Raw genomic sequence first — 106,046 nt, 5'->3', positions numbered from 1 at the left:
GGGTGGCACCGCGACGGGGTCGCGGGCAGCGTCAGAAGAACGGAGGGATGGCCGAGTGGTTTGAGGCAGCCGTCTTGACGCGAAGGCCGCAGGCCGGAGCGAACATCGACCGCAGGTCGATGGTAAAACTGCCGTACGGCGCGCAGCGCCGGGGCAGGGCAATGACAACGGAGAGATGGCCGAGTGGTTTAAGGCAGCAGTCTTGAAAACTGCCGTAGGTGTAAGCCTACCGTGGGTTCGAATCCCACTCTCTCCGCCACTTCATTTGATGCCGTACGCCGCCATTCGGGGACTGCAATGCACGTGAAGGATGGCAACGGCTTCTACAACAAGATCATGGGCATGCTGTTCTTGTGGGCGGGCGGATTTCTCGCATACGCCTCGTGGGGCAAGCTGATGGCGTACGTAGGAACCGGATACATCGCGGTGTCCGCAACGGCCAAGATGCCTGCCGCCGAGGGGCCTCGGGCGCTGTTCGAAGTCGCGGTGATCCTCTTCTTCGGTCTTTGGCTTGCCGCTTCCGGGCTGCACATGTTCTTCAAGAAGCCGTGACCTGACTTGTAGGATGGGTTGAGCGTAGCGATACCCATCGTTTGGGTGTGTCTGATCGTGCGCGATGATGGGTATCGCTGTGTTCAACCCGTCCTATGTGGTGCACGGAACGCCAATCAGGGAGAAAACCATGAAAGCGCTCATCGTCGTTGCAGCAGGACTGCTCGCCGCGTGCGACGGGAGTTATCCCGTTGCCGAAGGATGCGCCACGGGCCTGGTGTGCATCGAGGTCTGGCAGGAGGGAGAGGAGGTGTCCTTCCAGATCACCAACAACACGGACGACATGGTGACGCTGCCTGAGTTCACCGGGCTCGGGACGCCCATGGGCCCCCACGCCATCGAGCTGTCGTCCGACAAGCCGCGTGTGGATGCACCGGTTAGATCCGCTGGCTTCCCGATCGCGGGTCCGCGCAGTGACACCGTGTTGCGGTCCCGGGGCTGGGCCGGATTCGCGTTGACGGCGGATGGCGTGAGGAAGGTCTACCGATTGTCGGAAGGCTGCCAGAACATCAATGTCGCCTATCGCATCAACCAAGGCGGCGCGCAGTACTTCCTCGGAAGCGTCCAAGGCGGAAGTGCAGAGCTTTGTTTGTAAGATGGGTGGAGCGCAGCGATACCCATCGTTTCGTAGTGTTTGATCGTCCGCGATGATGGGTAGCGCTGCGCTCAACCCATCCTACTTGCTGTATTCATCCACGAGCTTGATGAGTTCGCTTTCAGGCTCTACACAGCCAGCTAGGACTGTAAACATCACGAAGTTCGTTCGTAGGTGCTTCCTCCCAAGTGCGAGCCCGTAGCAACGTAGCTCGGGTAAGGCCAACGGCCGCACCCCGGTCTCCGCACTGCACGACCTCGGGCCCATCTCCCCGGCTGCGCTTCGCGTACCCGGGCTACCGTGTACGACTTTTTACCAGTGCGTGTCTGCGCCACGCGCGCGATGCGGCGGCTAGACTGCAGCGAAGATCTGTCCGGATGCCGCCCCGCATGAAACTCACCCCAACCCCCATCACCGCCGCTATTGCCGGCCTCTTCGCCGGCATCGTGATGCCGTTGCTCTGGCCGCACCTGGGCGAGGAGACGTTGAACTGGGTGTTCGCGTTCCTGCTGGTGGTTGCGCTGCCGGTGCATGCGCTGGTGGTGGGGTTCAACGTGCCGCGCGAATCGCGGGCGTCCGGGACGCTGGATGCCGCGTTGCTCAAGCGCGTGATGATCTGGCTTGCGACCGCCGTGGCGACGCTGGCGCTGATGAAGATCCTGCTGGCCTGACGCCGGGCTTGGCTTCGGTCGCTGATCCCACCCCATATCGCCTGTCGCCAAGCAACGCTGATCTTGGTGGAGAGCGACTTCAAGCGTCTTCAAAGAGGTTCCGAGTGTGGTGAGAGCGACTTCAGACCTCTTCAGAGAGGCTTTGTGCGTGGCAAGAGCGGCTTGAAGCCTATTCAGAGAGATTTTGCACCTGCCGAGAGCGGCTTCAAGCGTCTCCAGAGAGGCTTGAAGCGTGGCGAGAGAGGGCTTCAAGCCTCTTCAAAGAGGCACCGAGCGTCTTGAGAGCGGCTACCTGTTTCTCTGGAGACGCTTTCCGCCTCTCAAAAGCGGTGTGAAGGGTGGCGGGAGAGAGTTTCTGCCGCTTTGAAGAGGCGCGATGTTGCAACAGAGAGGCTTTCTGCCGCTCTCGTGGAAGCGGCCGGCTTTATGCGCCGGCGCGTCCGTGCTGACGCTGCGTGCAGAAGTGTGCGAGGCGCGACGTACACGAGAGCGCGCAAAAACAGCGATTTTCAGCCGCAGATTTAACATTCTTAACATTCCGTTGACCTCTCACTGTGAGATGCGGCCTACAATGCTGCATCGCATCAGTCGATGTCCGCGTCCATGCTTCGGGGACGGACGCACATCTGCAGCGCTTCTGCGCGCAGCGTGCCTTGGCACGCGGCACCCTGTTTCCTGCGCCCGTTCGCGGCGCCTTTCTTTCGATGCGATGACTTCCCCGCCGGCGTCCCTGTACGCCTTCGCGTCGTGCCTTGTGCGCGGCATCTCCCCCTTATGGAGTGCACCTGCATGAGCCTGCTGAAACAACCCGACCAACCGCTGCTTCTGGCCACCGATCTCGATGGCACCTTCCTGGCCGGCGATCCGGAAGCGCGCAAGCGCCTGTACCACCTGGTCGACGCCCATCCCGACGTCAAGCTGGCCTGGGTGACCGGCCGCGGCCGCGAAGCGATCCTCTCGCTGCTGGCCGATCCCGGCCTGCCCACGCCGGACTACGTGATCTGCGATGTCGGCGCCACCGTGCTGCGCACCGCCGACATGCAGCCGATCCAGCCGCTGCAGTCGCAGATCGAAGCGCGCTGGCCGGGCGAACACGTGGTGGCCGAGGCCATGCGCCGCTTTCCCATGCTGGTGCGGCAGGAAGTGCCGCAGGAACGCCGCTGCTCGTACTACTGCCATCCCGAACAGCTCTCCACCATCCAGGCCGAGGTGGAAGCCGTCGCGGCATCGCTGGGCTGCGAGGTGCTGTATTCGGCCGACCGCTACCTGGACATCCTGCCGCGCGACACCCGCAAGGGCAGCACCTTGACCGCGCTGGTGGATGAGCTGGACCTGGACCCCGCGCGCGTGCTGGTCGCCGGCGACACCCTCAACGACCTGTCGATGTACGGCGAGGGCTTCCCCGGCGTGTGCGTGGGCGAATCCGAGCCGGCGCTGGTCGCCGCCACGGCGGACATGGACAACGTGCTGCACGCCGACGCGCCGGGCTGCGGCGGCATCCTGCAGGCAATGGCGCACTTCGCGCTGATCGACACCGACGAGTACCAGCCCACGCTGCATCCGCCCGGCAAGGCCGAGCTGGTGATGGTCTACCACCGCCTGCCGTACGAGGAGCACATCGTCGACGGCCAGCGCGTGCGTCGGCCGCACAGTTCGCCGAACGGCATCATCCCCAGCCTGCTCAGCTTCTTCGGCGGCGGCCAGCCCGGCTCGTGGGTGGCGTGGACGGTGGACGATCCGAAGGCGCCGCCGATCGAGACGCGTGCGCCCGTGGATGCCGAACGCTATCCCGGCCTGACCGCCACCCATGTGCCGCTGACCAAGCACGAGGTGGACGTGTTCTACAAACGCTTCTCCAAGGAAGCGTTCTGGCCGGTGATCAACAGCTTCTGGGAGCGCGCGCGCTTCAACGAGGACGACTGGGACCTGTTCAAGCGCGTCAACCGCCGCTTTGCCGAGGCCGCCGCCGCCGAGGCAGCGCCGGGCGCCACGGTGTGGCTGCACGACTACAACCTGTGGATGGTGCCGTCGGTGCTGCGCGAGCTGCGCCCTGACGTGAAGATCGCCTTCTTCCACCACACCCAGTTCCCGTCGGCGGACATCTTCGCGATCCTGCCGTGGCGCCGCGAGATCCTGGGCAGCCTGCTGGCGTGCGACTACGTGGGCTTCCACATTCCTCGCCATGCGGAGAACTTCACCGACGCGGTGCGCAGCACGTTCCCGGTGGAAGTGACCCAGCGCGCCTCGTGCGCGCCGCGCTTCCTGACCTTCGGCTGCGCGGTGGGCGTGGAGGACATGGCCACCGAGTTGCGCATCGACGGCCGCACGGTGCGGATCGGCGCGCATCCGATCGGCACCGACGTGGGCCGCATCCGCGCCTGCCTGGAGACCGAGCAGGTGGCCGAGGACATCACCCGCATCCGCGACGAGATCGGCCGCCGCAAGCTGGTGCTGTCGATCGAGCGGTTGGACTACACCAAGGGCATCCTGCAGAAGCTGCACGCGTTCGAGCGCCTGCTGGACGAATCGCCGGAGCTGCAGGGCGAGGTGACGCTGGTGCTGGTGTGCGTGCCCGCGGCCAAGGAGATGACCGTGTACCGGCCGCTGCAGCAGCAGATTGAACAGGCGGTGGGGCGCATCAACGGCCGGCTGTCGCAACTGGACTGGACGCCGGTGCGCTTCTTCGCCCGCGTGCTGCCGTTCGCCGACGTGGTGGCGCATTACGCCGCCGCCGATGTCATGTGGATCACGCCGCTGCGCGATGGCCTGAACCTGGTGGCGAAGGAGTTCGTGGCGGTGCAGGGCCTGGACGGCGGCGATGGCGTGCTGGTGCTGTCGGAATTCGCCGGCGCGGCGGCCGAACTGAAGGGCGCGGTGCTGACCAATCCGCACGATCCGGCCGACCTGGCGCGCACGCTGCGGCAGGCGCTGGCGATGACACCGGGCGAACGCGAGGATCGCCAGCGCCGGCTGTTCGACATCGTGCGCCACCACGATCTGTCGCGCTGGGGACGCGAGTTCCTGGCGGCCGCGCGCGGCGAGGAAGAGGGCGCACATGCGGACCCGCAGACGGCCATCGCGGCTTAATGCATTTACCTTTGACTCCTCCCGTGTGAGTCGCGATAGTCACGTCACACACGGGGCAGGAGACCCACGATGCGCACGTTGATGATGCGGAGCATGGCCTGGCTGCTGATCGCGGCGACCGCGCTGGTACTGTTCGGCTTGCTGCAGGCACCCGAGCTCTGGCTGGGCCGCTGATTCGCGGATCCGCGGCTCACGACAGGCAAAAGAAAACCCGACCATGAAGGTCGGGTCTGAAAGGGGGAGTCCCCGGCTCCGGCAGTGCTGCTTGCTCAAGGCAGCGCCCAGTTCCATTGCAGAGCGGCCATTCGTGGCCTGCGCAGGGCGTGCTGCCGGGGACGTGGCTATCCTCGCCGATGGCTTTCACATTCACAGTCGGGTCTTGTCCCGATGTGCTGTAGGAAAAATCCTACCCGCCCGCGCGTCGGCTCAGCCGAACAGGCGGTTGACCGCGCCATAGCCCATGGCCTGCGGGTCGGGCAGGGCGGTGGCATCGGCATGCAGGAAGGTGTCGACCTGCGCGGCCAGCCGGCCGTACATCGATTCGGCCAGCGCCGAGCCGGTGCTGACGCGACGCACGCCCAGGGCTTCCAGCGCGGCGAGATCCTGCAACTGCGGACGCAGCATGGCGTTGAGCGGCAGGCCGCAGCGCACCGCCAGCGTGCGCAGGGCGTCGGCCTCGACCAGGCCCGGCACGAACAGGCCGTCGGCACCGGCATCGCGGTACAGCGCGGCGCGCGCCAGCGTGGTTTCCAGCCGCGCGCTTTCTTCGACCAGGCCGCGCAGGTACACATCGGTGCGTGCATTGATGAAGACATCCAGGCCCTGCGCGGCGCATGCCTCGCGGATGGCGCGGATCTTGGCGGCGAGCAGGGCGGGATCGCCGGCGCCGTCTTCCAGGTTGATGCCGGCCGCGCCGACTCGGACGACGCGCAGCACGGTGTCGGCGACGGTGGCCGGATCGTCCGCATAGCCGCCTTCCATGTCGACGGTCAACGGCACGGTGATGACCCGCGCGATGCCGGTGACCGCGTGCAGCAGGGCTTCCACGTCGAGCGTGTCGCCATCGGGATAGCCCTGCGCCCACGCCAGGCCGGCGCTGGTGGTAGCCACGGCGGGCGCGCCCAGGTGTTCGATCAGCCGGGCCGTGCCGGCGTCCCAGGCGTTGGCCAGGCGGAGCAGGCCGTGCGTGTGCAGGTGGCGGAAACGGGCGGCGGGCGAGGGTGTCATGGGCGAACCGGTGGTGGACGTCGGACCGACAGGGTGCCACGGCCCGGCGCGGTCGACTCACCGGATGCGGACAGCGTTACGGCCGCCGCACCCTCTGCATCACGCGCAGAGCTTCCAGCCCTCGAACAGCCGCCAGCGGCCGTCGCCGCCCTCGATGTTGATGGCGTAGTCCAGCCCTTGCTGGTGGCGCTGGTTGGCCAGTTTCACGGCGTAGCCGAGCGCGGCGCCCGGGCTTGCGAAATGCAGCGGCGGCGACTCGTTGATCGACAGCTCGTAGGAGCCGTCTTCCGCCGGGGCATGGAACAGGTCGAAGGTCATCATGGCAAGCAGAGTGCGGTGTCTGTGCGGAAACCTACGGGGCGCGCCGTGACGTGGACGCATAGGAGCAGGCTGCCGTTTCCGGGGATTAAGTCATGTGGAAACGGCGTGAGAAAACTGTGCGGTCCGACTGAACCGTCTACACATCCTCTTCGCATTGCCGTACGTAAAACGGCCGCCAGTGGTCGGGAAGACGGATCCACCCCCTCTGTCCCCCGCACACCCCTGCTACCGAGCCGCAAGGCTGACACCCAGGGCACCACGAGAGAACCGAACGCAGCTTCCCCGGACACCCCCTGTTCCGTGCTGCGCCTGGCGGTGGACCGCGAGTCCGACACCGTCGCCGCCCGGAGAGCCAGGCGTGTTCTCGCCCCCCAACGCAAACGGGCCCGCAAGGGCCCGTTCGTGTATCCGCAGCACGGTGTCAGTGGGTGGCGGAGGCGTCCCAGGCGCGCAGGCCCTGCTCGACCACGCGCAGGGCGTCGTCCACGCGCGCGCCGTCGAGTTCGGCGGTGGTGTCGCGTTCGCTGTGGATCACCTGCATCACCTTCGGCACCTGCGCCGGCTTGCCGCCGCCGAAGACGGCGAGGATCGGATCGATCTCGTCACCACCGACCAGCGAGAACGACACCGCCGGCCAGCCGGCCTTGAGGAAGGCCAGATGGTCGGTGGGCGGATACTTGTCGCCCGGCGCGAAGCCGAGCTTCTCCTGCGTGCTGGCGGTGCGCAGCGCGGCGACCAGCCGGCTGTCGCCCTCGGCGGCGGGCGTCATCATCCACAGCGTGTCGCCCCAGCCGAACACGTCGAAGTTGACGTACAGCGCCGGCTTCTCGCGCCCCTCGGTGGCGACCCAGGCGTGCGCGCCCACCAGACCCTTTTCTTCCAGGTCCCAGAACACCACCTGCACGCGATGGTGGGCCAACGGCTTGGCCTTCAGCGCCTGCGCCAGTTCCAGCACGGCCGCCACGCCGGACGCGTTGTCGGTGGCGCCGTGGCCGACCGGCACCTTGTCGTAGTGCGCGCCGATCAGCAGCAGCGGGGCGTTGTCGGGGCCGCCGAGATCGGCAACGAGATTCTCGCCGGCCTGGTCACCGCGCACGAACGCCTCGCGCTTCCACGCGATGCCCAGCGTGTCCAGGCGCGCGCCGATGGCGTCGCCGCGGGCGATGGTGCCGGTGCCCGCGCTGATCGCTTCGACCTGTTGCTGCCAGCGCTCCGACACCGTGTTGTCGGCCCAGGCCGGGACGCTGGCGACGAGGGACAGCAGCAGGGCAACGCGGACGCGATGGCGCAGATCGGACATGGTGGAATCCCCGTGGAAAATCCGAGTATGCCGCACGCACCCGGCGACTACACCCATGTAGTCGCCGCGCATCGATACAATGTTAATTGCGCGGCGACGGACGGCCCCTCTACGCTCGACCCGTTCTCCCCAAGGCATCGGCTTACATGACCATCCGCGTTTTCCTGATCGACGACCACGCCCTGGTGCGCACCGGCATGCGCCTGATCCTCGGCACCGATACGGAGATCGAGGTGGTGGGCGAGGCGGAAACCGGCGAGGCGGCACTGCCGCTGGTGCGCCAGCTGAAACCCGACGTGGTGCTGTGCGACCTGCACCTGCCGGGCTACAGCGGACTGGAAGTGACCGAGCGCCTGATGCGGGCCGACATCGGCGTGCGCGTGATCATCGTGTCGGTGCTGGAAGACGGTCCGCTGCCTAAGCGCCTGCTGGAAGCCGGCGCGTCCGGCTACCTTGGCAAGGCCGGCGATGCGGCGGAACTGATCCGTGCCGTGCGCGACGTGGCGCGCGGCAAGCGCTACCTGGGCAGCAACGTGGCGCAGAACCTGGCGCTGCATACGGTCGGCGGCGACGCCTCGCCGTTCGATGCGCTGTCCCCGCGCGAACTGGAAGTGGCCATGCTGCTGACCCAGGGCCTGCGCCAGGAAGAGATCGCCCGCCGCCTGAGCCTGAGCGCGAAAACGGTGAACACGCACAAGACGCGCCTGTTCGAGAAGACCGGCGTACAGGACAACATCGCCCTGGCCCGACTGGCCGCGCAATGGGGCCTGATGGATCCGACGCGCGCGCTCTGAGTGGGCAGGCGATGCATCCGGCGGTAGGGTCTTCCGTGCCGTCATTCCAGCGCAAGCTGGAATTCATTGCTTCTGCGCCGCAGCGCGTACCGCAACCTCAAGATCAAGATCAAGATCAAGATGGATCCCGGCTTGATCAGACGTGCGTCTGTTAAAAGCCGCCGGGATGACGGAGCTGGGATCGTCATCCCGGCGCAGGCCGGGACCTAGTGCCTTTCGCTTCCCACGCAGGACGATGACGCCAGTCACTGGGTCCCGGCTTGATCAGACGTACGTCTGTTAAAAGCCCCCGGGATGACGGGGCTTCCTTAGCCTTTGAGGACGTCATTCCAGCGAAAGCTGGAATCCATTGCGCTTGCGCGGCCGCACTCACCGCAACGTTGCGATCAGGATGAAGATCAAGATGGGTCCCAGCGTGACCAGACGTGCGTCTGTTGAAAGCCGCTGGGACGACGGTCCGGGATCGTCATTCCAGCGCAGGCCGGGACCTCATGCCTTTCTCTTTCCACGCAGGACAATGACGCTAGTCGCTGGGTCCCCGGTTTGACCAGACGTGCGTCTGTTAAAGCCGGCGGGATGACGGAGCTCTCTTCGTCTTTGGGGACGTCATTCCAGCGCAAGCTGGAATCCATTGCGCTTGCGCCTCAGCGCCCACCACAACGTCGCTGTCAGGATAAAGATCAAGATGGGTCCCAGCTTTCGCTGGGACGACGGGCGGTGATGATCCGGACGTAGGGTCGGGATATTCCAACTCGCCCAAGCCGTCATTCCAGCGGCTTTCAACAGACGCACGTCTGGTCACGCTGGAATCCATTGCGAGGATGGAGATGGGCGCGCTAGCGACCAGGCTGTGCCTGTGTCTTCGCTTCCATCCTGGCAGTACATGTCTGCAGCGAGTCCACCATCGTGTCGGCCAGCTTCGTAGCGCGCGTTTCCAGCGCAGCGCGAGATTCGCCTTTCGCAGGCACGCCCAGCACGGCGATTTCGTAGCGGCTGCCGCCGTGCACGAACAGGCGATGGACCGAAAGCGAGTACAGCGGTTCATCGGGTACGTTCAGCAGGGGACGCGTGACCGGGAACGGGCCGTCCTCGTTGCCGCCCTCGATGTTGAGCAGGCGCATCTCCACGGTAGAGCCGAAGGTCGATGTGCCGGTGCCGACCACATAGCGTTCCCCGGAGGTTGCCGCGCGGATGGCCAATGCGTTGTCCTGCTCGCGTTGCAACAGCCGCGCGTACTCGTCGGAGGCCGCGCGGCCATTCGGCAGGGTGGAGGTCACCACGTGTCCATGCAGGCCGTTGGTGTAGGCCAGGCGGTAGTAAGAGATCGCGCCCCCCCTGAGGGTGCCGTGCACGACGTTCTCGATGGGGCCGGCGTCGGGCATGTCGACGCAGTACACCTCCATGAAGGTCTGCTTCAACAGCTGTTCCCGCGTGTTGTCGGAGCCGCGCACGACCACCGGGCCTTCGGTCCAGGTGTAGACCTCGCGGGACTGGGCGCCGGCCGTGCCGGACATGCATGCAAGCAGTGCGATCGCCGCACAGCTCAGGGTGAAGGACGAGGCGACTGACTTCATGACAGGCATCCATGCACTGGGAACATGGAGGGACTGTAGTCGTATCGTTCCACCCTTGCCAACCCGCGCGACAGGGGGCTGAAACGACACTGGCCGCTTGCGCGGCCAGTGTGCTTTTACTTCCCGGAAGCGCCGCAGCGCGTCAGGCGCTGCGTTCTTCGGTGTCGTCGTCGTCCTGCTTGTCGTCCTGGGCGATCTCGTCCACCGGCTTGACCGGTGCGACCACGGGTTCGAACAGGCTGCGCGTGACCGACGGCGGCGTGTCCGCGTCGGCGACGAAGAACAGCGAGCCGGTGGCCGGGGCGCTGGCGGGCTTCGGCGCGGCCGGCGTGGGGGCCGGTGCGACGGCTTCGACCGGCGCCTCGGTGTCGGCGGTGGCTTCGTTGACCGCGTCGACCAGGTCGATCTGCACGGGCTCGTTGCGCACGGCCGCGACCGGGGCCTCTTCGACGGCTTCGGCCACGGCCACGGCTACGGGCGCTTCAACCGCAGCGATCACCGGGGCGGGCTCGGCGGCGATGTCGGCCTTCACCGTTTCGACGATGGCGACGGCGGCCGGGGCTTCCTGCTGCACCGTGGCGATCACCTCGGGCTGTGCGCGGGCGGCTTCCGCCTTGACCTCTTCGATGACCGCGACGGCAGCGGTGGTGTCGACCACGGCCGGGGCGGGCACGACGTCCGGCGTGGTGTCGACGGCGGCCGGTTCCGGTGTGGCGAGCACAGCAGCGACGACCGGCGCAGCCGGACGCGACTTCGGCGGACGCGGGGCGGCGACGGCCGGCTCCTCGTCGTCGAAGTCGAATTCGGGCTGCGAACGGTCGGCGACCTGGGCTTCGTCGTCGCTGCCGAGATCATCGGCCAGCAGGCCTTCTTCGCCGGCACCGGCTTCGCCATTGCCACGACGGCGGCGACGGCCACCGCGACGGCCACGGCGGCGGCGACCGCCTTCACCGGTATCGCCCTCGGCGGACGGTACGGCATCGCCCTCGACGGCGACGAGCTGCGTCGTGTCGAGTTCGGTCGCCGGCGCCTCTGCCGTCGGTGCGACGACGGGAGCAGCGGCGGGCGGCGCGATGCGTGCGGTGTCCTGCGTGGAGACCACGGCGGCGGCTGCCGCTGTTGTCGTCAGCGTCTCGTCAACGGCGGGCTTGGCGGCGGCGTCCTGCTGCGCTGCGCGCGGGGCCTGCTGGCGCTGGCCTTCCTGCTGCGGCTTGCCAGCCTGCGGCTGCCTGGCTGCCTTCGGCGGCTGCTGCGGAGTGCCCTGGCCGTTCTGCGGCTGGCTGCCCTGCGGCTTCGGCTGCTTCGGGCCCTGCGGTTCGTTGCGCGGCTTCTGCTGCTGCGCATTGCCGCCCTGGGCGTTCTGGCCCTTGTTGCGCTCGTCGCGGCGGTTGCCGTCCTGCTTGCCGCCGCGCGCGCCGTTCTGCTGGCCACGGCTGTCACGACCATCGCGATTCTCGCGACGGCCGTTGCTACCGCCGGTGCGGTCATTGCGCTGGCGGCTGTCCTGCTGCGGGCGGGCCTGCGGCGCGGGCGCCGAGGCTTCGCCACCGCCGAACAGTCGCTTGAAGAAGCCGACCACACCGCCCGAGGCAGGCGCGGCGACGGCCACGGGTGCCACCACCACCGGGGCGGGCGCAGGCGCGGCCACCGGGGCTTCGCGTTCTTCGCGCACCGGCGCGGGCTGGGCGTGCTTGACGTGGGTCACCGCCGGCGCGGCCGGGATGTTGAGCTGGGCCTTGGTCAGCGCATGCACCGGCAGCTTGCGCTGGGTGCCGCGGTGGTAGCTGGGCTTGCTGCTTTCTTCGCCCAGCTCGTTCTCGCGGATGCGGGTGACTTCGTAGTGCGGCGTGTGCAGCGCCTCGTCGGCGACGATGATGACCGGCGCGTCGTGGCGCTGCTCGATCTCGCGCAGCGCGCCGCGCTTTTCGTTGAGCAGGAAGTTGGCGATCTCGAGCGGCGCCTGGATCAGCACCTGCCCGGTGTTGTCCTTCATGGCGTGCTCTTCGGCCACGCGGATGATCGACAGCGACAGCGACTCGACGCTGCGCATGCGGCCGTGGCCTTCGCAGCGCGGGCAGACGATCTGGCTGGATTCGCCCAGCGACGGACGCAGGCGCTGGCGGCTCATCTCGAGCAGGCCGAAGCGCGAGATGCGGCCGATCTGCACGCGGGCGCGGTCGTACTTCAGCGCGTTCTGCAGCTTGTTCTCGACTTCGCGCTGGTGCTTGTTGCTCGACATGTCGATGAAGTCGATCACCACCAGGCCGCCCAGGTCGCGCAGGCGCAGCTGGCGGGCCACTTCCTCGGCCGCTTCCATGTTGGTGTGGAACGCGGTTTCCTCGATGTCGCCGCCCTTGGTGGCGCGCGCCGAGTTGACGTCGATGGCGGTCAGCGCCTCGGTCTGGTCGACCACGATGGAGCCGCCGGAGGGCAGGCGCACGTTGCGCTCATAGGCGCCTTCGATCTGCGATTCGATCTGGAAGCGGTTGAACAGCGGGATGTCGTCCTTGTACGCCTTCAGCTTGCGCAGGTTGTGCGGCATGACCTGCTGCATGAACTCGCGGGCGGTTTCGTACAGTTCGTCGGTGTCGACCAGGATCTCGCCCACGTCGCTGCGCAGGTAGTCGCGCAGGGCGCGCACGATCAGGCGGCTTTCCTGGTAGATCAGGAACGGAGCCGGCTTGGTCAGCGCGGCTTCGGCGATCGCCTTCCACACGCTCAGCAGGTAGTCCAGGTCCCACTGCAGCTCTTCGGCGTCACGGCCGACGCCGGCGGTGCGGATGATCACGCCCATGTCGTCGGGAATCGCCAGGGCGTCCATCGCCTTCTTCAGCTCGGCCCGGTCGTCGCCCTCGATGCGGCGCGACACGCCACCGGCGGTGGGCGAGTTGGGCATCAGCACCATGTAGCGGCCGGCCAGCGAGATGAACGTGGTCAGGGCGGCGCCCTTGTTGCCGCGTTCGTCCTTGTCCACCTGGACGACGACTTCCTGGCCTTCCTTAAGCAGCTCGCGGATGCCGGCCTTGTTGTGGTCGACGCCGGCCTGGAAGTAATCGCGGGAGATCTCCTTCAGCGGCAGGAAGCCATGGCGGTCGGCGCCGTAGTCGACGAAGGCGGCTTCCAGGGAGGGCTCGAGCCGGGTGATGCGGCCCTTGTAGATGTTGGACTTCTTCTGTTCCTTCGACGGCTGTTCGATATCGATGTCGTACAGGGTCTGACCGTCGACGATGGCCACGCGCAGCTCTTCGGCCTGCGTGGCGTTGATCAACATGCGTTTCATTGTGCGTTCCTCGCGCGCTGCTACCGCGCGGAACGCCATGGGGTTTCGCCTCTGGAACGTTGCACCGCCCCTTGCGCAGGCGCAGCGGGGCGGATCGGGTTTCCAGCGCTACGACACCACGGCAGGCCGCGGGAGCGCTTCTTTCTAATAGGTGTTGCAGGGCCGGCGGCAGCTTCCCTCAAGAGGTGGCGCCGCGCGGGACATGTTCAGCATCAGGTGCCGTCACGCACCCGGCGGTATCCGGGCCTGCCGATCAGCCGCTAACATGGCCGCCCCTGGGGCGGTGGCCGCGCACTTGCCGGAATCGCGGGGAGACGGGCTTCTGGCCCAACTGCAACTCCCTGCGAAATCAAACCCTTATCTCGCCCTCCGAGTGTAACAGAATGAATGGTTCCAACCCCAGCCCCCCCGTCGACAAACCGGCGGCAGGCAGCAAGAGCGCCGTGAGGACGGTCAAGGTGCCGGAGGACCGTGGCGGGCAGCGGCTGGATAACTTCCTGTTGGGCCAGTTGAAAGGCGCCCCGCGGAGCCTGGTCTACAAGCTGGTGCGCAGCGGCCAGGTGCGGGTGAACGGCGGTCGGGCCAAGGCCGAGCGCAAGCTGGAGGGCGGGGACGAGGTCCGCATCCCGCCGGTCAGTCTCAGTGAGGTCGGAGAAAAGGCCGCGCCGCCGGCCGGCTTCCTCAAGCGGATGGAAGCGGCCATCGTCTTCGAGGACGAGCGGCTGCTGGTGATCAACAAGCCCACTGGCGTGGCCAGCCACGGCGGCAGCGGCATCAGCCATGGCGCCATCGAGACGATGCGCGCGCTGCGGCCGAACCGGACGCTGGAGCTGGTGCACCGGCTGGACCGCGACACCTCCGGTCTGCTGGTGATGGCCAAGAAGCGCGCGGCCCTGTCCGAACTGCAGGCGTTGCTGCGCGAGGACAGCGAGGACGGCACCCGCAGCATCGAGAAGCGCTACCTGACCCTGCTGGTCGGGCGCATGCCCGACGGGGTGATGAGCGTGGACGCGCCGCTGCACATCGGCCTGCGCCAGGGCGGCGAGCGCCACGTGCAGGTGCATCGCGACGGCAAGGAATCGCTGAGCCACTTCCGCGTGCTGGAACGGCGCGGCGGGCACTCGTACTGCGAAGTCCGCATCGAGACCGGCCGCACCCACCAGATCCGTGTGCACGCCCAGCACATCGGCCATGCGGTCGCCGGCGACGACAAGTATGGCGACCCGGCCGTCAACAAGCGCCTGCGCGAGCAGGTGGGGCTGAAGCGCCTGTTCCTGCACGCCGCCTCGCTGCAGTTCGCCCTCGACGGCGGCAGGACGCCTTATGTGCTCAGCGCGCCGCTGTCCGAGGATCTGGCGGAGGCGCTGGAGCGCCTGGGCTGACTCAACCCGCGCCCTGGGCGAAGCACCGCGTCGGCTTCTCCAGCACGGGCGGGAAGGTGACCGGCACGTTGATGGTGTGGCTGACGGGATTGCCGTTGCGGGTGGCGGCGCGGAACTTCCACGTCTGGACTGCTTCCAGCGCGGCCTTGTCGAGTGCCGCGTTGCCGCTGCTCTGCACCTGCGCCACACGTGCCGGCACACCATCCCGCTCGACGGTCACCCGCAGGACGGTGGTGCCACCGTTGCCATCGCATTCGGCTTCCGGCGGATAGGCGGGCGGCGGCGTGTCGATGGCGGCCAGTTCGGTGGGCGCGATGAGCGGCACTGCCGGCTCTTCCTGCTTCTTGGCGCAGGCCGAGAGTGCAAGCGCGCCAGCAAGCAGCAGGACGGTGACGGGGGCGATGCGAAGTTCCATCAGGATTCTCCCAGCAGGGCGCTGGCCTTGGCCGCGCAGATGAAGTCGTTCTCGCTCAGGCCGCCCACGTCGTGCGTGGAGTAGCGCACCACGGCACGGTTGTAATGCACGCCCAGGTCGGGGTGGTGGCCTTCGGCATGCGCGACGAAAGCGAGCGCGTTCACGAACGCCATGGTTTCGTAGTAGTTGTCGAACGGAAACGTACGCAGCAGCGCATGCCCGTCCTCGACCACCTCCCAGCCGGGGATCTGCGGCAGCAGTTCGGTGATGCGGGCGGGCGGCAGGCGGTGCTCGCTGCCACGCAACGGCACGCAATGCGCGCGGGCGAGGGGGATGAGGTCGGACATGGCGCAACTCCTGCTGGGCGACCAGTCTGAATGAACCACGACGACCGGCCTGTGGATGTGAATGCCCGTCGGGCAGGGGGCTAGAATAGCCCGCATGATTCAGATTTCCGACAGCGCGCAGGCGCACTTCCGCAAGCTGATCGAACGCGAAGCCCTGCCCGGACTGGGCGTGCGCCTCAGCGCGGTCCATCCCGGCACGGCCCAGGCCGACGCGCGGTTGGAATTCGCCGAGCCGCGCGACCTGGCGGGGGACGAATGGGCCGTCGATTGCGACGGCTTCACGCTGTATGTCGACGCGGCCAGCGTGCACTGGCTGGACGGCGCCGACATCGACTATGTATTGAAGGGCGCCAGCACGCAGCTGACCATCAAGGCGCCGCGCATCAAGGGCGAAGCGCCCGGCGATGCGGCCTCGCTGGTCGAGCGTGTGCGCTGGGTGGTCGACAACGAGATCAATCCGCAACTGGCGTCGCACAAGGGACGCGTGGCGGTCGAGGAAGTCAGCGCTGAGGGCGTGGTGTGGCTGCGCTTCGGCGGTGGTTGCCATGGCTGCGGCATGGCCGACGTCACCCTCAAGCAGGGCATCGAGAAGACGCTGATGGCCCGCGTGCCCGGCGTCACCGCCGTCCGCGACGCGACCGATCACGGGACCGGCGATGCACCCTACATCCCGCGCGGCAACGCCGCCTGACGGAGCCGAGCGCCGGTGACGAACGCCACCGACGTCATCGCGCACCTGCTGCCACGCAAGGCGGCACCCATCGTCGAACGCCAGACCGGCCTGCCCTTCGGTTGGGGTCTGTGGCTGCGTGCCTTGCCCGAACGGCTGGGGCGCATCACCGCCGAGAAGGCCGACGCCATCGTCGATGCGGTGATCGCGCGTGCACGGCCGGTCGGGCGCGCGGCTCCTTTCCTGCCTGGCAGGTTTGGCGCGCTGCGCGCGCTGTTCTACCAGGGCTGGGGCCCGCCACCGCGCGAAGAGCGCTGGATGCGCTGGGCCGCGGGCTTCAGCAGCAGCCTGCTGCACCTGCTGTTCGTCCTGTTCCTGCTGTGGGTGGCACTGGTGCAGATTCCGCCGCCGCCCGAGGAGGCCGGCGACAGCAGCCGCGTGCGGCTGGAAATGATCGGCGACGGCAGTCCCGAAGAGTCGGGCGGGGCCACACAGGCCGGTGAGGCGGCCGCGCCGTCGGCCAGCGCCGCACCGTCGTCTTCGGCTTCGGTCTCGCCGTCGTCCGCGCAATCGTCGCCTGTCGAACAGGTCCCGGTGCCGGCGGACGTGCCGGCACCCACGGTGGCGATGGACCTGCCGCCCATCCCGCCACCCGACGTGCCGCTGCCGGAAATCGCGGAGCAGCCGCTGCAGGTGACCGAGGTCGCCGAACCCACCCGTGCGTTCGTGCTGCCGCCGCCCACGCCCCGGCAACCGGAGATCACGCAGCCGGCGTTGCGGGAAATCGGCGTCCCCAATCGCGAGATACCCACCCCGGTCACCGCACCGGTCGTGCGCCGTGACGTGCCGGTGCGCGCCGTCGACGTGCCGGCGGTGGCCACGCGCGAGGCCGAGGTCAGGGAGCGCGAAGTGGCGGCGCCCGCCCCGCAGATCCGTGCGGTGCCGGTGCCGTCGCGCGAGGTGACGCCGCGTCCCCTCGCCACGCAGGAACGCAGCGTGCGGCAAGCCGAGGTCCGCGAGCCGTCCCCGCGGCCGGCGCCGCCGGCACCGGCCAGCGCACGCCCGCCGAGCCCGGCGTCGTCATCGACGGCCAACACGGCGGCGCCAAGCACATCGACGGCCGGTGCCTCCCCGCGCGGCAGCGCGTCGCCCACCTCCACCGCGCCGGGTCCGTTGCCGGCCGCCGAACCCGGTGGCTGGAACACGCCGGCGGGCACCGACGAATGGGGCAATGCGCGCCGCAACGTGGCCGGCGACAGCGCGGCCGACGGGCGCGACCAGCCCGGCCTGTACAACACCGACGGCAGCCTGCGCGTGCCCGGCAATGCCGGCGAGGCGACGGCACAGCGCGGCGCCCCGGGCGGCGGCAACGACCAATGGACGCGCGAGCGGCTGGAAGAGGCGGGCACCTGGCTGCAGCGGCCGCCCTACGATTACGAGCCGACCAGCTTCGACAAATATTGGGTGCCCAGCGAGTCGCTGCTCGCCGAATGGGTGCGACGCAATGTGCGCGAAGTCGAGATTCCCATTCCCGGCACCCGCATGAAGCTCAAGTGCGCGATCTCGGTGCTGCAACTGGGCGGCGGCTGCGGCCTGGGCAGCCTGTTCCCGGAGCCGCCGCGGGCACGACCGCCGCCGGAGATCCCGGTCAAGCGCACGCCGATCCCGACCGACAGCTGAGGGTGTGCGGTCTCAGAGGGTCTTGTGGGAGCGACGTCAGTCGCGATGACGCATCCGGATGGCTCATCGCGACTGACGTCGCTCCCACGCAAGGTTGCCGCAAACAAAAACGGAGCCCTTGGGCTCCGTTTTCGCATTCCCGATAGGGGGGGAAGACTTAGTTGTGCACGCCGTGCAGGTCGCGCAGCTGCGACGGGCGCGAACCGAAGTACGCCGCCAGGTCGGAGATGTCCTGGTCGCTGAGTCCGGCGGCCTGCGGGGTCATCAGCGCGTGCTGGCGATCGCCGCTGCGGTAGGCCTGCAGCGCGTGCGCCAGGTAGTCGCCGTACTGGCCGCCCAGCTTGGGGTAGGTGTCGTCGATCGGCGCGTTGCCTTCGGCGCCGTGGCAGTCCACGCAGCTCTGGCCGGTGGCCTGGCCCTTGGCCTTGGCCAGTGCCTCGCCCTTGGCGATATGGCCCTTGGGCAGGCCGGCCGACGAGCTGGACCCGTGCTGGCCACTGGCGTGGCCGGGATTCTCGGCCGAAGCCTCGGTGCTTTCCTTCGAGCAAGCCACCAGGGTGAGGGCCGCGAACAGGACGATGGCTAGACGCTGGGCGTGCTTGGCGTTGGGCATGGTGGGCTTACTTGACGGTGGAAAGGAAAGCGGCGATGTCGGCGATGTCCTGGTCGGAGAAGCTCTGCGCCTGGGCCTGCATCGTGGGGTGCTTGCGGTTGCCGGTGCGGTACTCGGTCAGCGCGTTGGCCAGGTAGTCGGCCGACTGGCCGCCGATCTTCGGCACCTTGAAGCTCGGATAGGCGTTCTTGTAACCCTCGATGCCGTGGCAGCCCTGGCAGGTGTAGCTGAGCGTGCGGCCGGTGTCGGGGTTGCCGACCAGCGGCTTCGGTGCGGCGGCAGCGGGCGCGGCGGCAGGCGCAGCGGCGGCTTCGGTGGCCGGCGCAACCGGGGTGTCCTGTTGGGCGGTCAGGGCGGCCAGCGGAAGGGCGGCCAAGGCAAGGCAAGCAGCGAGCGGCAGCAGTCGCATCATTCTCGTGAAACTCTCAGGTTGCGCGCGCCACGTACCACCGCGGCGCTTGGCTGAACGCAAGTATAGCCTGCGACCGAATGCCGCGCACAGAGAGCGTCTGCGCGCAAACGGACGCTGGCGGGTGCCGCCGGGCGGTTGCCGTCCCCCGTGATGCATCGACGTTTGCGGTGGCGATGAGGCGTTCTTCATGTTGGCGAGGGCGAAACGGCGCATCGTCTCCTTCGGCTGTCGCGTATGCAGCACGAACCTCGACGCAAGTCACCATGACCTTCGGCGCATGGAAGTCGTTCATGGGTGATATACCTTCATACAACACCACCACAACACCACCACGGTACCGTCCCCATGTCCCGACCCCGCCCCGAATCCGGCCGTTCCTACCTGCGCCTCGCACTGGTCCCCGTGCTGTGCGGCCTGCTGGTCTTGTCCGCCTGCAAGGGAGGCGGCCCGACGCCCGAGGCGCAGGCCAAGAACGGCGATGCCCCCAAGGAGCCCGACGCCGTCCCGGTCGAGGTCGCCAAGGTCTCCCACCGTCCGGTCGCGGCCAGCTACAGCGGCACGGCGGCGCTGGAAGCGCTGGGCGAGTCGCAGGTCGTGGCCAAGACCTCCGGCGTGGCGCTGGCCGTGCTGGTCGAGGAAGGGCAGGTGGTCCGTGCCGGCCAGGCGCTGGTGCGGCTGGACCCCGACCGCCTGCGCCTGCAGGTGGCCCAGGCCGAAGCGCAGATGCGCAAGCTGGAGAACAACTACCGTCGCGCGCAGCAACTGGTCGAACAGCAGATGATCAGCGCCAACGACGTCGACCAGATCAAGTACGACCTGGAGAATGCACGCGCCTTCTACCGCGCCGCCGCGCTCGAGCTGTCCTACACCACGGTCACCGCGCCGATTTCCGGCGTGGTCGCTTCGCGGTCCATCAAGACCGGCAACTTCGTGCAGATCAACACGCCGATCATCCGCATCGTCGACCAGTCGCGACTGGAAGCCACGTTGAATGTGCCCGAGCGCGAACTGTCCACGCTGAAGGCCGGTCTGCCGATCGCGCTGGCGGTGGATGCGCTGCCGGGCAAGGTGTTCCAGGGCAAGGTCGACCGCATCGCGCCGGTGGTGGATTCCGGCAGCGGCACCTTCCGCGTGGTCGGTTCGTTCGCCAGCGACGGCGTGCTGCAGCCGGGCATGTTCGGCCGTATCCGCATCGACTACGACCAGCGCGCCAATGCGCTGGTGGTGCCGCGCGTGGCGCTGCTCGACGACGGTGATCCGGCGGTGTTCGCCGTGCGCAACGGCAAGGCCGCGCGCGTGCCGGTGAAGGTGGGCTATGTCGATGGCGAATGGATCGAGGTGCGCGAAGGCCTGAAGGCCGGCGAGCAGGTCGTGACCGCCGGCAAGGTGGCGCTGCGCGAAGGCAGCGCGGTGCAGGTGATCGGCGCCGAACCGGCCAAGGTCGCCGCCAAGCCGGACGCTGCCAAGACCGCAGGAAGCAAGCAATGAGCACGCCCGGCCACGCACCGGGGGAACACGACCCCCACTCAGCGGCGGACGGCGGCACAGCGGGCGGCGGACTGGTCGAGTTCTCCACCCGTCGTCGCGTCACCATCGCGATGTTCTGGATCACGATGTTCCTGTTCGGCGTGATCGCGCTGGGTTCGCTGAAGGTCAACCTGCTGCCCGACCTCAGCTATCCCACGCTGACCGTGCGCACCGAGTACACCGGTGCGGCGCCGTCGGAAATCGAGACGCTGATCAGCGAGCCGGTGGAAGAAGCCGTCGGCGTGGTGAAGAACCTGCGCAAGCTGAAGTCGGTCTCGCGCACGGGCCAGAGCGATGTCGTGCTCGAGTTCGCCTGGGGCACCGACATGGACCAGGCCAGCCTGGAAGTCCGCGACAAGATGGAAGTGCTGTCGCTGCCGCTGGAAGCGAAGGCGCCGGTGCTGCTGCGCTTCAATCCCTCCACCGAGCCGATCCTGCGCCTGGTGCTGTCCAACAAGCAGGAACCGAAGAACGACACCGACGCGATCCGCCTGCTCACCGAGCTGCGCCGCTATGCCGACGACGACCTGAAGAAGAAGCTGGAACCGGTCAGCGGCGTGGCCGCGGTGAAGGTCGGCGGCGGTCTGGAAGACGAGATCCAGGTCGACATCGACCAGCAGAAGCTGGCCCAGCTCAGCCTGCCGATCGACACCGTCATCCAGCGCCTGCAGCAGGAGAACATCAACATCTCCGGCGGCCGTCTGGAGGAAGGGTCGCAGCGTTACCTGGTGCGTACCGTCAACCAGTTCGCCACCGTCAACGAAATCCGCGACATGCTGGTGACCACGCAGAGCGGCGGCGACAACGCCGCGGCGTCGGCAGCAGCGCAGATGGCGGCGATCGCCGCGTCCACTGGTTCGGCCGAGGCCATGGCCGCGGCGGCCTCGGTGCAGAGCGCCTCGGGCGGTGGCAGCAGCGTGATCGCCGGCGGCATGCCGGTGCGCCTGAAGGACGTGGCCGAGGTCCGCCAGGGCTTCAAGGAACGCGAGGCGATCATCCGCCTGGCCGGCAAGGAAGCGGTGGAACTGGCTATCTACAAGGAAGGCGACGCCAACACCGTGTCCACGGCCGATGCGCTGAAGGCCAAGCTGGAACAGCTCAAGCAGCAGGTGCCGCCGGATGTCGAACTGACGATCATCGACGACCAGTCGCTGTTCATCGAACATGCCATCGCCGACGTCAAGAAGGACGCCGTGATCGGCGGCCTGCTGGCGATCCTGATCATCTTCCTGTTCCTGCGCGATGGCTGGAGCACCTTCGTCATCAGCCTGTCGCTGCCGGTCTCCATCGTCACCACGTTCTTCTTCATGGGCGAACTGGGACTGAGCCTCAACGTCATGTCGCTGGGCGGCCTGGCACTGGCCACCGGCCTGGTGGTGGACGACTCCATCGTGGTGCTGGAAAGCATCGCCAAGGCGCGCGAACGCGGCCTGGGCATTCTGGAAGCGGCGATGGTCGGCACCCGCGAAGTCAGTATGGCGGTGGTGGCCTCCACGCTGACGACCATCGCGGTGTTCCTGCCGCTGGTGTTCGTGCAGGGCATCGCCGGCCAACTGTTCCGCGACCAGGCATTGACCGTGGCGATCGCCATCGGCATCTCGCTGATCGTGTCGATGACGCTGATCCCGATGCTGAGTTCGCTGAAGGGCCGGCCGCCGATGGCGTTCCCCGAAGAAACCCCGCATCCGCAGTGGAAGCCCGCCTCGCGCTGGCAGAAGCCGGTGGCGGCGAGCGGGCGCGGCATCGGTGCGATGTTCCGCTACGCGTTCTTCGGCCTGGCCTGGCTGGTGGTGCGCGCGTGGCGCGGCCTCGTCGCCGTGGTCGGCCCGGTCATGCGCAAGGCCAGCGACCTGACGATGGCGCCGTACCATCGCGCCGAAGCCGGCTACATGCGCCTGCTGCCGGCGTCGCTGCAACGGCCGTGGCTGGTGCTGGGTTTCGCCGCTGCCACTTTCGTGGTGGCGCTGGCCGCCGTGCCGATGCTGGGCGCGGACCTGATTCCGCAGCTGGCGCAGGACCGCTTCGAGATGACCGTGAAGCTGCCCCCGGGCACGCCGCTGGCCAAGACCGATGCGCTGGTGCGCGAACTGCAGAACAAGCACGCCAAGGCCGACGGCATCCACGCGCTGTACGGCGTGAGCGGCAGCGGCACGCGGCTGGACGCCAACCCGACCGAGAGCGGCGAGAACATCGGCAAGCTGACGGTGGTGATGGCCAACGGCGGCAACGAGGCCATCGAAGCCCGCGAGACCGAAGCGCTGCGCACGACGATGCAGGACCACCCGGGCGCACAAGTCGATTTCAGCCGGCCGGAGCTCTTCAGCTTCTCCACGCCGCTGGAAGTCGAACTGCGCGGGCAGGACCTGGCCAGCATCGAGCAGGCGGGCCAGAAGCTGGCGGCACTGCTGCGCGAGAACCCGCACTACGCCGACGTCAAGTCGACGGTGGAGCAGGGCTTCCCCGAGATCCAGATCCGCTTCGACCAGGAACGCGCCGGTGCGCTGGGCCTGACCACGCGGCAGATCGCCGATGTGGTGGTGAAGAAGGTTCGCGGCGAAGTCGCCACCCGCTACAGCTTCCGCGACCGCAAGATCGACGTGCTGGTGCGCGCGCAGGAAGGTGACCGCGCCTCGGTGGAGAGCATCCGCCGCCTGATCGTCAATCCCGGCAGTGCCCGTCCGGTGACGCTGTCGGCGGTGGCGGATGTCGTGGCCACGACCGGTCCCAGCGAGATCCACCGCGCCGACCAGGTGCGCGTGGCCATCGTGTCGGCCAACCTGCGCGACATCGACCTGGGCAGCGCCGTGCAGGAAGTGCAGACCATCGTCGCCGAGAATCCACTGGGCGCCGGCGTCGGCATGCATATCGGCGGCCAGGGCGAGGAACTGGCGGAATCGGTCAACTCGCTGCTGTTCGCGTTCGGCCTGGCGGTCTTCCTGGTGTACCTGGTGATGGCGTCGCAGTTCGAATCGCTGCTGCATCCGTTCGTCATCCTGTTCACCATCCCGCTGGCGATGGTCGGTGCCGTCGCGGCGCTGTTCCTGACCAATTCGCCGGTGTCGGTGGTGGTGTTCATCGGCCTGATCCTGCTGGTGGGCCTGGTGACCAAGAACGCGATCATCCTGATCGACAAGGTCAACCAGCTGCGCGAGGCCGGCGTGTCAAAGCGTGAAGCGCTGGTCGAAGGCGCACGCTCGCGCCTGCGTCCGATCATCATGACCACGCTGTGCACGCTATTCGGCTTCCTGCCGCTGGCCACCGCGCCGCTGTTCGGCAGCCCGGGTGCGGAAGTGCGCTCGCCGATGGCGATCACCGTGATCGGCGGCCTGCTGGTGTCGACCCTGCTGACCTTGCTGGTGATTCCGGTGGTCTATGACCTGCTGGACCGCCGCGCCGACGAGTACTACCGCGAACGCGGCCGTCGCGCCCGCAAGACGGCGGCGATGCCGGTCGACGGCGAGGGCGAGCCCGCATGAGCGTCGCGGAGTTCAGCATCAAGCGGCCGGTCACGGCGGTGATGTTCTTCATCTCGCTGTTCGTGATCGGCCTGATCGCGGCGGTCCGCCTGCCGCTGGAAGCCTTCCCCGAGGTGTCGCCGCCCTTCATCTTCGTGTCGCTGCCGTACACCGGTTCGACACCCGAGGAGATCGAGCGCACGGTGCTGCGCCCGGCCGAGGAAGCGCTGTCGACGATGGCCGGCATCAAGCGGATGGAGTCCAACGCCAAGGCCGAAGGCGCGCAGATCTTCATCCAGTTCTCCGACTGGGACCGCGATGTCGCCATCGCGGCCTCGGAAGCGCGCGAGCGGCTGGATGCGATCCGCGACGAGCTGCCCGAGGACCTGCAGCGCTACTTCGTCTTCAAGTTCTCCACCACCGACCAGCCGGTGCTGCGGGTACGCCTGGCCAGCAAGACCGACCTGACCGGCGCGTACGACATGATCGAGCGCGAGTTCAAGCGGCGGATCGAGCGCATCCCGGGCGTGGCACGCGTCGAGGTGTCGGGTGCGCCGCCGAACGAGGTGGAGATCGCGATCAACCAGGACCGGTTGACCGCGCACAACCTGAGCCTCAACGAGCTGACGCAACGGTTGCAGGCGGTGAACTTCTCGATCTCGGCCGGCGTGATCAGCGACGGGCCGCAGCGCCTGCGCGTGCAGCCGGTCGGCGAACTGACCGATCTGCAGCAGTTGCGCGATCTGGTGGTCGGCAACGGCAACGTGCGGCTCGGCGACATCGCCGACGTGCGCCTGAAGCCGGCGCGCATGGACTATGGCCGCCGCCTGGATGGCCAGCCGGCCGTGGGCCTGGACATCTTCAAGGAGCGCAATGCCAACCTGGTGGAGGTGTCCAGCAACGCGTTGAAGGAAGTGGAGGCGATCCGTTCGCAGCCCTCGCTCAGCGACGTGCAGGTCAAGGTTATCGAGAACCAGGGCGAGAACGTCACGTCCTCGTTGCTGGAACTGGCCGAAGCCGGCCTGATCGGCCTGGTGCTGTCGATCGTGGTGCTGTGGTTCTTCCTGCGCCACTGGCCGTCGGTGGCGATGGTCACGCTGGCCATTCCGATCTGTTTCGTGATGACGCTGGGCTTCATGTATTTCGCCGGCGTGACCCTCAACATCCTGTCCATGATGGGCCTGCTGCTGGCCATCGGCATGCTGGTCGACAACGCCGTGGTCGTGGTCGAAAGCATCTACCAGGAGCGCGAGAAGTACCCCGGCAATCCCGTGTGGGCGTCCATCGTCGGCACCCGCCACGTGGCGATCGCGCTGTCGGCCGGCACGCTGTGCCACTGCATCGTGTTCGTGCCCAACCTGTTCGGCGAGCGCAACTTCCTCAGCATCTACCTGGGCCAGATCGCCATCACCATCTCGGTGTCGCTGCTGGCCTCGTGGCTGGTGGCGGTGAGCCTGATCCCGATGATCTCGGCGCGGCTGAAGACGCCGCCGCTGGTGCGGACCGAGTCCGGCATCATCCCGCGCATGCAGAAGCGCTATGCCGGCTTCCTGCGCTGGACGCTGGAGCATCGCGGCTGGAGCGTGCTGGGCATTCTGCTGATCGTGGTGGTGAGTTTCGTGCCGATCAAGTTCACCAAGTTCGACATGTTCGGTGGCGACGGCGGCGGCGAAGCCGAGCTGTACTACCAGTGGAAGGGCGCGTACACCAAGGAGCAGATGTCCGACGAGATCCTGAAGGTCGAACAGTTCCTGCAGGCCAACCGCGAGAAGTACCGCATCACCCAGGTGTATTCGTACTTCAGCGAGCAGGGCTGGGGCGGCACCCAGGTGAAGTTCGACACCGACAAGTCCAGCGAAACCAAGCCGATCGTCGAACAGCTGCGCAAGGAACTGCCGAAATCGGCCCGGGCCAACATCGGCATCAATGGCGAGGGCGGCGGGCAGGGCGGTGGTGGCCAGCCGGGGCAGAGCGTGTCCTTCCAGCTGGTCGGTGATTCCACCCAGACCCTGTCCGAGATCGCCGACGACCTGATCCCCATCCTCGCCAAGCGCAAGGAGCTGCGCGACGTGCGCGTGGACGTCGGCGACCAGAACAGCGAGCTGACCGTGCGCGTGGATCGCGAGCGTGCGGCGGCGTTCGGTTTCAGTGCCGAGGAGGTCGCACGCTTCGTCAGCCTGGCGCTGCGCGGCGCCCCGCTGCGCGAGTTCCGCCGTGGCGAGACCGAGGTACCGGTCTGGGTCCGTTTCGCCGGCGCCGAGGATTACGGTACCGAGGACCTGGCCGGCTTCATGGTGCGCTCGCCCGATGGCCGCACGGTGCCGCTGCTGAGCCTGGTGAACGTGGCGGTGCTGCCGGCGGCGACCCAGATCCAGCGGACCAACCGGCAGACGACGGTGACCGTGCAGGCGAACCTGGCCGAGAAGGTCACCGTGCCCGATGCGCGCAAGGCGATGGAAGAGGCGCTGAAGGGCATCGCATTCCCCGCCGGCTACAGCTACTCGTTCGATGGCAGCGCCTTCGAGGAAGACGACGAGGCGATGGCGCAGATGATGTTCAACCTGCTGATCGCGCTGGTGATGATCTACATCGTGATGGCGGCGGTGTTCGAGTCGCTGCTGTTCCCGGCGGCGATCATGAGCGGCGTGGTGTTCTCGGTGTTCGGCGTGTTCTGGCTGTTCGCGCTGACCGGCACGACCTTCGGCATCATGTCCTTCATCGGCATCCTGGTGCTGATGGGCGTGGTGGTGAACAACGGCATCGTGATGGTGGAGCACATCAACAACCTGCGACGGCGGGGCCTGTCGCGCACCGATGCGCTGGTCGAAGGCAGCCGCGAACGCCTGCGTCCCATCCTGATGACGATGGGCACGGCGATCCTGGCGATGGTGCCCATCGCGATGGCGAACACGCAGATGGCGGGCGACGGGCCGGCCTATGCGCCGATGGCGCGCGCCATCGCCGGTGGCCTGGCGTTCTCGACGGTGGTCAGCCTGCTGTTCCTGCCGACCATCTACGCCATCCTCGACGACCTGCGCAGCGGTACCGCCCGCACCATCCAGCGGGCACGCCAGGGACGCGGCGGTGGCGCTGCCGCCGCCAGCAGCGTGGCAGCGGTGCACGTCGAGTAACGCGGGAACGAACAGGGAAAAAGCCGGGCAATGCCCGGCTTTTTTCTTTGCAGCGAAGGGGAGTGCCGGATCAGCCGACCAGCTTGCCCAGCATCCGCAATCCGCCGGTCCACACGCCGATGGCGGTGCCCAGGCTGGTCAGGAAGAAGTTCAGCAGCACGCGTGCCACGCGGTTCTTCCACCAGCCGCGCAGCGTCTGCACGTCGTCACGCAGCGCCATGAAATCGGCGTAGGTGGGCTTGCGCAGTGTGGCTTCCACGAACGCGCTGACCGTGCCCGACGCCAGCGCCGGATGCAGCGGCGTCAGCGGCGACGAGATGAAGGCGGCGAGGATGCTGAGCGGATGTCCGCCGGCGATCGCGCAGCCGATGGCGCCCAGCACGCCGGTGGCCAGCACCCACTGCAGCAGCAGGTCCGAACCGACATCGACGCCGCCCTGCCAGAACCCCCAGGCGAAACCGCCGATCAGGAACACGCCGATCACCAGTTCCATCCATGGCATGCGCGATTTGGGCTTGACCACCTCCAGCGTGCTGCGCAGTTCCGCGGGATCGGCCGTGTCGTCTTTCAAATGACGGGTCAGGCCGGGCAGGTGGCCGGCGCCGACCACCGCGAGCACGCGATACGGCGATGCGGCATCGGTCGGCTTGCTGGCGGTGATCTGGCGCAGTGCCGCCGCCATGTACTGGTCGCGCTCGGCGATGATGGCCTGGTAGAGCTGCGGGCTTTCGGCGGCGAACTCGCCGAAGCTCGATTCCATCATGTCGCCCTGCTTGAGCTTCTCGATCTCGTCGTCGCCGACTTCCTCGTCGCCGAACATGCTGGCCAGGATGCCGGCGCCGACCTTGGTCCGCTGCCACCAGCCCAGCGACTGCAGGGCGCGCTTGAAGGTCAGGCCGACCTCGCGGTCGATCAGGTGCACGGGCAGGCCGCGCGCCTGCGCATCCAGCGCGCCGGCTTTCAGCTCCTCGCCGGGCTCGACGCCGAGTTGTTCGGCCAGGCGCCGCTGGTAGGCCGCCAGTGCGAGGTTGGCGGCGAACAGATGCGTCTTGCCTTCGCGGATGACCTTCACCAGGTCCAGCCGCGCCAGGGTGTCGGGGTCGGTCAGCGACTGCAGGCGTCCCGGATCCAGTTCCACCGCCACGCTGTCGTAGTCGCCGCTGGCGACTGCCGCGCGGACCGCGTCGACGCTGGCGCGCGACACGTGCGCGGTGCCGAGCAGCGTGTAGCGGATACCGTCGCGCTCGACGATCTCGTGGGGCTGTCCGTGCAACGGATCGGCAACGGCGGGGGTGGGTTCGGTCATCGTGTCAGTCATCTTGCGGGGGCGCGGTGGTGCCGGCGCCGAGGGTGCGTTGCATCTGTACGGTGTCCAGCCAGCGGTCGTGCTTCCAGGCGATGCCGCGGAAGACGCCGACCAGGGTGAAGCCGAATTTCTCGTGCAGGCGGATGGAAGCGGTATTGGTGGGTTCGCCGATCACGGCGATCATCTGCCGGTAGCCGCGCGCCTCGCAGGCGTCGATCAAGGCCTGCATCAACGCCGCGCCGATGCCCTGGCCCTGACGGCCGGGCACCACGTAGACCGAGTTCTCCACGGTCTTGCGGTAACCCGCGCGGGCGCGATAGCTGCCGGCGTAGGCATAGCCGACGAAGGCGCCGTCGTGTTCGGCCACCAGGTAGGGATAACCGGCGTCGAGCACGCCCTGCATGCGGCGCGCCATTTCCGCCTCGTCCGGCACGTCGTACTCGTAGGTGTTGACGTGATGGCGGACTTCGTCCGCATAGAGGGCAGCGATGGCCGGCACGTCGGCCGGCGTGGCGTCACGGACGATCAACGGCACGCGGCGGCCTCAGTCGATGTAGCGCTTGAGCAGATCGCCGTACGCATCGATGCGGCGGTCGCGCAGGAACGGCCAGATGCGGCGGACATGCTCGCTGCGCTGCAGGTCGATATCCGCCATCAGGATGGTTTCCTCGGTACCGGCTTCGGCAATGAATTCACCCTGCGGACCCAGCACGTGGCTGTTGCCCCAGAAGCGGATGCCGGAGGCGCCCAGCGGTGACGGCTCGTGACCGACGCGATTGCAGCTCAGTACCGGCAGGCCATTGGCGACGGCGTGGCCGCGATGGCTCAACACCCAGGCATCGCGCTGGCGGTTCTTCTCGGCCTGTTCGTCGTCCGGATCCCAGCCGATCGCGGTGGGATACAGCAGCAGGTCGGCGCCGGTGAGCGCCATCAGGCGCGCGGCTTCCGGATACCACTGGTCCCAGCACACCAGCACGCCAAGGCGACCCACCGAGGTGTCGATCGGCGTGAAGCCGATGTCGCCCGGGGTGAAATAAAACTTCTCGTAGAAGCCCGGATCGTCCGGGATGTGCATCTTGCGGTACTTGCCCGCGATGCTGCCGTCCTTTTCGTAGACCACCGCGGTGTTGTGGTACAGCCCGGCGGCGCGGCGCTCGAACAGCGAGGAGACCAGCACCACGCCGTGCTGCTTGGCCAGCCTGCCCAGGCGCTCGGTGCTGGGACCGGGGATCGGTTCGGCCAGGTCGAATTCCTGCACCGACTCGTGTTGGCAGAAGTACGCGCCGTTGTGCAGTTCCTGCAGCAGCACCAGTCGCGCGCCACGCTTGGCCGCTTCGGCGACGCGCGCTTCGATGACCGACAGGTTGGCGTCGGCATCGCCGTGGTTCTTTTCCTGGATCAGGGCAACGGGCAGGGTGGTGCGGCTCATCGGGTTGGAGAGACAGGAAAGAGGGGCGTGCATGGTACCGCGTCCCCCGTGACGGCAGGCATCGCGGCGGTGAACGCGGCGCTCAGACTCAGGCGGCGTCGCGCCGTACTTCCAGCGTGCGTTGCCGTCGGCCCAGCACCACGCCGGTCGCCGCCCACGCCAAGGCCACGCCCGCACCGATGAACATCGCTGCCGAAGGATGCTCGGCCAGCACGTCGAGCGCGCGCTTGACCCAGCCGCTCAATGCATCGCCGCCGCGATAGACCACCGTGTCGATGAAGTTCTTCGCCTTGTACTTCTGGTCGGCGGGCACGACGGTGTACAGCATTTCGCGACCAGGCCGCACGAACGCGTATTCGCCCGCCCGTCGCACCACCATCACCACCACGAACACGGCGAAGACCGGCGCCAGCGCCAGCCACAGGAATCCGGCCGCCACCACCAGCGGCACCGCCACCAGCAGCACACCGACACCCAGCTTCTGCGCGATGCGCCCGGTGATGAACAACTGGCTGAGGATGGCCAGCGTCTGCACGACGGTATCGATCAGTCCGAAGACCTGCGTCTGCTCTTCCTTGTCGGCGAAGCGTTCGGCGACCAGCTTGGCCTGCTCGAAGTAGAGGAAGGTCGTCACCGTCGCCAGCAGCAGCACGAAGAAGGCGATGCCCAGCAGGTAGGGCGAGCGGAATACCGCGGTGGCGCCGGCGAACGGATTTCCCCCCAGCGGGCGTTGCCGTTGCTCGGCGGAACTGCCACCGGCGGGCAGCGGGTGGCGGTCACGCCAGCGGTGCAGCCAGGTCGCGGTGGCGGCGCTAGCGCCGATCAGCAGCGCGGACAGCAGCATCAGGCCGCCATGCCCCAGCGGTTTGACCAGCAGCGTGGTCAGCAGCGGACCGGCCAGGCCGCCGAGGCTGGCGCCTGCGGCGATCAGCGCGAACAGGCGCTTGGCCTCGCTGCTTTCCATCACGTCGGCCAGCACGCTCCACGCCAGCGAGATCATCAGCAGGTTGATCACCGAGACCCAGATGTAGAACGTGCGCGCCAGCCACAGGTCGTCCGGTCGCGCCAGCATCGCCGCGCCGTAGCCGAGCAGACTGGCCACGACCACGCCGAACACCCACGGCACGATGCGCCTGCGCGGCACCTTCGAGGCGATCCAGCCGAACAGCGGCAACACCGCCAGTGTCGCCACGAAGGTGCCGGTGAACAGCCACTGCAGGTTGTCGACGCCGCCGGCGACGCCCATCGTTTCGCGGATCGGCCGCAGCATGAAATAGCCGGCGAACAACAGGAGGAACATCGCCAGCCCGGCCCCGACGACCGGCGCCTCGTGCGCTTTGACGTTGAACAGGCGGGCGATCCAGCCGGCGAAGCCGGGCGCGGGAGGCGACGACATGGGCTCAGGCCAGGGCGGCGATCAGCGCGTCGCGCTGGGCGGCCGTCAGGTCGGGACCGGTGCCGGCGCGCAGGTTGTCCGTCTGCCGATCGGGCTTGCCGGTGGCCGGAATGACGGCGGTCACCGCCGGGTGGCTCAGGGCGAACTTGAGGAAGGCCTGAGCCCACGAGGTCACGCCTGTCGCGGCGAGTTCCGGCGGTACCGGCTTGTCCTTCACCTGGGCGAACAGCTTGCCGTCCTCGAACGCACGATTGATCAGTACCGCCACCCCGAGGTCCTGCGCCAGCGGCAGCACGCGCTTCTCCGCGCCACGACTGACGACCGAATAGTTGATCTGCAGGAAGTCAGGCTTTTCCGCCTGGACGACGTCCGCCAGTTCCTCCTGCGCGCGCTCCACGTAGTGGGTCACGCCGACGTACTTCACCTTGCCCTGCGCCTTCAGCTCGCGGGCGACGGCCATCTGCGTCTTCAGGTCGCCCAGGTTGTGGACCTGCAGCAGCGCCACCTTGTCGGTCTTCAGGCGCCGCAGCGTGTCCTCGAACTGGGCCAGGCCGGCCTCGCGCCCGGTCACGCCGGACAGCTTGGTGGCCAGCCAGGCCTTGGCGGTCAGGTTCTGCTCCGCCAGCAGCGCGCCCATCACGTCTTCGGCGGTCCCGTAGGTCGGCGCAGTGTCGATCAGGGTGGCGCCGGCGGCGAAGAACCGCGTCAGCACTTCGCGCAACGGATCGCGCTCGGCGGCGCTCTCGCCGACCTGGAAGCTGCCGGACGTGCCCATGCCGATGACCGGGACCCGCTCGCCCGAGGAGGGAATGGCGCGGGTATTCAACGGCCCGATCGCGCTGGACGCAGGCGCGGCGGCGGGCACGGGCGATGCCGCGCCCACGCCACCGGCCTGGGCGGCATCGCGGCACGCGGCCAGGCCAAGACCAGCCGTGGCCAGCGCAGTGGTGGTCAGGAACTTGCGTCGTGAGTACACGGCCGTCTCCTCGATCAAAGGGAAACGGTGGTTATCCGGGATCACGGAGGGCGAGATGTAAACGAAACGTTCAATCTGCGCCCAACTGATGTCACGGTGCCATGAGCCGTGACAGCGCCGCGGGCTTCAGCCGAGCAATCCCGCGGGCAGTTGCATGGTGATGCAGTGCAGGCTGCCGTTCTGCCAGATCAAGGCGCGGCAGGGCACCTGCACGATCTCGCGATCCGGATAGGCCTGCGCCAGCACGGCCGCCGCCTGGTCGTCGGCCGGATCGCCGTAGGCCGGCATCAGCACGGCACCGTTGACGATCAGGTAGTTCGCATAGGACGCGGCCAATCGCCGACCGTTGTCGATCACCGGCTGTGCCCACGGCAGCGGGAACGCGCGATACGGGCGGCCGTCGGCGGTGCGCAGGGCGGCGATGTCGGCCGCCATGGCCTGCAGTTCGGCGAAGTGCACGTCCTCGGCGTCATCGCAGGCCTGGTAGACGATGGCGTCGTCCGGAGCGAAGCGGGCGAGGGTGTCGATGTGGGCGTCGGTGTCGTCGCCTTCCAGATAGCCGTGGTCGAGCCAGAGCACGCGGTCCTGCTTCAGCCAGCGGGCGAGCTTGCCGGTCAATTCCTCGCGCGAGGCATCGGGATGACGCTCATGCAGGCACTGCCACGTGGTCAACAGCGTGCCCGCGCCATCGGTTTCAATGGCGCCACCTTCCAAAGCAAAATCAATGCTTTGGACGAAATAGTTGTGAAACAACTGCATGCCCGCCAGTTCGCCGACCAGACGGTCGTCGCGGCTGGCCTCGTACTTCCCGCCCCAGCCGGTGAAGCGGAAGTCGAGCAGCTTGAAGCGGTCGCCATCGCGCAGGGTGATCGGGCCGGAGTCGCGCAGCCAGGTGTCGTCGTATTCGGCCGGGACGAAGCGCACCCGTTCCATCGCCACCCGCGCCGAGCGCAGTCGGGCTTCGGCATAGGTCTGCAGGTCGTCGTCGGCCACGCAGATCACCACCGGCTGGAAGCGGGTGATGGCGGCCACCAGGGCGACGTAGGTTTCCTCGACGTCGGCGAGGCGGTCGGCCCAGTCGGTCTCGGCGTGCGGCCAGGCGATCAGGACCGCGGACTGGAGTTCCCATTCCGCGGGAAAGCGATAGGCATCGGTCATCGGGTTACGGAGCGCGCGAGGCGCCGGTCAACGGATGGGAGGCTTGGGGCCGATTTCGTCGGCGGAAGCCTGGTTCAGGACCACGTCGATGACGCGGCTCTTCTCGAAATAGACGGTGAAGCCGGGATACACCCAGCGATGGATCACCGGCCACTGGCGCTTCTGGCCGCCACGCGGCTCCAGCTTCTGTTGCGGGGCGCCGAAGCGCGCCTCGACATCGGCGGCGGTCTGTCCGCGCACGGGCGCGGCGGCGGCCGGCTTTTCTTGGGCGCGTTCGATCAGCAGCGTATCGGCGGACGCCGGGCCGGCAAGGCCGAGCAGGGCGATCAACGGAAGTGCGAGGGCGCGACGGCTCATGGTGGAGTTCCCCTGGGTGATCCGCCTTTTATAACAAAAGGCAGGCAACAAAAAGGCGGCCTGGCGCCGCTTTTGACATTGCTCGTCGCTCGCCCGGCGGGTTGCCGGCGTGGACCGCAGCAACAAAAAACCGCCCGGAGGCGGCTTTTCGCGCATTGCCGGCCGGAGCCGGCAGTGCCGTTCCTCAGCGCTGGCGCGCCTTGAAACGGGGGTTGGACTTGCAGATCACGAAGACCTTGCCGCGGCGGCGGACCACCTTGCAGTCGCGGTGACGGGCCTTCGCCGACTTCAGGGAGGACAGGACCTTCATGAGTTGAAACCTCGGCGTAAAAGTATGGGGTGAAGCGAAGCCCGCTATTCTAGCGGCAATTCCGCTGCCTTATCAAGCGGTTGCATCCCTTGCCCGTGACCGGGGTGCGCGACGGTCTCCTCGTGGCCTGCGGCGGTGGCCATAATGGCGGCGAAAATCCTATGGAGCCCCCATGTCCGACACCGCCCCCGTCCTCACCATCGATGGCCCTTCCGGCGCCGGCAAGGGTACCGTCAGCCGCCTCGCGGCCGCCCGCCTGGGCTGGCACTACCTGGATTCGGGCGCGCTGTACCGCGCGGTGGGCGTGGCGGCGAGCTGGGCCGATCTGGACATTTCCGATCCGGCAGCGCTGGTCCGTTGCGCCTTCGATACCCGGGTGAGCTTCCGGGAGTCGGAGCAGGGACTGCGGGTGATCTTGGACGATCTGGACGCGACCGACGAACTCCGCCTGGAGACCACCGGTGCGCTGGCCTCGGCCATCGCCGCCATTCCGGAGGTCCGTTCGGCGCTGAAGGAGCGTCAGCGGGCGTTCCGTCAGTCTCCAGGGCTGGTCGCCGACGGCCGCGACATGGGCACGGTCATCTTTCCGGATGCCCCCTACAAGGTCTTTCTGACCGCCAGCGCCGACGAACGGGCGGAAAGGCGCTATAAGCAGTTGAAAGACAAAGGGGTTTCCGTCACAATCGACGGTCTGCTGCGCGAGATCCTCGCCCGCGATGCCCGTGACGCCCAGCGCACGGTGGCGCCCCTGAGGCCGGCCGACGACGCCATCCTCATCGACACCACCGGCCTCGGCATCGACGCCGTCGTCGAGCGCGTGCTGGCCCTGGTGCCTGCACGCGCAGGTTGATCCTGGCGCTGCAGAAGGTCCGTGCGGAATCCTCCGCGCGGTGTGTCCAACCACAACACTCACGGCCATACGCATCCCGCGCAGGCCGACAACGGGTGGACCGTGCGCATCTCCGTGCGCCGGTCTGTGTCATCAACCGAGTATTTTTTCAATGACCGAATCATTTGCCGAACTGTTTGAACAGAGCCAGACCCATCTGGCCAAGCTGAAGCCGGGCGCGATCGTCACCGGCGTCGTCGTGGAAGTCCGCAACGACGTGGTGGTGATCAACGCCGGCCTGAAGTCCGAAGGCATCGTGCCGATCGAACAGTTCCGGAACGACGCCGGCGAAATCGACGTGGGCGTGGGCGACGAAGTCAAGGTCGCGCTCGACTCCCTCGAGAACGGCTTCGGCGAAACCGTCCTCTCGCGCGAGAAGGCCAAGCGCGCCATGGTGTGGGACGAGCTGGAGCAGGCGCTGGAGAAGAACGAAACCATCACCGGCCGCATCAGCGGCAAGGTCAAGGGTGGTTTCACCGTCGACATCAAGGACGTCCGCGCATTCCTGCCGGGTTCGCTGGTCGACGTGCGCCCCGTGCGCGACCCGGGCTACCTGGAAGGCAAGGAGCTGGAGTTCAAGCTCATCAAGCTGGATCGCAAGCGCAACAATGTGGTCGTCTCCCGCCGTGCGGTGGTCGAGAGCGAGCATTCGGAAGAGCGCGAGCAGCTGATGGACAAGCTGCAGGAAGGCGTGGTGTTGAAGGGTGTGGTCAAGAACCTCACCGACTACGGCGCGTTCGTTGACCTGGGTGGCATCGACGGCCTGCTGCACATCACCGACATGGCCTGGAAGCGCGTGCGCCATCCGTCCGAGGTCGTGGAAGTCGGCCAGGAGCTGGACGTTCGCGTGCTGAAGTACGACCGCGAGCGCAACCGCGTTTCGCTGGGCCTGAAGCAGCTGGGCGAGGATCCGTGGGACAACATCGCCCGCCGCTACCCGGCCAACAGCCGCGTGTTCGGCAAGGTCTCCAACGTCACCGATTACGGCGCGTTCGTCGAGATCGAGCCGGGCGTCGAAGGCCTGGTGCACGTCTCCGAGATGGACTGGACCAACAAGAACGTCAATCCGTCCAAGGTCGTGCAGGTCGGTGACGAGGTCGAAGTGATGGTGCTGGACGTGGACGAAGAGCGTCGCCGCATCTCGCTGGGCATGAAGCAGGTTGCCGCCAATCCGTGGGAAACCTTCGCGGCCACCCACAAGAAGAACGACAAGGTGTCCGGCCAGATCAAGTCGATCACCGACTTCGGCATCTTTATCGGCCTGGACGGCGGCATCGACGGCCTGATCCACCTGTCGGACATCAGCTGGAACACCACCGGCGAAGACATCGTGCGCAACTTCAAGAAGGGCGACACGCTGGAAGCCGTGGTGCTGGCCGTGGACCCGGAGCGTGAGCGCATCAGCCTGGGCGTGAAGCAGCTGGAGCAGGACCCGTTCGGCCAGTACATGGCCGCGCACCCGAAGGGCTCGAAGGTCGAAGGCACGGTGAAGGAAGTGGACGCCAAGGGCGCCACGGTCGAACTGGCCGACGGCATCGAAGGCTACGTGATGGCGCGCGACATCAGCTACGACCGCGTGGACGATGCCAGCCAGCACCTGAAGGTCGGCGACAAGGTCGAAGCCAAGTTCATCGGCATGGACCGCAAGGGCCGCACGCTGCAGCTGTCGATCAAGGCCAAGGACGAAGCCGAGACCGCCGAGGCGCTGGCCGAGTACAACAAGTCGGCCGCCGAAGCGTCCACCGGTACCACCAGCCTGGGCGCGCTGCTTCGTGCACAGCTGGACGGTGGCAAGTCCGAGTAAGCGGCTCCGCTGTTGCTTTACGTCTGGTTGTAACGTTCCCCGCCGGCCCGGAAACCCCGGGCCGGCGCGGGTACTTCCGCCCTTATTCCGCATGCGATGACCAAATCCGAACTCATCGAGATCCTCAGCCGCCGCCAGCCGCACCTCAAGGCGGAGGACGTGGACCTGGCCGTCAAGGCGTTGCTGGAAATGATGGGTGGCGCCCTGTCGCAGGGTGACCGCATCGAGATCCGTGGCTTCGGCAGTTTTTCGCTGCACTACCGCCCGCCGCGCATGGGTCGCAATCCCAAGACCGGTGAATCGGTCGCGCTGCCGGCCAAGCACGTCCCCCATTTCAAGCCGGGCAAGGAGCTGCGCGAGCGCGTCAGTGACGTCACGCCCATCGAGGAAAGCGGGGAATAGCCCCGCCACAGGCGCGTGTCGTTCCGCGCCGACTCCGTTAAGCTAGGCGCCGTCCTGCAAGGAGTCGCCTGATGAACATGTTCCGCCTGGTCGTCGCACTGCTGTTCCTGGCCTACGGACTCATCATCGGCGTGCTCAACACGCAGCCGATCACGTTGAAACTCCTGTTCACCGAATTCCAGACGTCCTCCGGCGTCGGCATCATGCTGTCCCTGCTGCTGGGTGTCGTGGTCGGCGGACTGATCGTGCTGGCTACCCTGGTCTGGCCGCTGTACGCCAAGCTGCGCAAGGCGAACCGTGCCGCCTCGACGACGACGGCCGCCGCCGGCACGTCGGCCGTGGACGGCGGTCCCTGAGCATGGACTTCCTGACCGAGTGGTTCTGGTTCTTCCTGTTCCTCCCGCTGGCGGCGCTGAGTGGCTGGATCATCGGCCGGCGTGGGGGCCAGCGGCACGGCGACACCCAGGTCAGCCGGTTGTCGAGCACCTATTTCCGTGGTCTGAACTACCTGCTCAACGAGCAGCCTGACAAGGCGATCGAGCTGTTCCTGCATATCGCCGAGCTGGACAAGGAAACGTTCGAGACGCAGGTCGCCCTGGGCCATCTGTTCCGTCGCCGGGGCGAAGTGGACCGCGCCATCCGCCTGCACCAGGGTCTGGTGCAGCGGGCCGACCTGAGCGATGCGCAGCGCGTGCAGGCGTTGCTGGCGCTGGGCGAGGATTACATGCGCTCGGGCCTGCTCGATCGCGCCGAGACCGTCTTCACCGATCTTGCCCGGATAGACCAGCGCGCACCACAGGCGCTCAAGCACCTGATCGGCATCTACCAGGCCGAGCGGGACTGGGAGAAGGCCATCGACAATGCGCGGCGGTACGAAGAGGTCACCGCCGAGCCGATGGGCAAGCTGGTCGCCCAGTTCGAGTGCGAGCTCGCCGAACGGCAGCGCACGGCGAACAACATCGACGCGGCACGCGCTGCCGTGGGGCGGGCCTACCAGGCTGATGCGGGCAGCGTGCGCGCCGGCATCATCGAGGGGCGGATCGAGACGGATGCGGGCAATCCCGAAGCCGCGATCCGCGCCTTCGAGCGCGCTGCCCGGCACGATCCGGATTATCTGCCGGAGGTGCTGCCCAGCCTGCTGGCCAGCTATGAACAGGTCGGCGATTTTTCGGGCGCGCGGGCGTTCCTGTCCGAGATGTGCGAGCACTATCGCGGGATCGCGCCGGTGCTGGCCCTGACCAAGCTGGTTGAGCGGCAGGAGGGCGTCGCCGCCGCGCGCGCTTATCTGGCACGACAGCTCAAGGACCGCCCCTCGGTCAGGGGTGAGGCGTCGCTGATCGACCTGACGCTGGCCGAGGGCGCGGATCCCTCCGCCACCCTGCACGATCTCAAGCACATCACCGACCAGTTGCTGGTGCGCAATCCGAGCTACCGCTGCACCCGCTGCGGCTTTGGTGCCCGCACGCATCACTGGCAGTGCCCGAGCTGCAAGGAGTGGGGGACGGTCAAGCCGCTGCTGAACTACGCGGTGGTGTGATGCCCAGCGCGTATGTCTGGGTGGGGGGGCTGGCCGTCGCCGCCGCCGTGGCGACCTGGATGGCGCGGCACTACGCGCTGCGCGGCAACCTGATGGACCAGCCGGGCGAGCGGCGCAGCCACACGGTCGCAACGCCGAGGGGCGGCGGCATCGCCATCGTCCTGGTGGTGGCCTGTGCCGGCGTCTACCTGATGACGAGGCAGGCGTCCGTGGATGCCTTGTGGCTCGGCTTCCTGCCCGGGTTGCTGCTGGTGGCGGGGATCGGCTGGTGGGACGACCACCGCCCCTTGTCGCCCTGGTTGCGCCTGGGGGTACAAGCCGTGGCGGCGACGATGCTGGCGGCGGGAGCTGGCTGGCAAAGCGGCCACTGGTTGCCGGCCTTGCTCGCGTTCGCAGCCGCGATGGCGCTGGTCAACGTCTGGAACTTCATGGACGGCATCAATGGGCTGGCCGCCAGTCAGGCGGCGCTGGCAGCGCTGGCCTACGCGGGGCTGCTGGACGGCGGCTGGCAGTGGCTGGCCCTGGCGCTGCTCGCGGGCTGCCTGGGCTTCCTGCCGTTCAATTTCCCCAAGGCCCGGATATTCCTGGGCGATGTGGGGAGCGGGGCGCTGGGGTTTGCGCTGGCGGGGCTGGCGGTGGCGGCGTGGGTCACACGCCCGTCGTCGCAGGCGCCGTTGCTGCTGCTTCCGCTCTGCGCCTTCCTCATCGACGCCGGCTTCACGCTGTCGGGGCGCATGCTCCGCGGGGAGCGGTGGTGGACCCCCCATGTCGGGCACCTGTACCAAATGGGCGCCAGACGATGGGGGCACACATTGATAACCGTGATTTACATGGCGTTTGGCGGTATTAGCTTATTGTTAAGCTGTGCGGCATTACAGGCCGGTTTGGCCGTCACCGCATCGGTGACGATCATGGTCTTCGGTACAGGCGCGGCATTGTGGTTTTTATTGCGTCGGGGATGGCGCGATTAGCACTGGGAGAGGGAACTGATGGAGTCCTGGCGGGATCGATTGAGCGGATTCATGCCTCGCGCGCTTGTGGCGATCCATGATTTGGCCATGGTGTGGCTGTGCTGGCAGGCGCTGCACCGGTTCCGTTACTCCATGCTGGCCCATGCGCCGGAGTTTCCCCTCTGGTCCAATGAAATCGCCATTGTCCTTATGGCGCAGGGTGCCGTCTTCTGGTGGATGGGCCTTTATCGCGGACTCTGGCGTTTCGCGAGCCTGCCCGACCTCTGGAACATCGTGAAGGCCTGCGCGCTGGGGTTCCTCGGTGTCGTGCTGGGTCTCTTCTTCTACAACCGGTTTGGCTCCACACCACGTGCCGTGCTGGGTTTCTACCCGTTCGCGTTGGTCGGCTTTCTTGGCCTGCCACGATTGGCGTACAGGGCTTGGAAGGACAGCCAGCTTCAGCGGAGCCATGAGAGTGCATCCCGCGTATTGATCCTGGGCGCAGGCCGGGCAGGCGAGGCACTGGTGCGGGAACTTCGGCGGACGGGTGTGTACCACCCGGTGGCCTTCCTTGACGATGCCTCGCGGCTGCACGGTTCCAAGCTGCTCGGCGTTCCGGTGCTGGGCGGCTTGGAGAGCGCGGCTGCGGTCGCTCGCGAGACGGCCGCGCGGATGCTGGTCATCGCCATGCCGTCGCTCGAAGCGCCTGCCATGCAACGTGTCGTGGCGATCTGCGAGAGCACCGGACTGCCGTTCCGCATGGTGCCGCGACTGGTCAATGTCCTGGAAGGCCAGTCCATGCCCGGCGACCTCAAGGAGGTCGCGATCGAGGATCTGCTGGGTCGGAAATCGGTAACGCCGGACTGGAAGCTCATACGGGGCTGGCTGGGCGGGCGCACCGTCATGGTGACCGGTGCGGGTGGTTCCATCGGTTCCGAGCTCTGCAGGCAGTGCGCGCGCCATGGTGCGCAGCGGATCGCGCTGGTCGAGATCGACGAGCTTGCGCTCATCACCATCCAGGGCGACCTGCGGCGCGCCTTCCCGGATCTGGAAGTCCTGCCTGTGCTCGGCAACTGCGGTGATCCTGCCGTCATCGCACACGCGATGCAGCTGGCTGAGCCGGACGCGGTGTTCCATGCGGCCGCCTACAAGCAGGTACCGCTGCTGGAAGGCCACCTGCGTGAGGCAGTGGGCAACAACGTGCTCGCGACAGAGACCGTGGCCCGTGCCTGCCGTGAGGCTGGCGTGGGTACGTTCGTCCTGATTTCGACCGACAAAGCCGTGGATCCGGTCAATGTCCTGGGAGCGACCAAGCGGCTGGCCGAGATGGCATGTCAGGCGCTGGACGATGCGCGTTCCGGAACGCGTTACGTGACGGTCCGCTTCGGCAACGTCCTCGACTCGGCGGGCAGCGTGGTCCCGCTTTTCCGCGAGCAGATACGCAAGGGTGGGCCGGTGACCGTCACGGATCCCGACGTGACCCGTTACTTCATGACCATCCCCGAGGCCTGCCAGTTGATCCTGCAGGCGGCGTCCGGTGCGGCGCACGCATCGATCTACACGCTGGACATGGGTGACCCGGTGCCGATCCGCCTGCTGGCCGAGCAGATGATCCGGCTGGCGGGCAAGCAGCCGGGCCGCGACATCGCGATCGTCTACACGGGCCTGCGCCCGGGCGAAAAGCTGCACGAGACCCTGTTCCATGCGGACGAGCGCTACCAGCCCACGTCGCATTCGAAGATCATGAAGGCGCTGGCCCGCGAGGTGTCGCCGGAGTTCCTCGAACTTGCGCTGCAGCGCTTGCGGGCTGCGCACAGCCGGTATGACACCGCCGAGTTGGGTGAGGTGCTGAAGGTCGCCGTGCCCGAGTTCGCGCCGCTGTCAAACGGAGTTGATGAAGCGTCGGCTAATATCGTGGTCTTCCCAAGCCGCGACGCGCGCAGGACCCGATGACCCAAGCCCGAATCCGCAAGGCCGTGTTCCCCGTGGCGGGGCTTGGCACCCGTTTCCTGCCCGCCACCAAGACCGTGCCCAAGGAAATGCTGCCGATCATCGATCGGCCGCTGATCCAGTACGCGGTTGACGAGGCGATCGAGGCGGGCTGCGATACGCTGATCTTCGTCACCAACCGTTACAAGCACGCGGTGGCGGATTACTTCGACAAGGCGTACGAGCTGGAACAGAAGCTCGAGCGCGCAGGCAAGATCGAGCAACTGGAACTGGTGCGGAACGTGCTGCCGCCGCATGTCCGCGCGGTCTTCGTCACCCAGGCCGAAGCTTTGGGATTGGGGCACGCGGTGTTGTGCGCCAAGCCCATCGTAGGCGATGAGCCTTTTGCCGTACTGCTGCCCGACGACCTGATCTGGAACCGCGGCCCGGGTGCCTTGAAGCAGATGGCCGACGCTGCCGAAGCCAGTGGCAGCAGTGTGATCGCCGTGCAGGATGTGCCGCGCGACCAGACCGGCAGTTACGGCATCGTCGCAACCGACGCGTTCTCGGGGCGCGAAGGGCGCATCAGCGCCATCGTCGAAAAGCCCAAGCCGGATCTCGCCCCCAGTACGCTCGCGGTCGTCGGTCGTTACGTACTGGATGCGCGCATCTTTGCGTTGCTGGAAAGCACGACGCCGGGAGCGGGTGGGGAAATCCAGCTGACCGATGCCATCGCGGCGCTGCTTGCGGAGAAACCGGTTCACGCCTACCGCTTCCAGGGCACGCGTTTCGACTGTGGCACCCACATCGGGCTGATCGAGGCCACCATCCGCTATGCGCTCGACCACGAGAGGCTCAGCGATGCGGCGCGTGCGACCATGCAGAATGCCTTGAATGAGTTGGGCGTGCGCGACCTCGGCTGACCGCAACCGGCTGGGCAGGGTTGGCCCTTGCAGGCCAGGGGAGTCGTTTCTTGGCGATGTCATCCCGCAACTACTACGTCGACACGGCCGGCAGCGCGCCTGTGCTGCCGGCACTTCAGTCGACCGTCGATGCCACGGTCTGTGTCGTCGGCGGAGGATTTGCGGGGCTGAATACCGCACTGGGCTTGGCCGAGCGCGGGGTCTGCGGTGTCGTGCTGCTGGAAGCGGACGTACCCGCGTTCGGTGCCTCCGGTCGCAATGGCGGCTTCGTGTTCGGCGGCTTCTCGCGTGGCGAGGACTCGCTGCTGCGTGACCTGGGGGCCAAGCGAGCGAAAGCCCTGTACGCGGGCACGATACAGGCGGTGGACCTGATCCGCAGCCGTATCGCACGGCATGGCATCGATTGCGATGACACCCAGGCAGGCATCCTGTGGGCCAACTGGTTCCGTGACCAGCACGTGCTGAAGCGGCGCCAGGCGCTGCTTGCGGAGACCTTCGACCAGGACTGGCAATGGATGGATCGCGACGCCGTCCGCTCGCAACTGCGCACGACGCGCTATCACGACGCCCTGTTCGAACCGCGCGCCTTTCACTTCCATCCCTTGAAGTATGCGAACGGGCTGGTGCAGGTGGCAGCCGCGCAAGGCGTCGCGGTCTTTGCGCAGTCGCCTGCGGTCTCGCTTGCGAAGAGCGGACATGGCTGGCGCATCACCACGCCGTCAGGGACCGTCGAAGCGAAGCACGTGGTGCTGGCCTGCGGCGGTTATCTGGCCGGCCTGCACCGACGCGTGGACGCCGGTGTGTTGCCGATCGCCACCTACGTCATGGTCACCGAGCCGCTGGGTGACCGGATGGATGACGCGATGCGCACGCGCGCCGCGGTCTACGACACCCGCTTTGCCTTCGATTACTACCGGCCGCTGCCCGACTCGCGGTTGTTGTGGGGTGGGCGAATTTCCATCCTGGATCGCTCGCCCCAGGCCGTCAGGCGCCTGCTGTATCGCGACATGCTGAAGGTCTTTCCGCAGTTGGACGGTGTGGCGATCGACTACGCCTGGTCTGGCCTGATGAGTTATGCCCGCCACGAGATGCCCCAGATCGGCCAGGTCGAGCCCGGGCTGTGGGTGGCGCAGGCGTTCGGTGGACATGGCGTGGCGCCGACCACGTTCGCGGGCGAGATCGTCGCGGCCGCCATTGCGGAAGGGGACGAGCGATGGCGCGAGTTCTCCGCTTATGGCCTGGTCTCGGCAATGAAACCGGCGGGCTTCCTCGGTGCCCAGTTGAGCTATTGGTGGGCAGAGGCCAAGGACGCGTGGAAGGCGCGGACGGAAGGCGGGGGGCGGACATGACGGAACCGATGGACCTCATCGCCTGGGATGATTTCGCCAAGGTGCAGTTGTGCGCGGGCACGGTGCTACGGGTCGAACCGTTCCCCGAGGCGCGCAAGCCGGCGTGGAAGCTGTGGGTCGACTTCGGTCCGCATGGGATCAGGAAGACCAGCGCGCAGATCCAGGCGATCTATTCGGCGAAGGAACTGGTCGGGCGCCAGATCGTCGGCGTCATCAACTTCCCGCCGAAACAGGTGGGGCCCTTCGTGTCCGAGTTCCTGCTGACCGGCTTCCATACGGACGACGGCGTGGTGATCACCACGGTCGAGCGGCGTGTTCCGGACGGGGCACGGATGGCGTGAAGAGACCCAAAAGAAATGGCGCCCCAAGGCGCCATTTCCCATTACCCAGTGTGGACGCGCTTACAGCGACTCGAAGATGCCGGCCGCGCCCATGCCGGTGCCGATGCACATGGTCACCATGCCGTACTTCTTCTGGTGCCGGCGCATGCCGTGCACGATGGTCGCGGTGCGTATCGCACCGGTCGCGCCGAGTGGATGGCCCAGCGCGATGGCGCCGCCCAGCGGGTTGATCTTCGACGGGTCCAGATCGCTGTCGCGGATCACCGCCAGCGCCTGCGCGGCGAAGGCTTCGTTGAGTTCGATCCAGTCCAACTGGTCCTTGGTCAGGCCGGCCTGCTTCAATGCCTTCGGGATCGCCGCGATCGGGCCGATACCCATCACTTCAGGACGCACACCCGCCACGGAGAAGCTGACGAAGCGGGCCAGCGGAGTCAGGCCGTAATCCTTGATCGCCTGTTCCGACGCCAGCAACACGCCGGCCGCACCATCGCTCATCTGCGACGAGGTACCCGCCGTCACCGTGCCGCCGAACTGCGGATTGCGGAACACCGTGCGCAGCTTGGCCAGGCCTTCCAGCGAGGTATCGGCACGCGGACCTTCGTCCTGCTCGACCAGCAGCTCCTTCAGGCGCACGGTGTTGCCGGCCAGGTCGGGCTGGCGGGAAATGATCCGGTAAGGGCTGATCTCGTCCCGGAACTCGCCCGCCGCCTGCGCAGCCAATGCCTTCTGGTGCGAAGCGACGGCGAAGGCGTCCTGGTCCTCGCGCGAGATCTTCCATTCCTCGGCGACCTTCTCCGCGGTGATGCCCATGCCGTAGGCGATGGCCACGTGGTCGTTGTCGAACACGCTGGGCGCCATGGCGACCTTGTTGCCCATCATCGGCACCATGCTCATGCTCTCGGTGCCACCGGCCAGCATCAGGTCGGCATTGCCCAGGCGAATCTGGTCGGCCGCCATCGCCACGGCCTGCAGACCGGACGAGCAGAAGCGGTTGATGGTCTGTGCCGCGATCGTGTTCGGCAGGCCCGCCAGCAGCAGGCCGATGCGCGCCACGTTCATGCCTTGCTCGCCCTCGGGCATCGCGCAGCCGATGATGGCGTCGTCGATGCGGTTGAGGTCGATGCCCGGCGCCTGCGCCACGACCGACTTCAGCACATGCGCCAGCATGTCGTCGGGGCGGGTGTTGCGGAATACGCCCTTCGGCGCCTTGCCGACCGGCGTGCGGGTGGCGGCGACGATGTAGGCGTCCTGGATTTGCTTGCTCACTTGGCTTTCTCCGAAAGCCGGGAATGGGGAATGGAGAGTCGAGAATCGTAAAGGCGGATTCGTGCGATCTGCGGCATTCCTGCTTCCCGGCAGAAAATTAGGGAGGGAACGTGGAGCCGGGAACTGACTGTTGCCATTCCCGACTCCCCATTCCCGATTCTCAGTTCCTGAGCGGCTTGCCGGTCTTCAGCATGTGCGCGATGCGGGCCTGGGTCTTTTCCTGCTGGGCCAGTTCGACGAAGTGCTGGCGTTCCAGCTTGAGCAGCCATTCCTCGTCGACCAGCGCGCCGCGGTCGACCTCGCCGCCGCACAGCACGGTGGCGATGCGCACGGCGATCTCGTAGTCGTAGGGGCTGATGAAGCGGCCTTCCAGCATGTTGACCAGCATCATCTTGAAGGTGGCGATGCCGACGTCGCCGGCCACCTGGATGCGGCGGGCGGGCAGGGGCGGGCGGTAGCCCGTCTCGGCCAGCGCAAGCGCTTCCTGCTTGGCGATGTGCAGCAGCTCGTAAGCGTTGAAGGCGACCTTGTCGCCGGCACGCACCAGGCCCAGCTCCTTCGCTTCGACGGCAGATGCCGACACCTTGGCCATCGCCACGGTCTCGAAGGTCTTCTTCAACTCGGCGAACACATCGCCGCCCGGACCGGCCGCCTGCGAGGCGCGAACGGCGATCTCCTTCAAGCCGCCGCCGGCCGGCAGCAAGCCGACGCCGGCTTCGACCAGCCCGATGTAGCTCTCCAGGTGCGCGATGGTGCGGGCACTGTGCATCTGGAACTCGCACCCGCCGCCCAGCGCGAGGCCGCGCACGGCGGCCACCACGGGTACCAGCGAATACTTGATGCGCTGGCTGGTGGCCTGGAAGTTGGCGACCATCGCCTCGAACTCGGCGATCTTGCCGGCCTGCAGCGCGCCCAGCGCGCCGGCCAGATCGGCACCGGCGGAGAAGGGCTCCTTCGGCTGCCAGATCACCAGACCCTTGAATTTCTGCTCGGCGACCGAGATCGCTTCCTGCAAGCCGTCCAGAACGGCATCCGAGACGGTGTGCATCTTGGTCTTGAAGCTGACCACGCCGATGCCGTCGCCGTCGGTCCACAGGCGCACGCCGTCGTTCTCGAACACGGTTTCGCCCTGCGGGAACACTTCGCCCAGCAGCGGATCAGGGAAGCGCTGGCGCTGGTAGACGGCCAGCGAGGAGCGCGGCAGCTTGGCGTTCTTGGAGGGGCTGTAGCTGCCTTCGGCGGCATGCACGCCTTCGCGGCCGTCGAACACCCAGTTCGGCAGCGGCGCGCTGCTCATCGCCTTGCCGGCCACGATGTCGTCGGCAATCCACTGGGCCACCTGCTTCCAGCCGGCGGCCTGCCAGGTCTCGAACGGACCCAGCGACCAGCCGTAGCCCCAGCGGATGGCCAGGTCGACGTCGCGCGCGGTCTCGGCGATGTCGGCCAGGTGATAGGCGCTGTAGTGGAACAGGTCGCGGAACACCGCCCACAGGAACTGCGCCTGCGGATGCGGGCTCTCACGCAGTTTGGCGAACTTCTCGGCGGGGTTCCTGATCCTCAGGATCTCGACCACCTCGGGCGCCGCGGTGCGGTCGGAGGCGCGGTAGTCCTGCTTCTCCAGATCCAGGACCACGATGTCCTTGCCGACCTTGCGGAAGATGCCGGCGCCGGTCTTCTGGCCCAGCGCGCCTTTGGCGATCAGCGCGTCCAGCCATTTCGGCGACGTGAAGTACGGGTGCCACGGGTCGTCGGGCAGGGTGTCGGCCATGGTCTTGATGACGTGGGCCATGGTGTCCAGGCCCACGACGTCGGACGTGCGGTAGGTGGCGGACTTCGGGCGGCCGATCAGCGGGCCGGTGATGGCGTCCACTTCGTCGAAGCCCAGCTTGAACTCGCCGGTATGGTGCGCGGTGGCCAGGATCGAGAACACGCCGATCCGGTTGCCGATGAAGTTGGGGGTGTCCTTGGCGTACACCACGCCCTTGCCGAGCGTGGTGGTCAGGAAGGCTTCAAGGCCTTCCAGCACCGAGGCGTCCGTCGACTTGGCCGGGATCAGTTCGGCCAGATGCATGTAGCGCGGCGGGTTGAAGAAGTGCACGCCGCAGAACCGATGGCGAAGTTGTTCCGGAAGAACTTCCGCCAACTTGTTGATTCCCAAGCCGGAAGTGTTGCTCGCCAGCACCGCATGATCGGCCACGAACGGGGCGATCTTCTTGTACAGGTCCTGCTTCCAGTCCATCCGCTCGGCGATGGCCTCGATGATCAGGTCGCAGCCTTTCAGGTGTTCCAGGCCGGTTTCGTAGTTGGCCGGCGTGATGGCGTCGGCCAGCGCCTTGCTCGCCAGCGGCGCCGGACTGAGCTTGGCCAGGTTGGCGATGGCCTTGTGGACGATGCCGTCGGGATGGCCGTCCTTGGCGGGCAGGTCGAACAGGACGGTGTCGACACCGGCGTTGGTCAGGTGCGCGGCGATCTGCGCGCCCATCACACCGGCGCCCAGGACGGCCGCCTTGCGAACAAGCAGGGGGTTGGACATGGGATTTCCTCGGATTGCAGGGGTTAGGTGTGGTCGGCGCGCAGGCCGGCCTCGGCGAAGCGGATCAGTTCACGGGCGGCCCGCTCACGGTGCGCGGCTTCCGTGACACCCGTGGGGCGCTTGATCAGGCCGAAATCGGCCATGGCGTAGGTCAGCGCGCCGGAGAAGAAGTCCAGCCGCCAGTAGAGCTCTTCCTTGCTCAGGCCGGGCACGCAGGCAGCGATGGCCTTGCCGAACTCGCGCAGCACATGGCCGTAATGGTCGGACAGGAACTTGCGCAGCCCGTCGTTCTTCTCGGCGTAGGCGCGGGCGATGACCCGGACGAAGGCGCCACCGCCGTGGCGGTCTTGGGCCAGCGCCAGGGCGGGTTCGACGAAGGCGGCGAGGATGGGTTCCAGCTCACCGGGGCGGCTGGTCAGCGCCTTGTCGAGCAGTGACAGCCGGGCAGCGGTCATGTCGTCCATGCGGCGGCGGAAGACCTCGTTGACCAGGTTCTCTTTGCTGCCGAAGTGGTAGTTGACCGCCGCGATATTGACGTCCGCCCGGCTGGTGACCTGCCGCAAGGAGGTGCCCGCAAAGCCGTGCTGGGCGAACAGCTCTTCGGCCGCCCCCAGGATCCGCTCCTTGGTCGAGAAATGCGTGGTGTTGCCCATGGCCCCTCCGGAAACTGAATCAAACGCTTGTTTGACTGATTGTCCGCCCGTGGCCACGGCGTGTCATGTTGCGAAGCAGCAATCGCGCCCCGGTGGCCGCTGCAACTTGCCGCCGGATACGTTAGAATCTCGCTACGCTTTTTGATCTAAGCCCGCGTTTCGACGCGGGTTTTTCATGTTAACCTTGGGTCCTCAGTGGCCCGCCCAAACGGAGAGAATCCCCATGGCGCTGGAGCGCACCCTGTCGATCGTCAAGCCCGATGCCGTCGCCAAGAACGTCATCGGCGAAATCTATGCCCGCTTCGAAAAGAACGGACTGAAGATCATCGCCTCGAAGATGAAGCACCTCTCGCGCCGCGAGGCGGAAGGTTTCTATGCCGTCCACCGCGAGCGTCCGTTCTTCAACGCGCTGGTCGAGTTCATGATCTCCGGTCCCGTCGCGATCCAGGTGCTGGAAGGCGAGAACGCCGTACTGAAGCATCGTGAGATCCTCGGCGCCACCAATCCGAAGGACGCCGCACCGGGCACGATCCGCGCCGACTTCGCCGACTCCATCGACGCCAACGCGGCGCACGGTTCGGATTCGGTCGAGAACGCGAACAACGAGATCGCGTACTTCTTCGCCGCGACCGAAGTGTTCTCGCGCTAAGCGACATGCGATGAGCCGCGACGAACTGCCGCCGATCGAGTTGAAACTGGCCACGGACGCACCGTCCGTGGCTGTCGGCGTGCCCGTGTCGTCGAAGCAGAACCTGATGGATCTGGACCGCGAAGGACTGGAGCAGTTCTTCGTCGGTACGCTCGGTGAGCAGAAGTTCCGCGCACACCAGGTGATGAAGTGGATCCACCATCGCTACGTCACCGACTTCAGCGAGATGACCGATCTCGGCAAGAACCTGCGCGCGAAACTGCAGGAACATGCCGAGGTGGTGGTTCCGCAGGTGGTGTTCGACAAGCCCTCCGCCGATGGCACCCACAAGTGGCTGCTCGGTATGGGCGTTGACGGCAAGAATGCCGTCGAAACCGTCTATATCCCCGACAAGAGCCGCGGTACGCTGTGCGTGTCGTCGCAGGTCGGTTGCGGCCTGAACTGCACCTTCTGCTCGACGGCCACGCAGGGCTTCAACCGCAACCTCACCACTGCCGAGATCATCGGGCAGGTCTGGGTGACCGCGCGTCACCTGGGCAATGTCCCCGCGCAGAACCGCCGTCTCACCAACGTGGTGATGATGGGCATGGGCGAGCCGCTGCTCAACTTCGACAACGTCGTGCGCGCGATGAACATCATGCGCGACGACCTGGGCTACGGCCTGGCCAGCAAGCGGGTCACGCTGTCGACGTCCGGCCTGGTGCCGATGATCGACCGCCTGTCGACCGAGACGGATGTGTCGTTGGCGGTCTCGCTGCACGCGCCCAACGATGCCTTGCGCGAGCAACTGGTACCGCTCAACAAGAAGTATCCGATCGCCGAGCTGATGGCGTCGTGCGTGCGCTATCTGCGAGCGAACAAGAAGCGCGACTCGGTGACGTTCGAGTACACGCTGATGAAGGGCGTCAACGACCAGCCCGAGCATGCACGCCAGCTCGCGCAGCTGATGCGCAAGTTCAGCAATGCCGCGCAATTGAAGGATGCCGGCAAGGTCAATCTGATTCCCTTCAATCCCTTCCCGGGAACGCGCTACGAGCGGGCGCCCGAGGAAGACATCCGTGCCTTCCAGAAGCTCCTGCTCGATTCGCAGGTGCTGACCATGGTGCGCCGGACCCGCGGTGACGACATCGATGCCGCCTGTGGCCAGTTGAAGGGGCAGGTGATGGACCGTACCCGCCGCCAGGCCGAGTTCCGCCGGCAGTTGCAGGAACAGGGCATCGACGATGCAGCGTAAGGCGTTCTGCCTGTTGCTGATCACCATCCTGCTGGCGAGTGCCTGCAGTCGCCTGACCTTCGTGCGCCCCAAGGGCAAGATGGAGCATCTGTCCGGCGAGCAGATCGCCCAGGATTACTCGGTCAGCGACAGTCCGGAAGTGAAACGTCGGCAGACGGTGCGGACCCTGCTTGCCCGGGCCGTGCAACGTTTGCAGTCGGGGCAGGCCGACGAAGCCGAAAAGGACGCCCGCGCGGCGTTGAAGCTCGAGCCGGGTTCGACCGACGCAGTGACCCTGCTGGGCATCATCGAGGACCGGCGCGGCAACGCCGTTCTGGCAGGGCAGCACTACCGGCGTGCCGCCGAGCTGGCGCCTGCGCACGGCGGGGTGCAGAACAACTATGGCACCTGGCTCTGCGCCAATGGTTTCGCCGCCGAGTCCCTGGTCTGGTTCGATCGCGCGGTCCTGGCGCCGGGCTATGCCACGCCGGCTTCCGCCCTGTCCAATGCGGGCAGTTGCGCGCTCAAGTCTGGCCAGAATGATCGTGCTTCACGCGACCTGCGGCGGGCGCTCGAGATCGAGCCGGCCAATGCCGTCGCGCTCGAGGCCATGGCCGAGCTCGAGTTCCACAGGCAGCAGTACATGTCCGCCCGCGCCTTCGTTGAGCGCAGACTGGCGGCGGGGCCGGCGACGGCGGCCGTGTTGAAACTCGCATCACAAATCGAGGACAGACTCGGCGACAAGGCCGCTGCCAGTCGATATGTTCAGCGTATTCGGGCGGAGTTCCCCGACGCGCAGGACGTCACAACCGGGGGAAATGCAGGGCCATGATGCAATCGGTAGTCGGGGATGTGTCCCCGCCGCAGGGGTGCGGCGAGGCGTTGCGGTCAGCACGTGAGCAGGCGGGCCTGTCCTTGCAGGAGGTCGGCCAGCGCCTGAAGATGCCGGCGAAGGTGCTGCAGACCCTGGAAGCGGGGCAGTGGGACCAGTCCGGCGGTGCCGTGTTCGTGCGCGGGCAGCTGCGCAGCTACGGCAGGCTGCTGAAAGTGGACGTGGAGCCGTTCCTGCAGCAGGCCGATGCGGCGGTGGCAAGGCCGGCAGAGCTGGTCAGCCACACTCACACGCCGCGGTTCCAGTATGTCTTCGAGAGCTTCAAGCGTCGCGCCGTCTATGTGGTGTTGACGCTGGTGATCGTGACGCCGGTATGGATGGCGCTGCGTCCGTCCGCAGGACCGGCATCCGACACCGCCACGGCGTCCCTCGACCTGGTGTCCGCTCCGTCGGCTGCGGGCGATGAAGCGCCGGACGCTGCGCGACCGGCCCGTCGTCCCCGTGCCGCGCCCTACGTGGCTTCCATGGCATCGTTGCCGCGCGCGGCAACGCCCTGGCTGTCGCTGTCGTTCAAGGGCGACAGCTGGGTCGAAGTGAATGCGCCGGACGGAACCAGGGTCGAGCACGCATTGCTGCGCGCAGGCGATCAGCGCCGCTATGCGCAGGGCGAAGTCGGTCGCGTGAAACTGGGCGATGCGACGGCGGTCGAGGTTCAGCAAGCGGGGAGTACGGTGGATCTGGCGCCGTACCAGCGAGCGAATGTCGCACGCTTTACGGTATCCTCTGAGGGTTCCCTGGCGCCGGTCGTTGACTGACCCGCGCGCGGGTTTGTCCAACCTAGACCGAGACCCCGCCTGAGACGGGGCAAGAGAGCGCATGGCGATTGATGATCTGCTCGACGAGCACGAACAAAGCGAACGTGTCCGCAGCTGGCTGAGAAGTAATGGTGCCGGCCTGTTGGGAGGCGTGGGCCTGGGGCTGGGCGTGATCTTCGGCTGGCAGTGGTGGCAGAAGGACCTGGCGGGCAAGAAAGAGCAGGCATACCAGAGCTATCAGACCGCCGTCGAAGGTCTCGCCAAGGGCGACCTGAAGCAGGCCCAGACTGCGGTGGGCGCATTGGTCAAGGAAGACGAGCTCTATGCCGATGTCGCCGGTCTGCAGCTGGCCAAGGCGCAGATGCAGGCAGGCGAGCGCGACGCCGCTATCGCCACTCTCCGCTCGCTGACGCCTGACGACGCCCTGCGGCCGCTGGTGAACCTGCGGCTCGCCCGCCTGCTGATCGACGCGGGCAAGCACGACGAAGCGCTGAAGGTGCTGGACAAGGCCGACGACGCCTCCAGCCTGGAAGTGCGCGGTGACGCGCTGCTCGCCACCGGCAAGGCCAAGGATGCGCAGGAGGCCTACACCCGTGCACTGACCACGCTGGATGCGGTGTCCCCGCAGCGCCGTCTGGTCGAGTTGAAGTTGATCGACGCCGGCGGTACGCCGCCGAAGACCGGAGGTGCCGCATGACGCGCACCCTGGTACGCCTGGTCGCGGCCACCGCGATCATCGCCGCGCTGGGCGGCTGCAGCACGGTGAAGGGCTGGTTCTCCGGCAAGGACAAGGAAGGCGAGAAGCCGGTCGATCCGGTCGAACTCGTCGACATCACGCCGACCGCATCGGTCTCGAAACTGTGGAGCGCCAACGTCGGCAAGGGTGAGAAGCGCCTTGGCCTGCAGCAGGTGCCCGCCGTGGAAGACGGACGTGTCTACGCCGCTGCCGTCGAAGGTGGCGTGCGTGCGTTCGATCTGCAGACCGGCAAGCAGGTATGGCAGTCCAAGTCCGACCTGCGCCTGTCGGGCGGTCCGGGTGCCGGGCAGGGCCTGGTGGTCGTGGGTACGCTCGATGGCCAGGTGATCGCGCTGGACGCGGCCACCGGTGCCGAGAAGTGGCAGGCCAAGGTGCCGAACGAGGTGATCGCCGCGCCGGCCATCGTTCAGGGCATGGTCTACGTGCGCACCAATGACGGACGGGTGACGGCGCTGTCGTCGGAGACGGGCGAGCGCCGCTGGTTCTGGAACAACGAACTTCCCAGTCTCACCGTGCGTGGCAACGCGCCGGTGGTCGTGGGTCCGGGCGTGGTGTTCGTGGGCAACGACGACGGTACGGTCACCGCGCTGGCGGCCAACGATGGCCGTCCCATGTGGACGCAGGCCGTCGGCATGCCCGAAGGCCGCAGCGAGCTCGAGCGCATGGCGGACGTCGATGGCGCGCCGGTGCTCGAAGGCACGACGCTGTATGTCACCAGCTTCAAGAAGGAAACGGTTGCGCTCGAAGGTCCCTCCGGTCGCCCCTTGTGGACGCGCGACAACGGGGGTGCCGGCGGTCTGGATGTGACCAGCAGTGCTGTTGTGGTGTCCGACCCGGCCGGTACGGTCTGGGGCCTGGACAAGTACAGCGGCAGCGCCCTGTGGTCGAACACCACGCTGGCCCGTCGTTCGTTGACGGCGCCGACGATCCATGGCGACTACGCGGTGGTCGGCGACTACGACGGCTACCTGCACTGGTTGAAGACTGACAATGGCGAAGCGGCAGCGCGCGCGCGGGTGGGCGGCAAGGCCCTGCGCGGCAAGCCGGTGGTCGCTGACGGCATCCTGCTGGTGCAGGACGTGGAAGGCGGCCTGACCGCGTTCGGCTTCAAGTGACCTGCCAAGGGAGTGGCCTGGCCACTCCTTCGGAACTCCGGAGAGGGCCGCATTGCGGCCCTTTTTCGCGGACGCAGGCGTATTCCGCTACCATGGCGACCCCTTGACCGACCGGAGCAGCCGCGCCAACCGCGTGGCGGCGAGTCTCCGGCGACCTCCTTCTTCACGGTTGCCTCCTGCATGCTGCCCCTCGTCGCCCTGGTGGGCCGTCCCAACGTCGGCAAGTCCACCCTGTTCAATGCGCTGACCCGCAGTCGCGACGCCCTGGTCCACGATCAGCCCGGCGTGACCCGCGACCGCAACTACGGCGTCTGCCGCCTCGACGAGGAAGATCCGTTCCTGGTGGTCGACACCGGCGGCATCGCCGGCGAAGAAGAGGGTCTGGCCGGCGCCACCGCCCGCCAGGCGCGTGCGGCCGCCGAAGAAGCCGACCTCGTCCTGTTCATCGTCGACGGGCGCGAAGGCGCCTCCGCGCTCGATGACGACATTCTTGCCTGGCTACGCAAGACCGCGCGCCCCACGTTGCTGGTGATCAACAAGATCGACGGCATCAACGAGACCACGGCGATCGCGGATTTCGCGCGCTACGGCTTCGCCGACGTCATCACCATCTCCGCTTCCCATCGCCAGGGCATCGACGACCTGCTGGAGGAAGTGCACCAGCGGCTGCCCGAAGAGGGCGCGACCGCCGGCCTGGACAGCGATCCGAATCGGATGCGCGTGGCCTTCGTCGGCCGTCCCAACGTGGGCAAGTCCACGCTGGTGAACCGGCTGCTGGGCGAGGAGCGCATGATCGCGTCCGAGGTGCCGGGCACCACGCGCGATTCCATTGCCGTGGACATGGAGCGCGATGGTTGCCAGTACCGCCTGATCGATACCGCCGGCCTGCGCCGCAAGGGCAAGGTGGAAGAGGCGGTCGAGAAGTTCAGCGTGGTCAAGACGCTGCAGGCCATCGAACAATGCCAGGTGGCCGTGCTGCTGCTGGACGCCACCGAAGGCGTTACCGACCAGGACGCCAGCGTGCTGGGCGCCGTACTCGATGCCGGTCGCGCCCTGGTGGTGGCGATCAACAAGTGGGACGGACTGACCGCCTACCAGCGCGAACAGGCCGAAGCCCTTCTGGCCCGCAAGCTGGGCTTCGTCGAATGGGCCGAAGTGGTGCGGATTTCCGCGCTGCACGGTTCGGGCCTGCGCGAACTGTTCAAGGCGATCCACCGGGCGCATGCGTCGGCGACCAAGGAGTTTGGCACCAGCGAGGTCAACAAGGCGCTCGAGATCGCCTACGAGACCAATCCGCCGCCAAGCATCCGCGGCCATGTCTCCAAGCTGCGCTACGTGCATCCGGGCGGCGCCAATCCGCCGACCTTCATCGTGCACGGCACGCGCCTGAAGGTGCTGCCGGAGTCCTACAAGCGCTATCTGGAAAACTTCTTCCGCAAGCGCTTCAAGCTGGTCGGCACGCCGGTGCGTTTCATCTTCCGCGAGGGCGCCAATCCCTACGAAGGCAAGAAGAACGTGCTGACCGAGAAGCAGATCGCCAAGAAGCGCCGCCTCATCCGGCACGTCAAGCGCGGCAAGTGACGGGTTACCCGACCCGCATCGATTTCGCCGCCGCCGCGGAGATCATCCGCGAGGTCGCCGGCAACCGGATGCTGAAGGCCGAACGCGTGCCCATCACGCGCGCCAGCGGCCGCGTGCTCGCCGAAGACATCACGTCGTCGATCGCCCTGCCTTCGTTCGACAACAGCCGCATGGATGGCTTCGCCTTTGCGCATGCCAGCCTGTCGGCGGAGGGCGCCACGGCCCTGCGACTGGTCGGCGAGCAGTTCGCGGGTCGGCTGCAGGCATGGCAGGTCGGCCCGGGCGAATGCGTCCGCATCACCACCGGCGCGCCGTTGCCCGGTGGCACCGATACGGTGGCCATCAAGGAAGACTGTGTCGAGCAGGACGGCTTCGTCCGGATACCTGCCGGCCTGTCGCGCGGCGCGGATGTACGCCGGGCTGGCGAAGACGTGCCGGCGGGCGTGCGCGTGCTCGGGGAAGGGTCGCTGCTGACGCCGGCGCGGGTGTCACTCGCTGCGGCACTGGGTGTCGCATCGCTGGCCGTTGCGCAACGCCCGACCGTCGCCGTCTTCACCACCGGCGACGAACTGGTGGAGCCGGGGCTGCCACTGGCGCCGGGCCAGATCTACAACAGCAACCGCGAGTTGCTGATGGGCCTGCTGCGCGCCGAAGGCCTGGAGCCGACGGCGTGGCCGACGCTGCCCGACGATCCCGACCGCATGACCACCGTGCTGACCGACGCCGCCGCGGCCTTCGACGTGGTCATCACCTGCGGCGGCGTGTCTGCCGGCGAGAAGGACCATCTGCCCGGCCTGCTCGCCGCGCATGGCCGCATCCACTTCTGGAAGGTGCGCATGAAGCCGGGCATGCCGGTGCTGTTCGCAGAGATGGATCGCGCCCTGTTCCTGTGCCTGCCGGGCAATCCGGTGTCCGTACTGGCGACGTTCCTGACCCTGGGTCGCGATGTGCTCGATGGCCTGCAGCGCCGCCGCGAGCCGCGTTCGCAGTGCAAGGCGGTCCTCGGTGCGCCCTGGCGGAAGACGCATGAGCGACGGGAATTCCTGCGGGGCTGGCTTGAAAGCGCAGCCGATGGTCGCCTGCAGGTCATGCCGAATGCGGCCGATGCCTCGCACCAGCTGCGCGCGGCGGCCGACAGCAATGCGCTGATCGTGCTGCCCGAGGGCGCACGCGAGTTCAACGCGGGCGATGTGGTCGACGTGATCGCCTGCTGAGGCGGACAGCATGGCGACTTGCGCGATAATCACCGCATGGCCATCCGCGAAATCGATCCAAGTGACGTTGCCGCACTGCTCGCACAGGGCAGCGTGTTCATCGACGTGCGCGAGGAGCACGAGCGCGCCAGCGGACAGGCGGAAGGCGCGCTCGGCATCGCCAAGGCGGTGCTGGAACGCGATCCCGCCGCGCATCTGCCGGACCGCGATGCCAGCATCGTCCTGATCTGCCAGAAAGGCGGCCGCTCGATGGAGACCGCCCGCGTGCTGGACGCCGCCGGCTACACCCGCCTGGCCTCGGTTGCCGGCGGAACCTCGCGCTGGATCGACGAGCAACGCCCGGTCGTGGTGCCGGCCCTGTCGGCGGACACACGCGACTTCAACGAGCGCTATTCGCGCCACCTGCTGTTGCCCGAAGTGGGCGTGGCCGGCCAGCAGCGGCTGCAGCAGTCGCGGGTGTTGATGATCGGCGCGGGCGGGCTGGGTTCGCCGGCCGCGTTCTACCTGGCCGCCGCGGGAGTGGGGCAGTTGCGCATCGCCGATGACGACGTGGTCGATCGCAGCAACCTGCAGCGCCAGATCCTGCATACCGAAGCCCGCATCGGCGTGTCGAAGGTGGCGTCGGCGCAGGCGACGCTGGCCGCGCTCAATCCGCGCACGCAGGTGGAAGCCGTGGCCGAGCGCGTCACCGCCGCGAACGTCGAGCGTCTGCTGCAAGGTGTGGACGTGGTGCTGGATGGCGCGGACAACTTTCCGGCGCGCTACCTGCTCAACGATGCCTGCGTGAAGCTGGGCAAGCCGCTGGTGTACGGCGCGGTCCAGCGCTTCGAGGGGCAGGTCAGCGTGTTCGACGCCGGACGCCACCGCGGTGAGCAGCCGTGCTACCGCTGCCTGTTCCCGGAACCGCCGCCGCCGGCGTTCGCACCCAACTGCGCCGAGGCGGGCGTGCTCGGCGTGCTGCCCGGCGTGATCGGCCTGCTCCAGGCCACCGAGGTGATCAAGCTGCTGCTCGGTGTCGGCGAAACCCTGGCTGGCCGCCTGCTGCATTTCGATGCGCTGGCCATGCGCTTCCGCGAGACCCGCCTGCGCCACGACCCGGACTGCCCGGTCTGCGCCGCCGGGCGGCCATTCCCCGGCTACATCGACTACGCCGCGTTCTGCCGGACGGCCTGATCAGAAGACCGCGCGCATGCGCAGCCCTTCGCGGAACTGGCGCGGGGTGATGCCGGTGTCGCGCTTGAACGCGGCGCTCAGGTGGCTGTGGCTGGCGAAACCGCAATCGAAGGCGATGTCGGCGATGTCGGCGTTGCCATTGAGCAGGTGCCAGCGGGCGCGACGCAGGCGTTGCGCCAGGATGTATTGCGCCGGCGTGGTGCCGAAGTTGCGACGGAAGGCGATCAGCAACTGGTGCACGCTCATGTCGGCCAGCGTGGCCAGCCCAGCGAGCGTGATGCGCTGGTCCAGCGCGCTTTCGATGTACTCGCACAGGCGACGCGCCACCTGCGGTGACAACGAAGCGGGCGCTGGCCTTGCCGCCACGGGCAACCGGTAGCCGTCGTACAGATGCTGGCGCAGCACCCGCTGCAACCGGTCGGCCATCATCACCGACAGGTCGTCGCACTGCTGGCTCAGCCGGCCCAGTCGCGCCACGCTGTAGTGCAGGAACTCGTCGCGGTGGCCCAGGCGCGGCATCAGGTCCTCGAGAGGCATCCGTGTCTGTTCCCCTGTTTCCACATCGGCCAGGGGAGAGACGCGCAACTCGGCGTAGGTGATCACCTGTCCGCGGGCCTGGCTCGCATAGCGCCGCGTGGCCGGCACCAGCCAGATGTCGCCGGGTGAGGGCGGCGCGTGCGTCGCCCCGGCACCGTCGATCTCGGTATCCAGTTCGCGCATCGTGCCGCCCAGGTGGACGATGACCGTATGGCGCGGTTGGTCGATGGCCCACAGCGTGCGCTGGCGGATGTCTTCGCGACAGACCAGAAACTCCACGCCCGGCCAGTGCGCCTGTGCCAGCACCGCGTAAGGCGGCATCGCCGCCGGGGAGGCTCCGGTCGGCTCGCGTGAGGAGTCCCACCCATCGTGCGCCGGAGAATTTGACAGTGGATCGGACATCGTGAAAGCCGGATGGACTGCTTCGCACGCATCTTAGGACCGTTCCGTACGGCTGCCTACTCAGGGCGCGCCGGCCGGAGCTTTCCTGTCCTGAACCCCTGTAGGAGCACTGCATGATCGATCATTCCATCCGCGGCAAAGTGGCCCTCATCGCCGGTGGCGCCAAGAATCTGGGCGGCCTGATCGCCCGCGACCTGGCCGGGCAGGGCGCCCGCGCCGTTGCCATCCACTACAACAGCGCGGCCAGCAAGGAAGAGGCCGAGGCGACGGTCGCCGCCGTCGAAGCCGCCGGTGCGAAGGCGGTCGCCCTGCAGGGCGACCTGACCCGTGCCGACGCGATGGAGCGCCTGTTCGCCGACACCGTCGCTGCCGTCGGTCGTCCCGATATCGCCATCAACACGGTCGGCAAGGTGCTGAAGAAGCCGATCGCGGAGATCTCCGAAGCCGAGTACGACGACATGTCGGCGGTGAACGCCAAGACCGCGTTCTTCTTCCTCAAGGAAGCCGGCAAGCACGTCAACGACAACGGCAAGGTGGTCACGCTGGTCACCTCGCTGCTGGGCGCGTTCACGCCGCTCTATGCGTCGTACGCCGGCACCAAGGCGCCGGTGGAGCACTTCACCCGCGCCGCCGCCAAGGAGTTCGGTGCGCGCGGCATCTCGGTGACCGCCGTCGGCCCGGGCCCGATGGACACGCCCTTCTTCTATCCCGCCGAAGGGGCGGACGCCGTGGCGTACCACAAGACTGCCGCGGCGCTGTCGCCCCACAGCAAGACCGGCCTGACCGATATCGAGGACGTGGTGCCCTTCATCCGCCACCTGGTCAGCGACGGCTGGTGGATCACCGGCCAGACCATCCTCATCAACGGTGGCTACACCACGAAGTAGGCACCCCGGCCCGGACGCGCCATGCGCGTCCGGCGATGTCGCGCAGCACGCCCATGCGATAACGTGGGCGTCCTGCCTACGCATCGCAAAGGAGACGGCTTCATGCGCACCCTGATCTTCATCGTCGTCGGCCTCGTGCTGGCCGGCTTGCTGGTAGGTCCGGTGCGTCCGGCATGGCGTATCCGGATGCTGGTGGTCTTCGCCGTTGCATGGGCCGTGGTGGTCACATGGAACCTCCAGACGGGCACGTCGCATGGCTACAGCCTGGGCGAAGAACTGCCCATCCAGTTGCTCATCTTCGTCGTGCCCGTGGCGCTCGCGCGATGGCTGGCCCGCGCACGCCCGCCGGCGTGACGCACGCATCCGGTAGACTTCACGCATGAGTGCAGAATCCGGTGCCAGCCAACTGGTCAGTGTCGTCGCCCTGCTGGGCGCCGCCGTCGTCGCCGTTCCAATCTTCCGGCGTCTCGGCCTGGGGTCGGTGCTGGGCTACCTGGCCGCAGGCTTGGCGATCGGCCCGTTCGGGTTGAAGTGGTTCACCGATCCACAATCGATCCTGCACATCGCCGAACTCGGCGTGGTGATGTTCCTGTTCGTCATCGGCCTGGAGATGCGGCCCAGCCACCTGTGGAGCCTGCGCAAACAGATCTTCGGGCTTGGCGCACTGCAGATCGCGGTGTGCACGCTGCTGCTGACCGGCGTCGGCCTGGCATTCGGCTACTCGCTGCCGGTGTCGTTCATCGGCGGCATGGGCTTCGTGCTGACCTCCACGGCCGTGGTGATGCAGTTGCTGGCCGAGCGTGGCGACGTCGCCCTGCCGAACGGACAGAAGGTGGTCTCGATCCTGCTGTTCGAGGACCTGCTGATCGTGCCCTTGCTGGTGCTGGTCGCCTTCATGTCGCCACAGGTGGTGCAGCCTGAGGAGGGCTCGCGCTGGGTGTCCATCGGGATTGCGGCGGCCTCGCTGGGTGGCCTGATCGCAGCCGGCATCTGGCTGCTGAATCCGTTCTTCCGCATCCTCGCCGCCGCCAAGGCGCGCGAGGTGATGACAGCAGCGGCCCTGCTGGTCGTGCTGGGTGCGGCGCTGCTGATGCAACTGGGTGGCCTGTCGATGGCGATGGGCGCCTTCCTGGCCGGCGTGCTGCTGTCGGAGTCGACCTTCCGCCACCAGATCGAAGCCGACATCGAACCGTTCCGCGGCATCCTGCTGGGCCTGTTCTTCCTGGGCGTCGGCATGGCGCTGGACCTGGCGGTGGTGGCCGACAACTGGCCGCTGATCGTCGGCGCGGTGCTGGCGATGATGGTGGTGAAGGCGCTCTGCATCTATGCGGTCGCACGCATCACCCGCAGCCCACACACCGAGGCGCTCGACCGCGCGGTGCTGATGGCGCAGGGTGGCGAGTTCGCCTTCGTGCTGTTCGCCGCGGCGGCATCGGCGGGCATCATCGATGCCACCGTCAACGCCAACCTCACCGCGATCGTGGTGCTGTCGATGGCGCTGACGCCGCTGTTCGTGCTGCTGCTGCGCCGCTTCACCCATCCGGACAAACCGTCGATGGAGGGCATCGAGGAAGCCAAGGGGCTCAGCGGAAGCGTGCTGATCATCGGTTTCGGCCGCTTCGGCCAGGTGATGAGCCAGTCGCTGTTGGCACGCGACGTGGACGTGACCATCATCGATACCGACATCGAGATGATCCGCAGCGCCGAAGAGTTCGGCTTCAAGATCTACTATGGCGACGGCACGCGGCTGGACGTGCTGCGGGCCTGCGGCGCGCATACCGCCCAATCCATCGCCATCTGCATCGACAACAAAGAGGCGGCCAGCCGCATTGTCGAACTGGTGCGGCACGAGTTCCCGCAGGCGCAGGTGCTGGCGCGCTCGTTCGACCGCGAGCATTCGCTGGCGCTGATCGCGGCGGGCGTGGATTTCCAGATCCGCGAGACGTTCGAGTCGGCGGTGGAGTTCGGCAAGGCCGCGTTGATGAGCGTGGGCACGTCGCGCGAGGATGCGGACGCGATCGCGCTGGAGATCCGTCGCCGCGATGCCGAGCGTTTCGATCTCGAGATCGCCGGCGGTGGCGATCTCCGGTCCGGGATTCCCGCGCTCTATGGCAATGCCAAACCGGCCAAGCCCACGCCCACGCCGTTCACCAAGCCCAAGCGCGAGGCCAAGGCATTGAACGAGGAAGCCGCCGAAATCATCGGCGAGGAAGAAGAGTAGCGGGCTACTCGGCCTTGCGGTCCAGGAAGGCCCGGATCGCAGGCCAGTAGGCGGGGTCCGACGACAGGTCGTCGTGGCTGGCCCGCGGAAAATCCCTCACCTGCACCGACCCCTTGGAGTGCGCCAGCAACCGGTCGGTGTGCCTGGGAGGCACCACGGCATCCAGGCCCGCCCGCAGCACCAGCAGCCTTCCGCGGTGGCGCGGCAGCCGCGCGGCGGAGTCGTAACGGTCCTTCAGCAGCAGCCCGACCGGGAACACCGGATAGTGCGACCGGGCGACCGCCGCCAGGCTGTCGAACGGCGTGATGAGCACCAGGTCGGCGATGTCGCGCTCCGAAGCCACATGGGTCGCAACGCCGCTGCCGAGGCTGCGACCGACCACGGCAACGCGGCCGTTCGGATGGCGTGTGGCGATGTCGTCGTGCAGCGCCAGGGCGTCCGCGAGCAACGCCGCTTCCGACGGTTCGCCGTCGCTCGTACCGTAGCCCCGATAGGCGACCAGGTACGCCGTGTGCGAGGGCAGCCTGCGGGCGAAGGCTTCGCGGTTGCCTTCGACCGCTTCGGCGTTGCCCCCGAAGTACAGCACGGCGTCCTGGCGGCCGGGATTGACGACCCAGCCGCGCAGTACCGCATCCGGCCGTTCCAGCGCGAAATCCGCTTGCGCCGGCGCGACACGGGTGAACTGCGGGTAATAGATCAGGCGCCGCTGCTGCAGGTAGAGCAGGGCGCACAGCCCCAGATAGAGTGCCAGGCCGAGGCCGACGATCCACACGAGCATGCGGCGCGCACGAGGCTCAGCCATGGCGCTCCTGGGCGGCCTTGAAGGCGGCCAGCTGCTCGGCCGTGGCTTCGCGCTGGTGCTGCGCCTTCCAGTCCGCGAACGGCATGCCGTAGACGCGCTCGCGCGCCTGCTCCTTGTCCATCGCGATACCCGCGTCCTGCGCCGCGTCGCGGTACCAGTCCGCCAGACAGTTGCGGCAGAAGCCGGCCAGGATCATCAGGTCGATGTTCTGTACATCGGGACGGTCCTGGTTGAGGTGCTGCAGCAGGCGGCGGAAGGCGGCGGCGTCGAGGGCGGTGGTGTCGGTCATGGTGTCGGTGGGTCGCGTTCGGGCAGGGGAATCGGGGACAATACGCGCCGACTCTACACCGCGCCTCCCCATGACTGCCCGAATCCTCGACGGCCGCCGCATTGCCGAGAACCTGCTGGACCAACTGAAGGTCCGGGTGGACGCGCGCGTGGCGGCGGGCCTGGGCCGTCCCGGTCTGGCGGTGGTGCTGGTGGGCGGAGATCCGGCTTCCACCGTCTACGTGCGCAACAAGCGTCGCGCGGCGGAGAAGGTGGGGATCGAGGCGTTCGACCACGACCTGCCCGCAGGCACCACCGAGGCTCAGTTGCTGGCGCTGATCGACCAGCTCAATGCCGATCCCAAGATCCACGGCATCCTGGTGCAGCTGCCGTTGCCCGGTATTCCAGACGCGACGCGCCTGATCGAGCGCATCGATCCGCGCAAGGACGTGGACGGTTTCCATCCGGCCAATGTCGGCCACCTGGCGCTGCGCCAGTTCGGCCTGCGCCCGTGCACGCCGCGCGGCATCACCACGCTGCTGGGCTACACCGACCAGCCGGTGCGCGGCCGAAACGCCACCATCGTGGGCGTCAGCAACCACGTGGGCCGGCCCATGGCGCTGGAACTGCTGATCGCCGGCTGCACGGTGACCAGCTGTCACAAGTTCACCCCGCGCGAGGTACTGCAGGCCCGGGTCGGCGATGCCGACATCCTGGTGGTGGCGGCCGGCAAGCCGGGCCTGATTCCCGGTGAATGGGTAAAGCCGGGCGCGGTGGTCATCGACGTCGGCATCAACCGGCTGGACGACGGCCGGCTGGTGGGCGATGTCGGCTTCGATGCCGCCTTCGAGCGGGCCAGCTGGATCACCCCGGTCCCCGGCGGCGTGGGCCCCATGACCGTGGCCACGCTGATGCAGAACACGCTGGAAGCCGCCGAAGCTGCCGCTCTCTGATCCAAGCCGGGCGGATGTGGGAGCGACGTCAGTCGCGATGGACTGCCGGGAGAGCCCCATCGCGACTTACGTCGCTCCCACACCGGTCCCACACATACACGCGGATCTCGGGCCTGGGGAATGCATCGTTCCGTTCCGGGTGGCAGCCGGAAACTCCACCGATCAGGGTATAATGCCGCGCTTCCCCAACTCTCCCGGGCCCGCCGATGCTGCGCATCCAGGCTGAAGCACTGACGTACGACGACGTCTCCCTCGTCCCCGCCCATTCCACCGTCCTGCCCAAGGATGTCAGCCTGGAAACGCGCCTGACGCGCGACCTCCGGCTGAAGTTGCCGATCGTCTCGGCGGCCATGGATACGGTCACCGAAGCGCGCCTCGCCATCGCCATGGCCCAGCTGGGTGGCATCGGCATCCTGCACAAGAACCTGACCGTCGAACAGCAGGCCGCGGAAGTGGCCAAGGTCAAGAAGTTCGAGGCCGGCGTCATCAAGGAGCCCTTCACCGTCGGGCCCGAAACGACCATCGCCGAAGTGCTCAAGCTCACCCGCGCGCGCAACATCTCCGGTGTGCCGGTCGTCGACGGCGGTCAGCTGGTCGGCATCGTCACCAGCCGCGACATGCGCTTCGAAACGAAGCTCGACGATCCGGTCCGCCACATCATGACCAAGAAGGATCGCCTGATCACCGTGCGCGAGGGCGCCAGCGACGGCGAGGTGCTGCAGCTGCTGCACAAGCACCGCATCGAGAAGGTGCTGGTGGTCAACGATGCGTTCGACCTGCGCGGCCTGATCACGGTCAAGGACATCCAGAAGAAGACCGACAATCCCAATGCCGCCAAGGACAGCGCCAGCCGTCTGGTCGTCGGCGCCGCGGTGGGTGTCGGTGGCGATACCGACCAGCGCGTCGAAGCGCTGGTGGCTGCCGGCGTGGACGTCATCATCGTCGACACCGCGCACGGCCACTCGCAAGGCGTGCTGGACCGGGTCGCGTGGGTCAAGAAGCGCTTCCCGCAGCTGCAGGTCATTGGCGGCAACATCGTCACCGGCGATGCCGCGCTGGCGCTGATGGACGCCGGTGCCGACGCGGTGAAGGTCGGCGTGGGTCCCGGTTCGATCTGCACCACCCGCATGGTGGCCGGCGTGGGCGTGCCGCAGATCACCGCGATCGACATGGTCGCCGAGGCATTGCAGGACCGCATCCCGCTGATCGCCGACGGCGGCATCCGCTACTCGGGCGACATCGGCAAGGCCATCGCCGCGGGCGCCTCGACGGTGATGATCGGCGGCCTGTTCGCCGGCACCGAGGAAGCGCCGGGCGAAGTCGAACTGTTCCAGGGCCGCAGCTACAAGAGCTATCGCGGCATGGGCAGCCTGGGCGCGATGGAGAAGGGCTCCAAGGACCGCTATTTCCAGGACGCCAGCGACGCCGACAAGCTGGTGCCGGAAGGCATCGAAGGCCGCGTGCCGTACCGCGGTTCGGTCGGCGGCATCATCCACCAGCTGGTCGGTGGCCTGCGTGCCACGATGGGCTATGTGGGTTGCGCGACCATCGAGGAGATGCGCAACAAGCCGAAGTTCGTGGTCATCACCGGTGCCGGCCAGCGCGAGAGCCATGTGCACGACGTGCAGATCACCAAGGAACCGCCGAATTACCGGATGGGGTGAGGCGCAGGAGTGAGCGAAGAGGAGTGAGGAGTGAGGAAACTCCGGAGCTCCTCTTCTGCTTTCGGCTCATGGCTTCCACTCACTTTTCACTCCTCTCCACTCACTTCTCGCCCATGACCAACATCCACACCGACAAGATTCTCATCCTCGATTTCGGCGCGCAGTACACGCAGCTGATCGCGCGTCGCATCCGCGAGATCGGTGTCTACTGCGAGATCTGGGCGTGGGACCATGACCCGGAGGAGATCGCCAGGTTCGGTGCCAAGGGCATCATCCTGTCGGGCGGTCCGGAATCGACCACCCAGCATGGCGCGCCCAAGGCGCCGCAACAGGTGTTCGACAGCGGCCTGCCGATCCTCGGCATCTGCTACGGCATGCAGACGCTGGCCGCACAGCTGGGCGGGGCGACGGAAGCTGCCGATGCGCGCGAGTTCGGCCACGCCGAAGTGCAACTGGTCGCGCATGACGCGCTGCTCGGTGGCCTGAGCGACCACCAGGGCGAGCCGCGCATCGACGTGTGGATGAGCCATGGCGACCACGTCGCGCAGGCGCCGCCGGGCTGGACGATCACCGCCACCACCGACCGCATTCCGGTCGCCGCGATGGCGCTGGAAGAGAAGCGCTGGTACGGCGTGCAGTTCCATCCGGAAGTGACGCATACCAAGCAGGGCCAGACGCTGCTGCGTCGCTTCGTCGCCGAGATCTGCGGCTGCCAGACGCTGTGGACCGCGGCCAACATCATCGACGACCAGATTGCCCGCGTGCGCGAACAGGTCGGTTCCGATGAGGTGATCCTGGGCCTGTCCGGCGGCGTGGATTCGTCGGTCGTCGCCGCGCTGCTGCACAAGGCCATCGGCGAGCAGCTGACCTGCGTGTTCGTCGATACCGGCCTGCTGCGCTGGCAGGAAGGCGACCAAGTGATGGCGATGTTCGCCGAGCACATGGGCGTCAAGGTCGTGCGCGTCAATGCCGCCGACCGCTATTTCAAGGCGCTGGAAGGCGTCGCCGATCCGGAAGCCAAGCGCAAGATCATCGGCAACCTGTTCGTCGAGATCTTCGAGGAAGAATCGAACAAGCTGAAGAACGCCAAGTGGCTGGCACAGGGCACGATCTATCCGGACGTCATCGAGTCGGCCGGCAGCAAGACCGGCAAGGCGCACGTCATCAAGAGCCACCACAACGTCGGCGGCCTGCCCGAACACATGAAGCTGGGTCTGGTCGAGCCGCTGCGTGAGCTGTTCAAGGACGAGGTGCGCCGCCTCGGCGTGGAACTCGGCTTGCCGCGCACGATGGTCTACCGCCATCCGTTCCCGGGCCCGGGCCTGGGCGTACGCATCCTCGGCGAGGTGAAGCCGGAGTACGCCGAACTGTTGGCCAAAGCCGATGCGATCTTCATCGACGAACTGCGCAAGGCCGACCTGTACGACAGGACCTCGCAGGCGTTCGCCGTGTTCCTGCCGGTGAAATCGGTCGGCGTGGTCGGCGACGCGCGCGCCTACGAATGGGTCATCGCGCTGCGCGCAGTCGAGACCATCGACTTCATGACCGCGCACTGGGCGCACCTGCCGTACGACTTCCTCGGCACGGTCAGCAACCGCATCATCAACGAACTGCGCGGCGTCTCGCGCGTGGTCTACGACATCAGCGGCAAGCCGCCGGCGACGATCGAGTGGGAGTGAGGCGTTAAGGTTGGTTGTTTGCAAACCATCCGGTTCCCGTTCGTGGTGAGCTTGTCGAACCACGCTCTTGGCGCTGACCCCGGAGTACAGGGATGCCGTTTTGGGTTTACATGCTCGGATGTGCGGATGGTTCCTACTACGTGGGCCAGACCGACTCCCTGGAGAAGCGTGTTGCCCAACATCAAGCGGGTGATATGCCGGGGTGCTATACGTTCAAACGCCGGCCATTGACCTTGGTCTGGTCGCAGGAATTTCCGAGCCGTATGGAAGCCCTCACGTCCGAAAGGCAGATCAAGGGGTGGAGCAGGGCAAAGAAGCAGGCCTTGATCGCCAACAACTGGGTTCGGCTCAGTGAATTGGCCAAGGGACGAACGCAGGGTCAGGCGCTTTTGACCGGAATGGCTGCAGCCGGGTCATCCTGCGAAGAGCGTGGTTCGACAGGCTCACCACGAACGGATGGTGGAGGTATGCAGGTGCCAGCTTCAGTCAATGACACGGACGTGGAATGGATGCGCCACGCCTTCGCGCTGGCCGACCGCGCCGAGCGCGAGTTCGACGAGATTCCCGTGGGTGCGGTGCTGGTGGGCGCCGACGGGCAGGTGCTCGGTGAAGGCTGGAACCGCAACATCGTCGACCACGATCCCAGTGCGCATGCCGAGATCGTGGCGATGCGCGAAGCGGGCAGGGCGCTGGGTAATCGCCGGCTGGTGGGCTGCACGCTGTATGTCACGCTGGAGCCCTGTGCGATGTGCGCGATGGCGTTGGTGCATGCGCGGGTCGCGCGCCTGGTCTTCGGCGCTTCCGATCCCAAGACCGGTGCGTGCGGCAGCGTGTTCGACCTGGTCGCGGATCCGCGCCACAACCATCGGGTCGAGGTCGTCGGTGGCGTGCTGGGCGACGAAGCCGGTCGCCGCCTGACCAACTACTTCCGCGCCAAGCGCGGACGCCCGCTGGTCTAGTTCGACGGGACCGGCGTCCTGCGCTTCACCTTGCGGTGGTCCATCTCTTCGTTGATCGCGGTGACGGCCAGGGTCGACTCACGCGCCAGCAGCAGGCTTGCGGCCAGCATCGCCACCACGCCCACCGCCGCGAGCCAGGTCGGCAGCGAGCCCAGGCGGTGTCCGGTGAACGTATCCACGGCAACGGCCAGGCTGGTGCCGACGAAACAGCTGATGGCGGCATACAGCAGCTGACCCGCGCGCAGGATGATCAGGCTGCGCCGGCGTTGCAGCGCAATGCGCCGCTCCAGCAAGGCGCGCTCGGCATCCTCCTCGATATCCGCCAGCTCGCGCAGCAGCGTGCGGGCACGGTCGATGATGCGCGCCAACCGGTTGTTGGCCGACAACAGCAGCGATGCCGTCGCGGTCAGGAAGAACGCCGGTGCCAGCATGGCGGTGAGCACGGCATGGTCGGTGGTCGGATTCATGGGCCGGTCGCGGGAGTGGTCTGCGTTATGATGACATGATGCGGGTTTCCCGCATTGCCGGTGTGGATTCCCGGGCTCTTCTTCCGTCACGGACTGCTGCATGACCTCGAACAACGCGCACAACGACCGCCTGATCTGGATCGACCTGGAGATGACGGGACTGGATACCGACCGCGATTCCATCCTGGAAATCGCCACGGTGGTCACCGACTCGAAGTTGAACGTGCTGGCGGAAGGGCCCGAGTTCGCTATTGCGCATCCGGTGTCCGTGCTGGAGGCCATGGACGACTGGAACCGCAACCAGCATGGCCGTTCCGGGCTGTGGAAGCGCGTGGTGGAGAGCCAGGTCTCGCTGGGCCAGGCCGAAGCGCAGACGGTGGCCTTCCTCAACGAGTGGCTGCCGGCGGGGGCCTCGCCGATGTGCGGCAACTCGATCTGCCAGGATCGCCGCTTCCTGCACCGGCTGATGCCGCGGCTGGAGAAGTACTTCCACTACCGCAACCTCGACGTCAGCACGCTGAAGGAACTCGCGCGTCGCTGGGCGCCGCAGGTACTGGAAGGCGTGCGCAAGCAGGCCAGCCACACCGCGCTGAGCGATGTGCGCGACTCCATCGAGGAACTGCGCCACTACCGCAGGCACATGGCGGCACTCGCCGAGCAATGAGTAGCGTGCGCCATGCGCACGACCCCGTGAAACCGACATCGCGCGCCGTGAGCGCGGCGCACGCTGCGCGGTGGGCGCGACCCCTGTGAAACCGACATCACGCGCCGTGCGCATGGCGCACGCTACATGGTTGACGCGACGCGCGAACCCTTGAAACCTACATCGCGCGTCGTGCGCGCGGCGCACGCTACTTGGGGAGGTCGCCGTCGTCGACCACGCCCTTGGTGATGATGTCCGTCAGCGGCGTGCCGTCGGCATTGTGGTGGTACACGTGCAGGTCGCGTTGCGGGTACGGGATGTTCAGGCCGTTGCCGATGATCTCGGTGCGCACGGCTTCGGTCAGGTCGCTTCGTGCCTGGCCGAAATCCTTCGTCTTCGCCCACGCGTACAGCGTCAGGTCGACGCTGCTTTCACCCAGTTGCGACACGAAGACGAAGGGCTCCGGATCCTTCAGCACCATCTCATTGGCATGCGCGATATCCAGCAGCACCTGCTTGGCCTGCTTGAGGTCGTCGTCGTAGCCCACGCCGACCAGGATGTCGATGCGGCGTTGCGGCTTGGCGGTGAAGTTGATGATCGGCGCGGTGGTGATGAGGCTGTTCGGCAACACGATCAGGCGGTTGTCGAGGGTGCGCATGCGGGTCTGGAAGATGCGTACGTCCTCGATGACGCCCTCCAGGCCCGCCGCCTGCACGAAATCGCTCTCGCGGAACGGCCGCAGCACGATCAGCATGACGCCCGACGCGATGTTCGACAGCGAGTCCTTCAACGCCAGGCCGACCGCGAGGCCGGCGGCACCCAGCACCGCGAGCATCGAGGTGGGGTTCACGCCCAACGACGTGAGCACGGTGATGATGACCAGCACCATCATGGCCACGTAGCTGACGCGGCGCAGGAATCCGCCCAGGGTCGTGTCCGCCTGGGTACGGACCAGCACGCGCTCGAGACCCGTGCTCAGCCGCTTGGCCAGCCACATGCCGACCAGGAAGATGACGGCCGCCGCGAGCAGCTTGAGGCCCCAGGTTTCCGCCAACTGCAGCCAGTCGATCCCGCGCAGCTCATTGAGCAGTACCGCGGGTTCGGTGGGGATGTCGGGCAGGGCAGGGGGCGTGGTGACGGGCGCGGACATGGGGACTCCTGAAATGCAGCACGCCCCATCAGGGGCGTGCCGGGTGTACGCGGCGATGGTAACCGCGATCGCGTGAAGATGATCGCGGTTGGCGTCAGCCGGCCTTGGTCTTCGCCAGGCGCAGCCAGGTGTCGACCACGGTATCCGGATTCAGCGACACCGACTCGATGCCCTCGGCCATTAGCCATTCCGCCAGGTCCGGATGATCGCTGGGTCCCTGTCCGCAGATGCCGACGTATTTGCCCTTGGCGCGGGCGGCCTTGATCGCCATCGACAGCAGTTTCTTGACCGCCGGGTTCCGTTCGTCGAACAGGTTGGCGACGATGCTGGAGTCGCGGTCCAGGCCCAGCGTGAGCTGGGTCAGGTCGTTGGAGCCGATGGAGAAGCCGTCGAAGATGTCGAGGAACTCGTCGGCCAGCAGCGCGTTCGACGGCACCTCGCACATCATGATGATCTTCAGGCCGTTCTCGCCCTGGCGCAGGCCGTGCTTGGCCAGTACGTCGATGACCTTGCGGCCTTCCTCCAGCGTGCGCACGAACGGGATCATCACCCACAGGTTGTCCAGGCCCATCTCGTCGCGGACGCGACGCACGGCCTGGCATTCCAGCGCGAAGGCGGGTTCGAACGAGGGATCGATGTAACGGCTGGCACCACGGAAGCCGATCATCGGGTTCTCTTCGTGCGGTTCGTACCGCGCACCGCCGATCAGGTTGGCGTACTCGTTGGACTTGAAGTCCGACAGGCGCACGATCACCGGATGCGGCGCGACCGAGGCGGTGATCGTGGCGATGCCTTCGGCCAGGCGATCCACGTAGAAGCTGACCGGGTCGGCGTAACCGGCGGTCTTGGCGTCGATCTTCCTGCGAACGTCCAGGTCCTGGCGGTCGTATTCCAGCAGCGCCAGCGGGTGCACGCCGATGTGGCTGGCGATGATCATCTCCAGGCGCGCCAGGCCGATGCCGGCATTCGGCAACTGGCCGAAGTCGAACGCGCGCTCCGGGTTGGCCACGTTCATCATGATTTTCAGCGGCGCTTCGGGCATCGCCGCCAGATCGGTGGTCGTACGCTCGAACGGCAGGCTGCCGGCGTAGATGAAACCGGTATCGCCTTCGGCACAGCTGACAGTGACTTCGACGCCATCCTCGATCCGGTCCAGCGCGTTGCCGGTGCCGACGACGGCGGGCACGCCGAGTTCGCGCGCGATGATGGCGGCGTGGCAGGTGCGGCCGCCGCGATTGGTGACGATGGCGCTGGCGCGCTTCATCACCGGCTCCCAGTCGGGGTCGGTCATGTCAGCGACCAGCACGTCGCCCGGCTGCACGCGCGCCATGTCGTCCAGCGATCGGACCACGCGGGCGACGCCGCTGCCGATCTTCTGGCCGATGGCACGCCCTTCGGCGATCACCTCGCCGCGCTGTTCCAGCGCGTAGCGCTCGATCTGCGTGGCCTTGGCGCGCGACTTCACCGTTTCCGGGCGCGCCTGCACGATGAACAGCTTGCCGGTCACGCCGTCCTTCGCCCACTCGATATCCATCGGGCGGCCGTAATGCTGTTCGATCACCAGCGCCTGCTTCGACAGTTCCTGCACATCGGCATCGCTGATGGAGAACGTGTTGCGCAGGTCCGCCGGCGTGTCTTCGGTGCGGACGCGTTCGCCGGGCACGTCGGAATACACCATGCGCAGCGCCTTGCTACCCAGCGAGCGGCGCAGGATCGCCGGCTTGCCTTGTTTCAGCGTGGGCTTGTAGACGTAGAACTCGTCCGGATTCACCGCGCCCTGCACGACCATCTCGCCCAGCCCGAAGCTGGAGGTGACGAAGACGACGTCGCGGAAGCCGGATTCGGTGTCGAGCGTGAACAGCACGCCCGACGCGCCGACGCCGGAGCGCACCATGAGCTGCACGCCAGCGGACAGGAACACGTCCTCGTGCTTGAACCCGTGGTGCACGCGATAGGCGATGGCGCGGTCGTTGTACAGGCTGGCGAAGACTTCCTTCACCTTGTGCACGACGTCATCGGCGCCGGTGACGTTGAGGAAGGTTTCCTGCTGGCCGGCGAACGAGGCGTCCGGCAGGTCCTCGGCGGTCGCCGACGAACGCACGGCCACGGCGATGTCACCGCCGCCGTTCTCTGCGGAGAGTTTGGCGTAGGCCGTGCGGATGTCGGCATCCAGGTCGGGCTGCAGCGGTGCGTCGATGACCCACCCGCGGATCTCCTTGCCGGCCGCGGTCAGTGCGGCCACGTCCTCCACGTCCAGCGTGGCCAACTTGTCGAAGATGCGCTTGGACAGGTCGTTGTGGGCGATGAAGGCCTTGAAGGCCTCCGCCGTGGTCGCATAGCCTCCGGGGACCGACACTCCCAGGTTGGCCAGGTGGCCGATCATTTCGCCGAGCGACGAATTCTTGCCGCCCACGCGGGCCAGATCGGCCAGGCGCAGCTCATGCAACCACAGGATGTTCTCGTTCAAGCGCAATGCTCCGAAGCAGGCCGCGCCATGCCGATGACCATCGGCGTGGGGTGCCGTGTCCATGGGGAAAGAGGCGCTATGATGCAGTGCATACCAATTGCAGACAAGCTTGATCTGACGGGGGTTTCCATGGTGAAGCAGGGAAGGAAAGGGCATGTCTGAGTTGCGCCCCGTGTTCTACGTCTCCGATGGCACCGGTATCACCGCCGAGACCATCGGCCACAGCCTGCTGACCCAGTTCGCCGGCATGCGCTTCCAGACCGACCGGCTGTCGTTCGTCGACGACGAGGAAAAGGCACGCGACGCCGCCGACCGCATCCGTCGCATGGGCGAGAAGCTCGGCAGCCGGCCCATCGTCATCAATTCCTGCGTGGACCCGTCGCTGAGCGCATTGGTCGCGGAAAGCGGCGCGCTGATGCTGGACGTCTTCGCGCCCTTCATCGAGCCGCTGGAGCGCGAGCTCGGCCAACAGCGCCAGTCCCGGGTGGGGCAGGCGCATGGCCTGGTGGATTTCGAGACGTACCACCGTCGCATCAACGCGATGAACTTCGCGCTGACCCACGATGACGGCATGGCGGTGAACTACGACGAGGCCGACGTGATCCTGGTGGCGGTGTCGCGCGCCGGCAAGACGCCGACCTGCGTGTACCTGGCGCTGCATTACGGCATCCGCGCGGCCAACTATCCGCTGACCGATGGCGACCTGGAGACCGATCGCCTGCCGATGCGGCTGCGTCCGTATCGCCGCAAGCTGTTCGCGCTGACCATCGACCCCGACCGCCTGCACCAGATCCGCCAGGAGCGGCGTCCGAATTCGGGCTACGCGAAGATGGAGACGTGCAAGCGCGAAGTCGCCGCGGCCGAGGCGATGTTCCAGGTGGAACGGCTGCCGACGCTGAGCACCACCAACAAGTCGATCGAGGAAATCTCCAGCAAGGTGCTGTCCACGCTGGGCCTGCAGCGCGAGATGTATTGAAGGCGGGGGCGTCGTGCGCGCCCGGTGCTCGACCGGGAATCCTTAACTTAGGCCGCATGCGCCGGGGCGTCAATGCTGCCGCCGGCGCGCGTGCGCGTGTAGGATCGACGCATGTCACAGGCACTCGCACGTACCGCGCGCATTCCCCGTCTGGGCCGCTTCGGCTGGCTGATGGCGCTGTACGCGGAGAACCATGCGCGGCTCACGCGGTTGTTCGCACCGGACCATCTGCCGGTAGGCGCCTACGTGTCCAGCATCGGCGATGGCCTGGACCTGCAGCTGGAGGTCATCGAAACGCATCGCTACACGGTGGAACTGCGGCTGACCTACGACATCTGCGATCCGCTGACCGGCGAGCCCGATCCGTCCGCGTTCGTCCGTCTTTACCGCGACGCCCATCAGGCCGAAGCGACGCACTGCTACGTCGGCAAGCGCTGGCAGGACGTCATCGGCCTGTATCCGCCGCCGGCGGAAGTGATCAGCCACCGCATGCGGATGAATACCTTCCTCGGCAAGTGGCTCGAATACCTGGGCGAGCAGGGCCATGGCGTGGCGACCCTGCGTCCGGTGGGCACCGCACGCGACGTCGCCTGACGCGCTGTCAGCGGAAGGCTCAGGCCACGCGGACGAAGCGGATGGCGTTGAGACGGCGCAGCCCATGGCTGGCGTCGCGCGACAGGTTCATCACGTCCACCGAGCCCTGTGTTTCCAGTTCGAGCAGACGCTGCGCGACGGCGTCGAACGCGGCGGCGTCCAGTCCGAGCGATCCCGCCGTCCATCGCGTGTCGCGATGAAGCGGCAGCTGCGAGACCAGTTCGTCAGCAAGGGCATCGTGTGTCATGGCCGCGGCTCCGCAGGGTGGGCTCCACTCCGACTGCACTGTCCGGCGTGCGCGGCGGCAGGGCCACGGCGCACGCATGGCGCCAGCTTGTACGCCGTGCCCCGTGAGGTTCTTGTAAATGCGGGCGCAGGCGGCCATCCGGCCGGATGACGGGCAAAAGAAAGGCCCGGTTTCCCGGGCCTTGAAAGATTGGCGTCCCCACGGGGATTCGAACCCCGGTCGCTACCGTGAAAGGGTAATGTCCTAGGCCTCTAGACGATGGGGACGCACGAAAGTTGTTGCCGGTTTTTCTTTCCGGACGGCCTATTGTCCGGAAGTTGGTGGAGCCAGGCGGGATCGAACCGCCGACCTCCTGCATGCCATGCAGGCGCTCTCCCAGCTGAGCTATGGCCCCACGTGCTGGCAGGAGCGAAATAATAGCCAGCCTCTTTCCGATGCGCAAGCATCCCTTACGAAAATTTTCACGACTGGCGGTGGAAGGTGCATGCGGTTGAAATACGCGACCGGACATCGAGAGGCAGCGCAAGGCGGATGATCGCGTTTTCAGTAAAGGAATGGTCCGCGTGGGCGCCCGGTCTGGTGGACCACGATGCGTGGCGCGCCTGGGCGGCCGCGCCGTGGCTGCCGACGGGCGATGAAACCCCCGCGCTGGCCGAAGTGCCGCCCATGCAGCGCAGGCGCATCGAGCGTCTGGGGCGGATGGCCATCCAGACCGCGTTTTGGTGTCAGCGTGCCGAGGAGAACGGCATGCCGCTCATCTTCGCGTCGCGACACGGCGACGTGTCGCGCTCGATGGAACTGCTGGAAGCCCTGGCGACGGAGCAGCCGCCGTCGCCCACGACGTTCGGCCTGTCGGTGCACAACGCGATCGCGGCGCTGTACTCGATCCTGCGCCGCCAGCGCGGCAACTACCTTGCCCTGGCCGGCGGCATGGCGACGGTCGAGACCGCATGCGTCGAGGCAGCCTCGTTGCTGGCCGATGGCGCGGAGGACGTGATGCTGGTGGTGTACGACGCGCCGCTGCCGGCGATCTACACCGACTTTGCCGACGAACCGGACGCCGGCTTCGCCTGGTGCTGGCGGATCGGCCAAGCCGATGCCGCGTTGCCGACCCTGCGGCTGGCATGGGGGAGCGACCGCCCGGCGGAACAGGCCGGCAACCCGGCACTGCCGCATGGCCTGGACGTCCTGCGTTTCCTGTTGGCGGGCGATGCGGGGCTGCAGTGGCGTTGCGACGACGTGACGTGGCAGTGGCGGCGCGATGCGTGAACGCATCGACCATGCATGGCGTGTGCTGGGCACGGGGCTGAGCTTCCTCGCGTTCGGGGTGGGAGGGCTGGTCCTGGGTCTTTTCTTCCTGCCGCCGATGCTGTGGCTGGTCCGCGATCCCGAGCGGCGGCGGCGCTGGGCCCGGCGCCTCGTGCAGCGCAGTTTCGCCGCCCATGTCGAACTGATGCGGCGGCTGGGGGTGATGACCTACGAGATCCGGGGCCGCGAGCGCCTGGAACGCGACGGGCTGCTGCTGCTGGCCAATCACCCGACCCTGATCGACGTGGTGCTGTTGATTTCCCTGCTGCCGAACGCCGACTGCGTGGTGAAGTCGGCGGTGGCGCGCAATCCGTTCATGCGCGGCCCGGTCCGCGCTGCAGGTTATGTGGCCAACGACGACGGCGCAGGCCTGGTGGAGGACTGCATCGCCGCGGTCCGTGCCGGCGGCGCGCTGGTGATCTTCCCCGAGGGCACGCGGACCACCCCGGGGCAGCCGATGAAACTGCAGCGCGGCGCGGCGAACATCGCCGTGCGGGGCGCGCTGGACATCACCCCGGTGCGGATCACCTGCTCGCCGCTGACGCTGGGGAAAGGGGAGAAGTGGTATCGTGTGCCGCCGGTGCGATTCCACATGGTGATCGATGTCCAGGAAGACCTGCCGATCGCCCCATTCCTGAACGGAATGGCGGGGGCGGATCCACCGGCGGGGGGAGAGGCGCTGGCAGCCCGGCGACTCACGGAACATCTGGCCAACTACTTTGCGGGAGATCCATCGCGTGCAGGCACTTGAGCACGAGATCAAGGAATTGATCATTTCGTCGCTGTCGCTGGAAGACATCTCCCCCGACGACATCGATACCAGCGCGCCATTGTTCGTGGAGGGGCTGGGCCTGGATTCCATCGACGCCCTGGAACTCGGCCTGGCGCTGCAGAAGCGCTACGGCGTGGCACTCTCCGCGGACTCGCAGGAAACCCGCCGGCATTTCGCCAGCGTGCGCGCCCTGGCGGATTTCGTCGCCTCGCAGGGCAAGGCCTGAGCAGGGTCGGCAGGACTGGCAAGATGACCAAGAACGAACTTTTCGACCGGATCGTCACGATCCTGCATGACAGCTTCGAGATCGAGCCCGCGCGCATCACGCCCGAGGCCCGGCTTTACGACGACCTTGACATCGACAGCATCGATGCGGTGGACCTGATCGTGCAGCTCAAGCCGCTGCTGGGGCGCAGCCTGCAGCCGGATGCGTTCAAGTCGGTGCGCACGGTGCAGGACATCGTGGACGTGCTGTACGGCCTGATCCGCGAACAAGCCGCCTGAGCGCACGCCGCGTGCCCGTGTCCAGGATAGGCGCGGCCATCTTCGTGGCGTTGTCGTTGGCGTACCCGCTGGTGGTGTACTGGGCGATGGGTCGCTTCGAGCCGCGCTGGCTGGCGCTGCTGCTGCTCGCGCTCGCCGTGTTGCGCGCCGTTGCCACCCGCCAGGCGGTCTGGCTGGTCGCGGCCGCCGGCGCCGCCCTGCTGGCGGCACTGGCCACTGTCTTCAACGAAGCGCTGCCGCTGAAACTCTATCCGGCCCTGATCAACGCGGTGATGCTGGGAGTGTTCGCGACCAGCCTGGTGTTCCCGCCGTCGGCGGTCGAGCGCATCGCGCGACTCACCGAGCCCGACCTGCCGCCCACCGGCGTGGCCTACACGCGCCGGGTGACCCAGGTGTGGTGCGGCTTCTTCGTGTTCAACGGTGCGCTGGCGTTGGTCACGGCGCTGTGGATGTCGGACCGTGCTTGGGCGCTGTACAACGGCCTGATCGCCTACGGACTGATCGGGCTGCTGTTCGGCGGCGAGTGGCTGGTGCGGCAGCGCGTGAAAGCGGGGCATCGGCATGGCTGAGTGGTGCGCGCTTGCCGACGTCGCCGTGCGCGCCTTGCCGGGTCGCGCGTTCGTGTCCGCAGGCGCGGGCTCTGCGGACCATGCGGCATTCCATCGCGACGTGTTGCGCTGGCAGGCGGGCTTCCGCGCCCAGGCAGGCGACACCTGGGCGCTGCATTTCGATGACGCCGCGCGTTTCGCCGCCGCGCTGTACGGCGCATGGCACGCCGGCAAGACCGTGGTGCTGCCGGGCGACGCGCTGGCCGGCACGCAGGCGCGCCTGCGGACGCAGGTGGATGGCTTCGCCGGGGATTGGCAGCAGAGCGACCTGCCGTTGCCGGAGCAGACGACGGACGCCGACGCGCTGGCGTTGCCGCTCGACGTGGACGCCACGCGCCTGATCGTGTTCACCTCGGGTAGCACCGGCGAACCCGTCGCGATCGAGAAGCGGCTGCGCCAGCTCGATGCCGAAGTGCACGCGCTGGAGAGCGCGCTGGGCGACGGGCTGGAGGGCGTGGCGGTGCACGGCACCGTGTCGCACCAGCACATCTACGGCCTGCTGTTCCGCGTGTTGTGGCCGCTGGCGGCCGGGCGCGCCATCGTGCCGCGGGCGTTCTTTCCGGAAGACCTGCTGGCCGCGATGGAGGGGCGGGATGCGGTGCTGGTCGCCAGCCCGGCGCATCTGAAACGCTTGCCCGCGCAGTTGTCGTGGGCGTCGCTGCACGGGCGGCTGCGTGCGGTGTTCTCGTCCGGCGGTGCGCTGCCGGCGGACGCGGCACACGACACCGCGCGCCTGCTCGGCGTGCCGCCCACCGAGATCCTGGGCAGCACCGAAACCGGCGGCATCGCCTGGCGCCGCTGGAACACCGAACAGCCCGCATGGACGCCGCTGCCCGGCGTGGACTGGCGCGTGCAGGACGGCGTGCTGGAAGTGCATTCGCCGCATCTGGCCGAGGCGGCATGGTGGCGCAGCCAGGATCGCGCGGAGCCGGACGACGCGGGCGGCTTCCGTCTGCTGGGGCGTGCCGACCGCATCGTCAAGGTGGAGGAGCGGCGCGTTTCGCTGGACGCGCTCGAACGCCAGATCCAGGCGCACCCGTCGGTCAAGGAGGCCCGGGTGCTGTTGCTGGGTGGCGCGCGCAGCGCCTTGGCCGCCGTCGTCGCGATGGCCGACGGCGTGCCCGTGCCTGCCGATGCCGCTGCGCGCCGCAGGTTGTCGCAGGCCTTGTCGCGGCACCTGGCCGGTAGCCAGGATGCCGTGACGCGGCCCCGACGCTGGCGCTTCGTGGCGTCGCTGCCGTCGAATGCGCAAGGCAAGGTGACCGAAACGGCGCTGACCGCGCTGTTCCGGCCGGAGCGTCCGGAAGCGCACTGGACCCTGCGCGAAGCCGATCGTGCGCAGGCCGAACTTCTGCTGGACGCCTCGCTGGCGGTGTTCGATGGCCACTTCGCCCAGGCCGCGGTCCTGCCCGGCGTTGCACAGCTCGACTGGGCGGTGCAACTGGCACGGGACGTGTTCGCCATGCCGCCGCGCTTCCTGCGGATGGAAGCATTGAAGTTCCAGCGGGTCGCGCGACCGGGCGACCTGATCCGGCTGGAGATCGAATGGCGGGCCGACCGCAGCACGCTGGTGTTCCGCTACACCTCCGTGCACGGACCGCATGCAAGCGGCCGGGTAGTGTTTGCCGATGACGAATAAGCCCATGCCGTTGCCCGCCGCGTTCCGTCCGCTGGTGGTGATCCCGGTGTTCGACCACGAACACGCCATCGCCACGATGGTGGCGGGCGTGGTGGCCACCGGCGTGCCGTGCCTGCTGGTGGACGATGGCTCGGGCGACGCCTGTGCGCGCGAACTAGATCGGCTCGCGGCCTTGCATGCGCCGCAGGTGCGCCTGCTGCGCCTGCCGGTGAACCAGGGCAAGGGCGGGGCGGTGCTGGCCGGGTTCCGCGACGCCGACGCCCACGGTCATACCCACGTCCTGCAGATCGATGCCGATGGCCAGCACGATCCGGCCGACATCCCGCATTTCCTCGCCGAAGCCCGGGCGCATCCGGCCGCCGTCGTCTGCGGCGTGCCGCTGTACGACGACAGCGTGCCGAAGGGTCGGCTGTACGGTCGCTACCTGACCCACGTGTGGGTGTGGATCAACACGCTGTCGCTCGCCATCCGCGACTCGATGTGCGGCTTCCGGGTGTATCCGCTGCCGCCGGTGATGCGGCTGATGGACGAGGAAACCATCGGGCGGCGCATGGACTTCGACGTGGAAGTGCTGGTGCGCCTGTTCTGGCGCGGCGTCAGCGTACGCAACCGGCCGACGCGCGTGACCTATCCTCTGGACGGCGTGTCGCACTTCGACGTCTGGCGCGACAACGTGCGGATCAGCCGCATGCACACGCGCCTGTTCTTCGGCATGCTGCGCCGGCTGCCACGGTTGCTGGCGCGCCGCGCACCGGAGGCCACGGCATGAGCGGCCGCAGCGAGCACTGGGCCGACATCGGCGAGTCCACTTCGGTGCGCGGCATCCTGCTGCTGTGCGCGGTGCATCGCTGGCTGGGGCGCTGGCCGTTCCGCCTCTGCGTGTACCCGGTGGTCCTGGTGCACTGGCTGCTCAACGGCACCGCGCGTCGCGCATCGCTGCAGTACCTGCGGCGCGCGCACGAGCATCTGGGTGTGCCGGCGCGGCGCCCCGGCATGTGGCAGAGCCTGCACCATTTCGCGATGTTCGCCGAGACCATGCTCGACAAGATCCTGGCGCTGGGCCAGCGCTATCCGGTCGACAAGGTGCGGATGGAGCGTCAGGGCGTGCTGGCACGGGTGCGGTCGGGGCAGGGCGGGCTGATCGTCACCGCCCACCTGGGCTGCCTGGAGTTGTGCCAGGTGATGGCCGAGCAGGTCCCCGGCCTGCGTCTGACCGCGCTGGTGCACACCGCGCACGCCGAACGCTTCAACCGGATGATGCGCCGGCTCGACGAGACCACGCGGGTCGAACTGCTGCAGGTCACCGACCTGGGGCCGGCCGACGCAGTGAAGCTGGCCGAACGCGTGGCGCGTGGCGAGTTCGTCGCCATCGCCGGCGACCGCGTGCCGCTGCGCGGTGGCCGCAGCGTGATCGCCCCGTTTCTTGGTCACGACGCGCCGTTCCCGATCGGCGCCTACGTGCTCGGCTCGGCCCTGCGCTGCCCGGTGTTCGCGATGGCCTGCCTGCACGAAGGAGATGGCTATGCGGTGCAGTTCGACACGTTCGCCGAGCGCATCGAGTTGCCGCGCGGGTCACGCGATGCCGCCCTGGCCGGCTACGCTGCGCAATTCTCGACGTGGATGGAAGAGCAGGTCCGCCGCTCCCCGTACGACTGGTTCAACTTCTACCCCTTCTGGGATCAGGTAACGCATGACGCCCGCAATGAATGACCCCGTGGCGCCCGTCTTCGGCGATGCACCGCTGCGCATCGAGGATGTGGTGGCGCTGGCGCGGCGGCAGGTGTCCGCGGTGCTGTCGACGGACCCGGCGTTCCGCGCGCGGATCGCGAAGGGCGCGGATTTCCTCAGCCGTCTGCTGGAGGAGGAAGGCGTCATCTACGGCGTCACCACCGGTTACGGCGATTCCTGCACGGTCAATATTCCGCCGGCCCTGGTCGCGGAACTGCCGCACCATCTGTACACCTACCACGGCTGTGGCCTGGGCCGCTTCTTGGACCCGGCCGAGACGCGCGCGGTGCTCGCCGCGCGGTTGGCCTCGCTGGTGCGCGGCATGTCCGGCGTCAGCGTGCCGCTGCTGGAAGGGCTGGAAGCGCTGCTGCGCCACGACGTGCTGCCGCTGATTCCGGCCGAGGGTTCGGTGGGCGCGAGCGGTGACCTGACGCCGTTGTCCTACGTGGCGGCGGTGCTGTGCGGCGAGCGCGAGGTGATGCACGACGGCCGCCAGCGTCCCGCCCGCGAGGCGCTGGCCGAGATCGGCATGACGCCGCTGACGCTGCGCCCGAAGGAAGGCCTGGCCATCATGAACGGTACCGCCGTCATGACAGCGCTCGCCTGCCTGGCGTTCCACCGTGCCGAATACCTGTCGCGGCTGGCCACCCGGCTGACCGCCTTCAACGTGCTGGCCAGCGATGGCAACGCGCATCACTTCGATGCCGTGCTGTTCGCCGCCAAGCCGCATCCCGGCCAGTTGCGCGTGGCCCAGCGATTGCGCGAGGACCTGCACAGCGACCGGCCGCCGCGCAACGAGCAACGCCTGCAGGACCGTTATTCGCTGCGCTGCGCGCCGCACGTGATCGGCGTGCTGGAGGACGCGCTGCCGTTCCTGCGCCAGCTGATCGAGACCGAACTCAACAGCGCCAACGACAATCCGCTGATCGACCCCGAGCGCGAGCAGATCCTGCACGGGGGACATTTCTACGGCGGCCACATCGCCTTCGCGATGGACTCGCTGAAGAACACGGTGGCCAACCTCGCCGACCTGCTGGACCGCCAGCTCGCGCTGATCGTCGATGCGCGCTACAACCACGGCCTGCCGGCCAACCTGTCCGGCGCCACCGGTCCGCGCGCGGCGATCAACCACGGCCTGAAGGCCCTGCAGATCAGCGTGTCGGCATGGACCGCCGAAGCGCTGAAGCTGACCATGCCCGCGTCGGTGTTCTCGCGTTCCACCGAATGCCACAACCAGGACAAGGTCAGCATGGGTACGATCGCGGCCCGCGACTGCCTGCGCGTGATCGAACTGACCGAGCAGGTGATCGCCGGCATGCTGATCGCCGCGCGTCAGGCGCTGGCGCTGCGCGAGCGCGTCGGCCTGCAGTCCACCCTGGGTGAAGGGCCGGCGACGATGTACGCCGACCTGCAGGCACGGATTCCCCTGGTGGAGGAAGACCGTGCGCTGGACGGCGAACTGCGCCAGTTGCTGGCCGACATCCGCGACGAGCGTTGGGATGTCTATGCCGGCTGACCTGCGCGACGACCTTACGATCGAGATCCCGCTGAGCCCGGCGTTCCACGACTGCGACGCCATGCAGGTGGTGTGGCACGGGCACTACTTCAAGTACCTGGAAATCGCCCGCTGCGCCTTGCTGCAGCGGTTCGACTACGACTATCCGCAGATGCAGGCCTCCGGCTACCTGTGGCCGGTCGTCGACGCCCGCGTGAAGTACATCCGGCCGCTGCGTTACGCGCAGCCGCTGGTGGTGGCCGCACGCATCAGCGAGTGGGAGAACCGGTTGAAGCTGGATTACCAGATTCGTGATGCCGCCAGCGGTGAGGTACTGACGCGGGCGCACACGATCCAGGTCGCGGTCGACGCCGCTTCAGGCGAGATGCGTTATCAGTGCCCGCCTGTGCTGTGGGAACGGCTGGGAGTCGAGGCGCCATGAAGATGATCCGTGGACGCGTGTTCGCGTTCGTGCTTGCCGTCGTGGCGGTTGGCCTCGCGGCGCCGGCCATCGCCGCCGATCCGCTGGCGCAGGTGCGCGAACAGGTGGCGCAGGTGCCATTGCTGCGGGGCGATTTCAGCCAGGAAAAGCAGGTCGCCGGCTTCAGGAATCCGTTGCGTTCCAACGGCCGTTTCCTGCTGGCGCGCGACAAGGGCGTGGTCTGGACCACGACGGCACCGTTTCCGTCGGAACTCGTCATCACCCGGGACCGCATCCTCAGCCGCCAGCGCGACGGCAGCCGTCGCGTGGAAGTGGACGGCAAACAGCAGCCCGGGCTGCGCAGCGTCAACGCGATGATGTTCGCGTTGATGAGCGGCGACATGAAGGCGTTGACGTCGACATTCGAGGTGAAGGGCGAGCCGGCGGCGACCGGCTGGGCGATGACGCTGGTGCCGCGCTCGCGTCAGCTGGCGCAGGCGTTCACCTCGGTGCGCCTGTCCGGTGACCGCTACGTGCGCGAAGTCGAACTGCGCGAGGCCAACGGCGATTTCACCCGCTTGCGCTTCAGTGGCATGAGCGAGACGCCGGCCCTGTCGCGCGACGAGGCAGCCCGGTTTGAGTGAGCCCGCACTTCTCCTAGCACCCGGCCGGCCGCTGCGGGGCTGGCGTTGGCTGGCGCTGGCCTGGGTGCTGGTGCTGGCCGCCGTAGCCTGGCATCACGTGCAGTTCTGGCAGGCGCCGCGCATCGACACCGACGTGCTGGCCCTGCTGCCGCAGGAAGCCGGCGATCCCGCGATAGGCGAGGCGACCCGGCGCATCGCGGAGAACAGTGCGCGCGATGTCGTGGTCATGCTCGGCGCCTCCGATGCGGACGCGGCGCTGAGGGCGCGGCAGGCGTTCGAGGTGGCCATCGCACGGCCGGCCGCGCAGGCCATGCTGGCGACGGCGGGATCGCCGGAGGACTGGTTCGCGCAGGCACGCGACGATCTGGCGCCGCACCGCGACCGACTGCTGACCCCGGCGCAGCGCGACATGCTCGCGCAGACACCGGCGGACGCGCTGGCCGAGTCGGCGCTGGCCGCGCTGTACGGGCCGATGGGCGCACCCCGGCTCACCGAATGGCGCAGCGATCCGCTGGGGTTGTGGCCGCAGTGGTGGCAGGCGCAGGCGACGGCGTCCGGCATGGCGCTGGATGGCGACGGCCTGCTGCAGGCCGAAGGCCGCCACTGGGCCGTGTTGCAGTACACGCTGCGCACGTCGGCCTTCCGGCTGGATGGCGAGCGTCGATTGCAGGACGTGCTGGATGGCGCGACCGCCGCGGCCACTGCGGCGGCACCGGATCTGCGCGTGCTGAAGGCCGGGGTGCCGTTGCATGCCGAATCGGCGGCCGTGCAGGCCAGCCGCGAGGTCAACACGATCGGCTGGGGCTCGCTGGCGGCGGTGCTGCTGCTGGTATGGCTGGCGTTCCGGTCGCTGCGGCCGCTGTTGCTGGTGGCGCTGTCGCTGTTGGTCGGCTGTGCGGTGGCGCTGACGGTGACCGTGCTGGTGTTCGGCAAGATCCATCTGCTGACGCTGATCTTTGGCGCGAGCCTGGTCGGCGTGGCGGAGGACTACGGCATCCACTGGTTCTCGTCGCGCCAGGGCGTCGCCAATGAACATCGCTGGCCGCTGTTGCGTCATCTGCTGCCCAGCCTGTGGCTGGCGCTGCTGACCAGCGCGCTGGCCTACCTGGCGCTGGGACTGGCGCCGTTCCCCGGCCTGCGGCAGATGGCGCTGTTCTCCGTGGTCGGCCTGGCGGCGGCGTTCCTGACCGTGATCTTCCTGTTCCCGTGGCTGGATGGTGGCCGGGTGCGCGAGACGGCCTTCTCGCGCTGGCTCGGCGGCACCCTGGCGCACTGGCCCAGGATTGCGGGACGTCGTGCCCTGGCGGTGTTCGTGCTCGCGGTGGCGCTGGTCGCCGTGCCGGGACTGATGCGCGTGGAGGGCAACGACGACCTGCGCGGCCTGCAGTCCTCGCCGCCGGAACTGATCGCGCAGCAGCGCGAGGCCGGCCGGCTGCTCGGCATGCCGAGCCCCGCGCAGTTCTTCCTGGTGCAGGGACGCGATGCCGAACAGGTATTGCAGCGCGAAGAACAACTGGTCGCACGGCTGCGCCAGGCCGAGGCGAACGGAGCCGTCGGCGGTCACCGTGCGCTGAGCGACTGGCTGCCGTCGCAGCGCCGGCAGGACGAGGATGCGGCGCTGACTTCGCGGGTCGAACAGGACGTACTGGCGCGGCTGTCGGCGGTGACGGGAGAAACACTGGTGCGCGGCGAGCTGGCCACGACCTCCCTCGGCATCGAGGCCTTCCTGGCATCGCCGGCCTCGCTGCCGGTGCGCCATCTGTGGCTGGGCAAGGTGGGGCAGGGCGTGGCCTCGGTGGTGATGGTCAACGACCGGTCGAAGCTGGAGGCGATGGCCACGTTCGCCGCGCAGGCGGACGGCCTGGACGGCGTGCGCTGGGTCGACCGCACCGCCGATATTTCACGCCTGCTGACGCACTACCGCCACATGATGTCGTGGCTGCTGCTGGCGGGCGTGGCGGTGGTGTTCGTGGTGCTGGCGCTGCGCTATCGCGGGCAGGCGTGGCGCGTCATCACCCCGACCGTGCTGGCCGGCGTGCTGACGGTGGCGCTGCTGGGTTGGCTGGGGCTGCCGCTGCAGCTGTTCAACGTGCTGGCGCTGATGCTGCTGCTCGGCATGGGCATCGACTACGGCATCTTCCTGGTCGAGCACCGTGGCGATGGCCGCGCCTGGCTCGCGATCTGTGTCGGCGCCGCCAGTACCTGGCTGTCGTTCGGCCTGCTGGGCCTGTCGGCCACGCCGGCGTTGCGCGCGTTCGGCCTGACCCTGCTGTTCGGCATCGGCCTGGTCTGGCTGCTGTCGCCCCTGTTCCGGCCCGCGCCGGATGATTCCCCTTTGCACGGACATTCCCCCACATGAAGACGGAACGCACTGACATCCTGATCATCGGCGCGGGACCCGCCGGTTCCGTGGCGGCGGCGATGCTGCGGCAGCAGGGCCGCAAGGTGCTGATCGTCGAGCGCGAGCAATTCCCGCGCTTCTCCATCGGCGAAAGCCTGCTGCCGCAGAGCATGGAGTACCTGCAGGCCGCCGGCCTGCTGCAGGACGTGGTGGAAGCCGGCTTCCAGTACAAGAACGGCGCGGCGTTCGTGCGCGGCGAACGCACCACCGAATTCGATTTTCGCGACAAGTTCTCCGAAGGCTGGGGCACCACCTACCAGGTGCAGCGCGCCGACTTCGACCATGTGCTGGCGAAGGGCGCCGAGCGGATGGGTGCCGAGGTCCGTTACCGCCACGAGGTGTTGTCCGCCGAACCGGGCGAGACCCCGCGCGTGACCGTGCGTTCGCCGGAGGGCGAGGAGTACGTGATCGAAGCGGATTTCATGCTCGATGCCAGCGGCTTCGGCCGCCTGCTGCCGCGCCTGCTGAAGCTGGAGTCGCCGTCGAACTTCCCGGTGCGCGGCGCCATCTTCACCCACGTGCGCGACCACATCCCGCACGACGCCGGCTTCGACCGCAACAAGATCCTGATCACCACGCATCCGGAGCACGTGGACGTGTGGTACTGGACCATCCCGTTCTCCAACGGCTGCTGCTCGCTGGGCGTGGTGGCGGAGCAGGCCTTCCTCGATCGCTATACCGGTACCGAACTGGAACGCCTGCAGGCCATCGTGGGCGAAGATCCCAACCTGACGCGCCTGCTGAAGAACGCGGAGTGGGCCGTGCTGCCGGTGCGCCAGATCACCGGTTACTCGGCCAACGTGTCGTCGCTGTGGGGACCGGGGTATGTGCTGCTCGGCAATGCCGGCGAATTCCTCGATCCGGTGTTCTCCTCCGGCGTGACCATCGCGTTCAAGTCCGCGCAGCTGGCCAGCGAATGCCTGCGTCGCCACTATGCCGGCGAGGCGGTGGACTGGGAAGCCGACTTCGCCGTCCCGTTGCGCGGCGGTGTACAGACGTTCCGCCGGTTCGTGGAATCGTGGTATGCCGGCGGCTTCCAGAAGATCATCCTGCATCCCGATCCGCAGCCGGATATCCGCCGCATGATCTGCTCGATCCTCGCCGGCTATGCCTGGGACAGGAAGAATCCCTACGTCGCCGACACGCAGCGCCGCCTGCAGGTGCTGGAGCAGCTGTGCACCGGCTGATCTCGCTTTTGATGGCATGCCTGTTGGTGTCCGCATGCGCCACGCGGCCGGTGAAGCCGGACGTCGTGCTGCCTTCGTTACGGCTGGCGCCGTCAGCGCTCGGCCATGAACTGGCCGCGCAGCAGCGCCTGGTGTTCCGCTTCGGCACGCAGGTGCGCGAACTGGATGCGCTGCTCGAAGTCGACGCCACCGTCGTGCGTCTGGCGGTGCAGGCGATGGGCCGCACCGGCGTGCGCCTGCAATGGGACGGTAAGGAGCTGGTCGAAGAGCGAGCCGCGTGGTTGCCGGCCGCCGTGCGTGGCGAGCGCGTGCTCGACGACGTGCAGTTCAGCCTGTGGCCGGCCGATGCGATCCGATCCGCGTTGCCCGCCGGCTGGGAGCTGACCGAACGTGGCACCGTCCGTGAGTTGCGCAGGAACGGCCAGGTCTGGTTGCAGCGCGAACAGGTGGATGCCGACACGCTGCGCATCCGCAACGGCGTCGACGGTTACGAGTTGATGATCGAATCGGTGGCCGGCGGAGTGCACGAGCCGTGAGCGGCGACGCCATTTTCCTCAATCACCTCGGCATCGTCTGTGCGCTCGGCGACGGGACCGATGAGGTGCGCGCGGCGATGTTCCGCACCGATGCGCCGCAGGGCGTCGCGGCCAACGACTGCCTGTTGCCGGGGCAGACGCTGGCACTGGGCGCGGTATCGCGTCCGCTGCCGCCACTCGACCATCACCCCACCCAATTGCACGGCCGCAACAATGCATTGCTGCGTGCGGCGTACCTGCAGATCCATGAGCAGGTGCAGCAGGCGATCGAACGCCATGGACCGTCGCGTGTCGCGGTCGTGGTGGGCACCAGCACGTCCGGCATCGGCGAGGCCGAGCAGGCGATGACGCACTGGCACCGGCACGGACAATGGCCGGACGGCTTCCATTACGTGCAGCAGGAGATCGGCGCACCGTCGCGTTTCCTGGCCGCCGAATCCGGTGCGCGTGGCCCAGCGTGGACGATTTCCACCGCATGTTCCTCCAGCGCGAAGGCGATGGCGTCCGCCGCGCGCCTGCTGCGCACCGGGCTGGTCGATGCGGTCATCACCGGCGGCGCCGATTCGCTGTGCGCGTTCACCGTGCGCGGGTTCATGGCGCTGGAGTCGGTCTCGGTGGAGCGCTGCAATCCGTTCTCCGCGCACCGGCACGGCATCAACATCGGCGAAGGCGCGGCGCTGTTCCTGATGACGCGCATGCCGGGGCCGGTGCGGCTGGCGGGGTGGGGCGAAACCGCCGACGCCCACCACATCTCCGCACCCGAACCGCAGGGCATCGGCGCCATCGACGCCATCGACCAGGCGCTGGCGCGGGCCAAGCTGTCGCCGTCGCAGATCGACTACGTCAACCTGCATGGCACCGCCACGCCGCAGAACGATGCGATGGAAAGCCACGCGGTCACCGCGGCGCTCGGCCGCGATGTGCCGGCGAGCGCCACCAAGCCGTTGACCGGGCACACCCTGGGCGCAGCAGGCGCCATCGAAGCCGGCCTGTGCTGGCTGGCGATGACCGACAATCCCCGGCACCTGCTGCCGCCGCACTGGTGGGATGGCGCGGTGGATCCGGAACTGCCGCCGCTGTCCTTCGTCGCGCCCGGCGCCACCGCCCACCGGCCGCTGCGGCATGTGCTGAGCCAGTCGTTCGCATTCGGCGGCAGCAATGCCGTGCTGGTGTTCGGAGGAGAATGATGCGCGAGCTGTACGACATCCAGCGCGTGGTGCCGCACCGCGGGACGATGCGCCTGGTCGACCGGCTGGTCGACTGGGACGAGGACACCGTGGCCGTCGAGCTGCGCGTACCCGAAGAAGGCCCTTTCAGCCACGCCGAGGGCGTGCCGGCCTGGGTCGGCGTGGAGTACATGGCGCAGACCATCGCGGCGTGGGCCGGTTGCCATGCGCGGGCGGCGGGGCGCGCGCCGTCGGTCGGCTTCCTGCTCGGCACGCGCCGCTACGAGAGCCGCGTCTCGTGGTTCCGCGCCGGCAGCGTGCTGCGCGTGGAGGCGATCCGCGAGTTGATGGGCGACAATGGCTTGGGCATGTTCCGCTGCCGCATCCTGGGGGATGGCGAGGAACTGGCGACCGCCAACGTGTCGGTGTACGAACCCGCCGACGCGATGGCCTATTTGGAGAGTACGCAGGAATGAGTGCAGAACAGACGGTCCTGGTCACCGGGGGGAGCCGGGGAATAGGGCGGGCCATCGCGCTGCGGCTGGCGCAGGACGGCTTCGACGTGGTCGTGCATTGCCGCAGCCGCGTGGACGAAGCCGAGACGGTGGCCGCACAGATCCGCGAACTCGGCCGGCAGGCGCGCGTGCTGGCCTTCGATGTGGCCGACCGCGACGCCGCCGCGCAGGCGCTGGAGGCCGACATCGGCGCACACGGCACCTACCATGGCGTGGTCTGCAACGCTGGCATCGCCCGCGATACCGCCTTCCCGGCGATGACCGGCGAGGATTGGGACGCCGTGCTGCGCACCAACCTCGACGGCTTCTACAACATCCTCAATCCGCTGGTCATGCCGATGGTGCGGCGGCGCAAGCCGGGTCGCATCGTCACCCTGTCGTCGGTGTCCGGCCTGGTCGGCAACCGCGGACAGGTGAACTACAGCGCGGCCAAGGCCGGCATCATCGGCGCGAGCAAGGCGCTGGCACTGGAACTGGCCAGCCGCGGCATCACCGTCAACTGCGTGGCGCCGGGATTGATCGACACCGAGATGGTCAGTGGCGAGGTGGTCGACGAAGCGCTGAAGATGATCCCGATGAAACGCGTCGGCCGGCCCGAGGAAGTCGCCGCCGTGGTGGCCTTCCTGATGTCGCCGCAGGCGTCGTACGTCACCCGTCAGGTGATCTCGGTCAACGGAGGACTGATCGGATGAGTCGCAACGATCGACGCGTGGTGGTCACCGGCGCCGGCACCATCAGTCCGCTCGGCCACGACTGGCCCAGCGTGCACCTGCGCCTGCGCGAGTGCCGCAACGCCGTGCGCCACATGGACGACTGGGCCAAGTACGAAGGCCTGAACACCCGGCTGGCCGCGCCGGCGGAGGCGTTCGAGCTGCCGGCCCACTACAACCGCAAGACCACGCGCAGCATGGGCCGCGTGGCGCTGATGTCTGTGCGTGCGACCGAGCTCGCACTCGAACAGGCAGGCCTGCTCGGCGATCCGCTGCTGAAGAGCGGCCGGGTAGGCGTGTCCTACGGCTCGTCCGCCGGCAGCCATGAAGCGGTCGGCGATTTCGGCCGGATGCTCAACGAGCACACCACCGAAGGCATCAACGCCACCACCTACCTGAAGATGATGAGCCACACCGCGCCGGTGAACATCGGCGTGTTCTTCGGCCTGACCGGACGCGTGTACACCACGTCGAGCGCCTGCACCTCGGGCAGCCAGGGCGTCGGCTGCGCTTACGAAGCCGTGCGCAGCGGCAAGCAGGTGGCGATGATCGCCGGTGGCGCCGAACAGCTGGATGCCACCGCTGCGGCGGTCTTCGACACCTTGTTCGCCACCAGCGTGCGCAACCACCAGCCCGAGCTGACGCCGCGCCCGTTCGACGCCAACCGCGACGGCCTGGTGCTGGGCGAGGGCGCCTGCACGCTGGTGCTGGAAGACCTGGAGCACGCACAGGCACGCGGCGCCACCATCCTGGCCGAGATCGTCGGCTACGGCACCAACAGCGACGGCCAGCACGTCACCCAGCCGAGCGCCGACACCATGGCGCAGGCGATGCGGCTGGCGCTGGAAGACGCGGGGCTGTCGCCGGACGCGATCGGCTACGTCAATGCGCATGGCACCGCCACCGACCATGGCGACATCGCCGAAACCGCGGCCACGGCGGCGGTATTCGGCAAGCGCATGCCGATCAGTTCGCTGAAGAGCTATGTCGGCCACACGCTGGGCGCCTGCGGTGCGTACGAGTCGTGGATCGCGTTCCAGATGATGCGCGAGGGCTGGTTCGCGCCCACGCTGAACCTGGAAGAGCGGGACCCGCGCTGCGCCGATCTCGACTACATCACCGGCGAGGGCCGCGAGCTGCAGACCGATTATGTGATGAACAACAATTTCGCGTTCGGCGGCATCAACACGTCGCTGATCTTCAAGCGCTGGTGAGCGGACGGGCAAGGGTGCCCGGCCAGCGCCATCCATGACCACAGGGGGAAACATGACGAAGCGTTCCGTAGCGTTGCTGTTCGCGTTCGCACTGGCGGCGGCCAGCATGCCGGCCAGCGCCGGCAGGCAGGACCCGATGGTGGTGCCTGTCTACGAAAGGGTCGAATCCACCAACGGCATCGCGCCTACCGCCAAGCGTGTCAGCGCGGCGATCATCTACGCCGGTAGGCTGCGGGGCTGGACGGTCGTGGACAGCAAGCCCGGCCAGGTCACGCTGCGTTACGCGCCACGCGAGCACGAGGTGGTGGTGGCGGTGGATTACGACGCCGAGGGCTTCAAGATCTCGTATGTCTCCAGCAAGGAGATGGACTACGAGATCAAGCGCGGCGTCGCCGAGATCCATCGCAACTACAACCGCTGGATCCGGAACCTGGCCCACGATATCCACCAGTCGCCTGTGTTCCACCTGCCCGACATGACGGAAGCGGAGACGGCGCCTACCGCTGCACCGACGTCCTGAGAGGCCGCCGTTCCTGCATGCGATGCCGCGTCCCCATCGCCCCTGCACACGACCCGAACATCCGGCTTGGCACGCTGCATCTTCCCGCGGCCACGCCGCCTTCACCCAAGGAGCTGAACCTTGAAACGACTTCTGACCGCTGGCATGACCTGCCTGCTGCTGGCCGCGGTGCCGGCCTTCGCCGCCGACACCCGCCTCGAACTGCCGCTGCAGGAGCTGCTGGATTCGCCGGAGGCCAAGGCCGCCGGCATCGACGGCAGCGTCCGCTTCTACCTGGCCGGCCAGAAGACGCCCGCGGTGGTGTCGCGCTTCGGTGAGGACGTCACCAACAGGAAGACCAATGGCGTGGGCAAGTCCGATGCCGAGTCCTGCCGCTGGGTGGCGCTGTCGGCGTTGAAGGCGTTGCAGCAGGGCGCCAAGGACCGCGGTGCGAATGCGGTCATCGACATCGTCAGCTACTTCAAGAAGAACGAGTTCCGCAGCGCCACCAGTTATGAATGCCATGCCGGTGGCATCATGAGCGGCGTCGCGTTCAAGGCGACTTACGCGAAAGTCAAATAGCCACCGTCGCAGGTCCCGTGCGGCGGCTTGCCGCGGCCGCACGTGGTCTCAGTCGCCCGGCAGGCGCGTGTGTCGCAGGCGCAAGGCATTGGCCACCACGGATGCCGAGCTCAGGCTCATGGCCACGGCCGCGAACATCGGCGACAGCATCGGGCCACCGAACAGGCCCAGCATGCCGGCGGCGACCGGCACGCCCAGCGCGTTGTAGGCGAACGCGAACGCCAGGTTCTGCCGCATGTTGCGCACGGCGGCTTCAGACAGCGCCTTGGCCCGTGCGATCCCGCGCAGGTCGCCTTTCACCAGGGTGACCTGCGCGCTGGACATGGCCACATCGGTGCCCGTGCCCATGGCGATGCCGACATCGGCCGCCGCGAGGGCCGGCGCATCGTTGATGCCATCGCCGGCCATCGCCACGTGACGGCCTTCCCGCTTCAGACGCGACACCAGTTCGGCCTTGCCGGCGGGACGCACGTCACCGTGGACTTCATCGATGCCGAGGCGCGCGGCGACCGCACGCGCGGTACGTTCGCCATCGCCGGTGGCCATGACGATGCGGAGTCCACCTTCACGCAGTGCACGCAGGGCCTGGGGCGTAGTGGCCTTGATGGGGTCGGTCACCGCGATGCTGCCTGCGCACGCGCCATCGATGGCAAGGAACATCACGCTGCCGCCTTCCGCGCGGATGCGGTCGGCATCATCCTGCAGCGGCAGGATCGAAACGCCTTCCTCCTGCATCAGTACGGCATTGCCGAACGCGAGGCGATGTCCGTCGACTTGTCCGCGGACACCGATGCCGCTGCAGGACTCGAATTCCCGTGCGGAAGAGAGCACCAGTCCGCGGCGGCGCGCTTCCTGCACCACCGCCTGTGCCAGCGGATGCTCGCTGCCGGCATCCAGGCTGGCGGCCAGGCGCAGCACCTCGTCCTCATCGAACGGTGCCAGCGCATGCACCACGTGGAAGGAGGGCCGGCCTTCGGTCAACGTGCCGGTCTTGTCGACGATCAGGGTGTCGACCTTGCGCAGGGTCTCGATGGCTTCTGCGTCACGGAACAGCACCCCGGCCTGCGCGCCACGCCCGCTGGCCACCATCACCGACATCGGCGTGGCCAGTCCCAGTGCACAGGGGCAGGCGATGATCAGCACCGACACGGCGTTGAGGACACCGTACGTCCATGAGGGATCCGGGCCGAACAGGCCCCAGCCCAGCAGGGTCGCCAGCGCCGCGGCGAGCACGGCGAGCACGAACCAGAACGACACGCGGTCCGCCAGCCGTTGCATCGGTGCACGGGTGCGTTGCGCCTGCGCCACCAGTTGCACGATCTGGGCGAGCACGCTGTCGCTGCCCACCTTCTCGGCGCGTATCACCAGACTGCCCGCGCCATTGAGCGTGGCGCCGATCACGCGATCACCGGACGCACGCTCCACCGGCATCGGCTCGCCGGTCAGCATGGATTCGTCGATGTGCGTGCGGCCTTCCAGCACCACACCGTCCACCGGCACCTTCTCGCCGGGCCGCACGCGCAGCCTGTCGCCGACATGCACGTGCGAGAGGTCGATATCTTCCTCGTCGCCATCATCGCGCAGGCGGCGTGCGGTCTTCGGTGCGAGGCCCAGCAGGGCGCGTATCGCATCCGAGGTCTGCGAGCGCGCCCTCAGCTCCAGCAACTGGCCAAGCAGGGTGAGCGACACGATGACCGCGGCCGCTTCGAAGTAGACCCCGACGTGGCCATGTTCGCGGAACGACGGCGGGAACAGCTGCGGTGCGAGCACGGCGACCACGCTGTACCCGTAGGCGGCGCCCACGCCCGTGCCGATCAGTGTCCACATGTTGGGGCTGCGGTGCCGTATCGACTGTGCCCAGCGCTGGAAGAACGGCCACGCGGCCCACAACACGACCGGGCTGCTGAACGCAAACTCCAGCCAGGTACGTACGGTGGTCGGGATGACCGTCAGGTACATCCCGCCCATCGCCAGCAGCAGCGTCGCGGCGCTGAACGGCAGCGACCACCGGAAGCGTCGGCGGAAATCCGTCAGTTCGGGGTTCTCCTCCTCTTCCAGCGAGGGCAGCATCGGCTCCAGCGCCATGCCGCAGAGCGGGCACGTGCCCGGCCCCTCCTGCACGATCTCCGGGTGCATGGGGCAGGTGTACTGCGTGCCCGCCGGTACCGGCGCGGCGTCCGCGGTCGGATGCAGGTAGCGCACGGGATCGGCGACGAACTTCGTACGGCAACCCGCGGAACAGAAGTGGTAGGCCTGGCCTGCATGCTCCGCGTGATGCGAGGTGGCAAGCGGATCGACCTTCATGCCACAGACCGGATCGGTCGCGTGTCCGTCATCGTCGCCGCGACCTCCGGCATGGCCGCCACAGCACGCGAGCTTTGCCGGCTGTTGCAGGGAAGGGTGTCCATGCGCGTGCGCGGAGCGGCTCATGCTTCACCTCCCAGTGCCGAGAGAATCGGGCACTGGTCGAGTGCGCCATGCCCCGGGCACGCATCGATCAACTGGCGCAGGCCGTCACGCACGCGCGTCAGCTCCGCCAGGCGTTGTTCCACGTCGACCAGCTTGTCGGTGGCGGCGGAACGGATGGCCGCCATGTCGCCGTCGTGGGCGCTGCTGAGGGCCAGCAGATCGCGGATTTCCTCGAGCGTGAACCCGAGCGCCTTCGCGCGGCGGATGAAATTCAGCCGCAGCACATCGTCCGCTTCGTAATGGCGGTAGCCGCTGGCACTGCGCGTGGGCGTGGGCAGCAAGCGCTGCTTTTCGTAGTAGCGCACGGTGTCGATGGGGACGCCGGTGCGACGGGACAACTGGCCGATGTTCATGCGGGAACTCCTCGAAGTGCCGGCAGTCTGCACCCTGGAGTACGCTCCAGAGTCAAGGGGTGGAACGGCGTCCGTGCCTTCCCCCTCGGTTCACGGCGTATGCGTGGCGTACGGCGTGGTGCTGCCGTCGCGATGCAGCGCGAGCACGGTGTACGCCGGTGCGTCGACATCTTCCACCTCCATCCCCGGCGAACCCATCGGCATGCCGGGCAGCACCAGGCCGCGTATGTCCGGCTTCTCGCGCAGCAGGCGACGGATGTCCGATGCCGGCACATGGCCTTCCACCACATAGCCCGCGATTTCGGCGGTGTGGCAGGACGCATGCTCGGGCACGATGCCCAGCCGCTCCTTCACCGGGCTCATGGCGTCCTCGATGCGGTCGTCCACGTCGAAGTCCTGCTTGCGAAGGTGTTCCACCCACAGATGGCAGCAGCCGCAATAGGCATCGCGATGGACGGTGATCTTCGGCGTCACGGCCGCCGCGGTCGTCTGCTGCGTGGCCGGCGCAGGCGTCGCCGCGATGGCGCTGTCCACCGGCGCAGGCACCGCCTGCGTGCAGGCGGTGAGGGTGCTGGCGAGCAACAGCAGGCAGGCGAGGCGGGGCAGGGGCGTGTGGTTTGTCATGAAGTGCTCCCCCTCAGAACCAGATCCGGACGCCCGCCACGACACGGGTGTCGCGGGTGTCTTCGCCGTCTGCGCGGAGGAGATCGGCGGTGTCGCCGAGCGCACGCTCGTGCACCACGCCGACATACGGGGCGAAGCGACGGCTGATCTCGTAGCGCAGCCGCAACCCCGCTTCGACGCCGGAAATGCCGCTTCCGATGCCGTAGTCCGGATCGTCCTTCGCCGCGATGTCCACTTCCACCAGTGGCTGCAGGATCAGCCGGTTGGTGATGCGCAGCGTGTACTCGGCTTCGACGTTGGCTGCGACCTGTCCATCCTCGCTGACATAGGCGGTCGCCGACACCTCGAAGCGGTACGGCGCCATGCCCTGCACGCCGAACGCGGCCCAGGTGCGCGCGTCATGCGGCTTGAAGTCATGCCGGATGCCAGCCACCGCGTCCCACCACGGCGAAACGCTGCGGCCGTACAGCACTTCAAGGTCGGCGCTTTCGGTATGGCCGCCCATGCGTTCGCCCTCGCTGCGCAGCCACAGGCGGTCGGTGTCGGTGCCGAACCACGCGCTGCCTTCCCAGGCCTGTCCGGTGCCTTCATCGGCATCCCAGACTTCCAGCCGGTTGAACGTCACCTTGTGGTTGAACGCCGGCGCGTGCTGCATGGCGTGGTGGTCGATGGCGGGAAACGCAGCGGCCAGATCATCGGCGGTGATGGCGGGGATCGGCTCGCGTGGCGCCGCGGATGTGGTGGCCGGCTCCGACTGCGACATCGCCGCGTGGTCGTGCTGCGCATGCGCGTCCTGCTTCGGCGCATCGGTCGTGACGTGGTGCGCATGGTCGTGATGCTGTGCCGAGGCGGGGAGGGCGAAACCCAGCGCCATCGCGATCGCCGCCGTCATGCCGAGCGGGGCAGGGAAGTGGGTCTTCATGCTTCGATCCTCACTTCCCGCATCATCCCGGCTTCCATGTGGTACAGCAGATGGCAGTGGAAGGCCCAGCGTCCCAGCGCGTCGGCGCGCACGCGGTAGCTGCGCCGCGTTCCCGGCGGCATGTCGATGGTGTGCTTGCGCAGATGGAAGCCGCCGTCGGCGTCCTCCAGGTCGCTCCACACGCCGTGCAGGTGGATCGGGTGCTGCATCATCGTGTCGTTGACCAGCACGATGCGCATGCGCTCGCCGTATTTCAGCTTCAACGGCTCGGCGCTGGCGAACGGAATGCCATCGAACGACCAGGCGAACTTCTCCATGTGCCCGGTCAGGTGCAGTTCGACGGTGCGGCCTGGCTCGCGGCCATCGGGATCGTCGAACAGGCTGCGCATGGCGCCATAGGTCAGCACTTGCCGTCCGTTGTCGCGCAGGCCGATGCCGGGGTCGTCGAGTTTCGGTTCGCTGGCGGACGACTGCATGTCGACCAGCGGGCTGCCGGTTTCACTGGCGGGATGGTTCGGTGCGGTGGATGCGGATCCGTGCGCGCCGTGATCCATCGCGCTCATGTTGGCGCCGCAGCCGCCTTCCATGCCCTTGTGCGCGCCGTGGCCACCCATGTCGTGGGCCATGTCGGCCATCGTCAGCAGCGGACGCGGGTCGCGCGACGGGATCGGCGCTTCCAGTCCGTCGCGCACCGCCAGCGTGCCGCGCGCATAGCCGGTGCGGCCCATGTCCTGCGCGAAGATCGTGAAGGCGTCCTGGCCCATCGGTTCGACGAGCACGTCGAAGGTCTCCGCCACCGCGATGCGGAACTCGTCCACGCTGACCGGATAGATGTACTGGCCGTCGGCGGCGACCACGGTCATCTTCAGGCCGGGAATACGCACATCGAAGTACGTCATCGCGCTGCCGTTGATGAAGCGCAGCAGCACCTTCTCGCCGGGTTTGAACAGGCCGGTCCAGTTGCCCAACGGCGCGGCGCCGTTCACCAGGTAGGTGTAGGTGTGCGCGTTGATGTCGGAGATGTCGGTCGGCGTCATGCGCATGCGTCCCCACATGCCGCGGTCGGCGATCGTCTCCGCCAGTCCGTCGCGACGCGCGTCGCGCACGAAGTCCAGCAGCGTGCGCTGGTAGTAGTTGTCGTGCTCCGGCATCTTCTTCGTGCGCCGGTACAGCGCGCCGGGGTCGAGGTCGGTCCAGTCGGACAGCAGCACCACGTGTTCACGGTCGTGGTGGTACGGCGGTGGTTCGCGCGGATCGACGATCAGCGCGCCGTACAGGCCGGCCTGTTCCTGGAACAGCGAGTGGCTGTGGTACCAGTAGGTGCCGGACTGCTTCAGCTGGAAGCGGTACTGGAACGTCTCGCCCGGCGCAATGCCGTTGAAGCTCAGGCCCGGCACGCCGTCCATGTTGGACGGCAGCAGGATGCCGTGCCAGTGGATCGAGGTCATGTCGCGCAGCCGGTTGCTGACCCGCACGGTGACCGTGTCGCCCTCGCGCCAGCGCAGCGTCGGCGCGGGCAGGCTGTTGTTGACGGTGATCGCCGGTCGTGTGCGGCCGGTGATGTCGACCGGCATGGCGCCGATGTTCAGCGCGAAATCGGTGCCGGTCACCAGCGCCGCGCCGCCGCGCCGTGCCGGCGTACCGGCGGAAGCGGGCATGCGCGCCAGGCCGAGGCCCAACGCGACGCTGCCGGTCGCCAGTCCGGTGACGAACTGGCGACGCGTGGGCCGGAACGCGCCCAGGCGTCCGGGTGTGGATTCATCGTGTTTCATTCAAACCATCCTGTGCATCGTCGGCACTGCCAGCCGCTGTCGCGGAGGCGTCCGTCGTGGTCGTTGCGCCGGTGCGCGACCTGCGCCACCGGCGTTGCGGAGAGCCGCAAATGCGGCGTCAAGCCGCCGGGATGGGAGGTCGCAGACGGTGGGGCAGGCGCACGGAGGCGTGCGCGCCGGCGTGGTAGGTCGGGGCGTCCGCGGTGGGATAGCGCGGTGGGTCCAACGGCGCCAGCCAGGTCACCGCCGGCGCATGCTGGGCACAGAAACCGTCGCAATTGCCCGCCTTGCAGCAATCATGCAGGCCGGCATCGTCGTTATGGTGGGCGGACGGGGATGCGTCTTCGCCCTCCATCGCCATGTCCATCTCCATGCCTTCATGGCAGGGCGGAACGCCGTCGTCGGCCTGGGTCGCCGCCGCCATATCGCCCATCGCCATGCGCGTGGCGGCATGCGCGTACGCTGTGCCATTGAGCAGCAGCGCAAGGCAGAGCAGGGCACGGAGCAGGGTGGCGAAGCGGGACATGTGCCCATGATACGCCAGCCGGCGCGCCTACCTCGGCGTAGGGGTTCAGCAAGCGTGAGCTGGCGGTCCACGCTGCCCAGGTCCGCTGGGACACGATATCCTTGCCGGGCTTCTGAGGACCTCGGACAACACGGCAATCGCATGGCGGGCACGGTAATGATGAGCAAGATGCCCGCGGGCGTTTCCACCGATTCATCCCGGCAGGGTCCGACCTCCCGCCGCATCATCGTCGCGGACGTGGGCGGTACATATGCGCGGCTGGGCTGGATCGACGCCAGCGGCAGCAACGAGATCCACGACTACCGTCGCTATGCCTGCGCCGAGCACCCCGACCTCGCCTCGATCCTACGCGACTACGCGGCCGGCACGCCGTGCCATGGCGCGGTCGTGGCGATCGCCGGCGTGCTGGAAGGCGACCGGCTGATCAATTCCAACCTGCCGTGGGCGGTGTCGGTGGAACAGACGCGCGCCGGGGCGGGCCTGGCCTGGGTGCAGCTGATCAACGATTTCGAGGCCGTCGCCAATGCGGTGCCCACGCTGGCGCCGGACACCTTGTCGCCGCTCACGCCGTTGACGGCGTCAGCAACGTCATCGCCGGCGCTGGTGATCGGCCCGGGCACGGGGCTGGGCGCGGCGGTCTGGATCGAGGGTCAACCGCCACGCGTGCTGCCGACGGAAGTCGGCCAGGCATCGCTGGCGGCCGGCAACGCGCTGGAGCTGGATGTCGTGCGCCGCTTGTTGAAGGACCGTCCATACCTGCACAACGAGCACGTGCTGTCCGGCCCGGGCCTGATGAATCTCTACCGGTGCCTGTGCGAGCTGCGCGATGCCACGCCGGTGCATGCGGATGCGGGCGCGCTGGTGGCCGCGGCCGCGTCGGATCCGCTGGCACGGGAGACGCTGGAGACGTTCTGCGGCTGGCTGGGCAGCGTCGTCGGCGATCTGGCCATCATCTTCGGCGCCCGGGTCGTGTACCTGGCCGGCGGCGTGACGGCGCACATCCCGGAGTTCCTGCACGACGGCCGCTTCCTGCAGCGCTACCTCAACAAGGGCGTGATGACCGAGCAACTGGAACGGGTGCCGGTGTGGCGGGTGGAGCATGGGCAGCTGGGACTGCTGGGCGCCGTGGCCTGGTACCGGCAGAACCGGAAGGAGTGACGTCTTTCGGCGGATATGCCATTTCGCATAATGCATATTATGTAGAATCTCATCAGGTGCGTCTATTGCCCGGCACTCAGTTTTCCTGATCCAAGAAAACAGCAACTTGATATCCCTTTGGAACCTGGTGGCTCGCTGATCCCCGGCCGCTGCTGGGGTCGGACCATCGCCTGTATATGCGACCATGCCTTCGCTCGCGCCTCGGCGCAGTTCAGTCTGCACTCGGTGGTTACATGAGCAAAGGTCTCGTGTTCGTCCTGATGGTCGGCTTGTGGATCGCCATCGTGTGTCCGTCGGGGCATGCGCGGAGCGCCGATCGAAGCATCCGCCAGTTCCACCACACGGCCTGGACGGCCAAGGACGGCGCGCCGCCCGAGATCTGGGCAATGGATCAGGGACCGGATGGCTTTCTGTGGCTGGGCACCGGTTCGGGCCTCCATCTCTTCGATGGTGTCCACTTCGAACATTTTCAACCCGCGCCGGGCCAACGGCTCGCGTCCATTGATATCACCGCGGTCGAGGTCGTGGCCACGAATGAGGCATGGATCGGTTATTCCGATGGCGGCATTTCCCATCTGCGCGACGGGCGTGTCACCACGTTTCTCGAGAAGGATGGCGTCTGGCCGGGAATGGTGGTCCGCCTGGTCAAGGATCGAAATGGCGCGCTATGGGCGTTATCGCACGGCGGCCTCTCCCGCTTTGAAGACGGTCAGTGGAGAAAGCTGGGCGCAGACTGGGGCATCCCGTCCGAGATGTTGATCGAGTTGTTCCTCGCGCGCGATGGAACCTTCTGGCTGAGCACCACCCGCACCATTTTTTTTCTCCGACCGGGGGCGAGGAAGTTCGAGCCAACCGGCGTGATCGCACACCACGCTACGTTCACCCATACACCAGACGGACGAATATGGGTCACCGATAACCTCCACGGGTTGCGGCCACTGCAGGACTTTCCGGCCGGGGAAAGCCGAAGCCTCTGGACACTGAAGCCTGCCACGGGCGCGAATGCGCTAGCGGCTGCCAACTATGCGATCGACCGCCATGGCGCCATTTGGGGAACAGACCGGCTGAGGGGCGGCATCTTTCGCTTCGATCCACGCCAAGGGCCCCCTCCGACACAAAGCCTTGATGCTTCGGACGTCGACGTGTTCCAGCGCAAGGACGGTCTGACCTCCGATCGAAGTATTCCCATCCTCACTGATCGGGAGGGAAACATCTGGGTCGGAACCAATGCCGGCCTGAACCGGTTCCGCACGGCCGATATCCTTCACGACACCGCCGTGCCAAGCGCGACCGCATTCGGATACGGCATTGCCGCGATGCCCGACGCGACGTACATCACCGACGGAGTATCGCTCTTTCGTGCCGCCCCCAACGAGGCTGCTCGACCCTTCGCGCGCTTGGCCGAGTCTGGGCCGACGGTTTTCTTTCGGTCCAGAGACGACGCGCTTTGGTACGGCAACCGGCGGCAACTGGTGCGTTTTCGCGACAACAAACACTCGCGGATCCCCTTCCCCGCTGACGTGGTTGAACAGAACATCAGGGCAATGGCCGAAGACGGTGCCGGAAACCTCTGGGTCGCCTTCCCCACCGGCACCTATCGGCTGACGCGCGACGCCTGGAGCGGGAAGCTCGATTTCGGCTTGCCGCCACCGTCGATTGCTCAATCCGACCCCTCTGGGCCCGTGTGGTTTGGTTTCACTGACAACCGTGTCTCCCGTCATGACGCGAACGGCATGCGGGTGTACGACACTCGCGAGGGTCTCGAGGTCGGCGGCGTGGAGGACATCAAGATTCGTGACGGCGTGGTGTGGGTCGGCGGAGAGTTCGGCGTCGCGCGACTGGACGGCGGGCGTTTCCAGACGGTCGGTGCAGGGCGGGTCGCTCCGCTGTTCGGCATTTCCGGCATTGGCTGGACCGCTGGCGGCGATTTTCTCTTCAATGGATTGCTGGGCGTTGTTCGAATGAAGGCGGACGAAGTGAGGAAGGCGTTTGCTGACCCATCGTACTCACCGGTCTATCGTGTCTATGATCAGACCGACGGCATGCCCGGAGTGGCCCAGCAAGGTTCGCGCTCATCGAGCATCGAGACCGGTGAGGACGGTCGCATCTGGGTGATCGGCAATAACGGCGTTGCCGTCCTCGCGGCTGATGATTCGGATCTGAACAACGTGCCTCCGCCCGTCGCTATCGCGTCGGTGACGGCGCAGGGTGCCGTCTACTCGAATGCCCTGCCCCTGGCATTGCCTGCAGGTACGTCCTCGCTGACGATCACCTATACCGCCGTCAGCCTGAGCGTCCCGGAAAGGGTCCGCTTTCGTTACAAGATGGAAAACCTGCATGCGGATTGGGTCGACGCGGGCGGACACCGGGAGGTGACATACAACAACTTGGGGCCGGGTCGGTATCGCTTCCACGTGATCGCAGCCAATGAAGACAACGTCTGGAATGCGGATGGCGCGACGCTCGAGATCGAGATCCCACCGACCTTTCTCCAGAGTTGGAAGTTCAAGCTGCTCTGCGCACTGGCCATGGTCGGCTTGCTATGGCTGGCTTACTCGAGAAGGTTGCGCGTGGTTGCCGAGCGCATCCGTATGCGCATGTCTGAGCGGATCGAAGAGCGAGAACGCATTTCACGCGAACTGCACGACACGCTGCTCCAGTCGGTGCAGGCGATGACGCTGCACTTCCAGGCAGCGGTGCACGAACTGCCGAAAGACTTGCCCGCCCGCGCGAAGCTCGAGGACGTGCTCGATCGCGCAGACGCCGTCATTGCTGAAGGCCGTAACCGTGTCCTGGACCTGCGTACCGCGCGCGACTGCGACATCGGACGGATCATTGAGGCCATCACTGCACATGTGGAATTCGATCCCGGGGTCGATATCAGGGTCACGACCGTTGGCGAACCTCGTGCGCTCGAGCCGCTGGTGGCGGAAGAAGTGACGCGCATCGCAAGTGAGGCGATCTTCAATATCTGGCGACACGCCAACGCAAGCCGGGTTGAGATCGATATCAGTCATGGTGCCCATTTCTGCCTCCGCATCGCCGACAACGGCGTGGGCCTGACACCGGAGGTCGCTGACAGAGGACAGAAGGAGGGCCACTTCGGGCTGGCCGGGATGCGCGAGCGCGCCAGAAACTTGCGAGGCTCCTTCCACGTTCGCGTCTTGTCGGGCGGGGGAACAGAAGTGAGGCTGATGTTGCCGGGCTCGATCGCGTACAGGGCGGCAACGCATCACACGGACTCATGGTGATTACGCAAACGAGGCGTGGTGCCCATGACATCAACATCATGGCCTTTGATTCCTGCAGCAAGGGTTTCGCCTCGGACGCGTTAGACGCGGGCCCCGAACCGGACCGACCGGTTCGGGCACCCCCTTCGCATCAAGTCACGTAGACCTCGCACTCATCCGAACCGTCAACAAATGCGCCACGGATCAGGATGATGCTCCTCGCCGGCTCGGCGCTTTATTCATGGCCTGCCTACTCTGCCGCCATTGCTGAGAGGCCAAACAGTCAGTGCCTCGCGAGGAATTCCTTTATAAGCCTCGCGATCTGGGGACCATGCGTCTCCAAGGCGAAATGTCCTGTGTCCAGGATGTGGATCTCAGCCTTCGGATTGTCGCGGCGATAAGGCTCGGCGCCTTGCACAAGGAATATCTGGTCGTTCTTGCCCCACATCACAAGGGTCGGCGGCTGATGCTTGCGAAAGTAGGCCTGCCATTGGGGGTACTTCGGCAGGTTGTTCTGGTAGTCGTAGAACCAGGCCAGTTGGATATCCGCATTTCCCGGTCGATCCAGGTAGGCCTGATCGAGCGTGTAGGCGTCTGGGCTGACCAATGTCGGATCCTTGACGCCTTCGTAGTACTGCCAACGCGTGGCTTCGATCGTCAGCAGCGAATTCTTCTGCACTTCGCGATTTGCCGGACTGTCGTCATTCCAGAACTTTTTGATCGGATCCCAGAAAGCGCCAATACCTTCAAGATAGGCGTTTCCATTCTGAACCAGGAGCGCGCTTACACGCTCAGGATGCTTGACGGCCAGCTGGAACCCGACAGGAGCGCCGTAGTCCATCAGATAGAGCGCGTATCGATCAACCTTCAAGCTGACGAGCAGCTTGTCTACCAAGTTCGCGGCACCCTCGAAGCTGTACTTGTACTGCTCCGGACTCGGCGCCGCGCTTTGTCCGAATCCAGGAAAGTCGGGGGCAATGACTCGATACTTGTCAGCCAGCCTCGGGATGAGCTCTCGATACATCTGGCTGGAAGTGGGAAATCCATGCAGCAACACAATCGCCGGTGCGTCTTGTGGGCCGGCTGCCCTGTAGAAAATTTCTACACCGTCAATCGTCGTTCGGTGATAGCTGACCTGTATCGACTCCGCTGTCGTCTGCTTGATGCTGTTCGCAGCGACCGCCGAGAAGCTCAGCGCTCCGAAAAGAAGCAGCGCGAGCAAGGCGTACGTGAATTTTGAGAAGTTGGCTTTCATAGGTGACTCCGGGGTCCTGGATGTGATGCTTTCGGCGTCTGTTGCATGCAGCATGATCATGCGATCGGGTTCTGGACCATGCTGCCGGAATGACTATTGCCATCCACCTGGTTTTCATCTTGTACTTCGGTGCGAAGACCGCACGATCTGTCCGAGTCGGCATGCACGGCGAATGCAATTGCGACGTCGCCTACGCGCAATCAAGACTCTTCCTTCATACAGATGATCAGCCCCGTTTCGCAACGAGCTGACATGCATCACGATACGAAGTACTTCGTCGTCGACGGCTCCACCGAGGTGCGCGACGCACGCGGTCTCCCTCACGATTGACGTCGGGCACCTCTGCGTCGACCGGCTATGGGAGATAAGGGTGGCAATTCGATCATCGCGCCATCGCTCGGGGTACTTTTGGGGCCGTGCCAATTCCGTGTATATGGACTAGTCGCCCTGCACTACTTTCTGTGCGCGCTGGTAGCTTTCCATCACGGCTCCATAGTTGGGAGCAACGTCCACATACAACTGCGCATAGTCGGCATTCTGCGGTCGATTCCAGTGACGCTGAACCTCGCAAACCACCGCATTGGTGCTTATGGGAACTACACCGGCTTGTGTCAGGCGCGCCATGGTGATCTGTGAGGCAAAGGGACTCGGATCACCGGAGGCATCCAGAACTGCGTAAACGTTGTATCCATTCGCTTTTGCATCCAGAGCCGGGAATGCCACGCAGACGCTGGTCCATACGCCGGCGATGACCAGTGTCTTCCGGCCCGTCGACTTCACGGTCTCGACGAATGCTTCGTTGTCCCAGGCATTGATCTCGCCCTTTCGCGGTACGTACGTTGCGCGCGGCGCGAGCTCGTGGATCTCCGGCATCAATGGACCATTGGGGCCGTCGGGAACGGACGCCGACGTTATGACCGGAAGATCGGCCAGCTCGCCCAATTTGGCGAGTACGCGGGTATTGGCGCGAAGCTCGGCGAGCGAAATGTCCTTGACGGTCTGG

97 protein-coding genes and 3 tRNA genes (1 of these 100 only partly in view) are annotated in these 106,046 nt (G+C 67.2%); 63 read left to right on the top strand and 37 right to left on the bottom strand.

Going from position 1 to position 106,046, the window contains the following annotated elements; genetic code table 11:
* The first annotated feature begins 169 nt into the window (after positions 1-169).
* The 5 genes from MMG85_RS01495 (at position 170) to ggpS (ending at position 4,905) form a co-directional block, all read left to right on the top strand.
* Positions 170-259 (top strand) — tRNA-Ser (locus MMG85_RS01495).
* A gap of 44 nt (positions 260-303) precedes the next feature.
* Positions 304-552, top strand: coding sequence for a hypothetical protein (locus MMG85_RS01490; protein ID WP_241044277.1), 249 nt, complete (start codon positions 304-306; stop codon positions 550-552).
* Positions 553-682: 130 nt separating this feature from the next.
* Entirely contained in the window at positions 683-1,147 is a 465-nt protein-coding gene (locus tag MMG85_RS01485; protein ID WP_241044276.1) for a hypothetical protein, read from the top strand.
* Between the two features lie 389 nt (positions 1,148-1,536).
* The gene (locus MMG85_RS01480) at positions 1,537-1,818 is read left to right on the top strand and encodes a hypothetical protein (protein WP_241044275.1); all 282 of its coding nucleotides are present in this window, start codon (positions 1,537-1,539) and stop codon (positions 1,816-1,818) included.
* Positions 1,819-2,607: 789 nt separating this feature from the next.
* A complete protein-coding gene (gene ggpS / locus MMG85_RS01475) occupies positions 2,608-4,905 on the top strand; it encodes a glucosylglycerol-phosphate synthase (protein WP_241044274.1) in 2,298 nt (765 codons plus the stop codon).
* Positions 4,906-5,331: 426 nt separating this feature from the next.
* On the opposite strand, the gene MMG85_RS01470 is transcribed toward ggpS, so the two are convergent.
* From MMG85_RS01470 to MMG85_RS01460, 3 genes are all read right to left on the bottom strand, one after another.
* Complete coding sequence (locus MMG85_RS01470; protein WP_241044273.1) at positions 5,332-6,132, bottom strand: isocitrate lyase/phosphoenolpyruvate mutase family protein; 801 nt, start codon at positions 6,130-6,132, stop codon at positions 5,332-5,334.
* A 99-nt stretch (positions 6,133-6,231) separates the two neighbouring features.
* A complete protein-coding gene (locus tag MMG85_RS01465) occupies positions 6,232-6,453 on the bottom strand; it encodes a hypothetical protein (RefSeq protein WP_055944655.1) in 222 nt (73 codons plus the stop codon).
* Positions 6,454-6,874: 421 nt separating this feature from the next.
* Positions 6,875-7,753, bottom strand: a complete 879-nt coding sequence (locus tag MMG85_RS01460; RefSeq protein ID WP_241044271.1) for a M28 family metallopeptidase — start codon at positions 7,751-7,753, stop codon at positions 6,875-6,877.
* 146 nt (positions 7,754-7,899) lie between these two features.
* Here MMG85_RS01460 and MMG85_RS01455 point away from each other — a divergent pair, with 146 nt between their 5' ends.
* Positions 7,900-8,547 (top strand): response regulator, encoded by a 648-nt coding sequence (locus MMG85_RS01455; protein WP_241044270.1) that lies wholly within the window; start codon positions 7,900-7,902, stop codon positions 8,545-8,547.
* An 836-nt stretch (positions 8,548-9,383) separates the two neighbouring features.
* On the opposite strand, the gene MMG85_RS01450 is transcribed toward MMG85_RS01455, so the two are convergent.
* Both MMG85_RS01450 and MMG85_RS01445 read right to left on the bottom strand, forming a co-directional pair.
* On the bottom strand, positions 9,384-10,121 hold the full coding sequence (locus MMG85_RS01450; RefSeq protein ID WP_241044269.1) for a hypothetical protein: 738 nt from the start codon (positions 10,119-10,121) through the stop codon (positions 9,384-9,386).
* Positions 10,122-10,263: 142 nt separating this feature from the next.
* On the bottom strand, positions 10,264-13,401 hold the full coding sequence (locus MMG85_RS01445) for an Rne/Rng family ribonuclease (RefSeq protein WP_241044268.1): 3,138 nt from the start codon (positions 13,399-13,401) through the stop codon (positions 10,264-10,266).
* 383 nt (positions 13,402-13,784) lie between these two features.
* Here MMG85_RS01445 and MMG85_RS01440 point away from each other — a divergent pair, with 383 nt between their 5' ends.
* A complete protein-coding gene (locus MMG85_RS01440) occupies positions 13,785-14,783 on the top strand; it encodes an RluA family pseudouridine synthase (protein WP_241044267.1) in 999 nt (332 codons plus the stop codon).
* 1 nt (position 14,784) lies between these two features.
* On the opposite strand, the gene MMG85_RS01435 is transcribed toward MMG85_RS01440, so the two are convergent.
* Both MMG85_RS01435 and MMG85_RS01430 read right to left on the bottom strand, forming a co-directional pair.
* Positions 14,785-15,198: an energy transducer TonB gene (locus MMG85_RS01435; RefSeq protein ID WP_241044266.1), complete on the bottom strand. Its 414-nt coding sequence runs from the start codon at positions 15,196-15,198 to the stop codon at positions 14,785-14,787.
* On the bottom strand, positions 15,198-15,545 hold the full coding sequence (locus tag MMG85_RS01430) for a 4a-hydroxytetrahydrobiopterin dehydratase (protein ID WP_241044265.1): 348 nt from the start codon (positions 15,543-15,545) through the stop codon (positions 15,198-15,200). Before MMG85_RS01430 ends, MMG85_RS01435 begins: the two co-directional genes overlap by 1 nt.
* A gap of 94 nt (positions 15,546-15,639) precedes the next feature.
* Here MMG85_RS01430 and MMG85_RS01425 point away from each other — a divergent pair, with 94 nt between their 5' ends.
* Entirely contained in the window at positions 15,640-16,236 is a 597-nt protein-coding gene (locus MMG85_RS01425; RefSeq protein WP_055944688.1) for an NfuA family Fe-S biogenesis protein, read from the top strand.
* Positions 16,237-16,251: 15 nt separating this feature from the next.
* Entirely contained in the window at positions 16,252-17,895 is a 1,644-nt protein-coding gene (locus tag MMG85_RS01420) for a hypothetical protein (RefSeq protein ID WP_241044264.1), read from the top strand.
* A gap of 157 nt (positions 17,896-18,052) precedes the next feature.
* On the opposite strand, the gene MMG85_RS01415 is transcribed toward MMG85_RS01420, so the two are convergent.
* Positions 18,053-18,508: a cytochrome c gene (locus tag MMG85_RS01415; RefSeq protein ID WP_055944695.1), complete on the bottom strand. Its 456-nt coding sequence runs from the start codon at positions 18,506-18,508 to the stop codon at positions 18,053-18,055.
* A gap of 7 nt (positions 18,509-18,515) precedes the next feature.
* A complete protein-coding gene (locus tag MMG85_RS01410) occupies positions 18,516-18,917 on the bottom strand; it encodes a cytochrome c (protein WP_241044310.1) in 402 nt (133 codons plus the stop codon).
* A gap of 405 nt (positions 18,918-19,322) precedes the next feature.
* On the opposite strand from MMG85_RS01410, the gene MMG85_RS01405 reads away from it, so the two are divergent.
* From MMG85_RS01405 to MMG85_RS01395, 3 genes are read left to right on the top strand one after another with little or no spacing between them, the layout of a single operon-like run.
* Positions 19,323-20,408: an efflux RND transporter periplasmic adaptor subunit gene (locus MMG85_RS01405; RefSeq protein ID WP_241044309.1), complete on the top strand. Its 1,086-nt coding sequence runs from the start codon at positions 19,323-19,325 to the stop codon at positions 20,406-20,408.
* Positions 20,405-23,923: an efflux RND transporter permease subunit gene (locus MMG85_RS01400; RefSeq protein ID WP_241044263.1), complete on the top strand. Its 3,519-nt coding sequence runs from the start codon at positions 20,405-20,407 to the stop codon at positions 23,921-23,923. Before MMG85_RS01405 ends, MMG85_RS01400 begins: the two co-directional genes overlap by 4 nt.
* A complete protein-coding gene (locus MMG85_RS01395) occupies positions 23,920-27,033 on the top strand; it encodes an efflux RND transporter permease subunit (protein ID WP_241044262.1) in 3,114 nt (1,037 codons plus the stop codon). The genes MMG85_RS01400 and MMG85_RS01395 overlap by 4 nt, the downstream gene beginning before the upstream one ends.
* A 70-nt stretch (positions 27,034-27,103) precedes the next feature.
* Here MMG85_RS01395 and MMG85_RS01390 read toward each other — a convergent pair whose 3' ends face one another.
* From MMG85_RS01390 to ykgO, 8 genes are all read right to left on the bottom strand, one after another.
* Complete coding sequence (locus MMG85_RS01390; RefSeq protein WP_241044261.1) at positions 27,104-28,351, bottom strand: TraB/GumN family protein; 1,248 nt, start codon at positions 28,349-28,351, stop codon at positions 27,104-27,106.
* On the bottom strand, positions 28,344-28,874 hold the full coding sequence (locus tag MMG85_RS01385; protein WP_241044260.1) for a GNAT family N-acetyltransferase: 531 nt from the start codon (positions 28,872-28,874) through the stop codon (positions 28,344-28,346). The genes MMG85_RS01390 and MMG85_RS01385 overlap by 8 nt, the downstream gene beginning before the upstream one ends.
* 9 nt (positions 28,875-28,883) lie before the next feature.
* Complete coding sequence (locus MMG85_RS01380; RefSeq protein ID WP_241044259.1) at positions 28,884-29,768, bottom strand: carbon-nitrogen hydrolase; 885 nt, start codon at positions 29,766-29,768, stop codon at positions 28,884-28,886.
* Positions 29,769-29,856: 88 nt separating this feature from the next.
* Positions 29,857-31,164 carry an MFS transporter gene (locus MMG85_RS01375; RefSeq protein WP_241044257.1) on the bottom strand — a complete coding sequence of 436 codons (1,308 nt, stop codon included), beginning with the start codon at positions 31,162-31,164 and terminating at the stop codon, positions 29,857-29,859.
* A gap of 4 nt (positions 31,165-31,168) precedes the next feature.
* Positions 31,169-32,140 (bottom strand): aldo/keto reductase, encoded by a 972-nt coding sequence (locus tag MMG85_RS01370; protein WP_241044255.1) that lies wholly within the window; start codon positions 32,138-32,140, stop codon positions 31,169-31,171.
* A 126-nt stretch (positions 32,141-32,266) separates the two neighbouring features.
* Positions 32,267-33,298 carry an agmatine deiminase family protein gene (locus tag MMG85_RS01365; RefSeq protein ID WP_241044253.1) on the bottom strand — a complete coding sequence of 344 codons (1,032 nt, stop codon included), beginning with the start codon at positions 33,296-33,298 and terminating at the stop codon, positions 32,267-32,269.
* A 27-nt stretch (positions 33,299-33,325) separates the two neighbouring features.
* Entirely contained in the window at positions 33,326-33,655 is a 330-nt protein-coding gene (locus MMG85_RS01360; protein WP_055944722.1) for a hypothetical protein, read from the bottom strand.
* Between the two features lie 184 nt (positions 33,656-33,839).
* A complete protein-coding gene (ykgO, locus tag MMG85_RS01355) occupies positions 33,840-33,965 on the bottom strand; it encodes a type B 50S ribosomal protein L36 (protein WP_010342887.1) in 126 nt (41 codons plus the stop codon).
* A 172-nt stretch (positions 33,966-34,137) separates the two neighbouring features.
* Between ykgO and cmk the strand changes: the two genes are divergently transcribed.
* From cmk to MMG85_RS01305, 10 genes are all read left to right on the top strand, one after another.
* On the top strand, positions 34,138-34,815 hold the full coding sequence (gene cmk, locus MMG85_RS01350; RefSeq protein WP_241044251.1) for a (d)CMP kinase: 678 nt from the start codon (positions 34,138-34,140) through the stop codon (positions 34,813-34,815).
* A gap of 151 nt (positions 34,816-34,966) precedes the next feature.
* The gene (rpsA, locus tag MMG85_RS01345; protein ID WP_055944730.1) at positions 34,967-36,658 is read left to right on the top strand and encodes a 30S ribosomal protein S1; all 1,692 of its coding nucleotides are present in this window, start codon (positions 34,967-34,969) and stop codon (positions 36,656-36,658) included.
* 96 nt (positions 36,659-36,754) lie between these two features.
* Positions 36,755-37,060 (top strand): integration host factor subunit beta, encoded by a 306-nt coding sequence (locus MMG85_RS01340; RefSeq protein ID WP_055944733.1) that lies wholly within the window; start codon positions 36,755-36,757, stop codon positions 37,058-37,060.
* A gap of 71 nt (positions 37,061-37,131) precedes the next feature.
* Positions 37,132-37,416, top strand: coding sequence for a lipopolysaccharide assembly protein LapA domain-containing protein (locus MMG85_RS01335; protein ID WP_241044249.1), 285 nt, complete (start codon positions 37,132-37,134; stop codon positions 37,414-37,416).
* Between the two features lie 2 nt (positions 37,417-37,418).
* Positions 37,419-38,597 carry a lipopolysaccharide assembly protein LapB gene (gene lapB, locus MMG85_RS01330; protein ID WP_241044247.1) on the top strand — a complete coding sequence of 393 codons (1,179 nt, stop codon included), beginning with the start codon at positions 37,419-37,421 and terminating at the stop codon, positions 38,595-38,597.
* Entirely contained in the window at positions 38,597-39,568 is a 972-nt protein-coding gene (locus tag MMG85_RS01325) for a lipopolysaccharide biosynthesis protein (protein WP_241044246.1), read from the top strand. The genes lapB and MMG85_RS01325 overlap by 1 nt, the downstream gene beginning before the upstream one ends.
* 18 nt (positions 39,569-39,586) lie before the next feature.
* Positions 39,587-41,500 carry a nucleoside-diphosphate sugar epimerase/dehydratase gene (locus tag MMG85_RS01320; RefSeq protein WP_241044244.1) on the top strand — a complete coding sequence of 638 codons (1,914 nt, stop codon included), beginning with the start codon at positions 39,587-39,589 and terminating at the stop codon, positions 41,498-41,500.
* Positions 41,497-42,399, top strand: a complete 903-nt coding sequence (gene galU / locus MMG85_RS01315) for a UTP--glucose-1-phosphate uridylyltransferase GalU (protein WP_241044242.1) — start codon at positions 41,497-41,499, stop codon at positions 42,397-42,399. Before MMG85_RS01320 ends, galU begins: the two co-directional genes overlap by 4 nt.
* A gap of 56 nt (positions 42,400-42,455) precedes the next feature.
* Positions 42,456-43,748: an FAD-binding oxidoreductase gene (locus MMG85_RS01310; protein ID WP_241044308.1), complete on the top strand. Its 1,293-nt coding sequence runs from the start codon at positions 42,456-42,458 to the stop codon at positions 43,746-43,748.
* Positions 43,749-43,756: 8 nt separating this feature from the next.
* On the top strand, positions 43,757-44,089 hold the full coding sequence (locus MMG85_RS01305) for a tRNA-binding protein (protein WP_241044307.1): 333 nt from the start codon (positions 43,757-43,759) through the stop codon (positions 44,087-44,089).
* A gap of 60 nt (positions 44,090-44,149) precedes the next feature.
* Here MMG85_RS01305 and MMG85_RS01300 read toward each other — a convergent pair whose 3' ends face one another.
* The 3 genes from MMG85_RS01300 to MMG85_RS01290 all read right to left on the bottom strand — a co-directional run bounded on the left by MMG85_RS01300 (position 44,150) and on the right by MMG85_RS01290 (position 48,541).
* On the bottom strand, positions 44,150-45,355 hold the full coding sequence (locus MMG85_RS01300; RefSeq protein ID WP_241044240.1) for an acetyl-CoA C-acyltransferase: 1,206 nt from the start codon (positions 45,353-45,355) through the stop codon (positions 44,150-44,152).
* Positions 45,356-45,515: 160 nt separating this feature from the next.
* Positions 45,516-47,888: a 3-hydroxyacyl-CoA dehydrogenase/enoyl-CoA hydratase family protein gene (locus MMG85_RS01295; protein ID WP_241044238.1), complete on the bottom strand. Its 2,373-nt coding sequence runs from the start codon at positions 47,886-47,888 to the stop codon at positions 45,516-45,518.
* Positions 47,889-47,911: 23 nt separating this feature from the next.
* Positions 47,912-48,541 carry a TetR/AcrR family transcriptional regulator gene (locus MMG85_RS01290; RefSeq protein WP_241044236.1) on the bottom strand — a complete coding sequence of 210 codons (630 nt, stop codon included), beginning with the start codon at positions 48,539-48,541 and terminating at the stop codon, positions 47,912-47,914.
* Positions 48,542-48,764: 223 nt separating this feature from the next.
* On the opposite strand from MMG85_RS01290, the gene ndk reads away from it, so the two are divergent.
* The 9 genes from ndk to moeB all read left to right on the top strand — a co-directional run bounded on the left by ndk (position 48,765) and on the right by moeB (position 57,890).
* Positions 48,765-49,190, top strand: coding sequence for a nucleoside-diphosphate kinase (gene ndk / locus MMG85_RS01285; protein WP_055944771.1), 426 nt, complete (start codon positions 48,765-48,767; stop codon positions 49,188-49,190).
* Between the two features lie 10 nt (positions 49,191-49,200).
* On the top strand, positions 49,201-50,424 hold the full coding sequence (rlmN, locus tag MMG85_RS01280; RefSeq protein ID WP_082563398.1) for a 23S rRNA (adenine(2503)-C(2))-methyltransferase RlmN: 1,224 nt from the start codon (positions 49,201-49,203) through the stop codon (positions 50,422-50,424).
* Entirely contained in the window at positions 50,414-51,235 is an 822-nt protein-coding gene (gene pilW / locus MMG85_RS01275) for a type IV pilus biogenesis/stability protein PilW (protein ID WP_241044235.1), read from the top strand. The genes rlmN and pilW overlap by 11 nt, the downstream gene beginning before the upstream one ends.
* Entirely contained in the window at positions 51,232-52,050 is an 819-nt protein-coding gene (locus MMG85_RS01270) for a helix-turn-helix domain-containing protein (RefSeq protein ID WP_241044234.1), read from the top strand. Before pilW ends, MMG85_RS01270 begins: the two co-directional genes overlap by 4 nt.
* A 61-nt stretch (positions 52,051-52,111) precedes the next feature.
* On the top strand, positions 52,112-52,747 hold the full coding sequence (locus tag MMG85_RS01265) for a tetratricopeptide repeat protein (protein ID WP_241044233.1): 636 nt from the start codon (positions 52,112-52,114) through the stop codon (positions 52,745-52,747).
* Positions 52,744-53,922, top strand: a complete 1,179-nt coding sequence (gene bamB, locus MMG85_RS01260; protein WP_241044232.1) for an outer membrane protein assembly factor BamB — start codon at positions 52,744-52,746, stop codon at positions 53,920-53,922. Before MMG85_RS01265 ends, bamB begins: the two co-directional genes overlap by 4 nt.
* Before the next feature lie 180 nt (positions 53,923-54,102).
* Positions 54,103-55,503, top strand: a complete 1,401-nt coding sequence (gene der / locus MMG85_RS01255; protein ID WP_241044231.1) for a ribosome biogenesis GTPase Der — start codon at positions 54,103-54,105, stop codon at positions 55,501-55,503.
* Positions 55,500-56,717 carry a gephyrin-like molybdotransferase Glp gene (glp, locus tag MMG85_RS01250; RefSeq protein ID WP_241044229.1) on the top strand — a complete coding sequence of 406 codons (1,218 nt, stop codon included), beginning with the start codon at positions 55,500-55,502 and terminating at the stop codon, positions 56,715-56,717. The genes der and glp overlap by 4 nt, the downstream gene beginning before the upstream one ends.
* Before the next feature lie 18 nt (positions 56,718-56,735).
* Positions 56,736-57,890 carry a molybdopterin-synthase adenylyltransferase MoeB gene (gene moeB / locus MMG85_RS01245; RefSeq protein WP_277399678.1) on the top strand — a complete coding sequence of 385 codons (1,155 nt, stop codon included), beginning with the start codon at positions 56,736-56,738 and terminating at the stop codon, positions 57,888-57,890.
* On the opposite strand, the gene MMG85_RS01240 is transcribed toward moeB, so the two are convergent.
* A complete protein-coding gene (locus MMG85_RS01240; protein ID WP_241044226.1) occupies positions 57,891-58,748 on the bottom strand; it encodes an AraC family transcriptional regulator in 858 nt (285 codons plus the stop codon).
* Between the two features lie 194 nt (positions 58,749-58,942).
* Here MMG85_RS01240 and MMG85_RS01235 point away from each other — a divergent pair, with 194 nt between their 5' ends.
* The 3 genes from MMG85_RS01235 (at position 58,943) to MMG85_RS01225 (ending at position 61,937) form a co-directional block, all read left to right on the top strand.
* The gene (locus MMG85_RS01235) at positions 58,943-59,716 is read left to right on the top strand and encodes an SDR family oxidoreductase (protein WP_241044223.1); all 774 of its coding nucleotides are present in this window, start codon (positions 58,943-58,945) and stop codon (positions 59,714-59,716) included.
* Positions 59,717-59,818: 102 nt separating this feature from the next.
* Positions 59,819-60,070, top strand: a complete 252-nt coding sequence (locus MMG85_RS01230; protein ID WP_241044222.1) for a hypothetical protein — start codon at positions 59,819-59,821, stop codon at positions 60,068-60,070.
* A 25-nt stretch (positions 60,071-60,095) separates the two neighbouring features.
* Positions 60,096-61,937 (top strand): monovalent cation:proton antiporter-2 (CPA2) family protein, encoded by a 1,842-nt coding sequence (locus MMG85_RS01225; protein WP_241044220.1) that lies wholly within the window; start codon positions 60,096-60,098, stop codon positions 61,935-61,937.
* A 4-nt stretch (positions 61,938-61,941) separates the two neighbouring features.
* Here the strand turns inward: MMG85_RS01225 and MMG85_RS01220 are convergent, their stop codons facing one another.
* Both MMG85_RS01220 and MMG85_RS01215 read right to left on the bottom strand, forming a co-directional pair.
* Positions 61,942-62,739, bottom strand: a complete 798-nt coding sequence (locus MMG85_RS01220; RefSeq protein ID WP_241044219.1) for an alpha/beta fold hydrolase — start codon at positions 62,737-62,739, stop codon at positions 61,942-61,944.
* Complete coding sequence (locus MMG85_RS01215; RefSeq protein WP_241044217.1) at positions 62,732-63,028, bottom strand: DUF1244 domain-containing protein; 297 nt, start codon at positions 63,026-63,028, stop codon at positions 62,732-62,734. The genes MMG85_RS01220 and MMG85_RS01215 overlap by 8 nt, the downstream gene beginning before the upstream one ends.
* 70 nt (positions 63,029-63,098) lie before the next feature.
* Here MMG85_RS01215 and folD point away from each other — a divergent pair, with 70 nt between their 5' ends.
* From folD to tadA, 4 genes are all read left to right on the top strand, one after another.
* Positions 63,099-63,959 carry a bifunctional methylenetetrahydrofolate dehydrogenase/methenyltetrahydrofolate cyclohydrolase FolD gene (folD, locus tag MMG85_RS01210; RefSeq protein WP_241044215.1) on the top strand — a complete coding sequence of 287 codons (861 nt, stop codon included), beginning with the start codon at positions 63,099-63,101 and terminating at the stop codon, positions 63,957-63,959.
* Positions 63,960-64,165: 206 nt separating this feature from the next.
* Positions 64,166-65,623 (top strand): IMP dehydrogenase, encoded by a 1,458-nt coding sequence (gene guaB / locus MMG85_RS01205; protein ID WP_241044213.1) that lies wholly within the window; start codon positions 64,166-64,168, stop codon positions 65,621-65,623.
* A gap of 113 nt (positions 65,624-65,736) precedes the next feature.
* Entirely contained in the window at positions 65,737-67,302 is a 1,566-nt protein-coding gene (guaA, locus tag MMG85_RS01200) for a glutamine-hydrolyzing GMP synthase (RefSeq protein ID WP_241044212.1), read from the top strand.
* A 467-nt stretch (positions 67,303-67,769) separates the two neighbouring features.
* Positions 67,770-68,261, top strand: a complete 492-nt coding sequence (gene tadA, locus MMG85_RS01190) for a tRNA adenosine(34) deaminase TadA (RefSeq protein ID WP_241044306.1) — start codon at positions 67,770-67,772, stop codon at positions 68,259-68,261.
* On the opposite strand, the gene MMG85_RS01185 is transcribed toward tadA, so the two are convergent.
* Complete coding sequence (locus MMG85_RS01185) at positions 68,258-68,728, bottom strand: DUF2721 domain-containing protein (protein WP_241044211.1); 471 nt, start codon at positions 68,726-68,728, stop codon at positions 68,258-68,260. The genes tadA and MMG85_RS01185 overlap by 4 nt on opposite strands.
* A 100-nt stretch (positions 68,729-68,828) precedes the next feature.
* Between MMG85_RS01185 and orn the strand changes: the two genes are divergently transcribed.
* Positions 68,829-69,392: an oligoribonuclease gene (gene orn, locus MMG85_RS01180; RefSeq protein WP_055944844.1), complete on the top strand. Its 564-nt coding sequence runs from the start codon at positions 68,829-68,831 to the stop codon at positions 69,390-69,392.
* Positions 69,393-69,579: 187 nt separating this feature from the next.
* On the opposite strand, the gene MMG85_RS01175 is transcribed toward orn, so the two are convergent.
* Entirely contained in the window at positions 69,580-70,521 is a 942-nt protein-coding gene (locus MMG85_RS01175; RefSeq protein ID WP_241044210.1) for a mechanosensitive ion channel domain-containing protein, read from the bottom strand.
* A gap of 94 nt (positions 70,522-70,615) precedes the next feature.
* Positions 70,616-72,988 carry a phosphoenolpyruvate synthase gene (ppsA, locus tag MMG85_RS01170; protein ID WP_241044209.1) on the bottom strand — a complete coding sequence of 791 codons (2,373 nt, stop codon included), beginning with the start codon at positions 72,986-72,988 and terminating at the stop codon, positions 70,616-70,618.
* Between the two features lie 154 nt (positions 72,989-73,142).
* On the opposite strand from ppsA, the gene MMG85_RS01165 reads away from it, so the two are divergent.
* Together MMG85_RS01165 and MMG85_RS01160 are read left to right on the top strand one after the other, a co-directional pair.
* Positions 73,143-73,964: a pyruvate, water dikinase regulatory protein gene (locus MMG85_RS01165; RefSeq protein ID WP_241044208.1), complete on the top strand. Its 822-nt coding sequence runs from the start codon at positions 73,143-73,145 to the stop codon at positions 73,962-73,964.
* Between the two features lie 111 nt (positions 73,965-74,075).
* Positions 74,076-74,558 carry a DUF1249 domain-containing protein gene (locus MMG85_RS01160; RefSeq protein ID WP_241044206.1) on the top strand — a complete coding sequence of 161 codons (483 nt, stop codon included), beginning with the start codon at positions 74,076-74,078 and terminating at the stop codon, positions 74,556-74,558.
* 19 nt (positions 74,559-74,577) lie between these two features.
* Here the strand turns inward: MMG85_RS01160 and MMG85_RS01155 are convergent, their stop codons facing one another.
* From MMG85_RS01155 to MMG85_RS01145, 3 genes are all read right to left on the bottom strand, one after another.
* Positions 74,578-74,805, bottom strand: coding sequence for a hypothetical protein (locus MMG85_RS01155; protein WP_055944856.1), 228 nt, complete (start codon positions 74,803-74,805; stop codon positions 74,578-74,580).
* Positions 74,806-74,995: 190 nt separating this feature from the next.
* Positions 74,996-75,071, bottom strand: a tRNA-Glu gene (locus tag MMG85_RS01150).
* Between the two features lie 52 nt (positions 75,072-75,123).
* Positions 75,124-75,199 (bottom strand) — tRNA-Ala (locus tag MMG85_RS01145).
* A gap of 137 nt (positions 75,200-75,336) precedes the next feature.
* Between MMG85_RS01145 and MMG85_RS01140 the strand changes: the two genes are divergently transcribed.
* From MMG85_RS01140 to MMG85_RS01045, 20 genes are all read left to right on the top strand, one after another.
* Positions 75,337-76,074: a beta-ketoacyl synthase chain length factor gene (locus tag MMG85_RS01140; protein ID WP_241044205.1), complete on the top strand. Its 738-nt coding sequence runs from the start codon at positions 75,337-75,339 to the stop codon at positions 76,072-76,074.
* Positions 76,067-76,864: a lysophospholipid acyltransferase family protein gene (locus MMG85_RS01135; protein WP_241044204.1), complete on the top strand. Its 798-nt coding sequence runs from the start codon at positions 76,067-76,069 to the stop codon at positions 76,862-76,864. The genes MMG85_RS01140 and MMG85_RS01135 overlap by 8 nt, the downstream gene beginning before the upstream one ends.
* A complete protein-coding gene (locus MMG85_RS01130) occupies positions 76,851-77,111 on the top strand; it encodes a phosphopantetheine-binding protein (protein WP_142124726.1) in 261 nt (86 codons plus the stop codon). The genes MMG85_RS01135 and MMG85_RS01130 overlap by 14 nt, the downstream gene beginning before the upstream one ends.
* Positions 77,112-77,134: 23 nt before the next feature.
* The gene (locus MMG85_RS01125; protein ID WP_055944868.1) at positions 77,135-77,389 is read left to right on the top strand and encodes an acyl carrier protein; all 255 of its coding nucleotides are present in this window, start codon (positions 77,135-77,137) and stop codon (positions 77,387-77,389) included.
* Between the two features lie 17 nt (positions 77,390-77,406).
* Positions 77,407-77,958: a hypothetical protein gene (locus MMG85_RS01120; RefSeq protein WP_241044203.1), complete on the top strand. Its 552-nt coding sequence runs from the start codon at positions 77,407-77,409 to the stop codon at positions 77,956-77,958.
* Positions 77,951-79,636 carry an AMP-binding protein gene (locus tag MMG85_RS01115; RefSeq protein ID WP_241044202.1) on the top strand — a complete coding sequence of 562 codons (1,686 nt, stop codon included), beginning with the start codon at positions 77,951-77,953 and terminating at the stop codon, positions 79,634-79,636. Before MMG85_RS01120 ends, MMG85_RS01115 begins: the two co-directional genes overlap by 8 nt.
* Positions 79,637-79,640: 4 nt before the next feature.
* A complete protein-coding gene (locus MMG85_RS01110; RefSeq protein ID WP_241044201.1) occupies positions 79,641-80,405 on the top strand; it encodes a glycosyltransferase family 2 protein in 765 nt (254 codons plus the stop codon).
* Complete coding sequence (locus MMG85_RS01105) at positions 80,402-81,346, top strand: acyltransferase (RefSeq protein ID WP_241044200.1); 945 nt, start codon at positions 80,402-80,404, stop codon at positions 81,344-81,346. Before MMG85_RS01110 ends, MMG85_RS01105 begins: the two co-directional genes overlap by 4 nt.
* Complete coding sequence (locus MMG85_RS01100) at positions 81,339-82,880, top strand: aromatic amino acid ammonia-lyase (RefSeq protein ID WP_241044199.1); 1,542 nt, start codon at positions 81,339-81,341, stop codon at positions 82,878-82,880. The genes MMG85_RS01105 and MMG85_RS01100 overlap by 8 nt, the downstream gene beginning before the upstream one ends.
* A complete protein-coding gene (locus MMG85_RS01095) occupies positions 82,870-83,301 on the top strand; it encodes a thioesterase family protein (protein WP_241044304.1) in 432 nt (143 codons plus the stop codon). The genes MMG85_RS01100 and MMG85_RS01095 overlap by 11 nt, the downstream gene beginning before the upstream one ends.
* Positions 83,298-83,924 (top strand): outer membrane lipoprotein carrier protein LolA, encoded by a 627-nt coding sequence (locus MMG85_RS01090; RefSeq protein WP_241044197.1) that lies wholly within the window; start codon positions 83,298-83,300, stop codon positions 83,922-83,924. The genes MMG85_RS01095 and MMG85_RS01090 overlap by 4 nt, the downstream gene beginning before the upstream one ends.
* A complete protein-coding gene (locus MMG85_RS01085) occupies positions 83,917-86,283 on the top strand; it encodes an MMPL family transporter (protein WP_241044195.1) in 2,367 nt (788 codons plus the stop codon). The genes MMG85_RS01090 and MMG85_RS01085 overlap by 8 nt, the downstream gene beginning before the upstream one ends.
* Positions 86,280-87,512 carry an NAD(P)/FAD-dependent oxidoreductase gene (locus MMG85_RS01080; RefSeq protein ID WP_241044193.1) on the top strand — a complete coding sequence of 411 codons (1,233 nt, stop codon included), beginning with the start codon at positions 86,280-86,282 and terminating at the stop codon, positions 87,510-87,512. Before MMG85_RS01085 ends, MMG85_RS01080 begins: the two co-directional genes overlap by 4 nt.
* 11 nt (positions 87,513-87,523) lie before the next feature.
* Positions 87,524-88,048, top strand: coding sequence for a DUF3261 domain-containing protein (locus tag MMG85_RS01075; RefSeq protein WP_241044190.1), 525 nt, complete (start codon positions 87,524-87,526; stop codon positions 88,046-88,048).
* Positions 88,045-89,235, top strand: a complete 1,191-nt coding sequence (locus MMG85_RS01070; protein ID WP_241044188.1) for a beta-ketoacyl-ACP synthase — start codon at positions 88,045-88,047, stop codon at positions 89,233-89,235. The genes MMG85_RS01075 and MMG85_RS01070 overlap by 4 nt, the downstream gene beginning before the upstream one ends.
* Entirely contained in the window at positions 89,235-89,690 is a 456-nt protein-coding gene (locus tag MMG85_RS01065; protein WP_241044186.1) for a hotdog family protein, read from the top strand. Before MMG85_RS01070 ends, MMG85_RS01065 begins: the two co-directional genes overlap by 1 nt.
* Positions 89,687-90,421, top strand: a complete 735-nt coding sequence (fabG, locus tag MMG85_RS01060) for a 3-oxoacyl-ACP reductase FabG (RefSeq protein WP_241044184.1) — start codon at positions 89,687-89,689, stop codon at positions 90,419-90,421. Before MMG85_RS01065 ends, fabG begins: the two co-directional genes overlap by 4 nt.
* Positions 90,418-91,653, top strand: a complete 1,236-nt coding sequence (locus MMG85_RS01055; protein ID WP_241044182.1) for a beta-ketoacyl-ACP synthase — start codon at positions 90,418-90,420, stop codon at positions 91,651-91,653. The genes fabG and MMG85_RS01055 overlap by 4 nt, the downstream gene beginning before the upstream one ends.
* Positions 91,654-91,705: 52 nt before the next feature.
* Positions 91,706-92,173 carry a hypothetical protein gene (locus MMG85_RS01050; RefSeq protein WP_241044181.1) on the top strand — a complete coding sequence of 156 codons (468 nt, stop codon included), beginning with the start codon at positions 91,706-91,708 and terminating at the stop codon, positions 92,171-92,173.
* Between the two features lie 120 nt (positions 92,174-92,293).
* Positions 92,294-92,734: an excinuclease ATPase subunit gene (locus MMG85_RS01045; protein ID WP_241044180.1), complete on the top strand. Its 441-nt coding sequence runs from the start codon at positions 92,294-92,296 to the stop codon at positions 92,732-92,734.
* A gap of 48 nt (positions 92,735-92,782) precedes the next feature.
* On the opposite strand, the gene MMG85_RS01040 is transcribed toward MMG85_RS01045, so the two are convergent.
* The 6 genes from MMG85_RS01040 to MMG85_RS01015 form a co-directional block, all read right to left on the bottom strand.
* Positions 92,783-95,164, bottom strand: coding sequence for a heavy metal translocating P-type ATPase (locus tag MMG85_RS01040; protein ID WP_277399677.1), 2,382 nt, complete (start codon positions 95,162-95,164; stop codon positions 92,783-92,785).
* Entirely contained in the window at positions 95,161-95,556 is a 396-nt protein-coding gene (locus MMG85_RS01035) for a heavy metal-responsive transcriptional regulator (RefSeq protein ID WP_241044179.1), read from the bottom strand. Before MMG85_RS01035 ends, MMG85_RS01040 begins: the two co-directional genes overlap by 4 nt.
* Positions 95,557-95,646: 90 nt before the next feature.
* Positions 95,647-96,180, bottom strand: a complete 534-nt coding sequence (locus MMG85_RS01030; RefSeq protein ID WP_241044178.1) for a DUF411 domain-containing protein — start codon at positions 96,178-96,180, stop codon at positions 95,647-95,649.
* Between the two features lie 13 nt (positions 96,181-96,193).
* Positions 96,194-97,171 carry a copper resistance protein B gene (locus MMG85_RS01025; RefSeq protein WP_241044300.1) on the bottom strand — a complete coding sequence of 326 codons (978 nt, stop codon included), beginning with the start codon at positions 97,169-97,171 and terminating at the stop codon, positions 96,194-96,196.
* Positions 97,099-98,874, bottom strand: a complete 1,776-nt coding sequence (locus MMG85_RS01020) for a copper resistance system multicopper oxidase (RefSeq protein WP_241044177.1) — start codon at positions 98,872-98,874, stop codon at positions 97,099-97,101. Before MMG85_RS01020 ends, MMG85_RS01025 begins: the two co-directional genes overlap by 73 nt.
* A 118-nt stretch (positions 98,875-98,992) precedes the next feature.
* A complete protein-coding gene (locus MMG85_RS01015) occupies positions 98,993-99,400 on the bottom strand; it encodes a CopL family metal-binding regulatory protein (RefSeq protein WP_241044175.1) in 408 nt (135 codons plus the stop codon).
* A gap of 168 nt (positions 99,401-99,568) precedes the next feature.
* On the opposite strand from MMG85_RS01015, the gene MMG85_RS01010 reads away from it, so the two are divergent.
* Together MMG85_RS01010 and MMG85_RS01005 are read left to right on the top strand one after the other, a co-directional pair.
* Positions 99,569-100,558: a glucokinase gene (locus MMG85_RS01010; RefSeq protein WP_241044298.1), complete on the top strand. Its 990-nt coding sequence runs from the start codon at positions 99,569-99,571 to the stop codon at positions 100,556-100,558.
* Between the two features lie 233 nt (positions 100,559-100,791).
* Positions 100,792-103,809 carry a sensor histidine kinase gene (locus MMG85_RS01005; protein WP_241044174.1) on the top strand — a complete coding sequence of 1,006 codons (3,018 nt, stop codon included), beginning with the start codon at positions 100,792-100,794 and terminating at the stop codon, positions 103,807-103,809.
* 262 nt (positions 103,810-104,071) lie between these two features.
* On the opposite strand, the gene MMG85_RS01000 is transcribed toward MMG85_RS01005, so the two are convergent.
* Complete coding sequence (locus tag MMG85_RS01000) at positions 104,072-105,043, bottom strand: alpha/beta hydrolase (RefSeq protein ID WP_241044173.1); 972 nt, start codon at positions 105,041-105,043, stop codon at positions 104,072-104,074.
* A 438-nt stretch (positions 105,044-105,481) separates the two neighbouring features.
* Positions 105,482-106,046 carry the 3' portion of an isochorismatase family protein gene (locus tag MMG85_RS00995; protein WP_241044172.1) on the bottom strand. The gene runs 68 nt beyond the window's last position, so only the last 565 of its 633 coding nucleotides appear in the window; its start codon lies beyond the right edge, outside the window; it ends in the stop codon at positions 105,482-105,484.

Origin of the sequence: Pseudoxanthomonas sp. LH2527 (assembly GCF_022539275.1) — a bacterium.
In the GTDB taxonomy this organism is placed as follows: domain Bacteria; phylum Pseudomonadota; class Gammaproteobacteria; order Xanthomonadales; family Xanthomonadaceae; genus Pseudoxanthomonas_A.
This window is presented reverse-complemented; position numbering and strand designations above follow the sequence as displayed.

Excerpts from the sequence above, each read along its gene's own strand:
- MMG85_RS01485 (WP_241044276.1), top strand. The coding sequence starts at position 683 with ATGAAAGCGCTCATCGTCGTTGCAGCAGGACTGCTCGCCGCGTGCGAC.
- MMG85_RS01480 (WP_241044275.1), top strand. The coding sequence starts at position 1,537 with ATGAAACTCACCCCAACCCCCATCACCGCCGCTATTGCCGGCCTCTTC.
- ggpS (WP_241044274.1), top strand. The coding sequence starts at position 2,608 with ATGAGCCTGCTGAAACAACCCGACCAACCGCTGCTTCTGGCCACCGAT.
- MMG85_RS01470 (WP_241044273.1), bottom strand. The coding sequence starts at position 6,132 with ATGACACCCTCGCCCGCCGCCCGTTTCCGCCACCTGCACACGCACGGC.
- MMG85_RS01465 (WP_055944655.1), bottom strand. The coding sequence starts at position 6,453 with ATGATGACCTTCGACCTGTTCCATGCCCCGGCGGAAGACGGCTCCTAC.
- MMG85_RS01460 (WP_241044271.1), bottom strand. The coding sequence starts at position 7,753 with ATGTCCGATCTGCGCCATCGCGTCCGCGTTGCCCTGCTGCTGTCCCTC.
- MMG85_RS01455 (WP_241044270.1), top strand. The coding sequence starts at position 7,900 with ATGACCATCCGCGTTTTCCTGATCGACGACCACGCCCTGGTGCGCACC.
- MMG85_RS01450 (WP_241044269.1), bottom strand. The coding sequence starts at position 10,121 with ATGAAGTCAGTCGCCTCGTCCTTCACCCTGAGCTGTGCGGCGATCGCA.
- MMG85_RS01445 (WP_241044268.1), bottom strand. The coding sequence starts at position 13,401 with ATGAAACGCATGTTGATCAACGCCACGCAGGCCGAAGAGCTGCGCGTG.
- MMG85_RS01440 (WP_241044267.1), top strand. The coding sequence starts at position 13,785 with ATGAATGGTTCCAACCCCAGCCCCCCCGTCGACAAACCGGCGGCAGGC.
- MMG85_RS01435 (WP_241044266.1), bottom strand. The coding sequence starts at position 15,198 with ATGGAACTTCGCATCGCCCCCGTCACCGTCCTGCTGCTTGCTGGCGCG.
- MMG85_RS01430 (WP_241044265.1), bottom strand. The coding sequence starts at position 15,545 with ATGTCCGACCTCATCCCCCTCGCCCGCGCGCATTGCGTGCCGTTGCGT.
- MMG85_RS01425 (WP_055944688.1), top strand. The coding sequence starts at position 15,640 with ATGATTCAGATTTCCGACAGCGCGCAGGCGCACTTCCGCAAGCTGATC.
- MMG85_RS01415 (WP_055944695.1), bottom strand. The coding sequence starts at position 18,508 with ATGCCCAACGCCAAGCACGCCCAGCGTCTAGCCATCGTCCTGTTCGCG.
- MMG85_RS01410 (WP_241044310.1), bottom strand. The coding sequence starts at position 18,917 with ATGCGACTGCTGCCGCTCGCTGCTTGCCTTGCCTTGGCCGCCCTTCCG.
- MMG85_RS01400 (WP_241044263.1), top strand. The coding sequence starts at position 20,405 with ATGAGCACGCCCGGCCACGCACCGGGGGAACACGACCCCCACTCAGCG.
- MMG85_RS01395 (WP_241044262.1), top strand. The coding sequence starts at position 23,920 with ATGAGCGTCGCGGAGTTCAGCATCAAGCGGCCGGTCACGGCGGTGATG.
- MMG85_RS01390 (WP_241044261.1), bottom strand. The coding sequence starts at position 28,351 with ATGACTGACACGATGACCGAACCCACCCCCGCCGTTGCCGATCCGTTG.
- MMG85_RS01380 (WP_241044259.1), bottom strand. The coding sequence starts at position 29,768 with ATGAGCCGCACCACCCTGCCCGTTGCCCTGATCCAGGAAAAGAACCAC.
- MMG85_RS01375 (WP_241044257.1), bottom strand. The coding sequence starts at position 31,164 with ATGTCGTCGCCTCCCGCGCCCGGCTTCGCCGGCTGGATCGCCCGCCTG.
- MMG85_RS01365 (WP_241044253.1), bottom strand. The coding sequence starts at position 33,298 with ATGACCGATGCCTATCGCTTTCCCGCGGAATGGGAACTCCAGTCCGCG.
- MMG85_RS01360 (WP_055944722.1), bottom strand. The coding sequence starts at position 33,655 with ATGAGCCGTCGCGCCCTCGCACTTCCGTTGATCGCCCTGCTCGGCCTT.
- ykgO (WP_010342887.1), bottom strand. The coding sequence starts at position 33,965 with ATGAAGGTCCTGTCCTCCCTGAAGTCGGCGAAGGCCCGTCACCGCGAC.
- cmk (WP_241044251.1), top strand. The coding sequence starts at position 34,138 with ATGTCCGACACCGCCCCCGTCCTCACCATCGATGGCCCTTCCGGCGCC.
- rpsA (WP_055944730.1), top strand. The coding sequence starts at position 34,967 with ATGACCGAATCATTTGCCGAACTGTTTGAACAGAGCCAGACCCATCTG.
- MMG85_RS01340 (WP_055944733.1), top strand. The coding sequence starts at position 36,755 with ATGACCAAATCCGAACTCATCGAGATCCTCAGCCGCCGCCAGCCGCAC.
- MMG85_RS01335 (WP_241044249.1), top strand. The coding sequence starts at position 37,132 with ATGAACATGTTCCGCCTGGTCGTCGCACTGCTGTTCCTGGCCTACGGA.
- lapB (WP_241044247.1), top strand. The coding sequence starts at position 37,419 with ATGGACTTCCTGACCGAGTGGTTCTGGTTCTTCCTGTTCCTCCCGCTG.
- MMG85_RS01325 (WP_241044246.1), top strand. The coding sequence starts at position 38,597 with ATGCCCAGCGCGTATGTCTGGGTGGGGGGGCTGGCCGTCGCCGCCGCC.
- MMG85_RS01320 (WP_241044244.1), top strand. The coding sequence starts at position 39,587 with ATGGAGTCCTGGCGGGATCGATTGAGCGGATTCATGCCTCGCGCGCTT.
- galU (WP_241044242.1), top strand. The coding sequence starts at position 41,497 with ATGACCCAAGCCCGAATCCGCAAGGCCGTGTTCCCCGTGGCGGGGCTT.
- MMG85_RS01310 (WP_241044308.1), top strand. The coding sequence starts at position 42,456 with ATGTCATCCCGCAACTACTACGTCGACACGGCCGGCAGCGCGCCTGTG.
- MMG85_RS01305 (WP_241044307.1), top strand. The coding sequence starts at position 43,757 with ATGGACCTCATCGCCTGGGATGATTTCGCCAAGGTGCAGTTGTGCGCG.
- MMG85_RS01295 (WP_241044238.1), bottom strand. The coding sequence starts at position 47,888 with ATGTCCAACCCCCTGCTTGTTCGCAAGGCGGCCGTCCTGGGCGCCGGT.
- MMG85_RS01290 (WP_241044236.1), bottom strand. The coding sequence starts at position 48,541 with ATGGGCAACACCACGCATTTCTCGACCAAGGAGCGGATCCTGGGGGCG.
- ndk (WP_055944771.1), top strand. The coding sequence starts at position 48,765 with ATGGCGCTGGAGCGCACCCTGTCGATCGTCAAGCCCGATGCCGTCGCC.
- rlmN (WP_082563398.1), top strand. The coding sequence starts at position 49,201 with ATGAGCCGCGACGAACTGCCGCCGATCGAGTTGAAACTGGCCACGGAC.
- pilW (WP_241044235.1), top strand. The coding sequence starts at position 50,414 with ATGCAGCGTAAGGCGTTCTGCCTGTTGCTGATCACCATCCTGCTGGCG.
- MMG85_RS01270 (WP_241044234.1), top strand. The coding sequence starts at position 51,232 with ATGATGCAATCGGTAGTCGGGGATGTGTCCCCGCCGCAGGGGTGCGGC.
- MMG85_RS01265 (WP_241044233.1), top strand. The coding sequence starts at position 52,112 with ATGGCGATTGATGATCTGCTCGACGAGCACGAACAAAGCGAACGTGTC.
- bamB (WP_241044232.1), top strand. The coding sequence starts at position 52,744 with ATGACGCGCACCCTGGTACGCCTGGTCGCGGCCACCGCGATCATCGCC.
- der (WP_241044231.1), top strand. The coding sequence starts at position 54,103 with ATGCTGCCCCTCGTCGCCCTGGTGGGCCGTCCCAACGTCGGCAAGTCC.
- MMG85_RS01240 (WP_241044226.1), bottom strand. The coding sequence starts at position 58,748 with ATGCCGCCTTACGCGGTGCTGGCACAGGCGCACTGGCCGGGCGTGGAG.
- MMG85_RS01235 (WP_241044223.1), top strand. The coding sequence starts at position 58,943 with ATGATCGATCATTCCATCCGCGGCAAAGTGGCCCTCATCGCCGGTGGC.
- MMG85_RS01230 (WP_241044222.1), top strand. The coding sequence starts at position 59,819 with ATGCGCACCCTGATCTTCATCGTCGTCGGCCTCGTGCTGGCCGGCTTG.
- MMG85_RS01225 (WP_241044220.1), top strand. The coding sequence starts at position 60,096 with ATGAGTGCAGAATCCGGTGCCAGCCAACTGGTCAGTGTCGTCGCCCTG.
- MMG85_RS01220 (WP_241044219.1), bottom strand. The coding sequence starts at position 62,739 with ATGGCTGAGCCTCGTGCGCGCCGCATGCTCGTGTGGATCGTCGGCCTC.
- MMG85_RS01215 (WP_241044217.1), bottom strand. The coding sequence starts at position 63,028 with ATGACCGACACCACCGCCCTCGACGCCGCCGCCTTCCGCCGCCTGCTG.
- folD (WP_241044215.1), top strand. The coding sequence starts at position 63,099 with ATGACTGCCCGAATCCTCGACGGCCGCCGCATTGCCGAGAACCTGCTG.
- guaB (WP_241044213.1), top strand. The coding sequence starts at position 64,166 with ATGCTGCGCATCCAGGCTGAAGCACTGACGTACGACGACGTCTCCCTC.
- guaA (WP_241044212.1), top strand. The coding sequence starts at position 65,737 with ATGACCAACATCCACACCGACAAGATTCTCATCCTCGATTTCGGCGCG.
- tadA (WP_241044306.1), top strand. The coding sequence starts at position 67,770 with ATGCAGGTGCCAGCTTCAGTCAATGACACGGACGTGGAATGGATGCGC.
- MMG85_RS01185 (WP_241044211.1), bottom strand. The coding sequence starts at position 68,728 with ATGAATCCGACCACCGACCATGCCGTGCTCACCGCCATGCTGGCACCG.
- orn (WP_055944844.1), top strand. The coding sequence starts at position 68,829 with ATGACCTCGAACAACGCGCACAACGACCGCCTGATCTGGATCGACCTG.
- MMG85_RS01175 (WP_241044210.1), bottom strand. The coding sequence starts at position 70,521 with ATGTCCGCGCCCGTCACCACGCCCCCTGCCCTGCCCGACATCCCCACC.
- MMG85_RS01165 (WP_241044208.1), top strand. The coding sequence starts at position 73,143 with ATGTCTGAGTTGCGCCCCGTGTTCTACGTCTCCGATGGCACCGGTATC.
- MMG85_RS01160 (WP_241044206.1), top strand. The coding sequence starts at position 74,076 with ATGTCACAGGCACTCGCACGTACCGCGCGCATTCCCCGTCTGGGCCGC.
- MMG85_RS01155 (WP_055944856.1), bottom strand. The coding sequence starts at position 74,805 with ATGACACACGATGCCCTTGCTGACGAACTGGTCTCGCAGCTGCCGCTT.
- MMG85_RS01140 (WP_241044205.1), top strand. The coding sequence starts at position 75,337 with ATGATCGCGTTTTCAGTAAAGGAATGGTCCGCGTGGGCGCCCGGTCTG.
- MMG85_RS01135 (WP_241044204.1), top strand. The coding sequence starts at position 76,067 with ATGCGTGAACGCATCGACCATGCATGGCGTGTGCTGGGCACGGGGCTG.
- MMG85_RS01125 (WP_055944868.1), top strand. The coding sequence starts at position 77,135 with ATGACCAAGAACGAACTTTTCGACCGGATCGTCACGATCCTGCATGAC.
- MMG85_RS01115 (WP_241044202.1), top strand. The coding sequence starts at position 77,951 with ATGGCTGAGTGGTGCGCGCTTGCCGACGTCGCCGTGCGCGCCTTGCCG.
- MMG85_RS01110 (WP_241044201.1), top strand. The coding sequence starts at position 79,641 with ATGCCGTTGCCCGCCGCGTTCCGTCCGCTGGTGGTGATCCCGGTGTTC.
- MMG85_RS01105 (WP_241044200.1), top strand. The coding sequence starts at position 80,402 with ATGAGCGGCCGCAGCGAGCACTGGGCCGACATCGGCGAGTCCACTTCG.
- MMG85_RS01100 (WP_241044199.1), top strand. The coding sequence starts at position 81,339 with ATGAATGACCCCGTGGCGCCCGTCTTCGGCGATGCACCGCTGCGCATC.
- MMG85_RS01095 (WP_241044304.1), top strand. The coding sequence starts at position 82,870 with ATGCCGGCTGACCTGCGCGACGACCTTACGATCGAGATCCCGCTGAGC.
- MMG85_RS01090 (WP_241044197.1), top strand. The coding sequence starts at position 83,298 with ATGAAGATGATCCGTGGACGCGTGTTCGCGTTCGTGCTTGCCGTCGTG.
- MMG85_RS01080 (WP_241044193.1), top strand. The coding sequence starts at position 86,280 with ATGAAGACGGAACGCACTGACATCCTGATCATCGGCGCGGGACCCGCC.
- MMG85_RS01075 (WP_241044190.1), top strand. The coding sequence starts at position 87,524 with ATGGCATGCCTGTTGGTGTCCGCATGCGCCACGCGGCCGGTGAAGCCG.
- MMG85_RS01065 (WP_241044186.1), top strand. The coding sequence starts at position 89,235 with ATGCGCGAGCTGTACGACATCCAGCGCGTGGTGCCGCACCGCGGGACG.
- fabG (WP_241044184.1), top strand. The coding sequence starts at position 89,687 with ATGAGTGCAGAACAGACGGTCCTGGTCACCGGGGGGAGCCGGGGAATA.
- MMG85_RS01055 (WP_241044182.1), top strand. The coding sequence starts at position 90,418 with ATGAGTCGCAACGATCGACGCGTGGTGGTCACCGGCGCCGGCACCATC.
- MMG85_RS01050 (WP_241044181.1), top strand. The coding sequence starts at position 91,706 with ATGACGAAGCGTTCCGTAGCGTTGCTGTTCGCGTTCGCACTGGCGGCG.
- MMG85_RS01040 (WP_277399677.1), bottom strand. The coding sequence starts at position 95,164 with ATGAGCCGCTCCGCGCACGCGCATGGACACCCTTCCCTGCAACAGCCG.
- MMG85_RS01035 (WP_241044179.1), bottom strand. The coding sequence starts at position 95,556 with ATGAACATCGGCCAGTTGTCCCGTCGCACCGGCGTCCCCATCGACACC.
- MMG85_RS01030 (WP_241044178.1), bottom strand. The coding sequence starts at position 96,180 with ATGACAAACCACACGCCCCTGCCCCGCCTCGCCTGCCTGCTGTTGCTC.
- MMG85_RS01020 (WP_241044177.1), bottom strand. The coding sequence starts at position 98,874 with ATGAAACACGATGAATCCACACCCGGACGCCTGGGCGCGTTCCGGCCC.
- MMG85_RS01015 (WP_241044175.1), bottom strand. The coding sequence starts at position 99,400 with ATGTCCCGCTTCGCCACCCTGCTCCGTGCCCTGCTCTGCCTTGCGCTG.
- MMG85_RS01010 (WP_241044298.1), top strand. The coding sequence starts at position 99,569 with ATGCCCGCGGGCGTTTCCACCGATTCATCCCGGCAGGGTCCGACCTCC.
- MMG85_RS01005 (WP_241044174.1), top strand. The coding sequence starts at position 100,792 with ATGAGCAAAGGTCTCGTGTTCGTCCTGATGGTCGGCTTGTGGATCGCC.
- MMG85_RS01000 (WP_241044173.1), bottom strand. The coding sequence starts at position 105,043 with ATGAAAGCCAACTTCTCAAAATTCACGTACGCCTTGCTCGCGCTGCTT.